The sequence below is a fragment of the Sunxiuqinia elliptica genome (assembly GCF_900113005.1).
In the GTDB taxonomy this organism is placed as follows: Bacteria; Bacteroidota; Bacteroidia; order Bacteroidales; family Prolixibacteraceae; genus Sunxiuqinia; species Sunxiuqinia elliptica.
Window position 1 is genome coordinate 230,686 of sequence record NZ_FONW01000002.1, and the last position, 115,343, is coordinate 346,028.

At 41.5% G+C, this 115,343-nt stretch carries 97 protein-coding genes and 1 tRNA gene (2 of these 98 only partly in view); 70 read left to right on the forward strand and 28 right to left on the reverse strand.

Annotated features, from left to right (window positions below; genetic code table 11):
• Positions 1–1,589 carry the 3' portion of an amidophosphoribosyltransferase gene (locus tag BM156_RS05665; RefSeq protein WP_093918872.1) on the forward strand. Its footprint begins 310 nt before the window's first position, so 1,589 of the gene's 1,899 nt are visible here — the last part of the coding sequence; the start codon falls outside the window, past its left edge; its stop codon occupies positions 1,587–1,589.
• Between the two features lie 69 nt (positions 1,590–1,658).
• On the opposite strand, the gene BM156_RS05670 is transcribed toward BM156_RS05665, so the two are convergent.
• Positions 1,659–2,618, reverse strand: a complete 960-nt coding sequence (locus BM156_RS05670) for a glycine N(alpha)-acyltransferase GlsB (protein ID WP_093918873.1) — start codon at positions 2,616–2,618, stop codon at positions 1,659–1,661.
• Between the two features lie 76 nt (positions 2,619–2,694).
• Positions 2,695–3,537 carry a lyso-glycine lipid O-acyltransferase GlsA gene (locus BM156_RS05675; protein WP_093918874.1) on the reverse strand — a complete coding sequence of 281 codons (843 nt, stop codon included), beginning with the start codon at positions 3,535–3,537 and terminating at the stop codon, positions 2,695–2,697.
• Positions 3,538–3,845: 308 nt separating this feature from the next.
• Here BM156_RS05675 and BM156_RS05680 point away from each other — a divergent pair, with 308 nt between their 5' ends.
• The 15 genes from BM156_RS05680 (at position 3,846) to BM156_RS05750 (ending at position 20,788) form a co-directional block, all read left to right on the forward strand.
• Positions 3,846–4,301: a division/cell wall cluster transcriptional repressor MraZ gene (locus tag BM156_RS05680; protein WP_093918875.1), complete on the forward strand. Its 456-nt coding sequence runs from the start codon at positions 3,846–3,848 to the stop codon at positions 4,299–4,301.
• 2 nt (positions 4,302–4,303) lie between these two features.
• Positions 4,304–5,206: a 16S rRNA (cytosine(1402)-N(4))-methyltransferase RsmH gene (gene rsmH, locus BM156_RS05685; protein ID WP_212733430.1), complete on the forward strand. Its 903-nt coding sequence runs from the start codon at positions 4,304–4,306 to the stop codon at positions 5,204–5,206.
• Entirely contained in the window at positions 5,203–5,571 is a 369-nt protein-coding gene (locus BM156_RS05690) for an FtsL-like putative cell division protein (protein WP_093918877.1), read from the forward strand. Before rsmH ends, BM156_RS05690 begins: the two co-directional genes overlap by 4 nt.
• On the forward strand, positions 5,571–7,688 hold the full coding sequence (locus BM156_RS05695) for a penicillin-binding protein (RefSeq protein WP_093918878.1): 2,118 nt from the start codon (positions 5,571–5,573) through the stop codon (positions 7,686–7,688). Before BM156_RS05690 ends, BM156_RS05695 begins: the two co-directional genes overlap by 1 nt.
• Positions 7,688–9,145 carry a UDP-N-acetylmuramoyl-L-alanyl-D-glutamate--2,6-diaminopimelate ligase gene (locus BM156_RS05700; RefSeq protein ID WP_093918879.1) on the forward strand — a complete coding sequence of 486 codons (1,458 nt, stop codon included), beginning with the start codon at positions 7,688–7,690 and terminating at the stop codon, positions 9,143–9,145. Before BM156_RS05695 ends, BM156_RS05700 begins: the two co-directional genes overlap by 1 nt.
• Before the next feature lie 9 nt (positions 9,146–9,154).
• Positions 9,155–10,405 carry a phospho-N-acetylmuramoyl-pentapeptide-transferase gene (gene mraY, locus BM156_RS05705; RefSeq protein WP_093918880.1) on the forward strand — a complete coding sequence of 417 codons (1,251 nt, stop codon included), beginning with the start codon at positions 9,155–9,157 and terminating at the stop codon, positions 10,403–10,405.
• A 1-nt stretch (position 10,406) separates the two neighbouring features.
• Positions 10,407–11,744, forward strand: coding sequence for a UDP-N-acetylmuramoyl-L-alanine--D-glutamate ligase (gene murD / locus BM156_RS05710; RefSeq protein ID WP_093918881.1), 1,338 nt, complete (start codon positions 10,407–10,409; stop codon positions 11,742–11,744).
• 71 nt (positions 11,745–11,815) lie between these two features.
• The gene (locus tag BM156_RS05715; protein WP_093918882.1) at positions 11,816–13,015 is read left to right on the forward strand and encodes an FtsW/RodA/SpoVE family cell cycle protein; all 1,200 of its coding nucleotides are present in this window, start codon (positions 11,816–11,818) and stop codon (positions 13,013–13,015) included.
• Between the two features lies 1 nt (position 13,016).
• A complete protein-coding gene (gene murG, locus BM156_RS05720) occupies positions 13,017–14,117 on the forward strand; it encodes an undecaprenyldiphospho-muramoylpentapeptide beta-N-acetylglucosaminyltransferase (RefSeq protein WP_093918883.1) in 1,101 nt (366 codons plus the stop codon).
• The gene (gene murC / locus BM156_RS05725; RefSeq protein ID WP_212733431.1) at positions 14,118–15,503 is read left to right on the forward strand and encodes a UDP-N-acetylmuramate--L-alanine ligase; all 1,386 of its coding nucleotides are present in this window, start codon (positions 14,118–14,120) and stop codon (positions 15,501–15,503) included. It begins immediately after the preceding gene.
• Positions 15,496–16,245: a cell division protein FtsQ/DivIB gene (locus BM156_RS05730; RefSeq protein WP_093918884.1), complete on the forward strand. Its 750-nt coding sequence runs from the start codon at positions 15,496–15,498 to the stop codon at positions 16,243–16,245. The genes murC and BM156_RS05730 overlap by 8 nt, the downstream gene beginning before the upstream one ends.
• A gap of 5 nt (positions 16,246–16,250) precedes the next feature.
• The gene (gene ftsA, locus BM156_RS05735) at positions 16,251–17,549 is read left to right on the forward strand and encodes a cell division protein FtsA (RefSeq protein WP_093918885.1); all 1,299 of its coding nucleotides are present in this window, start codon (positions 16,251–16,253) and stop codon (positions 17,547–17,549) included.
• A 20-nt stretch (positions 17,550–17,569) separates the two neighbouring features.
• On the forward strand, positions 17,570–18,841 hold the full coding sequence (gene ftsZ, locus BM156_RS05740; RefSeq protein ID WP_093918886.1) for a cell division protein FtsZ: 1,272 nt from the start codon (positions 17,570–17,572) through the stop codon (positions 18,839–18,841).
• Between the two features lie 21 nt (positions 18,842–18,862).
• Positions 18,863–20,284: a cell division protein FtsZ gene (gene ftsZ / locus BM156_RS05745; protein WP_212733432.1), complete on the forward strand. Its 1,422-nt coding sequence runs from the start codon at positions 18,863–18,865 to the stop codon at positions 20,282–20,284.
• Between the two features lie 51 nt (positions 20,285–20,335).
• Positions 20,336–20,788: a GatB/YqeY domain-containing protein gene (locus BM156_RS05750; protein ID WP_093918887.1), complete on the forward strand. Its 453-nt coding sequence runs from the start codon at positions 20,336–20,338 to the stop codon at positions 20,786–20,788.
• Positions 20,789–20,866: 78 nt separating this feature from the next.
• Here BM156_RS05750 and BM156_RS05755 read toward each other — a convergent pair whose 3' ends face one another.
• The 4 genes from BM156_RS05755 to BM156_RS05770 form a co-directional block, all read right to left on the reverse strand.
• Complete coding sequence (locus BM156_RS05755; RefSeq protein ID WP_093918888.1) at positions 20,867–26,107, reverse strand: PAS domain S-box protein; 5,241 nt, start codon at positions 26,105–26,107, stop codon at positions 20,867–20,869.
• Positions 26,108–26,206: 99 nt separating this feature from the next.
• Positions 26,207–26,779 (reverse strand): YkgJ family cysteine cluster protein, encoded by a 573-nt coding sequence (locus tag BM156_RS05760; RefSeq protein WP_093918889.1) that lies wholly within the window; start codon positions 26,777–26,779, stop codon positions 26,207–26,209.
• A gap of 123 nt (positions 26,780–26,902) precedes the next feature.
• The gene (locus BM156_RS05765) at positions 26,903–27,625 is read right to left on the reverse strand and encodes a LytR/AlgR family response regulator transcription factor (RefSeq protein WP_093918890.1); all 723 of its coding nucleotides are present in this window, start codon (positions 27,623–27,625) and stop codon (positions 26,903–26,905) included.
• Between the two features lie 8 nt (positions 27,626–27,633).
• The gene (locus BM156_RS05770; protein ID WP_093918891.1) at positions 27,634–28,740 is read right to left on the reverse strand and encodes a sensor histidine kinase; all 1,107 of its coding nucleotides are present in this window, start codon (positions 28,738–28,740) and stop codon (positions 27,634–27,636) included.
• 225 nt (positions 28,741–28,965) lie between these two features.
• Here BM156_RS05770 and BM156_RS05775 point away from each other — a divergent pair, with 225 nt between their 5' ends.
• A complete protein-coding gene (locus tag BM156_RS05775) occupies positions 28,966–29,355 on the forward strand; it encodes a MotA/TolQ/ExbB proton channel family protein (RefSeq protein WP_093918892.1) in 390 nt (129 codons plus the stop codon).
• 51 nt (positions 29,356–29,406) lie between these two features.
• Here BM156_RS05775 and BM156_RS05780 read toward each other — a convergent pair whose 3' ends face one another.
• A complete protein-coding gene (locus BM156_RS05780) occupies positions 29,407–30,381 on the reverse strand; it encodes a GDP-mannose 4,6-dehydratase (RefSeq protein ID WP_093918893.1) in 975 nt (324 codons plus the stop codon).
• A gap of 8 nt (positions 30,382–30,389) precedes the next feature.
• Positions 30,390–31,079: a lipid-A-disaccharide synthase N-terminal domain-containing protein gene (locus tag BM156_RS05785; protein ID WP_093918894.1), complete on the reverse strand. Its 690-nt coding sequence runs from the start codon at positions 31,077–31,079 to the stop codon at positions 30,390–30,392.
• Positions 31,080–31,457: 378 nt separating this feature from the next.
• On the opposite strand from BM156_RS05785, the gene lepA reads away from it, so the two are divergent.
• Complete coding sequence (gene lepA / locus BM156_RS05790; protein ID WP_093918895.1) at positions 31,458–33,245, forward strand: translation elongation factor 4; 1,788 nt, start codon at positions 31,458–31,460, stop codon at positions 33,243–33,245.
• Between the two features lie 153 nt (positions 33,246–33,398).
• On the opposite strand, the gene BM156_RS05795 is transcribed toward lepA, so the two are convergent.
• Both BM156_RS05795 and ald read right to left on the reverse strand, forming a co-directional pair.
• The gene (locus tag BM156_RS05795; RefSeq protein WP_093918896.1) at positions 33,399–35,396 is read right to left on the reverse strand and encodes an HAD family hydrolase; all 1,998 of its coding nucleotides are present in this window, start codon (positions 35,394–35,396) and stop codon (positions 33,399–33,401) included.
• 212 nt (positions 35,397–35,608) lie between these two features.
• Positions 35,609–36,721: an alanine dehydrogenase gene (gene ald / locus BM156_RS05800; RefSeq protein ID WP_093918897.1), complete on the reverse strand. Its 1,113-nt coding sequence runs from the start codon at positions 36,719–36,721 to the stop codon at positions 35,609–35,611.
• Positions 36,722–36,980: 259 nt separating this feature from the next.
• Between ald and BM156_RS05805 the strand changes: the two genes are divergently transcribed.
• The gene (locus tag BM156_RS05805; RefSeq protein WP_093918898.1) at positions 36,981–38,186 is read left to right on the forward strand and encodes a pyridoxal phosphate-dependent aminotransferase; all 1,206 of its coding nucleotides are present in this window, start codon (positions 36,981–36,983) and stop codon (positions 38,184–38,186) included.
• Positions 38,187–38,303: 117 nt separating this feature from the next.
• Here the strand turns inward: BM156_RS05805 and recQ are convergent, their stop codons facing one another.
• Entirely contained in the window at positions 38,304–40,487 is a 2,184-nt protein-coding gene (recQ, locus tag BM156_RS05810) for a DNA helicase RecQ (protein ID WP_093918899.1), read from the reverse strand.
• A 228-nt stretch (positions 40,488–40,715) separates the two neighbouring features.
• On the opposite strand from recQ, the gene tatC reads away from it, so the two are divergent.
• The 9 genes from tatC to BM156_RS05855 all read left to right on the forward strand — a co-directional run bounded on the left by tatC (position 40,716) and on the right by BM156_RS05855 (position 48,680).
• The gene (gene tatC, locus BM156_RS05815; RefSeq protein WP_093918900.1) at positions 40,716–41,582 is read left to right on the forward strand and encodes a twin-arginine translocase subunit TatC; all 867 of its coding nucleotides are present in this window, start codon (positions 40,716–40,718) and stop codon (positions 41,580–41,582) included.
• A gap of 56 nt (positions 41,583–41,638) precedes the next feature.
• On the forward strand, positions 41,639–42,361 hold the full coding sequence (lptB, locus tag BM156_RS05820; RefSeq protein WP_093918901.1) for an LPS export ABC transporter ATP-binding protein: 723 nt from the start codon (positions 41,639–41,641) through the stop codon (positions 42,359–42,361).
• A gap of 90 nt (positions 42,362–42,451) precedes the next feature.
• Positions 42,452–42,532 (forward strand) — tRNA-Leu (locus BM156_RS05825).
• A gap of 143 nt (positions 42,533–42,675) precedes the next feature.
• On the forward strand, positions 42,676–44,031 hold the full coding sequence (gene tig / locus BM156_RS05830; RefSeq protein ID WP_093918902.1) for a trigger factor: 1,356 nt from the start codon (positions 42,676–42,678) through the stop codon (positions 44,029–44,031).
• A gap of 135 nt (positions 44,032–44,166) precedes the next feature.
• Positions 44,167–44,838, forward strand: coding sequence for an ATP-dependent Clp endopeptidase proteolytic subunit ClpP (gene clpP, locus BM156_RS05835; RefSeq protein ID WP_093918903.1), 672 nt, complete (start codon positions 44,167–44,169; stop codon positions 44,836–44,838).
• Positions 44,839–44,864: 26 nt separating this feature from the next.
• Complete coding sequence (gene clpX / locus BM156_RS05840) at positions 44,865–46,079, forward strand: ATP-dependent Clp protease ATP-binding subunit ClpX (RefSeq protein WP_093918904.1); 1,215 nt, start codon at positions 44,865–44,867, stop codon at positions 46,077–46,079.
• Positions 46,080–46,137: 58 nt separating this feature from the next.
• Positions 46,138–46,758, forward strand: a complete 621-nt coding sequence (locus tag BM156_RS05845; RefSeq protein ID WP_139218219.1) for an ABC transporter ATP-binding protein — start codon at positions 46,138–46,140, stop codon at positions 46,756–46,758.
• Positions 46,755–47,540, forward strand: a complete 786-nt coding sequence (locus BM156_RS05850) for an ABC transporter permease (protein WP_093918906.1) — start codon at positions 46,755–46,757, stop codon at positions 47,538–47,540. Before BM156_RS05845 ends, BM156_RS05850 begins: the two co-directional genes overlap by 4 nt.
• Before the next feature lie 129 nt (positions 47,541–47,669).
• Complete coding sequence (locus BM156_RS05855; RefSeq protein ID WP_093918907.1) at positions 47,670–48,680, forward strand: alpha/beta fold hydrolase; 1,011 nt, start codon at positions 47,670–47,672, stop codon at positions 48,678–48,680.
• 1 nt (position 48,681) lies between these two features.
• Here the strand turns inward: BM156_RS05855 and rmuC are convergent, their stop codons facing one another.
• Positions 48,682–49,995, reverse strand: a complete 1,314-nt coding sequence (gene rmuC / locus BM156_RS05860) for a DNA recombination protein RmuC (RefSeq protein ID WP_093918908.1) — start codon at positions 49,993–49,995, stop codon at positions 48,682–48,684.
• A gap of 149 nt (positions 49,996–50,144) precedes the next feature.
• Here rmuC and ung point away from each other — a divergent pair, with 149 nt between their 5' ends.
• A complete protein-coding gene (gene ung / locus BM156_RS05865; RefSeq protein WP_093918909.1) occupies positions 50,145–50,807 on the forward strand; it encodes a uracil-DNA glycosylase in 663 nt (220 codons plus the stop codon).
• An 11-nt stretch (positions 50,808–50,818) separates the two neighbouring features.
• Here the strand turns inward: ung and BM156_RS05870 are convergent, their stop codons facing one another.
• From BM156_RS05870 to BM156_RS05895, 6 genes are all read right to left on the reverse strand, one after another.
• On the reverse strand, positions 50,819–51,970 hold the full coding sequence (locus BM156_RS05870) for an ATP-binding response regulator (protein WP_093918910.1): 1,152 nt from the start codon (positions 51,968–51,970) through the stop codon (positions 50,819–50,821).
• A 10-nt stretch (positions 51,971–51,980) separates the two neighbouring features.
• Entirely contained in the window at positions 51,981–52,409 is a 429-nt protein-coding gene (locus tag BM156_RS05875; RefSeq protein WP_093918911.1) for a response regulator, read from the reverse strand.
• 6 nt (positions 52,410–52,415) lie between these two features.
• Entirely contained in the window at positions 52,416–54,263 is a 1,848-nt protein-coding gene (locus BM156_RS05880; RefSeq protein ID WP_093918912.1) for a sensor histidine kinase, read from the reverse strand.
• Positions 54,264–54,597: 334 nt separating this feature from the next.
• The gene (locus BM156_RS05885; protein ID WP_093918913.1) at positions 54,598–55,680 is read right to left on the reverse strand and encodes a 3-oxoacyl-ACP synthase III family protein; all 1,083 of its coding nucleotides are present in this window, start codon (positions 55,678–55,680) and stop codon (positions 54,598–54,600) included.
• A gap of 5 nt (positions 55,681–55,685) precedes the next feature.
• Positions 55,686–56,459, reverse strand: a complete 774-nt coding sequence (locus BM156_RS05890; RefSeq protein ID WP_093918914.1) for a UDP-2,3-diacylglucosamine diphosphatase — start codon at positions 56,457–56,459, stop codon at positions 55,686–55,688.
• A gap of 109 nt (positions 56,460–56,568) precedes the next feature.
• Entirely contained in the window at positions 56,569–57,717 is a 1,149-nt protein-coding gene (locus BM156_RS05895; RefSeq protein ID WP_170846874.1) for a TlpA disulfide reductase family protein, read from the reverse strand.
• 167 nt (positions 57,718–57,884) lie between these two features.
• Here BM156_RS05895 and BM156_RS05900 point away from each other — a divergent pair, with 167 nt between their 5' ends.
• The 3 genes from BM156_RS05900 to BM156_RS05910 all read left to right on the forward strand — a co-directional run bounded on the left by BM156_RS05900 (position 57,885) and on the right by BM156_RS05910 (position 60,834).
• On the forward strand, positions 57,885–58,820 hold the full coding sequence (locus BM156_RS05900) for a bifunctional riboflavin kinase/FAD synthetase (RefSeq protein ID WP_093918916.1): 936 nt from the start codon (positions 57,885–57,887) through the stop codon (positions 58,818–58,820).
• Between the two features lie 113 nt (positions 58,821–58,933).
• Positions 58,934–60,352 carry an adenosylhomocysteinase gene (ahcY, locus tag BM156_RS05905; protein WP_093918917.1) on the forward strand — a complete coding sequence of 473 codons (1,419 nt, stop codon included), beginning with the start codon at positions 58,934–58,936 and terminating at the stop codon, positions 60,350–60,352.
• 50 nt (positions 60,353–60,402) lie between these two features.
• Positions 60,403–60,834: a hypothetical protein gene (locus BM156_RS05910; protein WP_093918918.1), complete on the forward strand. Its 432-nt coding sequence runs from the start codon at positions 60,403–60,405 to the stop codon at positions 60,832–60,834.
• Positions 60,835–60,841: 7 nt separating this feature from the next.
• Here the strand turns inward: BM156_RS05910 and BM156_RS05915 are convergent, their stop codons facing one another.
• Positions 60,842–61,267, reverse strand: a complete 426-nt coding sequence (locus BM156_RS05915) for a Rieske (2Fe-2S) protein (RefSeq protein WP_093918919.1) — start codon at positions 61,265–61,267, stop codon at positions 60,842–60,844.
• Positions 61,268–61,344: 77 nt separating this feature from the next.
• On the opposite strand from BM156_RS05915, the gene BM156_RS05920 reads away from it, so the two are divergent.
• The 4 genes from BM156_RS05920 to BM156_RS05935 all read left to right on the forward strand — a co-directional run bounded on the left by BM156_RS05920 (position 61,345) and on the right by BM156_RS05935 (position 63,887).
• Positions 61,345–61,767 (forward strand): hypothetical protein, encoded by a 423-nt coding sequence (locus tag BM156_RS05920; protein ID WP_093918920.1) that lies wholly within the window; start codon positions 61,345–61,347, stop codon positions 61,765–61,767.
• Positions 61,768–61,917: 150 nt separating this feature from the next.
• Positions 61,918–62,391 carry a transcription elongation factor GreA gene (greA, locus tag BM156_RS05925; RefSeq protein WP_093918921.1) on the forward strand — a complete coding sequence of 158 codons (474 nt, stop codon included), beginning with the start codon at positions 61,918–61,920 and terminating at the stop codon, positions 62,389–62,391.
• A 10-nt stretch (positions 62,392–62,401) separates the two neighbouring features.
• Positions 62,402–62,797: an HIT family protein gene (locus BM156_RS05930; protein WP_093918922.1), complete on the forward strand. Its 396-nt coding sequence runs from the start codon at positions 62,402–62,404 to the stop codon at positions 62,795–62,797.
• A gap of 241 nt (positions 62,798–63,038) precedes the next feature.
• The gene (locus tag BM156_RS05935) at positions 63,039–63,887 is read left to right on the forward strand and encodes a restriction endonuclease (protein ID WP_093918923.1); all 849 of its coding nucleotides are present in this window, start codon (positions 63,039–63,041) and stop codon (positions 63,885–63,887) included.
• Here BM156_RS05935 and ruvC read toward each other — a convergent pair whose 3' ends face one another.
• From ruvC to BM156_RS05955, 4 genes are read right to left on the reverse strand one after another with little or no spacing between them, the layout of a single operon-like run.
• Positions 63,888–64,442 (reverse strand): crossover junction endodeoxyribonuclease RuvC, encoded by a 555-nt coding sequence (gene ruvC, locus BM156_RS05940; protein WP_093918924.1) that lies wholly within the window; start codon positions 64,440–64,442, stop codon positions 63,888–63,890.
• The gene (locus BM156_RS05945) at positions 64,442–65,731 is read right to left on the reverse strand and encodes a S41 family peptidase (RefSeq protein WP_093918925.1); all 1,290 of its coding nucleotides are present in this window, start codon (positions 65,729–65,731) and stop codon (positions 64,442–64,444) included. The genes ruvC and BM156_RS05945 overlap by 1 nt, the downstream gene beginning before the upstream one ends.
• 24 nt (positions 65,732–65,755) lie before the next feature.
• A complete protein-coding gene (locus BM156_RS05950; protein WP_093918926.1) occupies positions 65,756–66,694 on the reverse strand; it encodes a DMT family transporter in 939 nt (312 codons plus the stop codon).
• Between the two features lie 24 nt (positions 66,695–66,718).
• Positions 66,719–68,602 (reverse strand): tetratricopeptide repeat protein, encoded by a 1,884-nt coding sequence (locus BM156_RS05955; RefSeq protein ID WP_093918927.1) that lies wholly within the window; start codon positions 68,600–68,602, stop codon positions 66,719–66,721.
• A 362-nt stretch (positions 68,603–68,964) separates the two neighbouring features.
• Between BM156_RS05955 and lipA the strand changes: the two genes are divergently transcribed.
• Genes lipA through BM156_RS05975 form a run of 4 tightly spaced genes read left to right on the forward strand, consistent with a single transcriptional unit; the run spans position 68,965 to position 71,447 of the window.
• Complete coding sequence (gene lipA / locus BM156_RS05960; protein ID WP_093918928.1) at positions 68,965–69,828, forward strand: lipoyl synthase; 864 nt, start codon at positions 68,965–68,967, stop codon at positions 69,826–69,828.
• A 42-nt stretch (positions 69,829–69,870) separates the two neighbouring features.
• Positions 69,871–70,539 (forward strand): lipoyl(octanoyl) transferase LipB, encoded by a 669-nt coding sequence (gene lipB, locus BM156_RS05965; protein ID WP_093918929.1) that lies wholly within the window; start codon positions 69,871–69,873, stop codon positions 70,537–70,539.
• A complete protein-coding gene (locus BM156_RS05970; protein WP_093918930.1) occupies positions 70,526–71,200 on the forward strand; it encodes a class I SAM-dependent methyltransferase in 675 nt (224 codons plus the stop codon). The genes lipB and BM156_RS05970 overlap by 14 nt, the downstream gene beginning before the upstream one ends.
• Before the next feature lies 1 nt (position 71,201).
• Entirely contained in the window at positions 71,202–71,447 is a 246-nt protein-coding gene (locus BM156_RS05975) for a hypothetical protein (protein WP_093918931.1), read from the forward strand.
• A gap of 3 nt (positions 71,448–71,450) precedes the next feature.
• On the opposite strand, the gene BM156_RS05980 is transcribed toward BM156_RS05975, so the two are convergent.
• Together BM156_RS05980 and BM156_RS05985 are read right to left on the reverse strand one after the other, a co-directional pair.
• Entirely contained in the window at positions 71,451–71,921 is a 471-nt protein-coding gene (locus tag BM156_RS05980; protein ID WP_093918932.1) for a putative signal transducing protein, read from the reverse strand.
• A gap of 3 nt (positions 71,922–71,924) precedes the next feature.
• Positions 71,925–72,461: a GNAT family N-acetyltransferase gene (locus BM156_RS05985; protein ID WP_093918933.1), complete on the reverse strand. Its 537-nt coding sequence runs from the start codon at positions 72,459–72,461 to the stop codon at positions 71,925–71,927.
• Between the two features lie 416 nt (positions 72,462–72,877).
• On the opposite strand from BM156_RS05985, the gene BM156_RS05990 reads away from it, so the two are divergent.
• The 8 genes from BM156_RS05990 to BM156_RS06025 all read left to right on the forward strand — a co-directional run bounded on the left by BM156_RS05990 (position 72,878) and on the right by BM156_RS06025 (position 86,792).
• Positions 72,878–75,505 (forward strand): valine--tRNA ligase, encoded by a 2,628-nt coding sequence (locus BM156_RS05990; protein WP_093918934.1) that lies wholly within the window; start codon positions 72,878–72,880, stop codon positions 75,503–75,505.
• A gap of 211 nt (positions 75,506–75,716) precedes the next feature.
• On the forward strand, positions 75,717–77,210 hold the full coding sequence (locus BM156_RS05995; RefSeq protein ID WP_093918935.1) for a glutamine synthetase family protein: 1,494 nt from the start codon (positions 75,717–75,719) through the stop codon (positions 77,208–77,210).
• Between the two features lie 46 nt (positions 77,211–77,256).
• Positions 77,257–78,645 (forward strand): phosphoglucosamine mutase, encoded by a 1,389-nt coding sequence (gene glmM / locus BM156_RS06000; protein ID WP_093918936.1) that lies wholly within the window; start codon positions 77,257–77,259, stop codon positions 78,643–78,645.
• A gap of 241 nt (positions 78,646–78,886) precedes the next feature.
• On the forward strand, positions 78,887–80,281 hold the full coding sequence (locus BM156_RS06005; protein ID WP_093918937.1) for an efflux RND transporter periplasmic adaptor subunit: 1,395 nt from the start codon (positions 78,887–78,889) through the stop codon (positions 80,279–80,281).
• A 15-nt stretch (positions 80,282–80,296) separates the two neighbouring features.
• The gene (locus BM156_RS06010; protein ID WP_093918938.1) at positions 80,297–81,670 is read left to right on the forward strand and encodes an ABC transporter permease; all 1,374 of its coding nucleotides are present in this window, start codon (positions 80,297–80,299) and stop codon (positions 81,668–81,670) included.
• A 16-nt stretch (positions 81,671–81,686) separates the two neighbouring features.
• A complete protein-coding gene (locus tag BM156_RS06015; RefSeq protein WP_093918939.1) occupies positions 81,687–83,171 on the forward strand; it encodes a TolC family protein in 1,485 nt (494 codons plus the stop codon).
• A 5-nt stretch (positions 83,172–83,176) separates the two neighbouring features.
• Positions 83,177–84,409 carry an efflux RND transporter periplasmic adaptor subunit gene (locus BM156_RS06020; RefSeq protein WP_093918940.1) on the forward strand — a complete coding sequence of 411 codons (1,233 nt, stop codon included), beginning with the start codon at positions 83,177–83,179 and terminating at the stop codon, positions 84,407–84,409.
• Between the two features lie 208 nt (positions 84,410–84,617).
• Complete coding sequence (locus BM156_RS06025) at positions 84,618–86,792, forward strand: DUF5916 domain-containing protein (RefSeq protein ID WP_212733433.1); 2,175 nt, start codon at positions 84,618–84,620, stop codon at positions 86,790–86,792.
• 151 nt (positions 86,793–86,943) lie between these two features.
• On the opposite strand, the gene BM156_RS06030 is transcribed toward BM156_RS06025, so the two are convergent.
• Entirely contained in the window at positions 86,944–88,599 is a 1,656-nt protein-coding gene (locus tag BM156_RS06030; protein ID WP_170846875.1) for a S41 family peptidase, read from the reverse strand.
• Positions 88,600–89,011: 412 nt separating this feature from the next.
• On the opposite strand from BM156_RS06030, the gene BM156_RS06035 reads away from it, so the two are divergent.
• From BM156_RS06035 to nhaA, 10 genes are all read left to right on the forward strand, one after another.
• The gene (locus tag BM156_RS06035) at positions 89,012–89,938 is read left to right on the forward strand and encodes a malate dehydrogenase (RefSeq protein ID WP_093918942.1); all 927 of its coding nucleotides are present in this window, start codon (positions 89,012–89,014) and stop codon (positions 89,936–89,938) included.
• A 63-nt stretch (positions 89,939–90,001) separates the two neighbouring features.
• Complete coding sequence (locus BM156_RS06040; protein ID WP_093918943.1) at positions 90,002–90,436, forward strand: retropepsin-like aspartic protease; 435 nt, start codon at positions 90,002–90,004, stop codon at positions 90,434–90,436.
• 225 nt (positions 90,437–90,661) lie between these two features.
• The gene (locus tag BM156_RS06045) at positions 90,662–92,035 is read left to right on the forward strand and encodes a family 43 glycosylhydrolase (protein WP_170846876.1); all 1,374 of its coding nucleotides are present in this window, start codon (positions 90,662–90,664) and stop codon (positions 92,033–92,035) included.
• A gap of 210 nt (positions 92,036–92,245) precedes the next feature.
• Complete coding sequence (locus tag BM156_RS06050) at positions 92,246–92,653, forward strand: hypothetical protein (RefSeq protein ID WP_139218220.1); 408 nt, start codon at positions 92,246–92,248, stop codon at positions 92,651–92,653.
• Between the two features lie 109 nt (positions 92,654–92,762).
• Positions 92,763–95,759, forward strand: coding sequence for a protein translocase subunit SecDF (secDF, locus tag BM156_RS06055; protein ID WP_093918946.1), 2,997 nt, complete (start codon positions 92,763–92,765; stop codon positions 95,757–95,759).
• Positions 95,760–95,881: 122 nt separating this feature from the next.
• Positions 95,882–96,307, forward strand: a complete 426-nt coding sequence (locus BM156_RS06060; protein ID WP_093918947.1) for a Sec-independent protein translocase subunit TatA/TatB — start codon at positions 95,882–95,884, stop codon at positions 96,305–96,307.
• 27 nt (positions 96,308–96,334) lie between these two features.
• Entirely contained in the window at positions 96,335–97,366 is a 1,032-nt protein-coding gene (locus BM156_RS06065; protein WP_093918948.1) for a calcium/sodium antiporter, read from the forward strand.
• 36 nt (positions 97,367–97,402) lie between these two features.
• A complete protein-coding gene (locus BM156_RS06070) occupies positions 97,403–98,056 on the forward strand; it encodes an ABC transporter ATP-binding protein (protein WP_093918949.1) in 654 nt (217 codons plus the stop codon).
• 4 nt (positions 98,057–98,060) lie between these two features.
• Complete coding sequence (locus BM156_RS06075) at positions 98,061–98,834, forward strand: TIGR02757 family protein (protein WP_093918950.1); 774 nt, start codon at positions 98,061–98,063, stop codon at positions 98,832–98,834.
• A gap of 380 nt (positions 98,835–99,214) precedes the next feature.
• On the forward strand, positions 99,215–100,519 hold the full coding sequence (gene nhaA, locus BM156_RS06080) for a Na+/H+ antiporter NhaA (protein ID WP_093918951.1): 1,305 nt from the start codon (positions 99,215–99,217) through the stop codon (positions 100,517–100,519).
• A 214-nt stretch (positions 100,520–100,733) separates the two neighbouring features.
• Here the strand turns inward: nhaA and BM156_RS20585 are convergent, their stop codons facing one another.
• On the reverse strand, positions 100,734–100,934 hold the full coding sequence (locus BM156_RS20585) for a hypothetical protein (RefSeq protein WP_139218221.1): 201 nt from the start codon (positions 100,932–100,934) through the stop codon (positions 100,734–100,736).
• Between the two features lie 198 nt (positions 100,935–101,132).
• On the opposite strand from BM156_RS20585, the gene BM156_RS06085 reads away from it, so the two are divergent.
• The gene (locus BM156_RS06085; RefSeq protein ID WP_170846877.1) at positions 101,133–101,843 is read left to right on the forward strand and encodes a tRNA1(Val) (adenine(37)-N6)-methyltransferase; all 711 of its coding nucleotides are present in this window, start codon (positions 101,133–101,135) and stop codon (positions 101,841–101,843) included.
• Here the strand turns inward: BM156_RS06085 and BM156_RS06090 are convergent.
• Positions 101,840–102,343, reverse strand: a complete 504-nt coding sequence (locus BM156_RS06090; protein ID WP_093918953.1) for a flavodoxin domain-containing protein — start codon at positions 102,341–102,343, stop codon at positions 101,840–101,842. The two genes, BM156_RS06085 and BM156_RS06090, sit on opposite strands and share 4 nt — an antisense overlap.
• Positions 102,344–102,499: 156 nt before the next feature.
• Here BM156_RS06090 and BM156_RS06095 point away from each other — a divergent pair, with 156 nt between their 5' ends.
• The 11 genes from BM156_RS06095 to mvaD form a co-directional block, all read left to right on the forward strand.
• Positions 102,500–103,180, forward strand: coding sequence for a ferredoxin--NADP reductase (locus BM156_RS06095; protein ID WP_093918954.1), 681 nt, complete (start codon positions 102,500–102,502; stop codon positions 103,178–103,180).
• A 52-nt stretch (positions 103,181–103,232) separates the two neighbouring features.
• Positions 103,233–104,588 carry a tRNA (N6-isopentenyl adenosine(37)-C2)-methylthiotransferase MiaB gene (miaB, locus tag BM156_RS06100; protein WP_244525714.1) on the forward strand — a complete coding sequence of 452 codons (1,356 nt, stop codon included), beginning with the start codon at positions 103,233–103,235 and terminating at the stop codon, positions 104,586–104,588.
• Complete coding sequence (gene mtaB / locus BM156_RS06105; protein WP_093918956.1) at positions 104,585–105,889, forward strand: tRNA (N(6)-L-threonylcarbamoyladenosine(37)-C(2))-methylthiotransferase MtaB; 1,305 nt, start codon at positions 104,585–104,587, stop codon at positions 105,887–105,889. The genes miaB and mtaB overlap by 4 nt, the downstream gene beginning before the upstream one ends.
• Before the next feature lie 226 nt (positions 105,890–106,115).
• A complete protein-coding gene (locus tag BM156_RS06110) occupies positions 106,116–107,681 on the forward strand; it encodes a carboxyl transferase domain-containing protein (RefSeq protein WP_093918957.1) in 1,566 nt (521 codons plus the stop codon).
• A 14-nt stretch (positions 107,682–107,695) separates the two neighbouring features.
• Positions 107,696–108,502, forward strand: coding sequence for an enoyl-CoA hydratase-related protein (locus BM156_RS06115; protein ID WP_093918958.1), 807 nt, complete (start codon positions 107,696–107,698; stop codon positions 108,500–108,502).
• Entirely contained in the window at positions 108,502–110,481 is a 1,980-nt protein-coding gene (locus BM156_RS06120; protein WP_093918959.1) for an acetyl/propionyl/methylcrotonyl-CoA carboxylase subunit alpha, read from the forward strand. The genes BM156_RS06115 and BM156_RS06120 overlap by 1 nt, the downstream gene beginning before the upstream one ends.
• 16 nt (positions 110,482–110,497) lie before the next feature.
• Positions 110,498–111,655, forward strand: a complete 1,158-nt coding sequence (locus BM156_RS06125; RefSeq protein ID WP_093918960.1) for an acyl-CoA dehydrogenase family protein — start codon at positions 110,498–110,500, stop codon at positions 111,653–111,655.
• Between the two features lie 3 nt (positions 111,656–111,658).
• Complete coding sequence (locus tag BM156_RS06130) at positions 111,659–112,672, forward strand: beta/alpha barrel domain-containing protein (RefSeq protein ID WP_093918961.1); 1,014 nt, start codon at positions 111,659–111,661, stop codon at positions 112,670–112,672.
• On the forward strand, positions 112,659–113,972 hold the full coding sequence (locus tag BM156_RS06135; RefSeq protein ID WP_093918962.1) for a hydroxymethylglutaryl-CoA reductase, degradative: 1,314 nt from the start codon (positions 112,659–112,661) through the stop codon (positions 113,970–113,972). Before BM156_RS06130 ends, BM156_RS06135 begins: the two co-directional genes overlap by 14 nt.
• On the forward strand, positions 113,965–114,888 hold the full coding sequence (locus BM156_RS06140) for a GYDIA family GHMP kinase (RefSeq protein WP_093918963.1): 924 nt from the start codon (positions 113,965–113,967) through the stop codon (positions 114,886–114,888). Before BM156_RS06135 ends, BM156_RS06140 begins: the two co-directional genes overlap by 8 nt.
• Before the next feature lie 9 nt (positions 114,889–114,897).
• Positions 114,898–115,343, forward strand: partial view of a diphosphomevalonate decarboxylase gene (gene mvaD, locus BM156_RS06145; protein ID WP_093918964.1) — the 5' end (the start) only. Its footprint extends 607 nt past the window's final position; 446 of the gene's 1,053 nt are visible here — the first part of the coding sequence; its start codon is at positions 114,898–114,900; its stop codon lies off the right edge, out of view.

Below are 115,343 nucleotides of genomic sequence, written 5' to 3' on the forward strand. Positions count from 1 at the left end.
AATGGGTGTACAAAAACTTGCCTTACTCAGGTGAGTTGTATTTAGGGCACCTGAGGTATGGTACTTTTGGTCGAAACAGTATTCACTTTGTGCATCCGGTGATGCGCCAGAATAACTGGAAGTCGCGCACATTGGTATTGGCCGGGAACTTTAACCTGACAAATACCGACGAGTTGTTTCAGAAATTGATTGACTTGGGACAACATCCAAAGAATTATACCGATACCGTGACCGTGCTTGAGAAAGTGGGGCACTTTTTAGATGAGGAAAACCAATTCCGATTCCGTCAATATAAGAATGAAGGCTACTCAAACCGCGAAATTTCTCCTTTAATTGAGGAAAATCTGGATGTGCAAAGTATTCTTGAGAATGCGAGCAGAGATTGGGATGGTGGTTATGCAATGGCTGGTTTGGTTGGTCATGGCGATGCTTTTGTTACGCGCGACCCATGGGGAATCCGTCCGGCTCACTACTATGAAGATGATGAGATTGTCGTGGTCGCTTCTGAGCGTCCGGTGATTCAAACCGTGATGGATGTGAATGCAAATCAGGTGAAGGAAATCAAGCCGGGTGAAGCCATGATCATTAAGCGGAATGGAGAAGTTTCGCATCAAATGGTTCGGGTGCCTCATAAGAAGGTTTCTTGTTCGTTTGAGCGAATTTATTTCTCACGAGGAAGTGACAAGGATATTTATCAAGAGCGTAAGCAACTTGGACGCTTGTTAGCTCCAGCCATTTTGAAGAGCATTGATTTTGATATTGAAAATACGGTTTTCTCATACATTCCGAATACTTCGGAGACGGCCTTCTATGGAATGATGCAAGGTGTAAACCAACACTTGCTTGAGCGGAAGAAGAAGTTGATTCGCCAAGGGAATGGAACAATGACAGAGGAAGAATTGGAAGACATTATTTCGATGGAGCCTCGTGTTGAGAAAATTGCCATTAAAGATGTTAAGCTGCGTACCTTTATTGCAGATGATGCAAGTCGTGATGATCTGGTTGCGCACGTATATGATGTTACCTATGGTGTGATTCAGGAAGATAAGGATACTTTGGTGATTATCGATGACTCGATTGTTCGGGGAACCACCCTGAAGAATAGTATTCTGAAGATTTTGGATCGCTTGAATCCCAAGAAAATTATAGTTGTTTCCTCTGCTCCCCAAATTCGTTATCCTGACTGTTATGGAATTGACATGGCAGTTCTTGATAAGTTTATTGCCTTTACTGCAGCCGTTGAGTTGTTGAAAGATAAAGGCTTGGAGAATATTATTGAGGATGTTTACAAAAAGTGTAAAGCGCAGGAGAATCTTCCGAAGGAAGAAATTGTAAACTACGTGAAGGATATTTATCGGCAATCAACAGCTGAGGAAATTTCTGGTAAAATTGCTGAGTTGCTTAAGCCAGAGGGCTGCAAAGCTGAGGTTGAAATTGTTTATCAGAGCATTGAGAGTCTTCACGAGGCTTGTCCAAATGATTTGGGGGACTGGTACTTTACCGGAAACTATCCAACACCAGGAGGAAATAAAGTAGTGAATACCTCTTTCATTAATTTTGTTGAAGGGGTACAGGGAAGAGCTTATTAGTAAGAATTAACTAGATATGAAAAAAGCAGGCTGAAAGGCCTGCTTTTTTTATGGTGTAAAAAATATTATTTAAATAGGTGTTGGGAAATCGTCATCTTCTTTCCCTTTGACGTAAGTTTCAATGTGGCGATCCTTTTTGGCTTCGTAAATATCCTTGATTGTTAGGATAATTCCGGTTTCTTCAACATCACCAAAACGGTCATTGAGCACCGTTCCAAAAGTCTTCATCGATGGGCTGAGGTTCATATACGCATTAATCAATGGTGGAATATTTTCACCATACTCCCGAACTCGTTGAGTTAATATCTTATAATCCTCTTTGTAGGAGCCACCATCGAATATCTTTGCAAGTGCTTCAGTGTCCATGTTTAACTCCATGGGTTTCTTAGGAGAAACCAAATTTTCCTGATCACGGAAATACTTTAAAAAGAAGTATTGAATCAAGTTCCGCGCATCGGTATGGAAATGCGAGTACATGGTTACTTTACCAAAGAAATATTTCATTTCCGGATGATCTACAATCAGAGCTCCCAGTCCGTCCCACAAATTGTCAAGAGCAAATAGTGCTTTCGCGCCTGCTTTGCTCGATTGGTAGGCTGGCTGAACAAACGAACGTCCAAGCTCGAGTGTATATGGAAGGTAGTTCTTTTTAAAATCTTCTGAAAAGTGAAATAGTCGTGAAGTTGCCAAGATCACATCACCGTTTTCGTCCCGGGGTAAGTTAGCACACATGATGTATCTGTAGCCTCCCAGGATTTCCTGGGCATCCGGATCCCAAACGATTAATTGATGATAAGGATTCTCACTAGTGTCGTACTGGTCAATGTCGATCTCTTTTCCGGTCCCCCCTCCAGCTTCGCGAAAAGTGATTTCACGTAACCGGCCAATTTCATGCATTACATTAGGAGAATCGTGATGCGTAATCACATAGATCTCATTGGCACCTTTGTTGGTCTTCCGAAGAAGCTTTTCTGCAGTTAATTCGGCTAGTATTGCTTCTTTGGGCATCGGTGCAACAATATCTTTCATACTTAGTCCGCTAATTTTGTTGAGCTACAAAACTATAAAAATTTATTGAAGAAAATGGGTCATAGAAACTTTAAATTCAATGCTTCCCCGATTCACTCATTGCATATACCTTCTCTCTGACATAGTCAGCCCACTCATTCTGTTTTTTGCTTTTATCGAATGTGGTGTAAGGAATAGGTTTACCAAAGGAAATTGTGAATTTTTGTCCCCGGTGCTTGAAGGTTTCGTCAGACAGGAAAAACTGCTCTAAGTTCCACTTTAGCCTGATTGCTTTGCGAAAGTTGGCAAGCTTATAGAAGAAATTAGAGTTGCGCCCACTGACATGTACCGGGATGATGTCCCTTTGGTATTGAACTGATTTTTGGATGAAATGCTTTTTCCACTCAGTGTCTGTGATCTTTCCGTTAATTTTTCGGGAGGCATAGCCTGATGGAAAAATCAGAATTTGAACATCTGACTGGTATTGTTCTTGTACAATCCTGGCGACATTTCGTCCGTGGCCTCCATGTTTATTGATAGGAACAAACACACTTTCCAGCTGGGGGATGTTCATTAAAACGTCATTAACAAGAAAGCGCACTTCTCCCAGTAGTTTGTTAACGTTTGACATGAGTAGCAAGCCATCGAAACCGCCTAGTGGGTGATTCGACGCGAAAATAAATCGCCCGGATTCGGGAATGTTCTCGATCCCAATAACCTCTTCTTTGACATCAAAATGTTCGACTACTTTATGGACAAAATCGATGCCTTTTTGGTCGCCGTACTTGGCCAGTATTTCGTTAACATCATTGATATGCATGATCCGGGTGATGTAGTTATAAATAAAACCCGGAATAAACCTGGCTAGCTTGGGGCTCTTTTCTGCAAAAACCGTACGAATATTGATCGGTTTTATCCCATTCGGATATTGATCAGCCATTTGATTTTATTTTGAATCCCGAAAAATAGGAAATAAATCTGAGCTCGATCTTTTGTTTGTGTTATTTCCTGTGCATAATTGATGTATATTTGTTTTATCAACGGGTGTTGAAAAAATCTTATCATTTATTAGTGTGCAATAAAACAGCTAATTAACTGTTGTTATTAACAGGTATTTTGAGGTTATCAACAAAAAATGAACAGATTGATTTTGGAGGCGAGGTGGAAAAATGTGGAAGAGAGTGACTGAAAGTGGTATTTTGGGGAAGAAATTACTAATTTTACGTTTGAAAAATAGACGATTAACACATGGATTTCTCAGCAGAAAAAAACGCAACATTTGACGAAAAAGGACGTGTTGTTCTGCCTGTCGACTACAAAAATGAGATGGGGGGGCGGATTCCTAATGGTCAGTTAGCTGTTGAGATTGACCCATTTGAGAAATGCCTGAACATTTATCCTCTGGAGGCCTGGGAGTCTAGGTTAGCCTCGTTTAAAGCCAAACTAAACCGAAACAATCCCCGGCAAAGTCGTTTGCTGGATATGATTTACCGCAATTTTAAGATTATTAATGTTCCCGAAAGTTGCCGCATGAATATGCCTAATTCATTTCTGGAGAAGGTGAAGATTTCGAAGGAGGTCGTTTTTGTTGGAGTAGGGGACCGGATTCGTTTGTGGGATGTCAAAGAATATGAAGCTTACCTGGGAACAGGAGGCGATTATGGAGAATTGTTTGCAGAGTTTTTTGGATCAACGGAGGAGTAAACGTGGAACAAGCTTATCACATACCAGTTTTATTGAATGAAAGCATCGAAGGGCTGAACATTCAACCGGATGGCGAATATGTAGATGTCACCTTTGGTGGTGGCGGACATTCGCGGGAAATATTGAAAAACATTGAAACGGGACGTTTGTTTGGTTTCGATCAGGACGAAGATGCTGCGGCGAATGCTTTTGATGATTCGCGGTTTGTTTTTATTCGTCATAACTTCAGGTATATCCGCAATTTTTTGCGGTATCACGATGTTGAACAAGTGGATGGTATTTTGGCAGACCTTGGTGTTTCGTCACATGATTTTGATGTTGCCGAAAGAGGTTTCTCGTTTCGCTTTTCCGGAGCATTAGATATGCGTATGAACCGGGATGCGAAGTTGACCGCTGCCGATATTGTGAACACCTACGATGAAGCTCGTTTGATTCAGGTATTCAGGGAGTATGGTGAGGTTAATAATGCCTATCGGTTGACCAAGCAAATCTTAGCGGCAAGGCAGCAAAAGCCTGTTCGGACAATCGACCAGTTCAAAGAAATCATTGCACCCTGTGTTCCGAAAAGGACCGAGACAAAATACTTGGCCAAAGTTTTTCAGGCGCTTCGCATTGAGACCAACGGTGAGCTGGATGTGCTGAAAGATTTTTTAGAGCAAAGTGCAGAGTTGTTAAAACCCGGCGGCCGTTTGGTGGTCATTACTTATCATTCCCTGGAAGATCGGTTGGTGAAGAACTTTATCAAAGCTGGAAACTTTGAGGGAAAACAGGAAAAAGATTTTTATGGCAATGTGAGTTCTGTTTTACAGGCAGTGAACCGGAAAGTGATTGTGCCAACAGAAGAAGAAATTGAACGAAACCCAAGGGCACGAAGTGCAAAACTAAGAATAGCCGAAAAACAATGAGTGAGGCAAAAACGAAGAACGGAAAAGCAAAGAGTAAGCGCAGTGGTTTAAAATCGTTGCTGGGAGGAAGCTTGTTGGCTAGTGAAAAGGTATTGAAACAGATGCCTTTTGTGCTTTTTGTTGTTTTTCTCATCATTCTGTTGATCTCAAACCGGTATTGGTCTGAGAAAACCATTCGGCAAATGGAGGCTGTGCAGGATTCCATTAAGGAGTTGAGAGCGGAGTCTGTTACTTATGAAACAGATTTGATGCGGATGAACAGACCTTCTGAAATTGTAGAGAAAGTAAAAGGTAGTGGGCTGGATTTGGATGAACCCAGTGAGCCCGCTCGAAAATTGAAAGTTGAAAAGATCGAAGAAGAATAATGGAGATTAGAAAGGACATAACAGCCCGTTTTGGGGTTATTTATTTTCTTGCTGCAATGGTGGGCGTAATCATTGTGGTCAAAATCTTCATGATTCAAAACATGGATACGGAGAAGTGGAAAGGGATTGCCAAAGATTTAAAGAACAACACCACTGAAATACCAGCCAAGCGAGGAAATATTTGTGCTGATGATGGGAGTATCTTGGCAACTTCAGTTCCGCAGTACGAACTTCGTTTAGATCTTGCAGCACCGAGGGTTAAACGTATTTATGGCGATAAGTCGGATGCTTTTGCCTTGGAGGTTGCTAAGTTTTTTAAAATCTCGAAATCGCAGTTTAAGCGAAAACTGGATAAAGCATTTAAGGATGGCAATCGTTGGTTTTTGATTTACCCTGAAAAAGTAAACTACAACCAGCTTCAGAAATTCAAGCGTTTGTCCATGCTCAAGAAAAGCATATTTGGTTCGGGTTTGATTGTGATTACTGAAAGTGAGCGGGTGATGCCTCACTCGGAGTTGGCAAGTCGTACTATTGGAACGCTAAATAAAGGAGCGTTTGGAGGTATTCACGGAAATGTTGGCTACTCGGGAATTGAAGGGCTGATGGAAGGTTACCTGAGTGGTGAAAATGGAAAGGCCATAAAACGAAACTATTCCGGGCGTTGGATTAACATGCCTATTGTTGATCCGAAAGATGGAAGTGATGTCATTACCACCCTGAACGTGAACTTGCAGGATTTTGCAAACAATGCGCTTCATCGTCAAATGGAGACATCGCAGGCACAATGGGGAACAGCCATCGTTATGGAAGTGAAAACGGGCGAAGTGAAAGCCATTGCCAACCTGGGGCGTCGCAAGGATGGAACCTACGGTGAAACCTACAACTTTGCTTTGGGGCATGCCGGCTGCAGCGAGCCTGGCTCTACTTTTAAGTTGATGTCTTTGATGGCAGCAATGGAGCACGGCTATGTCGACACCTCAGACGTTTTCGACACGGGGAATGGTATTTGGAATTACCGGGGGCAAACGATTTATGATAGTGATTACTATCGTGGTGGCCGAGGAAAACTTAGCATGAAGCGGATTTTTGAGTTGTCATCGAACGTTGGTGTTGCCAAAATTATCACCGAGTTTTATGAAGGGCACGAAGAAGATTTTATTGATCGCATATACAACTTTGGCTTGAATAAGCCTCTTGGCCTGGGGTTTGCTGGCGAAGGGGTTCCCTATATCAAGTATCCTGATGATGACGTTTGGTGGGGACCTTCGCTAGCCTGGATTTCTTATGGCTATGAAATTAAGTTAACACCCCTGCAAACCGCTACCTTTTATAATGCGGTGGCTAACAACGGGCGCATGATCAAACCAAAATTTGTCAAGGAAGTGCGTCGAAACGGCATTTTAGAGAAAGAGTTTAAGACCGAAATAATCAATCCTTCAATTTGTTCAAAAGGAACTTTGGGAAAAGCTCAGGATTTGCTGGCAGGTGTCTGCACGGCAGGTACCGGACGTTCACTGAATAATCCTTACTTCCCCATTGCCGGGAAAACAGGAACGGCCCAGGTGGCTTATAATGACCAGGGCTATGAAAAGGATGGGCGGAAGAATTACCAAGCTTCTTTTGCAGGCTACTTTCCTGCTGATGATCCGCAATATACTTGTGTAGTTGTGATTGTAGGTCCTAAAGGAAAGTATTATGGAGGTTCCGTTGCTGGTCCGGTTTTTCGGGAAATAGTCAGTAAAGTCTATGCCAGCTTTATGGATCGTCGTGAGAATGAAGATGAGTTAGTGGCTGGGCTACCCGAAGTGAAAGCTGGATTTAAGCAGGAGATTGAGTTTACAGCGGAAGAGCTGGATCTTGAACTGGAGACAGGAGACGCCGACTCGGATTTAATACGAGTCAAACCCGAGGAAAATCGCTTAACCGCTAATAGCCTGCAGCTGGGTGAAGGACTGGTTCCCGATGTTCGCGGAATGGGAGGGAGTGATGCGCTTTACTTGCTGGAAAGTGCCGGCCTGAAAGTGCGGATGAAAGGGATTGGAAAAGTGAGAAAGCAATCACTAAAAGCGGGGAATAAAATTAGAAGAGGACAAACTATTTATATCGATTTAGGTTAATGAAACAATTAAGCAACATATTGCAGGATATTGAGCATCAGCTTTTGAGTGGATCAGCTGATGTGTCAATTCAGAATTTGCACTTTGATTCGAGGAAGGTGGAAGCAGGCGATGTATTTATTGCTGTACCGGGGACACATGTTGATGGACATCGGTTTATTCAGCAGGCAATTGCACAGGGAGCAGCCGCTGTTATTGCCGAGCGTTTTGAGGATGTGGACGAAGGGGCAAGCACCTTAGTAACGATGGGAGATACAGCCGGAGCTTTAGGGAAGTTAGCGTCAAACTACTACGACAATCCTTCGGCTCGATTGAAAGTGGTTGGTATTACGGGCACCAATGGGAAAACAACCATTGCAACCTTGTTGTACCTGTTGTTTAAAAAGTTGGGCTATCAGGCAGGACTTATTTCAACCATTAAATATTACGTTGGCGATGAAGAATTGCCGGCAACACATACAACTCCGGATGCGCTTCAGATTCAATCGTTGATGGCGAAGATGGTAGAAGCTGGCTGTGAGTATTGCTTTATGGAAGTGAGCTCGCACGCGATTCATCAAGAGCGTATTGCTGGAATTGCTTTTGATGGTGGGGTGTTTACCAACCTGACACATGACCATTTAGACTATCACCAAACTTTTGCGGAGTACCTGAAAGCCAAGAAGAAGTTCTTTGATGAACTTCCTAAAGGGGCTTTTGCATTGACCAATGCTGATGAAAAGAATGGGGCCGTGATGCTTCAAAATACGGTTGCTACAAAGAAAGCATACGGCTTAAAGTCACTGGCTGATTATAAGTGTAAGGTGTTGGAAAAACACTTTGATGGCATGCTGCTTAGCATCGATGGACAGGAAGTTTGGACTCATTTTGCAGGCCTGTTCAATGCCTATAATTTGATGGCAGTTTATGGTTCGGCCTTACTGTTGGGAGCTGAGCAAGAGTTGGTTTTGCCCGCAATTAGCGAGTTGAAACCGGTTGCTGGGCGCTTTGAAATCATTCGTTCAACGGATGGTAAGTATGCGATTGTAGATTACGCTCATACACCAGATGCTCTGAAAAATGTGCTGAACGGTATTTCGGAGATCCGCACAGGAAATGAGCAGGTCATTACCGTTGTTGGAGCCGGAGGTGACCGGGACACAACCAAGCGCCCCATTATGGCAAAAGAGGCCATTTTGCAAAGCGACAAAGTAATTTTGACTTCGGATAATCCCAGAAGCGAAGATCCGGCTCAGATAATTGCCGATATGGAAACCGGCATTGAAGCTCATCAACGTCAAAAAGTTCTTTCAATTGTCAGTCGGAAAGAAGCGATCCGAACGGCATGTATGCTGGCTCAGGCAGGCGATATTGTCTTGATTGCCGGGAAAGGACATGAAGACTATCAGGAAATCAAAGGGGTGAAACATCATTTTGATGACCGGGAAGTGGTAAAGGAAATTTTCAACCTGAATTAATAAAGAAGGATGATTAATTTATTGTACGAGTGGTTAAAAAGTTTTGATATTCCGGGGATTGGAATGCTTCAGTATATTTCCTTTCGCTCAGCAGCTGCTGTGATTACTTCGTTGTTGATTACGATGGGATTTGGACGACGGCTGATTAATTATTTGCAGTTGAAGCAAATTGGGGAAGAAGTTCGTGACTTAGGGCTTGAAGGTCAGTTGCAGAAGAAGGGAACGCCAACGATGGGCGGATTGATCATTTTGGCTTCTATTATTATCCCCACGCTGTTGTTTGCACAGCTCAATAACATTTATATTATCCTGATGTTGATAACCACGGTTTGGTTAGGACTCATCGGGTTTACGGATGATTATATTAAGGTATTTCTGAAAGATAAAGAAGGATTAGCCGGGAAGTTTAAAATTTTGGGGCAGGTAAGTCTTGGAGTGATTGTAGCTTCTACGCTTTACTTTTCGGATGATGTTACGGTGCGTGAGCGAGTACAGAATGCCAATGGTGATTTCAAAAAAGAAATTGTCATTGATCCGCAAACCGGCTTGCAGGAAGTTCGCTTCATTACGAATGATGTCAAGTCGACACGAACAACAATTCCGTTCATTAAAAATCATGAATTCGACTACGCTTGGCTGGTACCATTTGCGGGTGAAAGAGGCGAATTTTGGCGTTGGCTGATCTATGCCTTGGCAATTATTCTGATTATAACGGCGGTGTCAAATGCGGCCAACCTGACAGATGGAATTGATGGCCTGGCAACGGGAACTTCAGCAATTAGCGGGGCCACGCTTGGCTTGCTCGCCTATGTTAGTGGTAACGTAATTTACTCCGACTATCTGAATATCATGTATATTCCAAACATTGGAGAGTTGACCGTTTTTATAGCCGCTTTTATTGGAGCAACAGTTGGCTTTTTGTGGTATAATTCCTATCCCGCACAGGTATTTATGGGGGATACGGGAAGTTTGGCTTTAGGTGGTATTTTGGCGGTTTTTGCTGTAATCATTCGCAAGGAGATTCTGATTCCTTTGCTGTGCGGAATTTTCTTAATCGAAAACCTGTCGGTGATGATTCAGGTCGCTTATTTTAAATACACCAAACGAAAATATGGTGAAGGACAGCGGGTATTCCTGATGAGTCCGATTCATCACCACTACCAAAAGAAAGGTATTCCGGAAGCGAAAATTGTGACCCGCTTTTGGATTGTCGGAATTATTCTGGCAGTGGTCACCTTGGTCACACTAAAAATGCGTTAAGATGACCAATAAAATTGTGGTTATAGGAGCTGGAGAAAGTGGCGTTGGCGCAGCTGTTTTGGCAAAGAAACAAGGTTTTGAAGTCTTGGTTTCAGATGCCGGAACAATTAAAAAAGAATATGAAGACGTTCTAACTAAATATGAAATTCGGTATGAGGCGGGAGGACATTCCGCTGATGAGATTCTCAAGGCTGACTTAGTGGTTAAAAGCCCGGGAGTTCCTGATTCTGCCCCACTGGTTGTGGAATTGAGGGGAAAGGGAATACCCGTGATTTCTGAGATTGAGTTTGCGGGGCGGTACAGCCAGGCGAAAACAATTTGTATCACCGGGAGTAATGGGAAAACAACCACCACAATGCTCACTTATCATTTGTTGAAAGCGGCCGGCTTAAATGTTGGCTTGGCAGGTAATGTGGGACACAGCTTGGCTTGGCAGGTTGCCGAAAAAGATTTTGATTATTATGTCATTGAATTGAGTAGTTTTCAATTGGATGGAATGGTCGAATTCAAAGCAGATGTGGCAATGCTTTTGAATATCACACCGGATCATTTAGATCGATATGATTACCAGTTGCAGAATTACGTGGATTCAAAGTTTCGGATTATCCAAAATCAGACATCAGACGATGTTTTTATTTATGGAGTGGATGATCCGATTATTCAAGAAGAATTGAAAAAAAGAGAAATACCGGCTCAGTGCTTGCCGTTTGGCTGGGGTGAGACATTTGAAAATGGAGCTGGGATTAAAGGGGAAGAACTAATTATAAATTTGGGAAAAAAATCATTCAACATGTCCATTTTTGATATTGCATTGCAAGGAAAACACAACACTTACAACTCGATGGCTGCTGGCTTAGCAGGCATGGTGTTAAACATTCGGAACGAAAAGATCCGGGAAAGTTTAACTGACTTTAAAGGGGTCGAGCATCGTTTGGAGCGTTTCTTAAAAGTGCATGGAATTGAGTTTATCAACGACTCAAAAGCAACCAATGTGAATTCAACCTGGTATGCTTTGGAAAGTTTGAATAAGCCTATCGTCTGGATTGCAGGTGGGGTAGATAAAGGAAACGATTATAGTGCATTGACAGAGTTGGTGCGTGACAAAGTGAAAGCGATTGTGTGCCTGGGAACAGACAATTCAAAAATCAAGGAAGCATTTGATGGCATTGTCCCTGATATTATTGAAACGCAGGACATGCAGGATGCTGTTCGATCAGCCTACTACTTGGCCAAAAATGGCGAAACGGTTTTGCTGTCACCAGCTTGTGCTAGTTTCGATCTGTTTGAGAATTACGAAGATCGAGGACGCCAGTTTAAGACGGCAGTTCGTTCGTTGTAAAAAATGGACATGGGGATGGAAATGATTTGTTTACAATAGGCCGGACTTGAGCCGGAAATAGATAAGAAAAAATGAACTTTTCGCTCGGAAAAATAGTTAAGGGAGACCGGATTCTTTGGGTGGTACTGGTATTTTTATCACTCATATCACTGCTGATTGTGTACAGTGCAACCGGAAAATTAGCCTATCGGGAAGCTGGAGGAAACACAGGCTATTACCTGGTTCGGCAGCTTATTTTTCTGTCAGCTGGTTTTGGCGTGATGGTTTTTCTGGTCAATGTAATTCCGGTAAAGTTCTATACTTATATCGCTCCTTTGCTGTTGCTAATAACGATTGGAGCACTGCTGGCAGCAGTTGTGCAATACAAGTTAACCCCCTCAAAACCAACATCCCGATCGTTGGATCTAGGTTTTTTGAGTTTTCAGCCTGCAGAGCTGGCCAAGATTTCATTGATGATGTTTGTGGCCAAAGTTTTGTCTAAAAGACAGAAAACCAAGGAGGAATTGCGCAAAGCATTCTTTTGGGTGATGGGAGCGAGCGGTGTGGTTTGTGGAATCATTTTCTATGGAGATATTTCTACATCTGCTTTGATTTTTGGAAGTGTGATGGTTTTGATGATGATTGCCCGCATTCCGGCGAAATACTTGTTAATGACTATCGGTGCAGGGCTGTTATTGTTGAGTGTATTGTACTTTTCGGCCGAGCACTTGCCAGCCTGGGCTGGGCGTGTACACACATTTAAAGAGCGAATTGATGACTTTGTTTTTGGAGATGATCATGCTGAGTTGGGAACAACGCAGGCTGATTATGCCAAGTTAGCCATTTACGAGGGCGGAATGTTTGGTAAAGGGCCCGGCCGAAGCGAAGTCAGCAACTATATGGAAGCAGCTTACAACGACTTCATTTATGCCATAATTATTGAAGAATATGGTATGTTTGGCGGCATTTTTGTTGCCTTGTTGTACTTAATTTTGCTGTATCGTGGGGTGGTAATTGTTCGACGATCGAACAGGACTTATCCCGCGTTTTTAACTGCAGGCCTGGTATTGTTGCTTGTTTTTCAAGCAGTGATCAATATGGCCGTATCGGTAGGAGTCGCTCCGGTAACGGGACAACCGTTACCATGGGTCAGTATGGGAGGAACATCGATGTTGTTCACTGCTGTTTCCTTTGGAACGATTCTGACGGTCAGTTACCACAATCAGCGCAATAAACAAGTTGTTGAACCTCCGGTTATGATTGATATGCCGGATGAAGATGAGGAATTGTAACATGAAAAAATTGAAAGTAATAATAAGTGGTGGCGGAACGGGAGGACATATCTTCCCGGCATTGTCTATTGCTAATGAGCTGAAAGCAAAGGTTCCCGAAGCCGATATTTTATTTGTTGGAGCCATTGGGAAGATGGAAATGGAACGGGTCCCCACAGCTGGTTATCCAATTGTTGGCTTGCCCGTAATTGGCTTACCCCGGAAGTTATCCTTTAAGCTATTCAAATTTGTTTGGATGCTGAACAAGAGTATGCTTCGGGCTCGTAGAATTGTGCGCGATTTCAAGCCTGATGTGGCCATTGGTGTTGGAGGTTTTGCTAGTGGTCCTGTGCTGAAAGCAGCATCAAAGGCAGGCGTGACAACATTTTTGCAAGAGCAAAACTCTTATGCAGGAAAAACCAATAAATGGTTGGCCAAGCGTGTCAAAAAGATCTGTGTGGCTTATCCGAATATGGAGCGCTATTTCCCAAAAGAGAAATTGGTTTTAACCGGTAATCCGGTACGACAAAACTTACTGTCGCAAGTTGATAAGAAAGAGGCCTATCGGTTTTTTGGCTTAGACGAAGGAAAGCCGGTTGTTTTGGTGCTGGGAGGAAGCCTTGGAGCACGAACTTTGAATGAAAGTATTCTGGCAAACCTCGATTTGTTGGATAAAGAGGGCGTGCAGGTTATTTGGCAGTCGGGAAAGATTTACCACAACGCTATTTTAGAGCGCTTTGACGGGAAGTTAAGAAAGAACATTCATTTGTATGAATTTCTGTCGAATATGGACATGGCTTATCGGGCAGCTGATTTAGTGATTTCAAGAGCTGGGGCCGGAACGATTTCGGAGATTTGTTTATTGGGAAAACCATCGGTATTGGTGCCTTCTCCCAATGTGGCTGAAGACCACCAAACGAAGAATGCAATGGCTTTGGTTGAAAATGAAGCTGCCTTGATGGTGCGCGACAACGAAGCTGTTAAAAAGTTGTTTACTTCTGCTACCGAGTTATTAAAAGATAAAAGTAGGCTGGAGCACTTGGCGGCTAATAGTTTAAAAATGGCTAAGCCCAATGCTACGGTAGACATCGTTAATGTGATTTTAAAAGAACTTGAAAAATAGATGATTAGGTTGAACGATATCAGACAGGTGTATTTTCTCGGCATTGGAGGAATCGGGATGAGTGCATTGGCGCGCTACTTTAAGCATGCCGGATGCTTGGTTTCTGGTTACGACCGTACGGAGAGTGAGTTGACGCGCCAGTTGCAGGTCGAGGGAATTGCTATACACTATGATGATCGTCCTGAGTGGTTGAGTTCCCATTTGCAGGACAAAGGTGTATTGGTGGTTTATACACCAGCGGTTCCTGCTGAACTTGGTGAGCGTGTTTGGCTTGAACAGCAGAAGTTTTCAATGTTGAAACGGTCCGAGGTTTTGGGATTGATTTGCAACGAGCTACGTTGCTGTGCTGTTGCCGGAACCCATGGAAAAACATCGGTTTCAACCATGCTGGCTCATTTGCTCCACCAATCCAGCTTAGGCTGTACGGCATTTTTGGGTGGAATATCCAAAAACTATCAAAGCAACTTGCTGTTGCATGCTACAAGTTCTTGGGCCGTGGCTGAAGCCGATGAGTTTGATCGTTCATTTTTGCGTTTGTTTCCTGAGCTCGCGGTGATTACCTCTATGGATTCAGATCACTTGGATATTTATGGTACTCAGGATGCAATCGTTCAGTCGTTTCATGATTTTGTAGCCCAAATAAAGCCAGATGGCGCACTAATCTATAAAAAAGGATTAGCTGTTGATCAGAGCCGGAATGGGAAAATTCGCTATTTCAGTTATGCCTTGAAAGAGCAGGCTGATTTTTATGCTGAAAATATTCAGCTCGTCAATGAGGCCTATCATTTTGATTTGGTTTATTCTGAAGGTCGAATGGAGAATATGGAATTGAACTACCCCGGCTTAATGAATGTTGAAAATGCGGTGGCGGCATGCGCTTTAGCAATTTTAGCAGGCGTGGTAGAAGACGAGTTGAAAGTGGCTTTAGCCGATTACCACGGGGTGAAGCGACGTTTTGATATTCAATATCGTGATGAGCAGTATGTTTTGATTGACGACTATGCGCATCATCCGGAGGAATTAAAGGCAACCATTACTTCGGTTCGGGATATGTTTCCCGGGCGAAAGTTGACCGGAATCTTTCAGCCTCATTTGTATAGTCGAACACGCGATTTTGCAACCGATTTTGCAGCTCAGTTGGATCGTCTGGATGAAGTGATTTTGTTGGATATTTATCCGGCTCGCGAACAACCAATTCCGGGAGTTAGCTCCCGGGTGATCTTTGATCAATTGAAAAGTGACGCCAAACAGCTTGTCGGAAAAGAAAAGTTACCGGAGATAGTCAAACAATTGGAGCCAGGCGTGTTACTAATGATGGGAGCTGGAGATATAGCAACCATGGTTGAACCAATAAGAAATAGTTTACAGGAAATTACGCATGTTTAAGTCCTTGTTAAATATCATCTTGGTTGGAGTGCTGGTTATTTTTGTACTAGCTTCACTGGCTTTTTCAGCGGGAAAGCTGTCGAAAGTAGGCTGCGATGAGTTGGTGGTGAAGATTGCTGAGGATTCACCGCGTTTTTTGGACGAGGAGGAGATTGAGAGACTGGTAAAGAAGGCTGATGCGAAATTGTTTGAGAAGCAGTTAAATGAAATTAATACAGAGGCACTTGAAGCGGAACTGAAAAAGGAGACTACCATTAAGAATGTCGAAATTTATCGGCGAGTGACGGGGGAGACCATGGAGTTTAAAGGTCGTCTTTTGGTTGAAGTGGAACAACGTAGTCCGGTACTGCGTGTGATCAACGGGAAAGAAGATTTTTACCTGGATAATGAAGGGGTGCGAATTCCTTCGAGCCGGGCTTTTACAGCTAAGGTGTTGTTGGTGAGTGGTCATGCAGATGAGAAGTTTGCGCGTGAGCAACTTCTTCCAATGATCAACTTTATGGATGAAGATGAATTTTGGAAGGCCCAGATAGAACAAATTCAGGTGAATAAGAATGGAGAGTTGTTGATGGCAACCCTGGTGGGTGACCAATTGATTGAGTTTGGAGCTCCTTCAGATTACTTGATTAAGTTTCGAAACTTGAAAGCCTTGTATGATCAGGCCTTACCAAAAGTTGGTTGGGAGTATTATTCAAAGATTAACCTGAAATACACGAATCAGGTCGTGTGTACAAAAAAATAAAGCTTATGGGCAAGAGCGAAAAAATAATAGCAGCAGTAGATGTCGGTACCACCAAAGTGGTCGTTGTTGCTGGTCGAAAAAATGAAGATGGAAAGGTTGAAATTTTAGGTTACGGAAAGGCTCGCTCGATGGGTGTTAAGCGAGGAGTCGTGTTAAATATTGACGAAGCCTTTTCTGCAATTCATGAAGCGATTCGTCAGGCCGAAGATGCTTTCGGTGGCGATATTGAAGAGGTGTATGTGAATATCGTAGGGCAGCAGCTTAAAACGGTAACACGCCATGGAGAGCGTTACATCAGTGAGAGCCGTTTGGTGTCAGAGGAAGATGTGGAAGCTTTGTTTAAGCAGGTGAAGCAGCTTGATTTGCCAGATGGATACAAGATTTACCATACCTCCCCGCAACTATTTACCATTGACCATGAGGTTGGAATTCCCAATCCGGTTGGGATGACTGGGGAAAAAATGGAGGCAGATTTTAAACTGTTGGTTGCCCCCCAGCAGTATGAAGACAACCTGAAGTTGTGTTTTGAACGAGCGGGAATTTCCATTTGCAAAACCATGATCGACCCGATTGCTTCATCTGAAATTCTTCTATCGGAAGACGAGAAGGAAGCTGGAGTGGTCTTACTGGACATTGGTGGAGGAACAAGCAAAATGGCCATTTATCACGATGGTGTTTTGTGCTATTCTTCCTTGATTCCATTTGGAGGGAATGTAATTACACATGATATTAAAGAAGGGTGTTCTATTCTCGTGCGTCAGGCCGAATCACTAAAAGTGCAGTTTGGTCAAGCCATGGGAGATTTTGCCCCTGAAGATAAGGTGGTGACCATCCCGGGAATTTCGGGCTGGGAACCTAAAGAAATTTCATTCAAAAGCCTGGCATTTATTATTCAGGCGCGTATGGAGGAAATTATTGAAGCTTTCTTCTATCAGCTGGATAAATCGGGCTACATGGATAAAGTTGGTGCCGGAATTGTATTGACTGGAGGAAGTGCATTGATGCCCAATCTTAGTCAGTTGATCAAATATCAAACCGGCTTGGATGTTCGTAAAGGAATTCCACGTCTTAAACTGGAAGGTCAGTGGAAAGAATTGGAAGATCCAAGAAATGCCACGGTACTCGGCTTGCTTCGTAGCGCGCTGAATGAAGCGGAAGAAGAGCAAGCCAAAGAATATTCTTTGAAAAAGAAGAAAAAGAAAACACGCTCGACACAACCTGGCTTTTTCTCACAAATGAAAAAAGAGGTTACGCGTCAGGTTACACTGTTCTTTGAAGATGAACAGGATACGGAAATGTATTAGTTAATTAAACATCCTCGATTATGACTGAGGACATTTTAAATTTTGGGTTTCAGGAGTCGAAGTCATCTATCATCAAAGTGATTGGGGTAGGTGGTGGAGGCTGCAATGCGGTCAATCACATGTTGGAGGAAGGGATTGAAGGGGTTGACTTTTTGATTTGCAACACCGATGCCCAAGCCCTTCGAAATAGTAAAGTTCCCATTCGGATTCAGCTGGGAGTTACGCTTACAGAAGGCCGTGGAGCCGGAAACCTGCCGCTTCAGGGAGAGCAGGCTGCCATTGAAAATCTGGATGATATCCGGAGTGTGTTGGAAGGAACGACCAAGATGTTGTTTGTTACTGCAGGACTTGGCGGAGGAACAGGTACAGGAGCTGCTCCGGTAATTGCTGAACTTGCTCGGGAATTGCAAATTTTGACCATTGCAGTTGTTACAATCCCTTCGCCGGCTGAAGGTAAAAGGCGCTTCCAACAAGCGCTGGAGGGAGTGGAAAAACTCAAGGAGCATGTGGATAGCTTGTTGGTCATTAGCAATGAAAAACTCCATAAGATTTATGGTGACCTGCCTGCTTCTCAGGCATTCAAAAAGGCTGATGATATTTTAGGAACTGCCGTGAAAGGAGTTGCTGAAATTATTACGCTACATGGTAACATCAATATTGACTATGCCGATGTGGAAACCGTGATGGCCCGGAGTGAGGTCTTTATTATGGGAACCGGCGTGGCTGAAGGTAATGAACGGGCCATGGAAGCTGTTGTGAAGGCTCTGGAATCTCCTTTGTTGGACAGTAATGATATCAAAGGAACCAAAGATATTTTGCTGAATATTACTTCCGGAGACGAGGAAGTGCGGATGGGGGAGATTGGAGACATTATTGAATTTTTGCAGAAAAAGGCCGGTCAGGACGCCAACATTATATGGGGAAATGGCCTGGATAAGCGATTAGGCAATAAAGTGAGTGTGACTTTAATCGCCACCCGTTTTGATAAGAACCCCAATAGCTTGTTGCAGGAAGAAGAGCCTAAAGAAATGGTGGAACTTCAGGATCAAGCCTGTGATATTAATCTGGAGGATGAGGAGGACGAGTTCTTCAATAAGAATTATCAGCCAGAAATGACTCAGCCCGAGAGGGAAAATAAAAACGAAGGAAACAAGAGTTCCCGGAAAAAGCAAGGAAAAAATAAAAGGGAACTGGTCTCTGAACAATCACAGGAAAATGGATCGACAGATAGCTGGTTTCAGCGTCAGTTCAATCGTTTTTTTGATGATCAGGATGAAGAAATAGAAAATTAATGATTTAAGAAACCAAAGTTTATGTCCAGCGATATTATGAATTTTGATTTACAGAAAACTTCTGATGCGATCATTAAAGTGATTGGAGTAGGAGGAGGTGGTGGAAACGCGGTAAACCATATGTTTGAAGAAGGAATCAAGGATGTTGGTTTTATGTTGTGTAATACCGATGAACAAGCATTAAAGAATAGTCCGGTGCCGCTGAAGATTCAACTAGGCTCTTCGTTAACTGAGGGTCGGGGAGCCGGTAACAAGCCTGAAGTGGGACGCGAGGCTGCCATCGAGAATATTGAGGATGTTAAAAAAACGCTGCAGGAGTCGACCAAAATGGTGTTTATCACTGCAGGAATGGGAGGCGGAACCGGAACCGGAGCTGCTCCGGTAATTGCTGAAGCATGCCGGGAACTTGATATCTTAACTGTTGGAATTGTGACTTTGCCTTTCCGGAATGAAGGTCGTCGACGGATCAAACAGGCGATTGATGGAATTGCTCAAATGGAAGGTCATGTTGATTCGTTGTTGGTAATCAATAATGAACGTATCCGGGAGATGTATGGTGATTTTAAAATTTCAGAAGCTTTTGCTAAAGCGGATAACGTGTTGACCACGGCTGCCAAGGGAATCGCTGAGATTATTACCGTTCCGGGCTACATCAATGTAGACTTTGCTGATGTTGAGACGGTGATGCGTACGAGTGGCGTAGCGATTATGGGGTCATCTAAGGCTGAAGGCGAAGGACGAGCATTAAAAGCCGTTGAAGAAGCACTGAACTCGCCTTTGCTGAATAACAATGATATTAATGGCGCACGCAACATCCTATTAAATATCACTTCAGGTGGAGAGGAAGTAACGATGGATGAGATTGGTGAGATCACCGATTATATTCAAACGAAAGCTGGACATGATGCGGATTTGATCTGGGGGAATGGTGTTGATGAATCGCTTGGAAAAGAGATTTCAGTGACAGTTATTGCAACTGGTTTTAGTGTGAGTAGTATTCCAGAGATGATGGCAGCACGTAAGGTTGAGAAAACCTATCATACCTTGGTTGATGAACCTCAGCAAACACCGCCACCAAGATCAAAAGCAGAGGCGCGAGTGCCTTTTACGGGCAGTGAGCCTAAGCATAACACTGCCGTGAATCAGCAATCTATCGAATTTGAAATCAATCACCCCGAGGATGAGTTCGACGAGTTGTATGGTAAGCCTAAGACTGCTGAGCCGGGGAAAGAGTACTCGGTGAAAATGGATTATTCATCATCAACGGAAGAAGAGGTTGACGAGTTGGAAAACATTCCCGCTTATCGTCGGAAAAAGGTGAATATCCAAAACATGAAAAAAAAGTTTGAGCAGAAACTTTCACGTTTCTCATTGTCGCCGGATGAGGATAATAATACCAAACTGCGCGATAACAACTCTTACTTGCATGACAAGGTGGATTAAGTTTTAGCCCACGCATTGAGAAGAATAGTGTAAAAATTGAAAATCAATACCATGAGTTTATTTGATCAGATTAACGAAGATATGAAAGCGGCAATGAAAGCCCGCGAAAAAGAAAAGTTGGAAGCACTTCGGGGAATAAAGAAAGTATTGCTTGAAGCAAAGGCTGCCAAAGGAGCTTCAGCTGAATTGGATGATCAAGAGGTTGTAAAAGTTATCCAGAAGCTAGCAAAACAAGGAAAAGACTCTGCTGCGATTTACCAAGAACAAGGACGCGACGATTTAGCACAGCAAGAGTTGGCACAAGTTGAAGTGTTTGAAACCTTCTTGCCAGAGAAAATGAGTGATGAAGTATTGGAGGCTACCATCCAAACAATTATTGAGTCGGTAGGAGCCAGTGGAATGAAAGATATGGGCAAGGTGATGGGAATTGCCTCAAAACAGTTGGCCGGTCAGGCTGACGGAAAAGATATTGCTGATAAAGTGAAAGCTTTGCTTAATAAATAACCAAAGCTTTTTTATCAGGAACAAAAAGCTGCAAGCTTCCTCTTTGGATTGAAAGGGGAGTTTGCGGCTTTTGCGTTGTTATGCCTGGAGGAGAGCTCTGTGGATCTTATCCATCAGCTTTAATCGGTCGATGGGCTTGGCGATGTAGTCATTACATCCAGCGTCTAAACACATTTGTTTTTCGTTTTCTAAAGCATAAGCCGTTTGAGCAATGATTGGGGTTTTAAGGTCGCTTTTTCGGATCAGTTTGGTGGCTTGTATTCCGTTTACTCGAGGCATATTAATATCCATCAGAATTAGATCAGGCTGGTATTGCTTGTAGGCATCTAAAATCTGATCGCCGGTACTAATGTGAACCAAACGAGCTTTGGTCTTTTTTAGAATCGCATCAATCAGCAAGTAGGAGTTTAAATCATCTTCTGCTACGAGAATTAATTTTCCCGATAAGTTGTTGGAATCTTTTTGAATTGCAGGATCAGACTGCGGAATTTCCTTAGGTTTGTTTTGAATGTCCACAGGAAAAGTGATTTTAAATATTGTGCCGTCTCCAATTGATGAATCGATAGCTATTTCTCCTTTCAAAAGATTAACTAAGCCCTTTACGATGCTTAGCCCAAGTCCTGTTCCAGACTTTGACTGTAGTTTCACAAAACGTTCAAAGATCTTTTCAAGCTGCTCTTTCTCAATGCCAATTCCCGTATCCTTCACGTAAATTGATAATTGATCAGTTCCTTTAAGCTGATAACCAAACTCGATATAGCCGTGGTTGGTTTGCTTGATGGCATTGGTGATGAGATTGTCCAGTATTTGCTTTACTCGCATTCGATCTGAATGAATTAGAAGCTCTTTGGCAGGTTTGCTTACCTTAAGCTCAACTTCGGGATGATCGCGGTATAGTTTCGAATGCTGATGGAAATAAAGTGTTTCGTCAATTAAGTGATTTAACTCAAAAACTTCGTATTGCAGGTCGAGTTGGTTCGAATCAATTTTGGAGACATCAATAATATCATCGATGATTTTGAGCAATTGGGCTCCACTATTTTTAATGATATTTACATAGGTGTGAACGCGTTCGTTGTTTGGGGCATGCTCTTGCAGAAGCTCAGAGAAACCAATGATTCCGTTTAGAGGAGTTCTAATTTCATGCGAGGTATTTGCTAGAAAAGCGGATTTTAGCGCATTGGCATGTTCTGCTTCATTTTTAGCTTTTAACAAAGCTTTTTCCGTTTTACGCAAATCACTAACATCCAGCACGGTGGAAATCATCGTATTTTGTTCGGGTAGCGGAATGTTAACAGCATCTACAATTCGCTTGCTGCCATCATGTTGTGTGATCTCGATATTTTCCCAATGCATGCGTGAGGAGTCACCACTTTGAATGTCTCTCAAGATTTGCGACTTGATTTGTTCGCGGTATTCTTTGTCAGGATAAACCCGTTTAAAGAAGTTTTCAATATTTTTGAGTTCCAGCTCATCCCAGCCGTAGATCTCCTGGAATCTCTTATTCATGTATGTAGCTTCTCCTTCGTTGATTTTATTGGTCGATACTCCAATCGGAAGGTGATCTAGAATGGTTTGAATAAACTGATTGTTGTTTTTTAGGTTTTGCTCTGCTTGCTTTTTGGCTGTAATATCAGAGGCTGTCCCAATAAATAAGTCAACTTTCCCTTGCTTATTTCTTTTGGCTGTTATGGCAACATCAACCCATATGGTTTTGCCTTTTGCTGTAATAAAGCGTTTCTCCATGCGGTAGTGATCCAGCTTGCCTTGGTGCATTTTATCCAGAAGCTTTCGTTCTTGTTCTAGGTCGTCCGGATTGGAGAATTCAGCAAAGTTCATTGCTAATAGTTCTTTTTTGGAGTAGCCCAGCATGCGAATAAATTCCGAGTTGATCTCAAGTAATTGTCCTTTGTGGTTGGCAACGGCAATTCCTGTGATGGAGTAATCAAAGATTCCTTTAAACTTCTCCTTACTTTCATGCAGCGCAATTCTCGAACGCATCCGATCTGAAATATCCAGTGTCGTTCCGATTAGCCGATAGGGCTGATTATTATCGTCAAACATTAAATCTCCGCTACTTAAAAGCCATCTTTCTTTGCCTGTTTTTTGATGAATGATTCTGTGTTCTACTTGGAATGAAGGCTTGTCATTCGATAGTTCGTCATAAATTTTTTGCAATCGAGGCAGCTCTTCTTCAGGGAGGGCGTCAATAATTTGTTGGTTGGTTACCACTGGTGTGTTAAAACCATACATATTTTGGAAGACCTCTGAGCCACTGTAAACCTGCTGAGCGATATCGAAAAACCAAACACCAATGTTTCCTACCTGCTGAGCAAGCTTGAGGTTTCGTTCACTTTCTTCAAGTGCTTTTTGGGTTTTTTGCTGTTCGGTAATGTCTTGGCCTGAGCTGATCAGTCCAATAATATTGTTTTGGTCATCTTTAATAAAGGCATTGTGCCAGGCAATCAGCTTTTGTGTTCCGTCTTTTGTTATTATGTGGTTCTCACGGTATTCTTCCTTTTTTAATTCCCCGTTTAAAAGGTCGTCCATTGCCTTGTTGAGTTCCTCCGATTCTTCTTTTGGAATGAAGTTCTTGAGCCAGTTTTGTCCTGCAATCTCTTCTTGTTTATACCCGAGAATTTCAGATGCTCTTTTGTTTGCCAAAGTCACAATCCCATTTTTGTCCATGGTGATGATCATTACGCTGGCAATATCGAGGTATTGCTGGGCTTTTTGTTGCTCGTACAGAACTTTTTGGAATGATTGATGCAGCTCGGAAGTGCGCGTTTCAACAAGCTCTTCCAAATGATCCTTGTAAGTGATGAGTTCTTGTTCTTGCTTTTTCTTTTCAGTAATGTCAGTAAAGGTAACAACTAGCCCTTCTGTTGATTTGCTGATGGTTTGATAGGGGCTGATTCGCATCCAGAAGGTTAACTTATCCTTGGTTTTTACTTCCGTCTCTATCGGTTTTTGATTTTTAAGGACCTGCTTAAGGTCGTTGAATAAAAGGGGATAATTTAACTTATTATTGAATTGCTCCAATGGACGTCCAAGATCCGATTCGATGAGCTCAACAATGGTTGAGATAGAGGGAGTGAAACGTGTGATACAGAGTTTTCCGTCAAGAAAGAGAGTTGCGATCTGGGTGCTTCTTAATAAGTTAAGAATGTCGTTTTTAGCATTGGTTAGTTCGTCAATTTTTTCCTGCAACTGAATATTTGATTGATTCAATTCTTCATTGATTGCTTGCAGTTCTTCTTTTGAGGTTTCCAGCTCTTCGTTGGCACTTTGCAATTCTTCATTGATGGACTGTTCTTCTTCGTTCGCAACTTTGAGCTCATTGTTCGTTCGTTCCAATTCGTCAATAGTGGTTTGCAGGTACTCCTGGGTTTCCTGAAGCTCCCTTTTCAGTTCTTCCAACTGACCATATTTTTGATTTTCTAAGACTGGAGTTGTTTGCGTTTCTTTATAGGAGGATGCGGCAAAAGTAACTAACCAGAGCTCCTCGGATAGCTGTCGGTCAGCGACTGGTGTTATTATGATATCGACAAACTCATGAGATCCTGAATGCTCGAGTTTGATGTTTCTTTTGACAACTTGGTGGTGTGTTTTTTCGGCTTTTCGGATGGCATGAGCCAAAGGTAAATTAAGGCCTTTTTTTACCGATTGAAGTAAATTAATGGTTGGTTCTCCTGAAGGTTGCTCCAGGTAGTTGTTTGTTTTTCCCTGAAAAAAAAGAATATCGTGGTGCGAGTTGATTAACACACTTGGAGGAAGGAAGTATGTTGAAGCAAGTTTGCGCGTGATTTTTCCAAACTTAGTTGGGGGATTCTTTTTGTTTTGCATAGTTTTTTCTTTTTCGAGAAAACTGGCTTGATTGAAGTTCCAGTAACGTCTAGTTGGTTGAATCGTATGTTTCTTTCTGAAAATCTTGGCCTTTCGGCTAACTACGGAATACAAACGAGATGAGTTACCTAAATTTTCAGAATTACCTAGGAATAATATACCCTGAGGATTAAGTGCGTAATGAAAAAGTGTTAGCACTTGTTCTTGTAATTCGGCACTGAAATAAATCAGGAGGTTGCGGCAGCTTATCAGGTCGATGGATGAATAAGGTGGATCAGATAACACATTTTGTTTTGCAAAGATTATGCGCTCGCGTAGAAAGCTTTTGACCTTATAGGCCTCATCAGCTTTTGTGAAGTATTTTGCCAACCACTCTTGCTTTATTTGTGTCTCAATGGAGGGGGGATAAATACCTTCCCGTGCTTTATTAATGGCCCCAAGATCAATATCTGATGCGAAAAGTTTGATGGTGCATGTCAATGCATGCTTTGACCGGTATTCTTCAGTCAAAATGGCAAGACTGTAGGCTTCTTCGCCGGTTGCGCAAGCAGGAACCCAAATTCGAACAGTGTTCTCTTTAGGGGCTGAAAAGATTTTGGGGAGCGCTAAGTCTTCTAACTCGTTAAAAAATTGAGAATCGCGAAAAAGACTGGTGACACTGATTAGTAGTTCGTTATATAGCGTAAATGCTTCATGTTTATCATTCGTTAGACGATTTAGATAGGCTTCTAAGTTCTTTATTTTTAAGGAACTTAGTCGACGCTCTAATCGGCGAACGATGGTATTCGCTTTGTACTTCGAAAAATCGTACTTGCTATGCTTTCGGAGTATTTTAAAGATTGGTTGGGCGAATTGCTCAAATTCCTCGAGATTTATGCGAGTAATAGGAGTAGTCGTGTTTTGTTGGCGTAAGTGTTCAGAAATAACATCTGATAACTTGTTTGTTGGAATAACCAAACGAGCAAGTTGGTACTTAAGTAGCTGGTCGATCAAATCATTTCGATAGGTGGAGCCTGATTGTGTTACCAGGATTAATCCTTTGCTTTTTTTTATTTGACGAAAGCCGGTGAGTCTGGGCATTTGCCTGCCCGACAGCACAATAACTATTACTGGTGCTGGGTACGCTTCTGCTAAATGATGAAGTGAACGATTAATGATGCTTTGGTATGATTTGTTCCTTTCGGTTGCCGTGATTCGGAATTGACCACTTTTAAAATGGACTACCTGATTAGATGGCGCATCATAGAATGCGTTCGCAACAGGAGTTTGCTTATCTTTTATTTCGCTTACAGTTAAGCGACGAATTGATGGAAGTTGTTGTTCTGATGAGGATGGTCCATCAGAACAGGCCATGAATAGATAGCTCGCTTTTAGCGTAGCGGAGATCTGCAATGCCAACTTCTGTGCAACATTCTTTTGATCAGCTAATGAGCAAAAAATGATAAGAGGAATCTCATTGGTCGAATTAGGCATGTATGCTGATTTTTAATAAATATAAGCATTTTAGCCTATCCTTTCAATGTCAATAACTTAAGAATATAGTTTATTTTATTTTTCGAGAGTTAGCATGATTTAACCGGCTCTTTTAGATCCACTATAGTCAAAGTAAGATGAAACAATTTCAATGGCTCGTTTAATGGCTTGGTTAATCGGGAGGCTTTCATTGGCTAACTGCCAGTCAATAGATGCCAGTTTCATGTAATAATCAGGAAACGATGGAGCCTTTAGCAAGGTCGTTGAACTCAGCTTTTGGAACTCGGAGCCACCTTTAAGGGTTTTACAGGTAACCAGACGTTTTTGGCTGTTTTTGTCAGAGGTCGTCGAATAGCCAAACAAACGACATATAAGCCCTCTGAACTCATATTGACTGCATCCCCAGCCAGAAATGTTCATGGTGGAGAAAAGGGCACAGATCGTATTTCCTGTTCGTTGTTCTAATTCGTCGTAAAATGTGTCGGCTTTGTTATTCTGGTATAGATGATAGGCTAGAGGAAAAAACTCGAGAGGGCTGGCAAAAATATCTTTTTTTAAACAACAGAGGGAGCAGCCCGATGGACATCCCATTTGACTGGCTTTCTGAAAACGTTGAGCATGCGTAGCTGCTTCATCGAGCAATTTTTGCACGCGCCTAATTTTTGTAATCATCGTTTTAACTGAACTGAGTTGGTGTAAAAAAATACGGCCCAAAGCTAGTTAATTGTCAATAAAAATTTGCAAGCTCTGATATTTTTTTTGACAGATAATGAGATGAGTGCTAGAGCTGTGGGCTTACTCGTTTGTAAGTAGTTTTCCGACAATTTCTTTATACGAGCGTCCGATTGGTATTTTGAGTTCACCCAACTCTACTTGACCGGGGAGGAGCGCTGTAATTTTTGACCGCGAAATGATATAACTTCGATGAACCCTTATGAAAAGCTCACTGGGGAGCTGCTCATTAAGATGGCTAATTCGTTCTTTTGTTGTTATTTTTCCATTTTGGGTATGTACGGTAAGGTAGTCGCCTAAACTTTCGAGGTAAATAATCTCGTCGAAAACAATTTTATGCCACTTTTTGTCAGCTTTCAGAAATAGATAATCATGCTTGGGGGCTGTCGTTTCTTTGTTTGCCAGAGTTGCAAAATATTCAGACTGCTGTTGATAAAAGCGGTTGATAGCTTTAGAAAACCGAACGAGTGAGATCGGCTTTAGGAGGTAATCAATAACTTCCAGTTCAAAAGCCTCGACTGCATAATCCCGGTAGGCGGTTGTAAAGATAACTTTAGGGGGATGATCCAAGCTTTTCAGAAAGTCCATTCCAGTGATTTGGGGCATCTGAATATCCAGAAAAATGAGGTCAACCGAGCTGTGAGCTAACACTTCCATGGCTTCAAAAGCATTGCCGCACTCGCCAACAATGTGAAAGTTTTTAAATGAGCCCAAATGGTTTTTGATGACCCGGATTGCAATTGGTTCATCATCAATAATCAGGCACTTGTATGTTTGTTCGTCCATGGCTTTTCTTAGTTTTTGTTGGAAGCATCGTTTAATTTTAGCTCGAGAGTTACTTCAAAAGTATTCTCTTTTGGATTGATATCCAATTGATAGGCGTTGGGGTAAATGAGCTCAAGTCGTTTGCGAACATTGGATAAGCCAATTCCCTGTGTGTAAGTTTCCTGCCGCGCATCATTGGGGTTGCGACTGTTCTTAATCGTCAGCTTGAAATGTTCTTGTTGGATTTTAACTGAGATGGAAACAAATGGCTTTTGGATTGACTTACTGACGCCATGTTTGAAAGCGTTCTCGAAAAACGCAAGAAGTAGCATTGGAGCGATTTCCAGTTTTTCTGTTTCCCCTTTTTGCAGAAAATCGAGTTGTAGTTTGTCCCCATACCGAATCCGTTCAATTTCGAGGTAATTCTGAAGGTGTTTTAGCTCGTTTGCTAAACTAACTTTGGGGTGGTTGCATTCATACAACATGTAGTCCATAAGAGCGGATAGTTTGAGAACAAGTTCAGGAGCGAGGTCTGATTTTTCGAGCGTCAGCCCATAAAGGTTGTTGAGCGTATTGAATAGAAAGTGCGGATGAATCTGGGCGCGTAATAGTTTTAATTCCGATTCTTTGAGTTTTAGGTTCGTTTCCAATTGTTGCTTTTCCAGCCGGGTATTTTCACGGGCAATAAAAAAGGCTCTTTTAACTTGTTCGATGGCCACAAATGCGATGATAACAAAATAGAGTCCAACCAACAGAAAGACAATATCGAAAGACGCAGGGTCCAGTTTGTGAAACTGAAAGTCGCTAACAATGGTGAAAACAAACAAACTAATGAGGGTTTCGCACCAAAAAGTAAGCACAATGGTGTAAAACAAAAAGAGTGCAAATTGTGCACGTTTGCCGTTGAATAAAAATTTTGGAATAAGGTAATAGTTGAGGAAATAACCTGTGCCTATTGCTAATGGAAAGAGCAAGGCAGCAAAAATAATGGTCGTGTGATAATCGCGATTCGCACGCCCAAAAAACAGAATGAAAAACAGGTAAGCAATGGTCCAAAAAAGGAAGTGTTGCCCTGTCTTAATCCATCCTTTTGACATCATAAAGCTTTGCTGTACTTGTGTGGTTGCCGTAAGCATGTGTCGGTTTTATTTCAATGCTTCAAATTACTGAAAAAAAGGCCAGATGTTAGAATAATGTCGATCAATTACTTCAGAAGATATACAAACGGCTTATTTAGCATGACTGGTGAGTAATTGCAGGTGAATTGTTATATCCCGCTGGGGGATGGTCATTGATCGACAAAATTCGATAAAAAATAGAAGCATGTTGTAAGCTTGTATCAGATTTTCAAACTAAATTTAATGATCATGAATCCAGTTGAGTTATTTTACATGGGAGGCCCCTTATTTATGTCAATCATAACGATTTGGGGTGTTGGGATGCTGATTTTTTCAATCCAAAAAGGAATGCACCTATTTGTTCAAAAGAAAGTCACTAAAAGTGGGGTGGGGTTAATTTTGCTTTTCGGAAGCTTAGCGGTGGTAACTGGCCTGTTAGGACAGGCTATTGGTTTGATGATGGCTTTTAGTGCAATTCAGGTTGCTGGCGACGTTTCGCCTGCTCTATTGGCTGGAGGATTACGGGTGAGTTTAATTGCTCCCGTTTATGGCCTGCTGATTTTTGTACTGTCACTAGTTATCTGGGGGGTATTGAAAGAAGTCTACCAGCGAAAACTGGAAGCAAATGAATAAAAGAAGAAGAGCTTGCTACCTTATAACCATGGTAGCAAGCTCTTCTTTTTATTAAGATGGATTGACTGAACGATACCAGTCAACAAAGTTTTTTACTCCTTCCTCGAAAGAATATTTTGGATTGTAACCCAATAATTCCTGAGCTTTTCCAATATTGGCAAAAGTGATGTCAACATCACCCGGCTGCATGGGTAATTGCTTAATGTTTGCTTTTATACCGGTTGCTTTTTCAATGGCCGAGATCATGGCACTTAAGGTTACCGGTTGATTGTTCCCCAAGTTGATGGTCTCGTAAACATGGGTATTGTTTTCAAGGTAACTGATGGCCCCGCGAATTCCGGCAACAGTATCTTCATAATAGGTGTAATCGCGTGAAGTACTGCCATCGCCAAACATCGGAATTTCTTCCCCATTCAGGATCAGTCGTGTAAATTTATGAATGGCTAAGTCGGGACGTTGCCGAGGACCAAAGACCGTGAAAAAACGTAGATTGATGATGTCCAACTCGTATAATGAGTGGTAGGTGTAGTTGATTAGCTCGCAAGCTTTTTTGGTAAAAGCGTAAGGCGAAATTGGGTTGCTAACATCTTGCTTTTCATGGAACGGCGTTTCCTTGGTATTGCCATATACTGAAGATGAAGACGCAAACGCCAGTTTCTTGATGCCTTTATCTTTCATCAGGTCAAGGATGTTTTGTGTTGCCACAATGTTGGCGCGAATGTATCCGTTCGGATCCTCAATGGATGGGCGCACGCCCGCTTTCCCTGCTAAATGAACAATCACATCAACAGTTTCCTGCTCCAGACTTTTCCGGAGTGCTTCTCCATCAGCTAAATCAACTTCGATAAAACGAAAATGAGGATGGTCTTTAAATGAACTCAGGTTGCGTTCTTTAACGTCCCGTTTATAAAACGGATCAAAATTATCAATCCCAATAACTTTGTGTCCGGTTGCCAGCAGTTGCTCTGAAAGGTGAGAGCCAATAAACCCCGCGCATCCGGTGACTATAACTGTTGATAACAACATAGGCTATACTATTTTATTTTTCCTGAAACAAAAGCAATAAGCTTGTTTAGAACAGGAATGTTTAATCGACTAAAAAGACTGCGCTTGTTGTAGTGAATCAGAATATTTCGCAAGTAAACAAACATACCCAAACTGTGGGCAGCAACTAAAACCGGGTCGAGCCGGAATATTCCATATAAAAAGTTCATGGAGGAACCACAAATACTGATGATCCAAAATCCAAGCGGCAAAATCGATTCTTTTCGGTTTTCGGAATAAATCCATTGGTAAAAGAATCGAGAAATAAAGATTATTTGAGCAGTAATCCCCCAAACCATCAAAAGAAGGGGGTTATTCTCGTTTTTAAAGAATGTCGCTAGCGAATAGTCAGTTCCAAAAAACAGGTAACAGAGAATAGCTACCGGGCTAATTAAAATGACCAACCGGGTAACAATCGACATCGATTTCCAATCGTTTTTCAATTGGATGTTTCGAATGTAAATGAAGTAAACCAGGATTTGCCCAATTAAAATGGCAGCATCATTTCGTAAAATGCCATAAACAAGCATTAGAATTGAGGCCAACAAGCTGATCTTCCAAAATATCGTTGGAGATAAAACTTTTCCTTCATGTTCCGATTTGAACCACTGAACAATTGTTCGGGCGAAGAATAAGATTTGGGCTGTAAACCCAATAGCATAGATCAAGTAGTCCTTCATCTGATTAATTTGTATTTTTTTTCTCTGCATTGAATTGGACAACTCCGTTGCTATTTGTCGAAAGTATTCAAACTGCCAATGGCTAATTTTCTGTATCTCAGTATGAAATGAAAGAGCATGAATATTCGTAAACAAGCAACGGTTAGGGTTGCATTCGCAATGCGCTGTTATTGTTTATTTATTTTCTGGCGCTGCAAAGATAATTGAATTGAATTGTTTCCTGATTTTTTCATCCAATATTCGATTGCTTACGCTCGAATAATTAGGGAATTATTAAACTTTCTTAACGCGAGCGGCATTTTATTATTGTAATCAAATTTTAAATATCTTTGCGGCCAACCCGCAGGGAGTAATTGAAAGAAAGCTTTTTATATTATAATGAAGAATATACGCAATTTTTGTATCATCGCACATATTGACCACGGTAAGAGTACCTTGGCCGACCGCCTATTAGAAGTAACCAAAACAGTTAGTGAGCGTGACATGAAAGCTCAGGTTCTGGACAGCATGGATCTGGAGCAGGAACGTGGTATTACCATTAAGAGTCATGCTATTCAAATGGATTACTTCCAGGACGATCAAAAGTACGTGCTTAACCTGATTGATACGCCGGGACACGTCGATTTTTCGTATGAAGTTTCCCGGTCGATTGCAGCCTGTGAAGGAGCTTTGTTAATTGTTGATGCCACACAGGGAATTCAGGCGCAAACCATTTCTAATTTGTACCTCGCCATTGAGCATGATTTGGAAATCATCCCAATTATGAACAAAATGGATTTACCAAATGCCATGCCTGAGGTTGTGGAAGATCAAATTATCGATTTGATTGGCTGTAAACACGAGGATATTATTCGGGCCAGCGGAAAGACCGGTGAAGGCGTTGATGAGATTCTGGAACGGATTGTTGAAGTTGTTCCTTCGCCAGTAGGTGATCCTGAAGCTCCACTCCAAGCGTTGATTTTTGACTCGGTTTTTAATTCTTTCCGAGGAGTAATTGCTTATTTTAAGATTGTAAATGGGACAATTAACCAAGGCGACTTAGTTAAATTTGTCAATACTCAAAAAGAATACGATGCGGATGAAATAGGGGTGTTACGTTTAGGAATGGAGAAACGGAAAATACTGAGTACAGGCGATGTTGGCTATATCATTTCTGGAATTAAGGCAGCAAAAGAGGTTAAGGTTGGAGATACCATTACGCATAAAGCCAAGCCTTGTGAAAAGGCAATCTCAGGTTTCGAGGAGGTAAAGCCAATGGTATTTGCCGGCGTTTATCCTATTGATGCTGAGGATTATGAGGATTTGCGAGCGGCAATGGAAAAGTTACAGCTGAACGATGCTTCCTTAACTTTTGAGCCAGAATCATCTGCGGCTTTGGGCTTTGGATTCCGTTGTGGGTTCCTTGGAATGTTGCACATGGAAATCATCCAGGAGCGTTTGGACCGTGAATTCGATATGAATGTAATTACGACTGTGCCTAACGTTTCGTATAAAATTCATACAACAGATGGTGAAGAAGTTACCGTTTACAACCCTTCAGGACTTCCGGCATCAACGACTATTGAAGATATTGAAGAGCCTTACATTCGATCTCAGATTATTACAAAATCAGATTTTATCGGTCAGGTAATGACACTATGTTTGGATAAGCGAGGAACATTGGTGAAGCAGGATTACCTGACAACAGAACGTACCGAGCTAACTTTTGATTTGCCCTTGGGTGAAATTGTATTCGACTTCTACGATCGCTTAAAATCAATTTCGAAAGGATATGCTTCATTCGATTACCATATGATTGGCTATAAACCCGCAAAATTGGTGCGTTTGGATATTCTCCTGAACGGAGAAATGGTCGATGCGCTGTCTTCGCTAATTCACTTTGATAATGCTTACCCGATGGGGCGTCGTATGTGCGAGAAACTCAAGGAATTGATTCCTCGTCAGCAGTTCGATATTGCTATTCAGGCAGCTATCGGGGCTAAGATTATTGCGCGGGAAACCATCAAAGCTGTTCGGAAGGATGTTACGGCCAAGTGTTATGGAGGTGATATTTCCAGGAAGCGAAAGCTATTGGAAAAGCAGAAAAAAGGAAAGAAACGGATGAAGCAAGTGGGTAACGTAGAGGTGCCTCAGAAAGCTTTCTTAGCCGTATTGAAACTGGATTAGAACGCTTTTTTATGCAAGAAATATGTATTGCATAATGTAAGATGAAGATATGAAACTGAAAACAGGGAGTTCCTTGTTGGTTATACCCCAATTTAGATGTTCAACTGACACCTAAGTTGGGGTATAATTTTTTATTGTATAATATTTTGGGAGTCAAGCTACCCACCATCTTTTTAATCTGGTAATTGCTCTAAATAGCTGTAGCCCTGGTTCTCCAAATGTATAGGAGATTGATCCTGGTAACCAGGATATCCCCGATGGCTTTTGATCTTTTTTAAATTTCCATTTCAGAATTTGGATTAACAAGCGTAAGGATAAATGAGTGACAATCTGTTCGTTGTCTTTGAGGTTATTGCCTACTTTAAACTGATCGAAAATTTTGGTCTCCTTTTTTTGCGGGCTTTGAATAAAGAGATGTAGTGAGTTCAAACCACAGGAGGTAATTGCAGATTTGGCGTTGGTCATTAACCAGTGAAATGATGAATACTCTTTTGCAAAAATGACAATATTGGAATATAGCTTCTGAATGTATTCCTCGGTATATGTCCCTGAATTCTCTCTGCTATCAAATTCCGGCACAATTTTACCACCTTCTTTTTTGTAGGTAATAGTGCTGCCATGATTTGTCATTGCAAATACTTGCTCGGCTACAGCAACGAAACTATTGTTAAGAGAACGGTTAACGCGTTCTGACCAGATAATTTCTTCTGGATAAAAGCCAGCCATATATTCTCCAGCTTCATCGGGTAAAAGGCGGTCGGTGAATACGCCAAAATAATAACCGAACACATTTTTATCTCCTAAAATTGAGTTGATTGACCTCTGACAAGTTCTTGTCCAGCCTAAATCGACAATTGCGGCATTGGTATCGTCTGCTAACATGCCCTCTTGCTGAAAGTACTCTAAGGCAATTGCCCTTTGCTTTCTTGCTTCAACGATGATTGCAGGTAAGACATTTTTATTGGTCAATAAGTCAAGGAAAAGTTCAAAGCTTTTTGCAGTAAGCTTCTCGTCGTAAAAATCAGACGAGATTGCGAGTTCTTCCAAGCCTTCAGTTAAAATCGATGTGTCGAGATTAATGCGGCGCATCATTTGTTTGGGAGTTCGCCCAATGTGTCCGGCCATTATTCTTCTAAACTCATCTTTCCTTCCTTCTGCTAGGCCCGCTAAATAGAATGTTCTGCGTGAACCATACAAATATGAGAGTTTGATCGCTGGATATTGTGCTTTAAAAGTTTCGGCAATTTGCAGAAAAATGTAGGCATCTCGAGCTAAAAAGTAAATGTGATTAATTCCTCGTTTATGAGCGTCCTCCATTATCCCAGCAACGAAAGGGACAAAGAGGGGGGCAACCACGTCTGCAACCATATCGGTGACCGTTGATTTTTCAGCACAGAGACGGACAGATCTTGCGATACCAGCCATCAATACTCCTTGCAGGGGATTGTCGGATAAGGTGGCAGATTTTAGCCATTCTTGTTCATAACGAGAATAGCCAATATCCCGCATTAGCTTACTATTAATTCCTTTCTTTTTAGGAACCAGAAAATCATTTCTTTTGTCGTCTCCATAGTGGATCCAGTCTTTAAAAGAGATATTTTCTTGTTCTGATATAAAGTTAAATAGGCCTCCTTTAGCTTTTGTTAAACCTACTTCATTGGAAACATATAGCCTATCTCCATCCTTCCAAAAACCGTATTCAATTAATTGATCTTTTATAAAGGTCGCAGGTAAATACATATCAGAAATATAGATAACTGATTTGTTGTCTCTGTGTAGCAGATCAATTTTCTTTTTTGTTGAGTAGATTGGTCGTAATACTCGTTTCTCAATTTTTAGTTCCAATCGAATTAATCGTTCAGTACCAAATTGTTGAATTATTCCTGAGTTGATATGGGTATAAATTTCCTGTATCGAAACGTCTTGCTTCGTTGAAGAACACAAATCCTTTACAGCTTTTCTCTCTGCAGTTATTCTTGCATTTACAAAATCATAAATTAGCACTTCGTGGGCTTCTTCACCGTAGAGCTCAAGAGCCATTAAATAAAAAACAATTCTTGGTTTTCCACAAGTCCGAATCAAACAAGTGTCAAAAACATCAAAAGAATATTGTTTGTAGGTATTTATTGAAAAATTGCTATTTGTTGTCATTATATGTTTTGATAAATGGTTTTTGAGGATTGTTGTTTGGTTTTGCCCATTGTCTTTTTCTTACACTAATTATTCTTTAGAGCAAAAGAGTTAAGGTCGTCTGAATTTAACAACAAACAGCCTGTAAAGGTTGTAAAAACAGGGGAAAGAATAAAAAAAAGAGATTATTCCACTAATGAAATAACCTCTATGAACTATTCTGACTTTTGCGTTTATAGTACAGTCTCAACTGGTACGTAGGGAAGATCAAATGCTTCGGCCACTTCCTTGTAGACAATTTTGCCATTGACGACATTCAATCCCTTTCTTAGAGGGATATTGTCGAGGCAAGCTTGTTTCCAGCCTTTACTGGCAAGTTGAATGGCATTTGGCAAAGTAGCATTGGTTAAGGCCAGAGTTGAAGTTCGAGGAACAGCTCCCGGCATGTTGGCCACACAATAATGAATTACACCATCGATAACAAAGTTCGGGTTATCGTGGGTGGTTGGCTTAGTTGTTTCAAAACAACCTCCTTGATCTACAGCAACATCAACCATAACCGTTCCAGGGCGCATGGTTGGTAACATATCGCGAGTGATTAGTTTTGGCGCTTTTGCTCCGGGGATCAATACTGCACCAATAATCAGATTGTGAGTTTGGATCATATCACGAATGTTGTATTCGTTACTCATCATTGTTTTGACATTGGCTGGCATGATATCATCCAAGTAACGTAAGCGTTTCAAACTAACATCCATGATGGTAACATCGGCTCCAAGACCTGCCGCCATTTTTGCAGCTTCGGTTCCAACAATACCGCCGCCAATAATTAAAACCTTCGCAGGAGTTACCCCTGGAACGCCTCCTAGAAGGACTCCGTAACCACCATACGTTTTTTCGAGGTACTTGGCACCTTCCTGCACTGACATGCGGCCAGCAACTTCCGACATCGGGATCAATAGAGGCAAAGAGCGGTCGTCAAGTTCAACTGTCTCATAAGCTAGACAAATAGCTTCTCGCTCAATCATCGCTTGAGTTAATTCCTCCGACGACGCAAAGTGGAAGTAAGTATACAGAATCTGCCCTTTTCTGATCAACTTATATTCCGGCTCAATTGGTTCTTTCACTTTGATGATCATTTCGGCGATGGCATATACTTCTTCAATGGTTGGAAGCATTTTTGCTCCAGCTGTGGTGTAGTCATCGTCTGTAAATCCGCTTCCGTTTCCGGCTGTTGTTTGCACGTACACTTCGTGCCCTCTTTTGACCATTTCTGCAGTTCCGGCAGGGGTTAAGGCCACTCTGTTTTCGTTATTCTTAATCTCTTTTGGTACTCCAATTATCATCTTTTTTACATTTAGATTGATTGCTAATAGCTCAAATGTAGGCGATTCGAATTTTCGAAAATATGACAAAAAACAAGAAAACAGCCAGCTACATTGCTTTGGCTATCAATGGAATGATCTCATTTTTGAGACTGTTTTTAATCTTGACAATATTTAACTCAAATTTAATTCTAAATGTCAAATTACCATCAAAATGAGGGTTTTTATTTAAAATTGATAATCGTATCTTTGGCGACTTAGCAAAAATATATTATTCAACATGCCAGCAACATCGATTAGGGGAAATATGATGCCCGATTCACCGATCCGGAAGCTCGTACCGCTATCGGATCAGGCCAAGGCTCTTGGCCGTAAAGTGTATCATTTAAATATTGGGCAACCGGACTTACCAACTCCGGAAAAAGCATTGGACGCCATCCGGAGTATTGACCGGAAAATATTGGAGTATAGTCCAAGTGAAGGAATTCTGTCGTTGAGGCAAAAACTGGCGAACTATTACAACCGGTTTAGTATTTATGTTGATGTCGAAGATATTATTATTACTTCAGGAGGAAGTGAAGCAGTAACTTTTGCATTCATGTCATGTTTAGACCCGGGGGATGAAATTATTGTGCCAGAGCCAGCTTATGCCAACTACGAAGCATTTGCCATTGTCGCGGGCGCGGTTATTAAGTCGATTCCAGCTCGAATTGAAGAAGGCTTTGCGATGCCTCCGTTTGAGGAGTTTGAAAAGCTGATTACTCCGAAGACGAAGGGAATCATGATTTGTAACCCCAACAACCCGACGGGCTATTTGTATACGCAGCAGGAAATGAATAAAATTCGAGACCTGGTTAAAAAGCATGATTTGTTTCTATTTTCGGATGAGGTTTATCGTGAGTTCTGTTATACTGGGGCACCTTACATTTCTGCTTTTCACTTAGAAGGAATTGAGCAAAATGTGATTTTGATTGATTCGGTGTCGAAGCGTTATAGCGAATGTGGCTTGCGTATTGGAGCACTGATTACAAAAAATGATACTGTTCGAAAAAATGTGATGAAGTTTTGCCAGGCGCGTTTAAGTCCACCGTTGATTGGGCAGATTGCCGCTGAGGCATCGCTTGAAAATACAGATGATTACCTGATGGACTCCTACAATGAGTATGTTAGTCGACGTAAATTCCTGATTGACGGATTAAATCGGATTGATGGAGTTTATTCGCCAATCCCAATGGGTGCTTTTTATACCGTGGCGCAGCTGCCTGTTGATGATGCTGACCAGTTTTGTGCTTGGTTATTAAGTGATTTTGAATATGAAAATCAAACCGTGTTTATGGCTCCGGCATCTGGTTTTTATACCACGCCAGGGCAGGGAAAAGATCAAGTTCGAATTGCCTACGTATTAAACAAGACAGACTTGGGGAAAGCGTTAAAGGTTTTGGAGGAAGCATTGAAAGTGTATCCAGGCCGGAAAGAGCGGAAGTAATTATTAAAAAAGATCGTTTATAAAACAGCGGCTGTCCGAAAGGATAGCCGCTGTTTTTGGTTATTGCCCTGAGGTGCAATACAATTTATCTTAAAGGCAAATTTGACTTTTATCGTGTTAATTTCCCATTTCAGACATAAACTTAATTCGCATTAGGCGGATGTCTTCTTCAGAGTATTCGTCCTCTCCAAGCTCTTCTAGTGCAGCATCAACGGAATCGTCTTCGGCCTCTCGGAAATAGTCAAACACTTCTTCCTGATGATCTTCATCCAGCACATCGTTGATGTAATAATCAATATTGAGCTTCGTACCGGAATTTACGATTGCTTCGAGTTCAGTAATTAGATCTTTCAGTTCAAGACCTTTTGAGTCGGCAATATCTTCAAACGATAGTTTGCGATCAATGCTATGAATGATAAAGACTTTGAGTTTTGACTTGTTGGCAACAGATTTGACAACCATATCTTGTGGTCGGTCAATTTCGTTGTCTTCAACATACGACTTGATGAGTTGTACGAATTCTTTACCATAGCGACGAGCTTTGCCTTCTCCAACCCCTTGAATGAATTTTAGCTCTTCCAAGCTAATGGGGTATTGAATGGACATGTCGGATAGTGAAGGATCCTGAAAAATGACAAATGGCGGAAGCTGATGTTTCTGCGCAATTTTCTTCCGCAGGTCTTTTAGCATGGCAAAGAGTTCCGGATCGCCAGATCCTCCTGATGGGCTGCCACTGCTTGATGCAGCCTCTTCTTCCAGCTCGTCGTAATTGTGGTTGCGAACCAACAAGAATGACTGTGGATTTTCCATGAAGCGGTGTCCTTCTTCATTAATTCGCAACAGCCCATAATGCTCAATGTCTTTATTGATCAGTCCGGCAATCATACTTTGCCTAAACACAGCATTCCAGAAGCGGTCGCTATGGTCATTCCCTGATCCAAAAGCTTTTAGTTCGTCGTGTTTGAATGATTTTACGGCAGCTGTAAGTTTGCCTGTCAAAATATCGGAAATATGTTCGGCTTTGTATTTCTCATTTACTTCGCGAATGGCTTTTAGTGCCCGAACAACCTCGTCACTAGCCTCTACCTGTTTTTTAGGGTTGAGACAGTTATCGCAGTTGCCACAAGGTTCTTCCATCTTTTCGCCAAAGTAATTGAGAAGCATAATGCGTCGGCAGATCGCTGTTTCAGCATATGATGCTGTGTCTAGCAACAGTTGGCGCCCAATCTCTTGTTCTGCGACTGGTTTGCCTTGCATGAATTTTTCGAGTTTTTGGATGTCTTTGTAGGAGTAAAATGCAATGCATTGTCCTTCTCCACCATCGCGCCCGGCACGCCCGGTTTCCTGGTAATAGCCCTCCAAGCTTTTCGGAATATCGTAGTGCATGACAAAACGAACATCCGGTTTGTCAATCCCCATTCCAAAAGCAATTGTGGCTACGATAACGTCCACTTCTTCCATCAAGAACTTGTCCTGATTTCCTGAGCGGGTCGCCGAATCCATCCCGGCATGGTAAGCAAGAGCTTTGATTCCGTTAACCTGTAGGGTTTCTGCTAGCTCTTCTACTCTTTTACGGCTCAAACAATAGATAATTCCCGATTTTCCTTCATTCTCTTTTATAAATTTAATGATTTGGTTTTCGGGTTTTATCTTGGGCCTTACAGCATAGTATAAGTTGGGGCGGTTGAAAGAAGCTTTAAAAACTCTTGCTTCCAACATGCCTAGGTTCTTTTGAATATCATGCTGAACTTTAGCCGTTGCCGTAGCAGTAAGTGCAATAATTGGAGCTTGTCCAATTTCTTTTACAATCGGTCGAATCCTTCTATATTCCGGTCTGAAGTCATGTCCCCATTCTGAGATACAGTGTGCTTCATCGATTGCATAAAACGAGATATTGACGTTTTTTAAGAAGTCAATATTGTCTTGTTTCGTCAGTGACTCGGGTGCAACATATAAAAGTTTTGTCCTTCCACTAATAACATCATCTTTTACCTGTTGAGTGGCTACTTTGGTAAGCGATGAATTCAAAAAATGCGCGATTCCATCATCCGTTCCAAAACTTCGGATCGAATCGACCTGGTTCTTCATTAAAGCAATCAGGGGTGAAATAACAATGGCAGTCCCCTCCATAATTAAAGCAGGCAACTGATAGCATAATGACTTTCCTCCCCCCGTTGGCATCAGCACAAAAGAATCATTGCCGTCAAGCACACTTTTGATGACTTCTTCCTGCTGCCCCTTAAACCGGTCAAATCCAAAATACTTCTGGAGTTGATCAGTTAATCTTAGCTCCTTATTCATAAAAGCCTGAATTTGTAAACATTAAATTTTCTCTTTTCACAATCGCAAAATCTAAGATATATAAAATATGCCTCATAATCCAATGATTTTTATTCCGAATAGAGACTTTGCTCTTGTCCACAAAAAATAAAGAGTCCACACAAAAGCATAATCACAGATATAAACTATATTTGTCATGTTTTAAAAAAATGTGAGTATAAATAATTTTTCTGACCCAAATAGCCAACGATGACCGAAGCAGAATATTCAGAGCAGCAAAGCACTAAAAAGAAGACAAAGAAAAAACAGAAGCAAGAAGAGATGTCGTTTCTAGAGCATCTTGAAGAGTTGAGATGGCACATCATCAGAGCTTTTTTAGCGATTGTTATTTTTGCAATTCTGGCCTTTATTAATAAAGATTTTATTTTCGACACCGTTATTTTTAACCCGAAAACTCCGGATTTCTGGACAAACCAGATGTTTGCAAAGCTTGCAGAGTTAACCGGAGTCGAAGGACTTCGAATTAACAGTACAGAGTTGCAACTAATCAGTATTAAAATGGCCGATAATTTCATGACGCACATCATGACCTCTATCGTTGCAGGTTTGATTGTATCTTCTCCTTATGTTTTTTTCGAGGTTTGGCGCTTTATTAGTCCGGCACTATACGAGAACGAGCGAAGACACTCGGGTGGGGCAGTCGTTTACATGTCTCTTTTGTTTATTACGGGCGTATTGTTCGGTTACTTCTTGATTGTTCCCTTATCCATTCACTTTTTAGGTTCATACTCTATCTCCAGTGAAGTGGTGAACCAGATTAATATGCGTTCATATATTGGAACAGTTACCTCGATTAGCTTGGCTAGCGGTGTTATTTTTGAATTACCAATATTTGTTTACTTCTTGAGTAAAATTGGTATTTTGACACCTGATTTGATGAAAAAATACCGACGACATGCTTATGTTGCTTTGCTGTTGTTGTCAGCAATTATTACTCCGCCGGATGTGTTTAGCCAAATAATGGTTTGTTTCCCCTTGGTGTTTTTATACGAAGTCGGAATAATTATTTCGAAACGAGTAAATAAAAAGGCTGAGGAGGATTTAGAAGCCTTATAATAATCAACGTAAGGAGACGTTTTAGTTTTCAATTGAAAATAAAGAAAATCGAATAGATGAAGTTACGAGCCGATAATATTGTAAAGAAATACCGGAAACGAACAGTTGTAAAAGGGGTCTCATTTGAGCTTAATCAAGGAGAAATCGTTGGACTTTTAGGGCCGAATGGAGCAGGGAAGACAACTTCTTTCTATATGATTGTCGGGTTGATTCAACCGCTTTCAGGGCATGTATATCTGGACGCAGAGGATATTACAGGTTTGCCGGTGTATAAGCGAGCCCAGCGAGGGATTGGTTACTTGGCCCAGGAAGCATCTGTTTTTCGTAAGTTAAGTATTGAAGACAACCTGCGGGCCGTGTTGGAAATGACCAGTTATACAAAAGAGTTTCAGCGAGAGAAACTGGAGTCGTTAATTGAAGAGTTTGGCTTGCAACATATCCGAAAAAGTAAAGGGTTCCAATTGTCGGGAGGAGAGCGCCGGCGGACGGAAATTGCACGTGCTTTGGCTATTGATCCAAAATTTATTTTGCTGGATGAGCCATTCGCTGGGGTGGACCCAATTGCTGTGGAAGATATTCAGGAGATTGTAAGAAAGCTAAAAGAAAAGAATATTGGCGTGTTGATTACGGACCATAATGTGCACGAGACATTGTCGATTACCGATCGCTCGTATTTGCTTTTTGAAGGCTCTATTTTGAAAGCAGGTACTGCGGAAGATTTGGCTAATGATGAAGATGTACGTCGGGTTTACTTGGGACAGAACTTCACCTTACGCTAAAAAATCCCCTTCTCGGTTAAAAAAAATCGAAAAAAATTAAATCGAGTGTTGGGGGAATAAAAAAAATAACATACATTTGCACCGCAATTAGCGGACGTGGCGGAATTGGTAGACGCGCTAGACTTAGGATCTAGTGTCTTTGACGTGGGGGTTCGAGTCCCTTCGTCCGCACAACGGAAAGAATAACCGCAATGCTTGATTCCCAAAATCCGAGCATGCGGTTTTTATTGATTTATAGGCTTTAGTTTAACTTGATAAAATAAGTTAACTGTTTGGTTATTTGAACTTTTTCCAACTTTATTAAGCGGAATTATATGAATATTACAAAAGAGAACATCAACGAGCTAAATGCGATTGTTACTGTCAAAATCGAAAAAAGCGATTACGAAGCAACAGTTAACGAACAACTAAGAGAATATCGTAAAAAAGCCAACATGCCAGGATTCAGACCAGGAAAGGTACCTGCCGGATTGGTGAAAAAGATGTATGGAAAAGCTATTTTGGCCGAAGAGGTAAACAAGATGTTGTCTCAAAATTTGACCAAATTTATTGTTGATGAGAAACTCAATATTTTGGGTGAACCGCTACCAAACGAAGAAAAAACTCCAGAATTTGATTGGGAAAAAACAGAAGATTTTGAATTTGCATTCGATGTAGCTGTTGCTCCTGAAATTGAAGTGAAGTTTGATAAGCGCAAAAAGTATCCTTACTACTTGATTCAAGTTGATGACGAGATGATTGATCAGCAAGTTGAATCATATACGGGTCGTTTTGGTGAAAACGAAACAGTGGATGCGGTAGAAGAGAAAGATACGATTCGCGGAAACTTCGTTCAATTGGATGCTGAAGGAAATGAGTTGGAAGAAGGCATCAAAGCAGAGCAGGTGATTATCGCTGTTGATCTGATGAAAGATGAAGAGGTTAAGAAAGCGATTCAAGGTAAAAAAGCTGGTGACACCATTGTTTTCGACCCAGTAAAGGTTTATGAAAACAAACACGAAGTAGGTCACATGTTGAATATTTCTCACGAAGAGGCTGAGAATATCGAAGGTGACTTTAAATTCACAATTTCAGAGGTGTTGCGATTCAAAAAAGCTGAAGTGAACGAAGAATTGTTCAAGAAAGCGTTTGGTGAAGACACTGAAATCAAAACAGAAGAAGAATTCCGGAATAAACTGAGAGCTGACATTGAAGAGCAGTTGAAGTATTCCAGCGATTATAAATTCACAATTGATAGCCGCGACATCCTGGTTGAAAAAATCAGCATGGAATTGCCTGAAGAGTTCTTGAAGCGTTGGTTGAAAGAAACAAACAATGAACTAACAGAAGAGCAAATTGAAGCGGATTTCGATAACTTCATGAAAGACTTGCGTTGGCAGTTGATTAAAGACCGCGTAGCGAAAGACAACGAGGTTAAAATTGAGCAGGAAGATGTGAAGGCTATGGCAAAAGAAATTGCTGCAATGCAATTCCGTCAATATGGAATGTTTAGCATGCCTGATGAGCAATTGAGTGCATACGCTGATCAAATTCTTCAAAACGAAGAAGAAAGAAGAAGAATCACAACTCGTGTTCAAGAAGAAAAAATTATGGCCATCATCAAAGAAAATGTAAATATGGATGAAAAGGCAATTAGTCAAGAAGATTTTAACAAATTACTCGAAAAATAATATTGCTGCGACTTAAGTCAATAGCATAAATTTTTAACTTTGTAAAAACCGGCATTGTCCTAAACTGTTATAAACAGGAGAGGATTTGAGAAACCGGCTTTTACAAAGTTTTTTTTTAAACTAGAATTTATCAAAATGAGCGATAAAAAAGAATTTAACAAATATGCCCGCGGACACATGGGAATCAGTAGTTTGACAATGCATCGTTACGATTCTTTGTTCACCAATAGTTTAACACCATATATTATCGAAGAAAGACAGTTGAATGTCGCTTCGATGGATGTGTTCTCGCGATTGATGATGGATCGGATCATCTTCTTGGGTACACCTATTGATGATTATATCGCTAACATTATTCAGGCTCAGCTATTATTTCTGGAATCAACTGATCCGGGTAAGGACATTCAGATTTATTTCAACAGTCCTGGAGGATCGGTTCATGCAGGTTTAGGTATTTACGATACGATGCAGTACATTTCTCCGGATATTGCTACAATCTGTACGGGTATGGCAGCATCAATGGGTGCAGTGCTCTTAACAGCAGGAACGAAAGGAAAACGCTCAGCGTTGAAACACTCGCGTATCATGATTCACCAGCCGATGGGTGGCGCTCAAGGACAGGCCTCAGATATTGAGATTACAGCACGCGAAATATTGAAACTGAAAAAAGAACTATACGATATCATTGCCAAACACTCTGAAAATCCTTACGATCAGGTTGAAAAAGATGCCGACCGCGATTACTGGATGACTTCGGAAGAAGCAAAAGAATATGGCATGATCGATGATATTTTAGTAAGAAGTTAATAAGCTAAGAGGAAGAGGAGTTAATCATGGATAGATGTTCTTTTTGCGGAAAAGAGAAGAAGGATACCAACCTGTTGATCGCTGGTATGGATGGTCACATTTGCGACCACTGTATTGAGCAAGCTTATGCCATTGTTGAGGAAGAATTCAAAAAAGACAGTGAGTTTGATCTCAATGGCTTGAAGCTTTTGAAACCAAAAGAAATTAAAGAGTTCTTGGATCAATATGTTATCGGTCAGGATCAGGCAAAACGTATCCTTTCGGTAGCGGTGTATAACCACTATAAACGCTTGACGCAAAAAGTCAGCAGTGATGAAACCGAAATCGAGAAGTCAAATATCATCTTGGTTGGACAAACTGGTACCGGAAAAACTTTGTTGGCGCGGACCATTGCTAAAATGTTGCATGTTCCGTTTACCATTGTTGATGCCACGGTTCTTACCGAAGCTGGTTATGTGGGAGAAGACATTGAGAGTTTGTTAACTCGCTTGCTGCAAGCTGCCGATTACAATGTTGAAGCAGCTGAGCGTGGTATTGTTTTCATCGATGAGCTGGATAAGATTGCCCGCAAGGGAGATAATCCTTCGATTACTCGAGATGTTTCTGGAGAAGGCGTTCAGCAAGGTCTATTGAAGTTGCTGGAAGGAGCTGTTGTGAATGTTCCTCCTCAAGGAGGGCGTAAGCATCCGGAACAAAAGATGATTCCGGTAAATACGAAGAACATTCTTTTTGTGTGTGGTGGTGCTTTTGATGGTATTGAGAAAAAAATCTCAAAGCGTTTGAATACAGCAGTTGTTGGTTTTGGAGCACAAAAACAAATCGATAACCTGGACCGTGAGAATATGCTGCAGTACATTTCTCCACAAGATTTAAAAAGCTTTGGATTGATCCCTGAAATCATTGGACGATTGCCGGTATTGGCCTACTTGGAACCACTGGATCGTCAGGCATTGAGAAACATTCTTACTGAGCCTAGAAACTCAATTATTAAGCAATACATTAAGCTGTTTAAGTTGGATGATATTGAGTTGAGCTTCGATGATGACGCCTTGGAATTTATTGTAGATAAGGCTGTGGAATTCAAACTAGGAGCAAGGGGGTTGAGATCGATCTGCGAAAGTATCATGATTGATGCCATGTTTGACAGTCCATCGGACGGAATTAAAGAGCTTGTGATTACGCGCGATTATGCAACGCAAAAGATTGATCCAAGTAGCACACAACGATTAAAAGCAAGTTAAAATAAAACCAAAGCCGGACTATAATCCGGCTTTTTTGTCTTACTTTTCCAGTACTGGTATGATCCGATTCAAAAATGTTTCACTCAAATTGGGTGGAAAACAATTGTTGAAAACGTTTAACCTCCGGATTAACAGGGGAGACAAAGTGTTGTTGGCAGCTCAGTCCGGCAGCGGAAAAACCAGTTTACTACGTTTATTATTAGGATTTATTGACCCGGACGAGGGAAGAATCTTTTGGGGAAAGAAAGAGATAACTCCTGAGACCATTCGAAAAATTCGTACCCAAATTGCTTATTTGAGCCAGGATGTCGACTTTCCAAATGGAAAAGTGAAGGACGTTTTTCAAGAGATTTTTGAATTTGATAGGAACAGACATCTGAATTACCGTCCCGAAATGCTTGTTGAAAAGCTACAGGAATTTGATCTGTCGGAGGGGTTGTTGGAAAAAAATACCAGTATGATTTCTGGTGGCGAACGCCAACGCTTGGGGTGGATTCTTATTCAGCTGCTCGACCGCCCTCTACTACTTCTGGATGAACCAACTTCGGCAATGGACGAGAAACAAAAGCAACGTTTTATCGATTACATTGCTAAGACTAAGAAAACAGTTATTTGTGTCAGTCATGATTCGGACTGGCAACTCCCTGAAATGAAAGTTATCACTACCTTGTTGTCATGAATGCCGTAAATATACCGGTAAGTGGTTTGGTCTTTGGGCTGCTGATGGTCTTGCCTACTTTGCTGCTGGTTGCTTATTTTCGCTTAGGCTTTGGCAAGCAGCTTTTAGTGGCTGTTGTACGTATGTTGCTTCAGTTAGGCTTGGTTGCTTTTTATTTGAAATACATTTTTTTATTGGATAACCTTTGGGTGAATTTGGTATACGTTTTCCTGATGGTATTCTTTGCCGCTGTTGCCGGTATTAAGAATGCTTCACTACGATTAAAAAAGCTCTTAGTCCCAACCTTTTTGGCAATGCTTTTTCCTACGCTAATCACCTTGCTTTTTTTTAATGGGGCGATTATTCAAATTACACCAGTATGGAAGGCTGAAATCTTAATTCCTATAGCTGGCTTAATGCTTGGTAATACATTGAAATCAAATATCGTTGCACTAAAAACTTTTTTCATGCTAGCCCGTAAAGAGCAGAAGATATATTTATTTTTATTGGGAAATGGGGCTAGTAAGAAAGAAGCTGCCCGTCCTTTCCTGAAAGAAGCTATTCGGACTGCTATGGCACCCAATCTGGCAACGATGGCAACCATTGGTCTGGTTTCTCTGCCTGGTGTTATGACGGGGCAAATCTTGGGAGGTTCTGATCCGGTTTTGGCTGTGAAGTATCAAATCATGGTGATGTTGGCTATTTTCTTCAATAGTTTGCTCAGTAATATTCTTCAGTTGCTTTTTGTGCTCAGGCAAGGTTTTGATGAAAGAGACCAGCTGATCCCCGAGATTGAAAATTGATCAGTTGAGAGCTTCCGCCTGATCTTTGGCAATTAACAATCATTAAGAAGGGCTTTTCTTGTCTCCTTAAACCATTGTTGGAAGCTGCTGTTTTACAATCAGAATTAGTAATCAAAATGATTTGAAGAGATGATTTGGAAGCAGCTAATCGCAATATTACTTGTAGCCTTTACAGGCTTGTCAGGAATAGCTCAGGAACATGAGCTAAAGCCCTTGGGACTTAATCTTGAAAATTACGACTATCCATTCGATGTAAACTATTTTGAGCTAGAGTCGCATAATGGTACTTATCAGATGGCATACATGGATGTTCGGCCTGCTCATGACAATGGACAGACGATTGTCTTGTTGCACGGGAAGAATTTTAACGGTGCTTATTGGGAAGAGACGGCACAACGCCTTGTTGCCGAGGAAGGATTTCGGGTGATTATTCCTGACCAAATTGGCTTTGGAAAATCAACCAAACCTGATTCTTATCCTTATACTTTTCAGCAGTTGGCAATGAACACAAAGGCTTTGTTGGATACGTTAGAAATAGAACGGGCAAGTATCTTAGGGCATTCAATGGGAGGCATGTTAGCTAGCCGGTTTGCCTTGATGTTTCCTGAACTAACGAGTCGCTTGATTCTGGTCAATCCAATTGGTTTGGAAGATTGGAAGTTGAAAGTGCCTTATCAGCCAGTGGAGTGGTGGTACGAGTTCGAGTTAAAGAAAGATTACGAAGCGATTCGGCAGTATCAGTTGAAGAGCTATTACGATAATAAATGGCGATCGGAGTATGATCAGTGGGTGAACTTATTGGCTGGCTGGACCTTGAGTATTGACTACCCCAAAATAGCATGGAATGCTGCTTTGACCTATGATATGATTTTTACGCAGCCTGTGTGCTATGAATTTGAAAACATACAGGTCCCTACTTTACTAATTATTGGGCAACGTGACCGGACGGCTTTGGGAAAGCCATTGGTTGATGAAAAGACCCGGGAAACCATGGGATTGTATCCCGAGTTAGGCCGTTTAACACATCAGAAGATTCCGAATAGTCAGTTGGTTGAGTTGGATGATGTTGGTCATCTTCCCCATATTGAGGCCTTTGGTCGCTTTATCGATCCGCTAATCAAATTTTTGAAGGAAGATTAAGCTATTCGTCTAAATATTTTTGTGGTAACTCCTTGCTGGCCTTGGCTCCTAGCTCGCGCAGTTTTTCTGCTGAACGTACCAGGTTGCCTCGCCCATCATTGAGCTTATTCATGGCTAAGTCGTAATTTTTACGCATCTGTTCCATGTTGTTGCCAATTTTCTCGAGGTCACCAATAAAGCTGACAAACTTATCGTAGAGGGCTCCTCCCTGACGCGCAATCTCGATCGCATTGCGGGTTTGGTTTTCCTGCTGCCAGATAGAGGCAATGGTGCGTAAGGTGGCCAAAAGTGTTGATGGGCTCACGATGACGACCTTGTTGTCCCATGCGTAAGAAAAGAGATCTTGATCAGCTTCGATAGCAACACTAAAGGAAGACTCAATGGGTACAAAAAGCAAAACAAAATCGGGACTGTTTATCCCTTGTGCCGTTTGATAGTGTTTGTCGCTAAGTAGTTTAATGTGGCTTTTGATACTGACCAAGTGGTCTTTGATGTGTTTTACACGTTCGTTATCGTCCGTTGCATTTACCCATCGCTCGTAGGCAACTAAAGACACTTTGGAGTCAACAATGATGTGTTTTTGTTCAGGCAAGTGAATGACGATATCAGGTTGCAGGCGAGAGCCGTTTTCACCAACAACGCTAAATTGTTTTTCATATTCTCGCCCTTCGGCAAGGCCTGACCGTTCAAGAATACGCTCAAGGATAACTTCGCCCCAATTACCTTGTTTCTTAACATCCCCTTTTAAGGCCTTTGTTAGGTTACTGGCTTCATCACTGATTTTTAGGTTGAGGTCATGCAACTTTTTTAGTTCGGCTTTCAAGTCGGTTTGGTCCTTCAGGCCTTTCTCATAGGTGTCTTCAACTTTCTTTTCAAATAGCTGAATTTTTTCCCTAAGTGGTGTCAGAATTTCACTGATGTTTTTCTGGTTGGTTTGAGTAAATTCCAGTGAGTTTTGTTTCAGTATTTTATGGGCAACATTCTCAAATTCCGTTGTGAATTTCTTTTGCAAATCTTCCATTTCTTGCTTCTGAGAAGTCAGTTTCTCCCTGAGGTTGGCAAACTCTACTTCAGCTTTAGCTAGTCTCTGAGTCTGTTGGTCGTTCTCGCTTTCTTTTGCTTGTAGCTTTTCCGATAGTCTTTCTTTGTCATCCTGTAAATAGGTAACACGCTCTTCGAGTTGAGCTTTATTTTTTTCAAACTCATTTTTGGCAAGTAATAGCTCATTTTCTGAGTTTTTCGATTTCAATTTCGATTGCAGAAAAGCAAGGGCAAAACCAATAAGCAGCCCAGCAACGAGATAGATGATTTCCATGTTAACCAGATTTGACCGATAAAAGTACGAAGAAGAATGTAAAGCAGAAAGAGGCTCTTTTCGAAAATCAGCTTAAACTTTTAGAGATTGATTTGAGCGCGAATGAGTTTTTCCTATTTTAGCCTTTCAAAATAAAAACTTGATTTTTTATGGATGTTAAAATTGAATCCAGTTGGAAAGAAGTACTAGCCGATGAGTTTAATAAAGAATATTTTGAGTCGCTAACTGAGTTTGTTCATCAGGAATATCGGACTCAAAAAATATATCCGCCGGCTAAGTTGATTTTCAATGCTTTTGATCAATGTCCATTTGATCAGGTTAAAGTTGTTATTCTGGGACAGGATCCTTACCACGGTCCAGGACAGGCTCATGGTTTGTGCTTTTCGGTGAATGACGATATCCGTTTTCCACCGAGCTTACGCAATATTTTTAAAGAGCTGCAGCAAGATGTCGGGAAGGAAGTTCCAACAACGGGAAACCTCACCAGCTGGGCACAGCAAGGCGTGTTGCTTTTGAATGCTACCTTAACCGTTCGAGCTGCACAGGCCGGATCTCATCAGAAAAAGGGGTGGGAGACATTTACTGATGCCGTTATTGATAAAGTCAATCAACTGAAAGAAAATGTGGTGTTTATTTTGTGGGGAAGTTATGCCATTCGGAAAGGGGAATTCATTGACCAGAATAAGCATTTGGTGCTGACCTCTGTGCATCCCTCACCCTTATCAGCGAGTCGTGGTTTTTTTGGGAATAATCATTTTAGCAAAACCAATAGCTTTTTGGTTGAGCATGGTTTAGAGCCTGTTCAGTGGTAAGACGCGTGTGCTTATACCGGAATGCTAAAGAAAAATGTTGAACCTTCGCCGGGTTTTGATTGAAGCCATATTTGCCCATCGAGTGCTTCAACAAACGATTTGGCAATGGATAGGCCTAATCCGCTACCACCGTATTTTCGGGTGTTGCCTTCTTCGACCTGTCTGAAACGTTCAAAAATAACGGGATGCTTCTCTTCCGGAATCCCGATTCCGGTATCTCTGACATGAAAGTGGAGTGTTCCGTTTTGGCGGCGAACACCATATTCAACAAATCCTTGAGAGGTGAACTTTAGTCCGTTGGAAATAAGGTTTGTTAAAATTTGGGTAAGCTTAGAGGCATCCGTTGTTAACTCGCAACAGTTTTCAGGGATTTCAAGTTGTTTTAGATGAATACGCTTGCGTTCAAAATCTTCTTGTAAAATCGAATTGACATAGTTAAAGATGTGCTCCAGCTCCACTTCTGTTTTATTAACAAAGACCTGGTTAGCTTCAATTAAAGAGATATCAACAATGCTGTTGATAATATGCATCAGTTGTTCGCATGAGTTTTGAATGGTCCGAACATATTTTGCTTGTTTGATTGGATCGTCGGAACGAATGAGTAGTTCGGAAAATCCAACAATTCCATTCATTGGGGTTCGAACTTCGTGGCTCATGTTCGAAAGGAAAACTGATTTAAGGTGGTCACTTTCTTCTGCTTTCTGCTTGGCAATGCGAAGTTCTTTATTTTGCTGTTTTAATGCTTCCTGAGCTTCTGCTAAGATTCTTTTTTCCTCAGCTTCATTTAAAGCCCTATCGATTGAAGAGGTAAGCCGCGCCATGCGATCTTTCAAAATGTAGTCAACTGCTCCTTGTTTTAAAAGGTCTACTGCTTTTTCTTCACCGATAGTCCCTGAGATACAAATAAAAGGAATGTCCGGACAGTGTTTTTGAGCTATCGCAAGGGCTGTAGGAGCATCAATGTCCGGAAGATTGTAGTCTGATAAAATAATGTCCAATGATTTTTTACTCAATAAGACTTCTTCAAATGCTTGGCGGTCATCTACGCTGGTAAAATCAAGCAGATAAGCCTCTTCAAGAATGGTTCGGAGAAGCTCAACGTCCAGTTTTGAATCTTCCAGATAAAGTACCCGGAGTGCACTGTTTTGTTTCTTGGTTTCCATTAATTGTTGGTTACGGATGTTTGTTAATTAATCCCCAAAATAATCCCAGTTGTTTGATTGCTCCAACAAACTCATTCAAATCAACTGGTTTAACTACGTAGGCATTGACACCGAGGTCATAACTACGTATTAGATCTTCTTCCTCTTGAGAGGAGGTTAGCATAACAACCGGAAGGCGCTTAAGTTCGGGAGATTGACGAATAACTGCCAATGTTTCAAGGCCATCCATTTTTGGCATATGCAGATCGAGCAGAAGCACGGCCGGTAGGCCCGGAGTTCGGTCGCTGTATTGGCCTTTTTGCTCTAGGTATTCCAGAGCTTCAGCACCGTCTTTTACCCTGACGAGGGCATTTAAGAGATTGTTTTCTCGGAGTGCCTCCATGGTTAAGGCAGCATCCTTCGGATCATCTTCCGCAAGTAGTATGGTTTTTAGTTCCATGGATCTTTATTTATTGGTGATTTTTGGTAAGCTAAAGTAAAATGTGGCTCCTTCGCCAGCTTGGCTCTTAGCCCATATTTCTCCGTGATGACGAACGATTATTTTGCGAACAATTGCTAGTCCGATTCCAGTTCCTTCATAATCCTCAGAAGAGTGTAAGCGCTGGAATGTTTTGAATAGTTTGTGGCTGTATGCTTCATCAAAACCGACACCATTATCTTTTACCTGAAAGATAAACTGCTTTTTCTGCTGTTGATAACTAATCTCAACTTTTGAGATTTTTTGGTTTGATGAGTATTTGATGGCATTGCTCAAGAGGTTGATCCAAACTTGTCTCAGTAAGTTACGGTCTCCATAGACTTCAGGAAGAGCGGAGATCGTCCAATCAACTTTTTGGTCAGGGAAAGACTCTGCTGTAGTAGCTTGTACCTCTTTCACCAGTTTGCTCATGTTAATTTTGGTACGGTTCAAGTCGGAACGAATAATTCTTGAAAAGTTGAGTAAATCCTGAATAAGCTGGTTCATCTCCTGAGTAGATTGCTTGATGTAGTTTAGGTAAACAGGTCCTTGCCCTGTTAAGTCAGCTAGGTTTTTTTTGACAAGTAAGTCGGCAAAACCGGAGATATGTCGCAGTGGAGCACGTAAATCATGCGAAACTGAATAGGTAAATGCTTCCAGTTCTTCGTTCAGAGCTTTTAATTCTAAATTACTTTTTTGAAGTTCAGTGGTTCGTTCTGTCACTTTATGCTCAAGAGTTTTATTCAAGACATTGAGTTCTTTGATGATTTCTTTCTCGCGGTGAATTAACCAGCTAATGATATAAGCAATACAAAAGAGAATAAATATCGTGAAGAGTAAACTAAGTCGAAACAAACGATTCATTTCCTGGAGTGCCTGGATCTTTGTGGTCGGAATATTAGCGACCAATAACCATTGACTTTCTGGAGATCCAGCTAATTCATCTTCCTGAAAAAGCTTGTTGTTTTTTAGATCAAAACCTAGTGAAAACTTCCGGAATACAATTAACCGGTCGTTATTCAAAACTTCTCCTTGAGCATTGTTTTGGAGTTGTTCCCACGCCAAAGGGTAAAAGGTGGAAAACTTTTCATTTTGATGTTCTTTAAACATGAATCCAAAAGGGACGTGTTCATCATTTGAAGTAAGCCAGTAACCTTCTTGATTTAGCAATATGATATCTCCTTCAAGGTTTGTATTTCTATTGATAAGCCACTGGAATAAGCTGTTCAGGTACTGATTAATAACTAATATACCAGCAGGGCGATCATCGGATTGATAAATTGGTTTGCAAAACCGAATGACGGCTTGATGTGGCACTTCTATCGTTCCATGTTCAACATTTAGATCAACTGGGGAAACGTAGACCTGGCCTTGCTTTAACTGCCTGGACCGTATAAAGTAGTAGCGGTCACTTTTGTTCTGAAGTTGATCAGCATTCACCAAGTGTAAGCTATCCAGGTGCCAATTGAATCGAATTTTTTCCATGCCTTCCCAGTCCAGAAAGCGGACTTGCCGGTAGTTCCAATTTTGTTGGGCTAAGGGTTGCATCGTTCTGAGTAAGTCTTTTTGAGCTTGCAGGTCAGAAGTGCCCAGGTAATCTAGAAATGATGCATTCAATGCCAGGTAGTTCAAGTCTTTTATGGTAGATGCAAACATTGCTCGGATGAGCTCACTTTGTTGGAAAAGGTGTTCGGAAAAGGTGGTTTTGGTTGAATCCAGAATTCGGCTCTTTTCTTTTTGATAAACATAGAACGATAAACTTCCAATTAAAATTAGAAGGAAGGAAAAAATCGGAATGAATACAGCTAAAAATGTTCTTTTGAAAAGTAATTTCATCAGTTCCTGTTTGTTAGTGAAAAATGCTGTTACCGTTCGCCTAACACCTTTTTAGCAAAAAAAGAACCTTCATCTTCTACTGAGGTAATACAGATTTCCCATAAAAATAATAAAAAAGACTATTAAATCTTAATTTTGAAAGATGTTATTTGACAATAAAATCAAAAAGTGAAATAAAGTAAGTTCGAAGATAGAGCTGGAGAGATTAATTGGAGGGGTTTACAGTCGGTTGATAATTAACTTGTCAGCTTATTTGTAGTAGTGTAAAAGCAAAAGAAAAAGCCGCCTGCAAACATTTTGCAAACGGCTTTATTTACAGAGAAAATATTTTTATTTACCATTTATAAACGATGGAATTAATATTCATTCCGGCACCAACAGAGCAGAGGATGATGTAGTCTCCTTCATTGATTTCTTGCCCTTCCATTTGACCTTTAACAATCAGATCAAGCAGAGTAGGAACCGTTGCTGTTGATGAATTGCCTAGCTTATTGATGCTCATTGGCATAATTCCTGCAGGGATTTCTTTTTCCTTGTATAGCTTAAATACGCCTTTTAAAATAGCTTCATCCATTTTTTCATTGGCTTGGTGGATCAGCACTTTTTTAACGTCGCTTAACTGGAGGCCTGCTTTATCAAGGCTGTCTTTTACTACACCCGGAACATGGCTGATCGCATAGATGTATAGCTTGCGTCCCGCCATCTTAATAAAAAGATCATCACCTTCAAAGTCTGGATTCTGAGAAGAACCAAAAGTCAATAAGTTGGCATATGGATTAGAATCTGATCGGCTGCTGTGAGCGATGATTCCTGTTGGTGTTTCACTTTCAACTGCTTCAACAATTGTTGCACCTGCTCCGTCAGAGAAGATCATGGTATCTCTGTCGTGTGGATCAGAAATACGAGAAAGCGTATCCGATCCGATGACGACCCCGCGTTTAAAAGTGCCACTTCGCAAGTAGGCGTCGGCAATAATCATGCTCTGTGTCCATCCTGGACAGCCCGAAATAACATCATGGCAGATGCATGCCGGATTTTTAATGTCTGTTAGTTTTTTTACTCGGTTAGCAAGCCCCGGTAAAGTATCGACGGAAGTATTTCCTGGACGCACATCGCCAAAGTTGTGTCCAAAAATGATGAAATCAAGCGTTTCCTTGTCAATTCCAGCCGATTCGCAAGCATTTAGAACAGCCGATGCTGCCATGTCAGAGTTTACTTGATTGTCGTCGATCCAACGGCGCTCTTCAATATTGGTAATCTCATGGAACTTTTGGATAATTTCTTCATTGCTTTTATCAAACGGTTTTCTTGAGGATGGATCATAGAATTCATAGTCAAGGAAATAATCGTTTTTGATTACTTTTGGAGGAATGTAACTCCCTGTTCCAATAATTTTTGTGTATAACTTTTTAGCCATAACGATCAATTCTTAGGCTTTTCGCCCGGACCTTTATAAGTTTTCAATTCAAATTTGTTGCCGTCAAAAACTCCATACGAGAAATGAGTAATCCAATCACCCAAATTAATGTACCTGGACTTTTTTCCAAGAGGCAAATCTAATAACAAATGACGATGACCGAAAATAAAATAATCAACTTCTTCTTGTTCGAGTACTGATTTTGCAAAAAGATAAAGTCCTTCGGCATCCTCTCCTTTAAATGGAACAAACATGCCTTTAGACAACCTACTTTTCTTTGACCATGCGTGCGCCAGCCTGATTCCGACATCGGGATGGAGCCAGGAGTTGAGCCATTGTAAAAAGCGGTTAGTAAATAATTTTTTCAGAAAGTGATAACCTTTGTCATAAGGATCCAAGCCGTCACCATGAGCTAGAAAAAACTTTTTCCCAGAGAGTGTAACTCGCATTTCTTCGCGGTGAAGTTGGAAGCCGATTTCTTTTGGGAGGTAATCAAATACCCAAACATCATGGTTTCCTGTAAAAAAGTGGATGGGAATTCCTGAATCACTTAATTCCGCGAGCTTTCCTAAAAAACGAGTAAATCCACGAGGGGCCACTGTTTTATATTCAAACCAATAGTCAAAAATATCCCCCATCAAAAAGAGGGCCGCAGCATCTTGTTTGATTTCATCCAGCCAACGCACTAAAAGTTTTTCTCGCTCCAAGTTATTTGATAGGGCGGGAGCTCCTAGGTGGGTGTCTGAAATGAAATATATTTTACCTTGATAATCAGTCAATATTCTATGTGTTTCGTGTTGGAAAAATCGGACAAATATACCAGTAAAAAGTTAAGTTTCAAGCATGTCTTGTGCAAAAAAGGCCGGTGAAACACCGGCCTGATCTATCTTAGTTTAACACTTCATTGAGTATTTTGTCGAGGGCGGGGCCTTTTATGCCTTTGGCAACAATGGCTCCTTTTTCATCGAGAAGGTAGTTGAAGGGAAGGGTTTGTACATTGTAGTTTAGCACGGCTTGAGTACTACCTTCCATGTCACCAACATTAACCCATTTTAGTTTGTCTTGGTCAATGGCATCCAACCATTCATAGCGGTTTTCATCTACACTCACTTGGTAAATTTCAAAACCTTTGCGGCGGTATTTATTATACAGCTCAACCAAAACCGGATTCATAATTCGGGATCCGCGGTCTTGTGCTGACCAAAATTGAAGCAGAACATATTTTCCGCGAAGAGACGATAGCGCAATTTCTTTTCCATCAGGATCGGGGAGTACGATCTCCGGGCTATTTTGCCCTTGTTCCTGGATGAACTGTTGAACTTTTGCATTTCGTTCTTCCTGAATCAGTTTCATGGTGTTGGCATACAACGCTTTTACATGTTCTGACTCTGGGTAAAATGAGTTAAGTGCTGAGGCGGCTGTTTTTAACGATTGCAAATCCTGAATAACAAAGTTGTCGTTGTCAAATTTTTGGTAGAGCGCCAGCACAGAGGCCATTGAAAAAGGATGTTTTGTAACAAACTCTTTCGAATACTCCATTTGGGTTTCAACGATCTCATTGTATTCTTGATCCCATTTCTTTTTTAAACTTTGGTAATTGGGGTCGGTACGAAACAGCACATGCAATGAACGGATTGAATCCATCTGGTGTTTGGTCCGGCTTAAATGTTGGTTTAATTCCTGAACCAAGGCAGAGCCTTCAGAGCCTTCAACCAAATAATCTCGTGAAAAATTGACTGCATCACCTGCTACTTTAACTTGTTCAGCAGAGTCAACCAATAATGTAATGAAGTTTTTCTCGCTCAATTTCAGCAAGAAAAAGGTAGGCTGACTAACTTGCCCGTCAAAGGAAAACTCTCCTTTTTTGTTAATTTTTACTGAATCAATATTTTCGGAGGATGCCAACTTCAACTCATCCAGGTAAACATATTTGCCTTCTGCGTTGCTAATACGTCCTGAAATTTTGTAATGTGTTGATTCATCACATGCTACTGCAAGGGTAGCAATTGAAATTACGAATAGAATTAACCTTTTCACGATTCTGATTTTTATTGTCATTTTTTAAACGGAGGGTAAAAATAATAAATTACCAATCAAATAACCGGTCGATATAAAATCTTTTAGAAGATGTCAGCGTTTTCATGTTTATAACCGGTTTAAAAACTAAAATTATACTATTTTTGCCAGTTGAAAATTAGGTTTGAATGAAAGTTTATCGTGACGTCAGCCAATTTAATGTTGCTAAACCCATCCTCACTGTGGGCTCGTTCGACGGGGTGCACTTGGGGCACCGGAAAGTCATTGACCGACTGAATGAAATTGCTGCAAGTAAAAATGGGGAGTCGGTTATTTTTACTTTTGCTCCACATCCTCGGGTCGTACTAAGTCCACAACAAAATGATCTACGGTTATTAACAACACTGGATGAAAAGATTGAGTTGTTGGAGCAAGCTGGGGTTGATCATCTTATTGTTTTCTCTTTTACCAAAGATTTTTCAGAGTTAAGTTATACCGATTTTGTACGTTCGATCCTCGTAACCCAGCTGGGAATTGACAGTTTGGTGGTCGGATATGATCACAAATTTGGGAAGAACCGCAAAGGCGATTTTGAAATGTTGAAGGGGTTGGCCATGGCATTCGGGTTTGAGTTGGAAAAGCTGGATGTGTTGCTTTCAGACGATGTCAACGTGAGTTCTACCAAAATTCGACATGCCTTGCAGGAAGGTGATATTGCCAGAGCGAATAAATACCTAGGGTACCCGTTTCGCTTAAACGGAACTGTGGTTGAAGGTCAAAAGCTGGGACGGAAAATTCAATTCCCAACAGCCAATATCGAAACTTCAGATCCCCATAAAATTATTCCGGGGTATGGTGTTTATGCTGTGAACGTGCTGGTTGAAGGGAAAACGTATCAAGGAATGCTGAACATAGGCACACGACCTACGATAAATAACAACGCAGACCATCGAAGCATTGAAGTTCATATTTTCGATTTTGACCAGGATATCTACCAAAAACAGTTGGAGTTGAAATTTCTGGCTAAGGTTAGGGAAGAACAAAAGTTTGGCTCGATTGATGGCTTGCGCTCCCAGTTGGAGCAGGATAAGCTGGATGTGCGTCACCTTTTGAAAAATTTGTGAGAGAATTAATCCGTCTGTTACGACTACGAATATAAATCTGAACTTATTCATTCTATTGGAGTTATTCGAATAGAATAACTATTTTTGCACTTCTAAAAATACTGAAGACAATTATGACAACATTGACCGAAAAGAAAGCCGATTATAAAGTTGCCGATATTAATTTGGCCGATTACGGACGAAAAGAAATTGAGATTGCAGAAAAGGAAATGCCAGGTTTGATGGCTATCCGGGAAAAATATGCGAGTGAACAACCGCTGAAAGGGGCACGCATTATGGGGTCATTGCATATGACCATTCAAACTGCGGTGTTAATTGAAACTCTGGTTGAGCTTGGAGCCGATGTACGTTGGGCCAGCTGTAATATTTTCAGTACGCAAGATCATGCTGCCGCTGCGATCGCTGTCACAGGTGTTCCTGTTTTTGCTTGGAAGGGCGAAACACTGGAAGAATACTGGTGGTGTACCGAGCGTGCCTTGGACTTTGGTAATGGACAAGGGCCTAATTTGATTGTTGATGATGGGGGCGATGCAACTATTATGATTCATCATGGTTATGCTGCGGAGAAAAATCCTGCTTTGTTGGATGTTGAATTGGAAGCCGAGGATGAAATTGAGTTGTTCAAAGCCTTGAAACGTATTTTGGCTGAAGATCCAGAACGTTGGCAGCGCACTGCTCCAGAAATCAAAGGGGTATCGGAAGAAACGACAACTGGCGTGCATCGTTTGTACCAAATGATGGAAAAAGGAACGCTGCTATTTCCTGCCTTCAATGTAAACGATTCAGTTACCAAATCGAAATTCGACAACTTGTATGGCTGTCGCGAATCACTGGCCGATGGGATTAAGCGTGCTACTGATGTGATGATTGCTGGAAAAGTGGTCGTTGTTGCCGGTTATGGCGATGTGGGTAAAGGTTGCGCTAAATCGATGCGTGGATACGGAGCTCGTGTAATTGTTACTGAAATTGATCCGATTTGCGCTTTACAGGCTGCGATGGAAGGTTTTGAAGTAAAAACCATGGAAGATGCCCTGGAAGAAGGAAATATTTTTGTGACCACCACCGGCAATAAAGATATTATCACTGCTCAGCACATGGCAGGCATGAAAGATCAGGCGATCGTATGTAATATTGGGCACTTTGACAATGAAATTCAAGTAGCTAAATTGGAAAAATGGCCTGGGATTGTTAAAACAAACATCAAACCACAAGTTGATAAATATACCTACGAGGATGGCCATTCAATTTTCTTGTTAGCCGAAGGACGTTTGGTGAACTTGGGATGTGCAACCGGTCACCCTTCTTTTGTAATGAGTAATTCATTTACCAATCAGACTTTGGCTCAGATTGAACTTTGGAAAAACGACTATCAAACCGATGTTTACCGTTTGCCAAAGCATTTGGATGAAGAGGTTGCCCGTCTGCACTTGGAGCAGTTAGGTGTTAAGCTTACCAAACTAAGTAAAGATCAGGCTGATTATATTGGGGTCCGGCAAGAAGGACCCTACAAACCAGAACACTACCGTTATTAATTAGATAGAAAGAAGCAGCTTTAGGGCTGCTTTTTTTGTATCTTCGGGCTATGCCCGATAAGAAGATACACGAAAATCAAGTCTTTCAACTGTTCCAGCATTTGTTGGATGATTTCCCCAAAGGCAAGGTGGTTCAAACCGAATCGCCCGACTTCTTGATCCGTTTGAACCGGAGAAAGGTGATTGGCGTTGAGCTAACGGAGTTGCACGGGCAAACGTTTTACGACAACCAAGGGCATTTCGAGAAACCAGAGCTACTGTTTTATCATCTGGAAGAAACCATTCAGGCTAAAGAGGAAAAAATGTACTTGTATCAGAAAGTAAAACCCGTAGAGCTATGGCTATTGATTCATCTCCGCTCCTTCCAAAATCAACTGAACTTTCACTACCGCAACAAGTTGGATAATTGTTTTTTTAATTCTTCGTTTGATCGGATTTACTTATTGGAGGAAAAGAAACGACAGCTACATGAAATCAGTTGACGACGTATTAATTTGTAATGTAAAGTCGGCTTCCAGATACATTTACCCGATACTGTTTAAGAGGTTCGGGCGATGGTCCGCTAATAACATAACCTCCATCCAGTAAATTATATTGTGTTTTACAACAGGGACAGGTACCAATAACGCCGTCTGCTTCGATTCGGCAGTTGAGATCAATTTCGTAAGGACAGGTAATATCGTACGCATAGAACGATACCCCGTTGTTAATGATGGCAATACCTCCATAGCCTCCATTGAAAAAAACTGGAAATCCCACGGTGTTGAGTCCATTATGATTGACGGTATTAATCGAAAAGTTCACGTTAACATAAGGAATTGAAGAATTAAAGTCGTCCTTACAGGCTGTACTAAAAGCCAACATAAATACGAGAAAAAGACTTAGGCGAGAGAGTAAATGTTTTATACCATTCATTTTTTATATCTTTATAAACCTAAAACACGAAAAAAGGACGACTTAGTATATCGTTTGTAAGGCAAATTTAATAGAAAATGGAAGATTATATATTCATACTCATCGCAATTGTGCTTTCAATTATTGGTGCAGTCAATAAGAATAAAAAGAAGCAGGCTGCTCAGAACAATCCCGATTTTGTGGAGCCAGAGCGTGAACCCTCCATTTTTGATCAGATTTTTGAGGACCCTGTTTTTAGTGAAGAGCCCGTGAGAAAAGCTCCGAAAGTAGCTCCGGAACCTGAGGTTGTCGTTAAAAAGAGAGTAAGTCGAGAACCTTTGAAGCCGACTGTGATGACAAGAACTGAGATTGGCGATGCGATTAAAACGTCAATCGGAACCGACTTGAAAGATGAGGAAAAAGAGCAACAAGAAGTGGAAACAACTCGCGAATCAATTTTAAGTGATTTTTCGTTACGTAAGGCTGTTATTTACTCTGAAATTCTCGAGCGGAAGTACTAGAACGGTTTTATAATTAGGTTTTTATAGGCTTTTGAGGACATAGCGCTCGCAAATACGAAATATTTTATATAGCTTTGTAAAACTAAAGAGTTCCGCTCGAGCGGAATTCTTTTTTCTTTTATGTAGTCACAACAAAAAAGTGAAAAAATAATGGGAAAAGTGACCTATATAACCCAAGAAGGGTTAGATAAACTAAAAAAAGAACTAGAACACCTGATGAATGTGGAACGTCCGTCAATTTCGAAGCAAATTGGTGAGGCGATAGAAAAAGGTGATATTTCGGAGAATGCCGAATATGACGCTGCAAAAGATGCACAAGGAATGCTCGAAGCTAAAATTGCTGTTCTTCGTGGTAAGATTGCTAATGCACGCATTATTGACGAGTCGAAGATTGATACCTCTTCAGTACAAATTCTGAACAAGGTAACAATCAAAAACAAAAAGAATAATGCAACCATGCAATATACCATCGTATCAGAGCATGAAGCTGATCTGAAATCTGGAAAGATTTCAATTGAAACACCAATTGCCAAAGGCTTACTAGGTAAGAAGGTGGGGGATGTCGTTGATATCCAGGTTCCATCTGGTATCATCGCTTTTGAAATTATTGACATTGCATTGTAAATTGTGAGTTATGGCCAGTTTGTTTTCTAAAATCATAGCCGGAGAAATACCAGCCTACAAGGTTGCCGAAGATGACCGATTTTTTGCTTTTCTGGATATCTTTCCAACAGCAAAAGGACATACTTTAGTTATTCCTAAAAAGGAGGTTGATTATCTGTTTGACTTGGATGAGGAAACCTATCTGGGATTACACCAGTTTGCAAAAAAAGTAGCGGAAGGCCTAAAAAAAGCAGTCCCCTGCCAAAAGGTTGGGGTAATGGTTTTAGGCTTGGAGGTGCCACATGCCCACATTCATTTGGTGCCGATGCAATCGGAGCATGATTTATTGAACTTCTCGGAGAAAGTCAAAATGACACCGGAACAGTTTGAAGAAGTTCGTGCTGCTATTGCAAACGCGATCGAATAAATCAGGAATCAACAATAAAAGCAAGCCATTCCTGTTTCGGGAATGGCTTTTTTATTGTTGCTGTTTTATGAGGATTTACCAAATTATCCCTCAATTCTTATCGGTTGACGATTGTTTAAAGTCTCAGTTGGGTTACAGGTTAAGCTTGTGATTTGCTGGGCTTGTTGGCTGCTGATGTTTTTAGTGTGAGTAAAACTCGGGAGCTTTCATTTTTCTTCTACCTTTACCAAAAACACAAACCATGCAAACTAAACCCCTATCCGATTACCTGATTGAAAAGGCTTCGGGAGAGAAGGTCTATTTTGAAAGTGATAAACTGGTTAACTCACTGATCCGTTCAGGTGCAGGTGAGGAACTAGCCAACCGGATATTGCAAGCCATTAGTTTGGAGTTGCACGATGGCATGCTTACGCGCGATATTTATCGAAAAGCTTACCAAATTCTTCAGAAACAAGAGCGTAAAACAGCGGTTAACTACCGGCTGAAACAAGCGGTGTTGCAGTTGGGGCCTTCGGGCTATCCGTTTGAGTATTTTGTTGGCGAGTTGTTTAAGGCCCGTGGATTTAAAGTGGACGTTGGAAAGCTTGTTAATGGCTATAGCGTTCGTCATGAAATTGATGTGGTTGCAACCAACGGACACAAGCAAATTTTTGTGGAGTGCAAGTTTCATAACTATCAGGGAACAAAAACCAATGTCATTGTGCCCATGTACATTCGCTCGCGTTTCGATGATCTTAACCGAGGACGAAACGCGGTGAAACAGCCGGAACCTATGCCGATGCAAGGTTGGATTGTTACGAATACCCGTTTTACGGAAGATGCCATCAAGTTTGGGCGCGATTATGGGTTGACGCTACTGGGGTGGGACTATCCCCAAAAAGGCAACCTGAAAGAATGGATCGAGCTGGAACGACTTCATCCGATAACCAGCTTATCATCGATTACGCGCAAAGAAAAGGAAGCCTTGTTAGACAAAGGCGTTGTGATGTGTCATGATTTGTATCAACGCATGATGAATGGTGAGCATTTGCCTTTATCGCCTCGCAATTTTAGAGCCAGTAAGCGCGAATTAAAAGCTTTTATTGAATAATTATTTGACCCGGCCTGGATTCTTTTTGATAAAGTCTTCCCAGCCTTTGTAGCTTTTTCCTTTGAGCGGACTTTTCTGTTGCAAATAATGGCAAACGGCTACGGCCAAAGCATCAGTAGCATCAAGCTCCTTGGGAAGTTGATCATCTTTAAACATGTTTTGTAAGAAAAAGGCAACCTGCTCCTTGGAGGCGCGCCCCATTCCTGTAATGGCTTGCTTTACCCGAAGTGGTGCGTATTCAAAAACGGGAATGTCTTTTTCAAGGGCAATTCCCATGACAATTCCTTGTGCTCGTCCCAGCTTCAACATGGCCTGAATGTCTTTCCCATAGAAGGGCGATTCAATGGCTAATTCATCGGGTAAATATTCATTCATCAAATGCTGTGTTCGAATAAATATCTGCTTTAATTTCAGGTAGTGATCTTTGAATTTGCCGGCTTTGACGACCCCTGTTTGTAAAATCTTGGGTTGATTGTTTTCCAGTTCAATTAGTGCATACCCCATAACGACCGTTCCCGGGTCGATTCCTAAAATTCGTTTTGATGTAACTCCCATTAATGTGCTCCGGTTATTTTTTGTAAACCACGTTTTAGTGGAATTCCAACTGGATGAATCTGAGTTGACTTCATGCTTGTTGCAATCACAGATCCATCAATTACTGATAAAGCTTGACTGAGGCAGGCCTCCTGTGGATTTCCCCATGCCTTAAAAATATCGTCTACAACCTCATAATCAACAGGAATACCATTAAAATAGTCACCTTCATCATTGGCATTAAGTATTTTAAAGGTTACTGGGGCTAAAGCCAAGTTGTATTTTTTTGCCTGGAGAATAGACATGCCAACTGGTTTTCCATGGGTTGTTTGTCCAAGCGTTACGATTTCCTTATACGGGAACATGCTGTTGATCATCATTTCGCTGGCAGAGGCTGTCTCTTTTGTTGTGATAAAAAATAACCGGTCAAGATTTAATCTTAGTGGATTTTCTTTGTTTGTACCGAAGGCTATATTATCGCCACTTTTTTTACTGTTATAAATCATCTTGCCCATAACTTGTCCAACCACCTCATCTCCTCCAATTAGTTCACCGAGAGTCATTGCGATATCCATGCGTCCGCCTCCGTTGTAGCGGAGATCAATAACCAGTTCTTCAACTCCTTCTGATTGAAAAAGCTCAAAAGCTTCGTCTAGCTCATCTGTGTTATCTCCAATAAAACTTTCGTAAACCAAGTAGCCAACTTTTGTTCCGTTGTGGTCAATAACACTTCGATGAAGAACCGTGTTGATTTTATAGTCTGCTCGTGTTACCGCATGTTCAACTGTATCGTTTGCCGTGGTCACAAAGGTAAAAACAACTTCATTATCTGTGTCAAAAGCCACATTTAAATTAGGGATGTTTTTTACCGGGACGCCATCAATTTTCAAGATTTCCCAACCTCGGTGAACACCAACCAAACCCATCGGGGCTTGTTTGTAGGCAAAGCGAACCATTAATTTTTTGTCCAATGTTTGAGCCATTGATACGCCAAATCCTTTGGTTTCGGCATCTTGAAATAAGGCTATATATGCATCCAGAGGCGCAATAAAACTCCACCGATCCAGTTCGTCATAACGTAGCGCTTCAAGCAATTCTTGGTCGGAACTATAACTATTGGGATTAACTTCAGGAAGTTTGTCCAGCCAAAAGTACCATTCTTTAAAAGCATCATAAATGGCTGTTTTGCTATTTTGAACGACCACCGGATCTGGTACTGGATCTTCCTCTTTGGAGCAAGAAATCCCTAGAAATAATAAAAGGCTCCACAAAATGAGGAGTAGTCTGTTATTGGGCATGATTGTTTGCATCGTTCACCATGTTTGAAGTTTGAATTAGTGACCGGGCGTCGGAAACTCCACGGCTTGTTTTTGTTTGGTTCTATTCTTGGTGAATGATTTCAGTTGCTGGACAAAAATTCCTAGAATAATGAAAGTCAATCCCAAAAATGTTGTAAAATGAATTTTTTCATTCAGAATAAAGTAAATGAAAATCAACGACAAAAACGGTGTTAGGAAAATAAAATTGCCTGTTACGGCATTGTTTTCGCTATACTGTAACGCTTTCATCCAAACCAGGAAGGTAATTCCCATTTCAAATAAGCCAATGTAAGCAGGGATTAAGAGTTGCTTGTCAATGGCAATATCGAAACTAACATTTGGGTTGATCAATCCGTAGATTACCAGGTAAAGTAAGCCAAAGCTAAAGTTCCAAAAAAAAGCAACCAATTTATCGCGCTTGTCGCGTAGGCTAAGCACCCAAAACAAGGACCAAACCACGCTGCTGGCTAGTGCAAGGAGTGCTCCGGGGATATTGGTTTGCTGAAAACCTTCAAGGCTTCCTTGTGAGGCAATAAAAACGACGCCCGTAAAACTCAGCAAGATTCCCCAAAGGTTAAGCCAACTTAGGCGCTGCCCCAAAAACAAAGCTGATAAAAATGCTAAGGTAATGGGCCACATCATATTGAGTGATTGCGTGACTTGAGCCGGATTTAAATCATAAGCTCCAAATAAAATGAGGTAGTATAAAGCGGGGTTGAATAGTCCAAGTGCCGAAGAAAGTAATAAGTCGCGCTTGCTGGGGCGAAGAGCTAATCGCCATTTCCTTTGTGCAAATAGTAGAATGGTAAAAACAAGCAATGAGACGGTTGATGCAACGAGTATCAGTTGAAATGGGCTATAATTTTTTAAAGCCAGTTTAAAAGCTGAGGCAACTGTTGACCAGATGGCAACAGCCAATAGCGCCCATAGAATTGCTCGGTTTTGATTTTTCATGGAGATCGTTCGTTTGCTTCGAAATTAGTTGACTTCCTGACCCTCTAAAAAGAGTGTTTCCTGGTCAGGCTTTTCTTCAGCCCTCAAATGTCGGTATTTTTCGCGTGCTTCTTCTACATAAATGCTCCCGGGATGCTGGCTCAGCATTTGTTTGTATAAGTCAGCGGCTTTTTCGGGTTGGTTGAGCTGCTGCTCGTAGAGTTGGGCCAGTATGAACAGAGCATCGTCACCTAATAAGTCATGAGAAAAATCAGCAGTTATTTTTTCTAAATAGCTAACAGCTTGCTCATAATTCGCTTGCCTTATACCCATTTTGGCCTTGCGGAAATAAACATCATCCAAGAGGCTGTTATAGCTGAAATTGGTTTCGATGGAATCGAGCATGGCCCAAGCCAGGGAGTCTTGGTTTCTGAACGCATACAAATCTGCTTTGGCAAAAAGTTGCATGGCGGCAGTGGTCGTGTCAAGTGCTGTATTACTGCTAATAAAAATGGAAAGCTCAAGCGCATCGTTGGCAATTAATTTCGAAGTACTGGCTTTGAGCACATCCAGTTGGGCTTGTGCCCAACTCAGGTTGCCCATAAAATAGCTAAGCCTTGCTTTTTTAAACTTTACCTCATCGCCCAGTTGGTTGTTTTTATTGGCATCAATAATCTGCGAATAGATAAGAATAGCTTCCCATAAATCATTTTTTAAGACCTGAATGTCTCCCAGTTCATTTTTTAGCTGATCACGTTGTAGCCTGGAAATTCCACCGCGGTTCATGTGTTCGGTTAATACCTCAATTGCTTGGTCAGGCTGATGCTTGTAAAATGCCAAAAAATGAGCGTAGTCAGTAATCAGCGGAGTGGTTTCGGGGGTAAAGCCAACAACCTGAAAGGTTTGATCAAACTGTTGCTGTAAGTGCTCTGGTTGTCGAAACTCCGGTGCTTGAGCTAAAAACTGTTGGTACAAAACCTGCATTTTTCCTTGATGAGCAAGCTGGAAAAACTCACTTTGTTTTCCCTTGGCAATTAGATAGTCGTAGGCTTTTAAGGCTTCAGTTAATCCTTCATTCCCAGCAGCAATAGTAGCGAGGTTGACAATTTGAGCTTCACCTGTTCCGGTTCGTTTATCGAGGGCAATGGCCTGCCTCAATGCTTGAGAAAAGCGCTTTTCCTGAACAAAGAGCCAAATAAGAAGCCGATTGTAGGCAATGACTTCCGGGTGTTTTTGTATTTGGCGCAGCAGGCTTGTTCTAAACTCATCGCGTAGCGAATCATCGACATCCATTCGAAAAGCGGTGAGCATACTGCTTTGGACTCGCCCTAAACTCTTTTCATCTTCTTTTAGCAGTTGTAAATACTCTTGAAACATCAACTCGTAGTTGCGCTGATAAAGGTAAACGCGTGCTAGCTCGTAATGGAAAGGCTCATTGGTCAGTTTATGGCGGCCTTGCAAATAAACTTGTTCTGCCAATTCATATTCACGTCGGCTTAAAAAAGAGCTGGCGAGTTGCGAATAATCTCGTTTGGCAGCAGGAACGGCATCTAGTGCTTTTTGGAATTTTTCATTAGCTTGTTCTGGCAGGTTTTGTTGTTTGAGAAGATAGCCCCACTGGACGTAGAGTTGAGGATCTTGACCACGTTTTCGCAGTTGTTTTTTGATCGCATCTGTTGCTTCTTCAAAATGATCCATTTCCACCAGACAATTTAGGTACAAGTTGAAATAATGCTGACTGCCGGATATTTCATAAATCTCTTTATACATAGCCGCTGCTTTGTCAAAATCCTGATTCCGGTAGTATTGATTGGCGAGCTGCAATGTCTGGGTATCCAGCTTCAGTTGCTGTCCGCTACTGTTATTGGGCAGCAGCATGATCAGCAGTATGCAAAAAAGCAAGGATTGTATGTTGATCAGTAATTTCATTCGTTTATCATTGTTTATTTTTTGAGGTGATTCATATCTGCCTGGCTTATGCGGTCAGACAGGGAACTCGCTTAATCATACCCCAATGTTAAAAAAGAATCTTTTATAATGCTCGTTTCATCGTTATCCTCCTCAAAACGAGAACAGGTGTCTCGCTGCTCTTTTCTAGTTTATTTGTATCATTTTCAAAAAAGAACGATGCAAGGCATACAAAAATAACATCCCTTGCTGACAATAACGAAATGTTTAAAGATAATACCCTAATGTGAATCAACAGTTAGAAAGAAGATGCTGGGATTGTGATTAATTCATTTTTCGATCTTTCAGAAATAACTAATTTTGAGCCAAAATTGCCAAAAATCATGAGTCAAGCGAATCAGGATCGGACCCGGTTGCCGCGGTGGATGAAGATGAAGTTGCCCAAAGGGGAGAGTTATTCAAAAGTGAAAAATCTGGTCCACAAGCATGAGCTGCACACCATTTGTACCAGTGGAAATTGCCCTAACATTGGAGAGTGTTGGAACCGTGGAACTGCCACATTCATGATTCTGGGAGAGATTTGTACTCGAAATTGTAAATTCTGTGGGGTTAAAACAGGCAAACCCTTGCCTGTTGATCCGAATGAGCCTAAACGGGTGGCAAATTCGGTCCAGTTGATGCAACTAAAACATGCGGTAATCACCTCGGTGGATCGGGATGATTTGCCGGACTTGGGGGCTGGTTTTTGGGCTGAAACAATTCGGGAGGTAAAACGTCTAAATCCTGAAACAAAGTTGGAAGTTCTCATTCCTGATTTTCAGGGGCGCAAAGAACTTGTTGAGTTGGTGGCAGCAGCCAACCCTGAAGTTATTTCACACAATATGGAAACCGTTGAACGCTTAACTCCAGCTATTCGGAGTGCGGCTAAGTACCGCAGAAGCTTGGAGGTTTTGTCGTACATTGCAGGTGCTGGAGCGGTGGCCAAATCAGGGATTATGCTTGGTTTGGGCGAAACTGAGGAGGAGGTGTTGCAAACGATGGATGACTTGTTGGAAACGGGCTGCAAGGTGATGACCATTGGGCAATACCTGGCGCCAACATGTTCGCATATCCCAGTTGTAGCGTATGTACATCCCGATCAGTTTGAGCGTTACCGAACAATTGGGCTTGAAAAGGGTTTCTCTTTTGTCGAAAGCAGCCCGTTGGTGCGGTCTAGTTATCGTGCAGAACAGCACGTTGAGGCTTAAGAAATGGGGAGCGATAGAATAAGGGTGATAAAATAAGGAATTATGGCAACATTTAACTACGAAGATCTTGGTTTAAAAGATTATAAAGAATGCTGGGATTACCAGGAAACAATTCTGGAACAAGTGCAGGCCGATAAAAAAGCACAGGCAGGTCCGAGTGCAGAAAACCGTTTCCTGTTGGTTGAACATCCTCATGTGTACACACTTGGGAAGAGTGGTGACGAACACAACTTGCTGATTCATGAGGATTTCATGAAGAAGATTGAAGCGACCTATTATAAAATTAACCGCGGCGGCGATATTACCTATCATGGGCCGGGGCAATTGGTGGGCTATCCGATTATTGACCTAGAGTACTACAAGATTGGTGTTCGGGAGTACATCGAAAAAATGGAGGATGCGATTATCGCAACAGTTGCCCACTACGGAATTACCGCCAGCCGGAAGGAAGGAGCTACTGGCGTTTGGCTGGATGCTGAAATTCCTGCCAAGTCCCGAAAAATTTGTGCGATTGGCGTTCGCGTGAGCCGTTATGTTACGATGCACGGTTTTGCCCTCAATGTAAATACCGATATGCGCTATTTTAGTTATATCAACCCTTGTGGATTTATCACTTACGGAGTGACCTCTCTGGAAAAGGAGCTGGGACGTAAAATGGATATGGATGAGGTGAAAGCGGTTGTCAAAGAAAAGTTTAATGCAATCTATTAGTGAGAGGGGAACAATGAATATTTTTGAAGAAAAGCAAGTTGCCCAGGAATATGACGTTTATTATGAGGGCGATTTGGGTAAGCAGATTGATGAATTTGAAAAACAAGCGATTGAGAGTTTGGTAAAATCTGTCGTGCCAGGAAAGATGTTGGAAATAGGTTGCGGCACTGGTCATTGGACGCGTTTCTTTACTGAAAAAGGGTTTCAGGTAACTGCTACCGATGTATCGGAGCCCATGCTGGAACAAGCCCGGAAAAAGGATTTGCCGGTAGATGAGCTGATGTATGCCAGTGTATTTGATTTGCCTTTTGAGTCCAATTCTTTTGAGCAGGTGGCGGTGATTACTGCCTTGGAGTTTTGTGGCGATATCCCACGAGCTTTGGAGGAGATGAAGCGAGTTCTGAAGCCGGGCGGTTGGCTGATTGCCGGGTGTTTGAATGCGGACTCTGTTCCGGGACAAAACCGAACCAATGATCCGGTGTTTAAGCATGGCGATTTCATGACCAAAGAGTTATTAACAACTCGTTTGACAAGTTTTGGAAAACCACAGGTTCAGGAGTGTGTTTTCCTATCTCCTGATTTTTCGTTGCTGGACAATACCCCTGAGCAAAGCACTGTTGGCGGCGTATTTTTAGCTGCTGCCGTTCAAAAAGAAAACTAGCATGCACATCACCGCTGAAATAAGTTATTATCCCTTGGTTGATGGCTACGATCAACCGGTTTTTGAGCTATTGGAGCTTCTTGAAGAACATCCCCAACTTCGGGTTGAACCCGGAACGATGAGTACCTTGATTGCCGGAGAATATGATGCTGTTATGCTGTTGCTCTCGCAGAGTATGAAAACACTGATGGCGAACTATCCTTCCGTGTTCAACTTGAAAATAGCCAACGCCTGCGAAGTAAAATAGTTGCTACTCGCCTTGCCTGTTTTTTTCGGCTTGTTTGGGCGAAATTGGTTTCCACTGTTTTTCACAATCAAAACATTGGTAGCCCGATTTGAAAATTGGGAAAAAGACGCCTAGGATAAAGTAGAGTACGACAACCAACAGGTTGGGATCCTTCCTTTTGGCGATGTTGGTTGATTGGCAAAAGGGGCAATGCTTGTTGTCGGTGGTGACTACCTGTGGAACTGGTGGTGCTTGTTCTGCTGCAGAATTGGACTGAATGTAGCCGCCTTCAACCAATAAATTACGGGCCTGCTCAAAATCTTTTTCCGGAACAAGCAGCTTGACGCCTCCCAATGCATTGGAATAAAGCCCGTAAACCTGTACCGTCATTTCGTCCTGTAGGGTGCAGTGAATTGCACTGTTTTCAAGATAGATACGAGCTTGATGTGCCTCGTGTGGGTAGGTGAATGAACAGATTATTTGCCAGTTTTTCATTGTTTAATCCATTAAAACGTTAAAGTGAATAATAGGCTGACATTCCTTGTGGAAAAAGCGAACAGCTTTTTCGGTCAAAGAACTGGGATAGCTCATGAGCAGCAATTCCAGTGGCTCACCTCCCGGTTGATAAGGAGGCTGCTGGTGAAAATGAGTGTTCAATTGAAAGTGGAGACGTTGGTAGAAATTGATTCGTCGTTGTTGAAGCTCCTCTTCCGGTTTTTCAACCTCCAGAATAACAGGAATATCGCTTTCTGCTAAAAACTGATTGAGAATTTGAGCGCCAAGTCCTTTTCCCCGCTGAGCAGGAGAAGTGGCTAAATGCTCAACAAAACGAAGCTGATCGAAATTCCACCAGAAAAGAATACTGACAACTTTTGAATCAAGGATAATCACGTCACAATGGAATCTTTCGTGATTTATGACCATGGCCTGTGTTTCCAATAAACGACGCTCAGCTTCAGGGAAAGCTTGTTGATATAAACTCCATGCTGAATCGAAATAAGGATTTTGTGTTGTGGTAAGTCGGATGCGTTTCATCTTAAATAACCTCCAATATTTTTGAGTTGCAGTGGTTAGACTAGATCAGTGGGCGTGTTAAGTTGTGAAGGTGCAAGGTAGCAAAATTTGGCGATTTTGATTATGATCAGAAGGCGACGATTCATCCCAGAGGCTTTTGAGGTTTCTGGCTGACTTTATTGAAGCCAAGTTTGGTTGTTTATTGGCTTTTTGTAACTGGCTGACTATTTGTGCTTGGCGAACGGTTTTTTTCAAGTTTGCTTGAAATCAAGGTGCTGGGAATATCAAAAATCCTGAAAATCTGAAAACCGAATAGTCCGTTGCAAGTTAAGGCTGATTGCCATTCACGGAGATCATCCTTAAAATGAAAGCTTCGGTAGCGGATTTTTTATATTTTTGTGGCTTAATTCAGAATCAGTTAAAAATCAAACACAATAATGGAAATTCCGAGCAAGTATAATCCTGTAGAAGTAGAAGACAAGTGGTATAAATATTGGCTGGAGAAAAATTATTTTCATTCCGAGCCTGATGACCGTGATCCATACACCATCGTCATTCCGCCGCCAAACGTAACCGGAGTGTTGCACATGGGACATATGCTGAACAATACAATTCAGGATATTCTGGTCCGCCGGGCACGTATGCTCGGGAAGAATGCTTGCTGGGTTCCCGGAACTGACCACGCATCAATTGCCACTGAAGCAAAAGTGGTTAATAAACTGAAAAGTGAAGGCATTGATAAAAACGACTTAAGCCGGGACGAGTTTCTAAAACATGCTTGGGAATGGACCGATAAGCATGGTGGTATCATTCTGGAACAGTTGAAAAAACTGGGAGCATCTTGCGACTGGGAGCGTACCTGCTTTACAATGGACGAAAAACGTTCGGAATCGGTTATCAAAGTTTTTGTTGATTTATATGAGAAAGGGCTGATTTACCGTGGAGTACGCATGGTAAACTGGGACCCGCAGGCAAAAACAGCTGTTTCTGATGAGGAAGTGATTCACAAAGAAGAGCAATCTAAACTATATTACGTACGCTATCAGATTGAAGGCGAAGAAGATTATGTAACCATTGCAACAACGCGTCCGGAAACAATTCTTGGCGATACCGCCGTTTGTGTAAATCCTAACGATGAGCGTTTTCAACATCTGAAAGGAAAACGAGTATTGGTACCATTGGTAAAACGTAGTGTTCCTGTTATTATGGATGACTATGTGGACATGGAGTTTGGTACCGGTTGTTTGAAAATTACACCAGCTCATGACATCAACGACTACGAAATTGGAATGCGTCATAACCTGGAGACCATTGATACCTTTAACGACGATGGTACTTTAAGTGAAAAAGCCCAATTGCTGGTTGGTGTTGACCGTTTTGAAGCCCGCAAGCAAATCATCCCGATGTTGGATGAAGCAGGCAATTTGGTGAAAGTTGAAAATTACACAAATAAAGTTGGTTACTCGGAACGGACGGATGTGGTGATTGAACCGAAACTTTCAGCGCAGTGGTTCCTGGCCATGGAAAAACTAGCCAAACCGGCTTTGGAAGCAGTGGAGTCGGACGATGTTGAGTTTCATCCTAAGAAATTCAAAAATCTGTACCGCCACTGGATGGGCAATGTAAAGGATTGGTGTATTAGCCGCCAGTTGTGGTGGGGACATCAAATTCCGGTGTACTATTTGGCTGATGGAAGCTTTGTGGTTGCCGAAAGTGCCGATAAAGCGTTGGCTAAAGCTCAAGAAAAAACAGGTAACCAAAACCTGACCATGGCTGATCTGACACAGGATGAAGATGTGCTGGATACCTGGGCTTCTTCGTGGTTGTGGCCAATTTCAGTTTTTGATGGAATTAATGATCCTGAAAACGAGGATATTAAATATTATTACCCAACCGATGATTTGGTGACAGCACCTGAAATCATTTTCTTCTGGGTAGCCCGAATGATTATTGCTGGTTACGAGTACCGTCAGGATAAACCTTTCAAGAATGTGTACTTCACCGGTATTGTGCGTGATAAGTTGCGTCGGAAGATGAGTAAGTCGCTGGGTAATTCGCCTGATCCGCTTGATCTGATTAAGCAATATGGTGCTGATGGTGTTCGCGTTGGAATGTTGCTTTGTTCTCCGGCTGGAAACGATTTGCTGTTTGATGAAGCGCTGACTGAGCAGGGACGGAACTTTACGGCTAAAATCTGGAACTCTTTCCGCTTGGTAAAAGGATGGGAAGTTTCTGATTCTATCGAGCAGCCAGAACACTCCAAACTGGCCTTGGAATGGTTTGAGCAGAAATTGAGCGAGCAGCTGACAATGATTAATGATCACTTTGATAAGTTCCGGATTTCGGATGCTTTGATGACTATTTATACAACCATTCGTGATGAATTCTCATCGTGGTTGCTGGAAGTGGTAAAACCAGCCTACCAACAGCCAATCGATCGGACAACTTATGAAGGTGTGCTGGATGCTTTGGATAAAGTATTGCGGGTGTTGCATCCGTTTATGCCATTTATCTCGGAGGAAATCTGGCAGTTGCTGCGCGAGCGAAAAGATGGTGAAAGCATCATGATTAGCCAGTGGCCTGAAGTTGGTGAAGTTAATGCAGAGACTTTGGCTGGATTTGAAGCAGTTCAGGAAGCGATTGCCGGCATCCGGAATGTTCGGAAGAATAATAACCTGGCCATGAAGGAGAGCCTCGAATTAAAAATCTATCCGGGAGATAAAGGATACAACAAGCAATTTGATGCTGTCATCAAGAAAATGGGAAATCTGTCAGCCATTGAGTTGGTTGCTGAAGAAGTTAAAGGGGCCGCTTCATTCCGCGTATTTTCATCCAGTTTCTTTATCGATTTGGGTGAATTGATTGATGTTGAGGAAGAACTGAAAAAGCTGGAGGAAGAGTTGAAATACACCGAAGGTTTCTTGAATTCAGTAATGAAAAAGTTGAGCAACGAACGATTTGTTAACAACGCACCGGATGCGGTTGTTGCCAAGGAGAAAGCCAAGCAGGCCGATGCCGAAGCCAAGTTAAAAGTACTGAAAGAACAAATTGCCAATTTGAAATAAAATAGACAATGAGCTGCTATCTCCTGACTAATTTGAAAAAAAAGTCAGGTTTGCTTCAGGGTAAAACTTGAGTAAACTGTTATATCTAATAGATGGTACTCATTACTGAGGACACTTTAAAGGCCGGTATAATTTACCGGCCTTTTTGTTGGGGGCAAGGCTTTTTATTTTCAATTCGCATGCTTACTTTTATAGGCTTAAATTTTTAGGTATGCCCTCACTTCAGAATAACCCAAATTTATTGGTTCAATACCTTCAAAAACCAGCTTCTGAATTTACCAAAGAGGATCTGATTCGTTACATCGAGGAACGAGAAATTGAAATGTTGAATTTTCGCTATGTTGCCGAAGATGGAAAGTTGAAAACCATCAATTTTATGGTGACTGGTCGCGATGAATTGGACATGGTTTTATCGTCGGGCGAACGGGTTGATGGTAGCAGTATCTTTTCATTTCTCGAGGCGAATTCGAGCGATTTGTATCTGGTGCCGAGGTATAAAACTGCATTTCTGAATCCATTTGCGAAAATTCCTTCAGTAGATATTTTGTGTTCGTTTTACAACGCCAACGGGGAGCCTTTGGAGAGTTCGCCTGAGAATATTTTGCGTAAAGCTAAAACGGCTTTTTATAAAGCGACCAACATGAAATTGAAAATGATGGGGGAGCTGGAGTACTATGTTATTAGTACGGTGGAGAACGATACGAATACTTCCAACAATGGTTATCATTGTGCTGAGCCGTTTACCCTTCATGAGGAATTGCGGGTCGAAGCCATCAAACTTATTGCACAGTGTGGGGGCATGGTTCGTTTTGGGCATGCTGAGAATGGCCGTTTTACGCATCATGGAAAGCATTATGAGCAACACGAAATTGAGTTTGCTCCGGTGGATCCGGAAGATGCTTCCGATCAATTGTTGGTGGCCAAGTGGATTTTAAGAATGTTGGGGCGGAAGTATGGTGTGAGTGTGACTTACATTCCTAAAATTGCCTTGAACCAGCCGGGGAGTGGCATGCATATCCACTTTTTAGCGGAAGAGGACGGTCGAAACCGTTTGATTGAGAACAAAGAACTGACCCCTACTTGCTTGAAAATGATCGCCGGAGTGCTGGATTTAGCACCAGCATTAACGGCCTTTGCCAATAGTACACCGGTTTCGTATTTGCGTTTTATGCCAGGACAGGCTGTTCCCAATCAAATTTGTTGGGGCAAGCAAAATCGGTCAACTTTGATCCGAGTCCCCTTAGGGTGGCATGCCGATAGTTCTTTTGGTGCACAACTAAATCAGCAAGAACAAGAAAAGCATGACTATTCGTTCCGGCAAACCGTTGAATATCGGGGAACCGATGGATCGGCTAATCCCTATTTGTTTTCAGCAGCAATGATTGTTGGATTTATGAAGGGCTTGAGTGATTCAGAGGCAATCAAAAAGTCAGATGATTACTTTTGTACTGAAAATTTATTTTTGACAGAAGATCAGCCTGGAGACTTTAACCGATTGCCGATGTCGTGCTTCGATGCCGCAAAAGCACTGGAAAATGCTCGACAAGAATTTGAGGCCGATCAGATTTTTCCGAAGTCAATCATCAATCATTTAATTCTTCGTTTAAGATCATACAACGATAAGGAGTTGGGTGAGAATCTAAAAACGTATGGAGAGAATCAAGATTTACCGGCTTTGATTGATGAATATTTAAATTACATGTAAAAATAAGTACTACTAAATAATAAAAAGCTCAAATAGCCTATTAACTATGACACTTATCAAATCAATTTCAGGAATCAGAGGAACAATTGGTGGAAAACCAGGAGATGGACTAAGTCCAATCGACGTGGTAAAATTTAGTGCCTCATATGCCCGTTGGGCAAAGGAAAATACCGGAAAGTCTAACCCCGTAGTTGTTGTTGGACGTGATGCACGAATTTCAGGCCAAATGGTTGAATCATTGGTGTGCGCATCATTAAGCGGAATGGGTTGCAATGTTGTTAATATTGGCCTAGCAACTACGCCTACAACTGAAATTGCGGTTGTTAAAGAAAAAGCTGATGGTGGAATTATTCTGACCGCTAGCCATAATCCTGCGCAGTGGAATGCCTTGAAGCTTTTAAATGGTAACGGCGAATTTCTGTCGGCTGAAGAAGGCGCTAAAATATTAGCTTTTGCTGAAGCTGAAGATTTTGAATTTGCTGATGTTTTCGACTTGGGAACAATTACCAATACTGATTATTTGCCTGATCATGTGCAACAAGTGTTGGATTTGGAGTTGGTTGATGCAGATGCAATTGCCGATGCGAACTTTAAGGTTGCGTTTGATGCTGTTAACTCCGTTGGAGGGATTGCTATTCCTGCTTTGTTGAAAGCTTTGGGAGTGCAGGAAATTCTTCCGATCAACGAAGAACCAACCGGTCATTTTGCTCATGTCCCTGAGCCGCTGCCCGAAAACTTAGTGGAAACTTGCCAAATGGTTCGCGATAATGACGTTGATGTTTGTTTCGTTGTGGACCCAGATGTGGATCGCTTGTCAATTATCAGCGAAGATGGATCCATGTTTAACGAAGAGTATACTTTGGTTGCCATTGCTGACTATGTTCTCTCAAAAACGCCAGGGAACACGGTTTCCAACCTTTCATCAACGCGGGCGTTGCGTGATATTACTGAGAAACATGGTGGAAGCTATACGGCTTCAGCTGTTGGCGAGGTAAATGTGGTCACCCAAATGAAGGCTTCTGATGCGGTGATTGGTGGTGAAGGTAATGGAGGGGTTATTTATCCTGCTTCGCACTACGGACGTGATGCCTTGGTTGGTATTGCTCTGTTTTTAACCTTTTTAGCGAAGTCAGGAAAAAGCTGTACCGAACTTCGGAAAACTTACCCGGATTATTTCATTTCAAAGAATAAAATTGAATTGACTCCGGATATTGATGTTGATGCTGTACTTGTGAAAATGAAGGAAAAGTATCAAAACGAACAGGTGAACGACATTGATGGGGTGAAGGTTGATTTCGTCAACGAATGGGTGCACCTTCGAAAATCAAACACGGAACCGATTATTCGGATTTATGCGGAGTCGACGAACCAGCAGGCTTCAGTTGATTTGGCTCAACGAATCATCTCGGAAATTCGGGAAATCATTTCAAAATAAGATAGAAAGCCAGTATTCACTGGCTTTTTTTATAAAGCTTTAAAAAGAACATTAAAAAACGTTAATTTTTATGATAATTGGCACAAAACTTGTGTGCCAATCGATTGGATCATGTAATGAATTCAGGTGTATTTTGGGATGAGGGTGAAGATGAATTTAAAATTCGGATGTGGTCTTTCAATAATGATTGATTTTTAAAGTTTTATAATAAACGACACTAATTCTGCTAATTTTTAAATTCATGAAAAACAAAAAGATCATTCTCATTGCCCTTGTTCCTGTTTTCTTGATTATCATTTACCTCATTTTTCAAAGCAGCGATAAGGTAGAAACAGAAATTACCGTTCCCGTAACTCGGGGAGCTTTTGATGTTCAGATTTACTCATCTGGAGAACTTGAATCAGAAAACTCGCAAAACATTACCATCCCCGAAAAGCTGAAAGATCGTAGCTTACGGATTTATGAATTGACCATTACTGATTTGGTTGAGGAAGGAACCTATGTGGATTCGGGTGATTATGTGGGAAGCCTCGATCATCAGGCTGTGGAGGAAAGTGTAAAAAAGGCACAAGATGACTTGGAAAAGGCATTGACCGAACTGCAGGATGCAAAAATTGATTCTAACTTAAATTTGAGCAATCAGCGTGATGCAATTATCAACGCTCAGCTGGATTTGGAAGAGAAAAAGATTGTGATGGATGAGTCCATTTACGAATCTCCCTCTGTAATAAAGAAAGCTCAAATGGATTACGATAAAGCCGATCGTAAGTACGAGCAGGAAAAGAATGCGTACAAGCTGAAGCGCGAACAAGAAGAAAATAAGGTGACTCGGAAATTTATCAACTACCGTCAAATCAACGATCGCCTGAAGGAGTTGAATGTGCTTTATAATTCGCTTCGAGTTTATGCTCCTAAAGCGGGATTAATCACTTATTATAAAAGAGGTTTTGGTGGAGTGGTGAAAGTGGGATCACGCGTGGCCATATGGCAACCCATTATCGCGACCATTCCGGATATGACGAATATGATTTCACGAACATTTATCAATGAGATTGATATTTCAAGAGTGAAAGTTGGCTTGCCCGTTAAGGTCGGAATTGATGCTTTCCCAGAAAAAGAGCTTGCCGGTGAAGTGATTTCGATGGCTAACGTTGGCCAGAACATGCCAAACAGTGATGCCAAAGTGTTCGAAGTGAAAGTTAAAATATTTGATGAAGATAGTGACTTGCGACCTGCAATGACGACAAGTAACGTTATTCAGGCAATGACTTTGCAAGATACCTTATCTATTCCACTTGAATCCGTTTTTTCTAATGACAGCTTGCAGTACGTTTATAAGGTACATCGTGGCAACCCAGTGAAGCAAATTGTTGCCTTGGGTGATGCCAATGAAAATTTTGTTTTGGTAAAAGATGGACTAACCGATGAGGATGAGGTGTATTTAGCAGCTCCGGAAGGTTCTTCTGAACTGGCTTATGAAGGAATTAAAATCTACGAGCAGCAATTGAAAGAAGCCGAAGAGCAAGAACAGGCTCAGGCGAAAGCTCGTGAAGAAGCCAGCAAAAAGTCAAACGGACAAAAGCTTCCAACTGGGATGGCTCAGGGAATGATGAAAGCTCAGACAAGTGCTAACTAAAAAATAATCAGACCTATGTGGATAAAACGATATTTTCATGATGTAATTATCGGAATTGAAGCCATTTTTGATAATCGGCTAAAATCGATGTTGACTGCCTTGGGGATTATTTTTGGTGTGGCTGCCGTTATTAGCATGATGGCCATTGGGAATGGTGCAGAGCAGGAGATTCTTGAGCAAATTAAAATGGTCGGGGTTAACAACATTGTTGTAACACCTACTGCCACGAGTGTTGATGGTAAATCAGGCTCGGGAGAATCGGGAGGACAGGCCCGGACTAAATACAGCAAGGGATTAACTTTATTGGATGCCAAAGCGATTGAGGAAGTAATTCCTACCGTTGACAAGGTGAGTCCGGTGATCTCATTTAACTACTCGGCCATTTTAAATGGAAAGAGTAATCCGGTTGTCTTGGAAGGTGTGGATGACAGCTATTTTGAGTTGTTCAATATTGGCCTACAGGCTGGAGAGATTTTTAATGATACCCATGGTGAAATGGGGCAGCCCGTTTGTATCATTGGCGATAACATTAAAAATGTCTTTTTCAAGCAAGAGGATCCTGTGGGAAAAAGTATTAAATGCGGACAAGTTTGGTTAAAAGTAATTGGGGTTGTTGAAAAGCGAGATTTTACGACTTCAGCTTCCGATGAAATGGGAATCAGCAGCTCGGACAATAAGATTTTTGTACCGGTTCAAACCGTTTTGCTGCGATTCAAAAACAGATCCTTGGTTCGGGCGGATGAAGTTGAAAAGGCCAATACCAACCAGAACGGTGGCGGCATGATTATTATTGGAGGAGCTTCCTCGGAGGAAGAATCAGCAGAGGATGATGATAAAAACCTAAACCAGTTAAGCAAGATCGTCATTCAAGTGAAAGAAACAGAGCAGCTCAGCACGACAGCGAATGTCGTTAAGCGTATGCTTCTTCGCCGACACTCTGAACTGTACGACTTTGAGGTGACCATTCCTGAGTTGTTGTTAAAACAACAGCAGCGAACCAAGAATATTTTCAATGTGGTATTGGGAGCCATTGCAGGAATTTCCCTCATTGTTGGTGGAATTGGAATTATGAATATCATGTTGGCTTCGGTGATGGAGCGTATTCGAGAGATCGGAACCCGACAGGCCATTGGTGCTTCACAGAAAGACATCATCGTTCAGTTTTTATCCGAATCAACGTTGATTAGCGTGTTCGGAGGTATTATCGGGATCATACTTGGAGTGGTCCTTTCCAAAACGATTACGGCTATTTTCGATATCAAAACGATTGTCTCTTTTTTCAGTATTGTAATTGCTTTTGGAGTTTCGGCAGCCGTTGGAATTATATTCGGATACCTTCCAGCTAAGCAAGCTGCTGAAAAAGACCCTGTAGAATCATTACGTTACTAACCTGAAAACTGAAAGAATGAAAACAAAATATTTTATTGTAACCGTATTGCTTGTTTGGGCTGGAGTAAAAGTACAGGCTCAGGAGCAACTTAAATTATCATTGAGTGATGTAATTGAATTGGCTTCACAACAGTCGTTGGATGCCTTTCGAAATAAAAATATGTTTCGCGCCAGTTATTGGGAGTATCGTTATTTCAAAGCTGACCGATTACCCAGTTTAAGCTTGGATGCAACCCCCCTGGATTTTAACCGCTATCGGAACCGGGAGTATAACTTCCAAACCAATGAAGAAGAATACGTACAACGTGAGTATTTGAACTCGGATTTCGGATTATCGCTGAATCAGAATGTTGCTCTTACTGGAGGTCGATTGTTCTTGCGTTCGGAGTTAGGAATGGTGAAAAACCTGAGCGGAGATAAAAAGAATAGTTATCAGTCAACTCCTATTAGTATTGGGTATCAGCAAAATCTGAATGGCTATAACGAGTTGAAATGGAAAGCTAAAATTGAACCTCTGAAATACGAGAAAGCCAAGAAAGTATTTATTGAGTCGCGGGAGGAATTGGCGATGAAAGCAACTCAGAACTTTTTTAGCCTGGTTGCTGCTGAGATTAACCTGTCGATTGCCGAAAATAATAAAGCCAGTGCCGATACGCTGTATACCATTGGTAAAGGCCGATTTCAAGTGGGAACAGTAACGCAGGATGAGTTGCTCAACCTGCAATTAAGACAACTGCAGGCAGAGCAGTCGCTGAACAGTGCACGGATGGAGTTGTCGCGTGCTCAAACCCGTCTAAATTCGTTTTTGGGATTGGAGAAGGAAGTTGAGATTTCATGTATTATTCCGAAGGAAATCCCTGAACTGGAGGTAAAAGCAGGTGTAGCCATTGCAAAAGCCTTGGAAAATAGTCCAGAAATTATGGATCAGCAGCAACGCTTGTTGGCCGAAGATCAGCGAGTGGATGAAGCAAAATCAGAAACCGGATTAAATACCAGTATTTATGCTCTATATGGGTTGGATCAATCATCTGCAAAATTGGAGGATGTTTATACTGATCCTGATCAGCGGCAGCGTTTTCAGTTGGGAGTGAACATTCCGATTGTAGACTGGGGACGCCGAAAAGGTCGTTATCAAATGGCTGAGTACAATCGTGAAGTTGTAAGGGCAACCGTAAATCAGGCTCGGATTGACTTTGAACAGGATGTTGTTCAGACGGTTATGGAGTTTAACCTGCAGAGCGATCAGGTGCGAAATGCATCCTTGGCGGATACCGTTGCCCAGCAGGGTTTTGAAGTGGCGTTCCAGCGCTTTTTGATTGGAAAACTGGATGTAATCAACTTGAATCAGGCGCGTAATGACTTGGAAACGGCCAGAAGAGACTACGTGACCGCACTGAGTGCCTATTGGCGTTATTACTACAGTGTAAGAAGATTGACACTCTTCGATTTTGCAGAGGATATGCCTTTGACAGAACAATATGAGCAAATCCTGGAAAACTAATTGGTATGAAGAAAAATAAGAAACTCATTTTCTGGGGAATTCCGGCCATCGTGTTGCTAATTATAGCAATTGTTGGCGTGTTTGACGACGACCTGATTGGTGGCGGTCATACCTATCAAGTGAAAATAGGGAACCTGGATGCGGTGGTTGAGAGTGTTGGAGAAGTAAAAGGAGAGAAAGCAACCGAGATTAATCTTCCGGATGTTATTTGCGACCGGGAATTACGTATTTGGCAGGTGAAAATTGTGGATATGGTTGAAGAAGGGAAGATCGTTAAAAAAGGCGATTATATTGCTCAGCTGGATCAAACAAACCTGTCAAACCAGATGCGGGATCGGATGCAGGAGAAAGAAAAGGCCGATGCCGATTTGAAAAATGCACGGATTGATAGTACCGTTCGGTTGACTCAAAGGCGGGAAGAAATAACCAATGCCTTACTCGATTTGGAATATGGTAAAATTGATTTGGAGCAGTCAAAATATGAATCGGCCGCCTATCAGCGAAAAGCGCAAATGACTTATCAAAAAGGAGAGATTCAGCTTGAAAAGAAAAGGCGCGACTATTTGTTGGAGCGAAATCGTTTGAAAATGAACGTTCAGCGCTTAGAAGAACGAGTGGAATGGCTGAATGATTTGATTGGTCGCTATCAACAGGCCATGCGTTCAACTCGTATCACAACTCCACAGGATGGAATTGTGATGCCGGGAACCAATTGGGATGGCTCAAAATACTCCAAAGATGATGAAATTAGTATTTGGCGTCCGCTCATTGCAACTTTGCCGGACATGTCGACCGTAATTTCTGAAACTTATGTCAAGGAAATCGATATTTCCAAAATTGCCGTTGGTGATAGTGTAAGTATTACGATTGATGCCTTGCCGGATAATGTATACTCAGGTAAAGTGAATTATGTAGCATCCATTGGTGAAGATCATCAGGGCTTTGATATGAAGGTCTTTCGCGTGATCGTTCGTTTTGATAGCAGCGATAGCGATTTAAAGCCAGGGATGACTTGTACGAACAACATTGTTTTTGATCACTATCGCAATCAACCGCTTATTCCAACCGAGGCTTTATTTAGAGATAGTTTAAAGCAAGTTGTTTATTTAAAGCGAGGAGGACAAGTGATTGCACAGCCAGTAGAGATTGGGGTCGAAAACCAAGGGATGGCTGTTGTTTTAAAAGGACTAAAAGAGGGAGATCGGGTGATGCTGACTCCGCCAGAAGATAAACTCTAGGTTCATACTTACTTTTTTTGATGTTGAAGGTGTTTTTTGTTTTCTAAAGAATTGTTAATACTACAGGCAGTTCTTAAACAAAGAACACCTTCTTGGGTTAATGGAAAGGCTTCCTGTGAATTAAGCATTTGTTTTATTCGCTAGATGCCAAGTATTTTTGTACTTTTAGTCACGCTAAACGAACTAACAAACAACCATTAACCTACCAATGAAAAAGATTCTCATGCTCTTTATTTGCATGCAGGCTTTAAACGGTTGGGCTTTTCAAATTGAAAAATCGCAACCCGATAGTTTGCAGCAAACCTTTAACAAGGACTATGTCCTTCGAGTAAAAAAAGCCCAAAATCCAATTCAGATTGACGGAGTTGTTGATGAACCGGACTGGATAAAAGCAGAAAAAGCAACCAATTTCTATCGTGTTTTGCCAGTTGATACCGGAATGGCAGAATCTCAAAGTGAAGTTGTCATGACTTATGATGACAAGGCTTTTTATCTGGCGTTTACTTTTTTTGATACCATTCCGGGAAAAAGAATTGCCGAATCCTTCCGACGTGATTTTGTATTTGGGAACAACGATAATTTTCTGGTTTTCTTTGATACTTTTTTGGATCAAACCAACGGGTTCTCATTTGGAGCCTCAGCGTCGGGTGCCAAGTGGGACGGCATTATGCATGATGGTAGTGCGGTCAATCTAAACTGGGATTGTAAATGGGAATCAGAAACGCTGCATTCGGACGATCGTTGGGTGACAGAGATGCGCATTCCTTTTCGTTCCATTCGGTTTAAGTCGGGCACTGATCGCTGGTATGTAAACTTTAGCCGGCTCGACCTCAAGGGGAATGAAAAGTCGGCTTGGGCACCTGTTCCTCGTCAGTTTCCTACGGCATCCTTAGCCTATACGGGCGTGTTGGAATGGGAAGATCCACTGCCGAAATCGAAAACAATGTTTTCCGTTATTCCTTATGTTTTTGGCTCGGTGGCCAAAGATTATGAAGCCGGAACAAAGGCGGACTATCAGACTGATTTTGGTTTTGATGCGAAAATTGGGGTGAGTACCTCCATGAATCTGGACTTGACTTACAATCCTGATTTTGCTCAGGCTGAAGTGGATGAACAGGTAACTAACCTGGACCGGTTTGAACTATTCTTTCCTGAAAAACGACAGTTCTTTCTGGAAAATTCCGACTTATTTGCCGGATATGGCTATGATGTGGTAACACCTTTTTTTTCGCGCCGGATTGGGCTAGATGCTCCCGTTTTGTTTGGCGCCCGGTTGAGCGGCAAGCTAGACAATAACTGGCGTTTGGGCTTAATGGATATGCAGACCGAGAAAACCTCCTTGTTGCCAGCGCGTAACTTTGCTGTGGCATCAATTCAACGGAAACTCTTTGCCCGTTCAAGTGCAGGGATGATTTTTGTGAATAAAGAAAATATCAACGAGCCGGGTGATGTGCAGGATTACAACCGGGTAGTTGGTTTCGACTACAACCTGGCATCAAGTGATAATACCTGGACCGGAAAATTGTTTTACCACCAGTCGTTTGACGAAGAGGAACATGAGCATGGACAGTATGCCCAAGGTGCCTCGCTGCAATACCAAACGCGAAATGTGAAAGTGCGCATGGATCAAACAAGTGTTGGAGCAGATTACAATGCCGAGGTCGGTTTTGTGCGACGTACCGGCTATAACTTTCTGGGGCCTTCGTTGAGTTATACTTGGGTGCCCAATAAAAAGGTTATTGCCCATGGGCCATTCTTGGAAAGCGAAAATTTCTTCAATACCGATTATGAGAAAATCGACTACGTGCAAACTCTAGGTTATAATGTTGAGTTTACCAATCGGGCGAAAGCAATTGTTGGGGTGAAGGATTTTTTCGTGCAATTGCAGCATGATTTTGATCCAACACGGACCAGCGAGCATTTTTTGCCAGCAGGGAGTGAGCATAACTTTACCCAGTTTTGGGCTGAATTTTTGTCGGATAACCGAAAGAATTTCAAATGGTCGGCTTTGTATAGTAAAGGATCATTTTACAATGGGGACATTGATTTTATGGAGGGGATGATTGGGTACCGCATCCAACCCTATGTCAATTTTGCGATGAATGTGAGCTACAATGAGATTCGTTTACCTGCTCCTTTCGAAAAAGCAAACTTTTGGTTGCTGGGGCCTAAAATGGATCTTACGTTTTCGGATAAAGTTTTCCTGTCAACCTTTGTGCAGTATAACGAGCAAATCGAGAATATGAACATCAATATGCGTTTTCAGTGGCGTTATGCGCCGGTGTCAGACTTTTTCATAGTTTACACCGACAATTACTTTACCGGAGATTGGACTTCCCGGAATCGTGCACTGGTCATGAAACTGTCGTATTGGTTTAACTAGAGCTTATTGAAAATAGTGAAAGGCCATTGGAAACAGCGAATTGTTTCCAATGGCCTTTTTTTGTTTTGAGTGGAAAGGGAGAGTTGTATTTAAGAATGAATTTTTTTTACTATTGTTTACCCCATAGGGAGGGATCTTGATATGAGAATGTTTAGTCTTTGGCAACTTCAATTGCTTTTTCTAATATTTCATCCCTATTCTCAATAACTACAGCTATCGTTGGCTCTACTTCAATGTCAATTTTTACTCCCTTTCGCTGGGTTTCTGTACCATCGGGATAAAAGATTCCGGTTCCAGACATGGCTGTTTTAAATCCGCCAATCAGTTTAAATTGAGAAACATTTCCGTCGGCTCCGGCAGTTTGTTGTCCAATGGTGATAGCGTTTGGTGAACTTTGTAAGCACATAGTAAAATATTCACCGTGACTTAGTGTGTGTCCGTTAACCAACAGGATAACTTTACCCTTATAATAATTTTTATTTCTTATGCCGGATTCAACCCCTTCCTTCCATCTAAATTTTCCTGGATAGGATAAATCAGGAACGATAATTTTGGCAAATACATCACTTTGAGGTTTTAAACGCACTGAAATTCGTCGCATTACCCTCGTGCCCTTGGGGCGGTTTCTGATATCAAAAATGATTGCTTTCGAGCAAGTCGTAACACTGTCCATTATTTGATCAACTTCTGATGTTTCAACATTGCCTAAATTTACATAGGCAATATTCTTACTCAGTTGCTTCCATTTGGTTTTATCACGAGCAACTGGTTCTATTTTTTTGAATGTTGAAACATCATCTCGATGAATTGTTTTTTCAAAGATCTTTCCATTTCTTTTGTATGTTATAGTTACTTCAGGCTTATGTCCCCTGAGAATTATAGACGATCTTTTCTCCTTTCCGTTTTGGTGAGATGCTGGTGTGTATTTTGAATTCTGTTGAAGTAATTCCGCTATTGAAATTCCATCGATTTCTAAAATAGCATCACCTACTTTCAAATCATAGCGTTTATCTACGCCTTTATATCTAAAGCCAGAGATGACGATACTATTGTCAATGACTGCATAGTTTATAGGTATCCAGTATTTACCAAAGAAGGTAGCTAGTTTTTTGGTATAAATAGGTAGTGTATGTCCATCATCAATTTTTACCACAGTTTCAAGTATCGCTAAATGATATTCTGTGGCACTTTTTGCATCCCTGAAACGTGGAATCATTTCCAGTAGAACGTCATTCCAGTTCTGGTCGGTTTGGTATTTGTAGGGGAAGAAGTATTCGATAATGTTCCAATATCTGAATAAGCAGAGTAAACGATAATGCTTATCGGGGTATTCAAAGTTTTTATATTCGGGCTCATTGGTAATGATAACATTGCCCACATATTTTCTGGTAGAGACGTAGTGATTCCCTCTTTTATTTCTGTTGTTTTCAATAAACCTCAATTTTTGAGATAATTCAGGCGTAAAAATGGTTGAATCACTGATCCAGGAAAGATTGAAGTTTTTTTCGAAATAGTCATCTCCTGACTTTGTGTTGGTTTTCTTAACCTTTCCCAAAGAAGCAATCCATTTCAGGTAAACTTCTGATAATTGCTCTTTGGTTGTGGCTTGTTCAACTTCAGGCAGCACTTCAATCAATTGTTTGTCCCAATTAAAAGTGCCCTTAGCAACTTCTGGATGATAATACTTTAAAAATCCCCATAGTTTTCCGGTGGATGCGAGTTTTTCGGTTTCTGTCAACTTTTGTTGTGCAAATAGGAAACTTGAAGAGAGGAATGTGAGTAAAATGAGAACTAGAATTTTCTTCATAAACTGATGTTTTGCATTCATTATGATACAAAAGTGGTCATTGTTCTTGTTTATGATCGCTGGAGATGAGTTAAATAAACTGAATAAAAGCTGAAAAAAATCTAAATGTTTGAATTGACAGATGTGTGAAGGAATGGCAAAAAATATTTCAAGATCGAGACTGTAAGTTGAAAATGTTTCAGGGGCAGTAATTGGAATTAAAAAGCGGGAGGAGGTATCAGTACTTAGGCTAAGTTATATAGCACCTCGAGGTACCTTTTGGGGCGAGTATAAAGGTAGTAAAAAAAGGACATGAAACGCTTATCAATCAGTTATTAAATTGTTAAGCGGGAACGATAGTTTTAGGCTATTTCAAAATACATTTTATCTTTGCGTCACGTTTAATAATGTCTTATAATAAAAACTTACAATTATGAAAGTAACAGTTGTCGGTGCTGGTGCGGTGGGTGCCAGTTGTGCTGAATATATCGCCATTAAAGATTTTGCTGATGAGATCGTATTGGTCGATATCAAAGAAGGTTTTGCCGAAGGTAAAGCAATGGATTTGATGCAAACTGCTTCGTTGAATGGATTTGATTCAACAATTGTTGGTAGTACAAACGATTATTCAAAAACAGCTGGAAGTGATGTTGCTGTTATTACCAGTGGTATTCCTCGTAAACCAGGAATGACTCGTGAAGAATTGATTGGTATTAACGCTGGCATTGTTAAAACCGTTGCTGAGAACCTGATCAAGCATTCACCAAACGTGATTTTGATTGTGGTAAGTAACCCAATGGACACCATGGCTTACTTGGCTCACAAAGCAACAGGCCTTCCTAAAAACCGGATTATCGGCATGGGCGGTGCTTTGGATAGCGCTCGTTTCAAATTCAGATTGGCTGAGGCTTTAGAATGCCCTCAATCAGATGTTGAAGGAATGGTTATTGGTGGTCACTCAGACACGGGTATGGTACCATTGATCGAGAAAGCTGTTCGTAACAGTGTGCCAGTTTCTGAATTCCTTTCAGAAGAAAAAATGAGCGAAGTAGTTGAAGCAACTAAAGTTGGTGGTGCTACTTTGACTAAATTGTTAGGAACAAGTGCTTGGTATGCTCCTGGTGCTGCTGTTTCTGAATTGGTTAAAGCAATTGCGCTTGACTCTAAGAAAATGTTCCCTTGCTCAGCTTTGCTTGAAGGCGAGTTTGGATTGAATGACATTTCTTTGGGTGTTCCTTGTGTATTGGGCAAAAACGGAATTGAGAAAATCGTTGAGATTTCTCTTTCGGATGCTGAAAAAGAGAAGCTTACTGCAAGTGCAGAAGGTGTAAGCAAAGTAAATGCATTGCTTGAAGTTTAAAGAAGCATTTAAATACACTATATTTAATGCCTCCGCAAGTGCGGAGGCATTTTTTTTATAGCTATGGCAAAAATACCATTAGAGTTAATTGAGTTGGAGGAGCATAACTACCATTTGCTGGTGCAGGGAAAGTTTGAAGACGGAGAACTGGGGTATTGGATTATTGACACCGGGGCATCTAAAACGGTGTTTGATAAACGACTGGAACAGTACTACAAATCAATAGAACCATTGAGTGATGAAGAATACCAAAGTGCTGGCATAGGAACAGGAATGGTTGAAACTGCCGTTGGAGAGATTGCTTATATTGCTTTTGGAAAACTCAAAGTACGGGATCAGAAAGTTGCTTTAATTGATTTGGATCATGTCAACGAGATATATCGGAAGTATCGAAATGTACGCATTTGCGGTTTGCTGGGAAGCGATCTTTTGAAGAAATACCAATGTGTCATCGATTATAAGTACGAGACCATTTCCTTTTCGCGTCCGCGGAAATAGCAGGAGTTGTTTTGTAATAGGTTTGAGTAACCGATATGGAATGGTGTTTATCCTTTTGTTGTAGGTAAAGGATAAAAAGAGGGAACGAGAGAGCAGCATTGGTAGGAGATAGGGCGAGGGCTCTTTAAGACTGCGAAGAAAAGTGAATAGGCTATTTCAAAATAATTCAAAACAAGATAAACAATAAAAATTGAATAGTTTTATTTTTAAAAAAAAGCGATGTTTTTGAAGGACAAAGTGATTGATTTCTCATTTAGGCTTATTTTTTACTTGTTTCTTGTTTTATTGCCTGGCCTGATAAAAGCTCAGAACCCCATCAGCCCTCCAGGAATCTACTTAGCCGATCCCTCTGCCCGCAGTTGGAATGACTCTATACTCTATCTGTATACATCCACCGATTTAAGTTGTGATTTTTGGTGTTCTTGGAAACATGATATTCTTAGCACAACAGATATGAAAATATGGAATGTTGCTAGTGATGTATTTGCGTCAGACGGAAAGAATGATGAGGTTCTTTATAATGATAAGTTATTGTTTGCTCCTGACTGTGCAAAAAAAGGTAATAACTATATCCTGTACTATTGTCAGCCTGATAATAATAATGCATTGGGGACAGCATTGGGAGAAAGTGCCATAGGCCCTTTTGAGAATGGACAAATATTAAATACAGGAGAAAAATACAGTCAGATTGATCCATCAGTTTTTATTGATGAGGACAGTACGGCTTATGTTGTTTGGGGACAGGGTGATATGAAAATGGGCATTTTAAACCCCGATATGCGAACAATTGATACAAATACAATCCGAGATAAAGTAATTACCGTTTCAGAGCATTACTTTCATGAAGGTGCCTACATGACGAAACGAAATGGAATTTACTATTTGGTTTATGCTGATGAAAGCAGGAATAAAGTGCCTAGCTGCCTTGGCTATGCTACGAGTGATAACCCTTTTGGACCCTATATATATCGTGGTGTAATCATCGATAATAGTGGTTGTAATCCAGGAAATTGGAATAATCATGGGTCTATTTTTAATTTTCAGGATCAATGGTATGTTTTTTATCATCGCTCAACACATGGATGTCAGATGTTTAGGAAATCGTGTGTGGAAAAAATTCAATTCTTATCCGATGGCTCAATTCCAGAGGTAGAAATGACAACGCAAGGAGCTTTACCCCCATTGGATGCGACTAAAATTATTGATGCAGAAAGGGCCTGTAGTATGAAGGGAAATGTGAGGATTGAAAAGGAAAGTGAGTCTAATGAGATACTTTCTGAAATGAAAGGGGGAGATCAGGTTGTGTATAGATATTTAGACTTTAGTGCGGGGGTAAACAGGTTTTCTTTAAAGTATCGAGCTCTAGGTCGAAAAGGAACCCTTTTGCTTTATGTGGAACAAGGAGGACAGCGAAGAAAGATTGCCGAAATTAAATTAGAAGAATCTAAAGAATCAGCCTGGGTTGAAGAATCATTTAAAGTTAAAAAGACAAAAGGAATTGCTGAGTTGATCTTTGAAGTTTCAGGTGATGGTAGTAGTGATTTTGAGATCGACTGGTTTCGATTTGCTGAAAAAGTACCTATGTGTCATCGATTATAAATACGAGACCATTTCTTTTTTGCATCTGCGGAAATAGTCAAACTTGTTTTATAACACGTTTGACAGTATGATAGGACTTAGTTTTTATCCAATTGTATTTCAGGATGTGAAGCAGATTCATGGTCGGGTGGAGAACAATAAATTAGCCGTTGTTTTTTCGTGTTGATTTCGCAAAAATGAATATATTTGCCACCGGTTGACGAAAAACTTTTGAAAACAAAGATTCACATATCCCGAAAGATTACCCTTCGCTTGCTACTTTTTGTATTAGTGATAGGAGGAGCTGTTGTTTTCGACTTGTGTCATGACCAACTGCCACAAGAGTTGATGAAACAGCAGCAAGACGCTTCGGAACATCAGGTGATTCCTGCGCAGGTTTATTTCTGCAATCCAGGAAGTAGCTTTAAAGTTCGTAGCGGAAGTGATCGTTTGTGCTCAAAAATCCTTTTCTCCATTGGGCAGGATAAGTTTTTAACTGCTTTCCACAATCACATAACTTATCATTTGCTGAAAGTAGAGTCGTTGAAAGAGCGCTCACCGCAAAACCCGATGGTTCATTTTCGGAAATTCGTTATTTGTCATCATTCCAATACTGATGACGTCCCCCTTATAGCTTAAGTTTCGAAGCGATTGAAGTTCGTTTCTTTTCTGCAATCTGAATCAGTGGGTTCGGATCTAATGCTATTAAATCATTCAATAAACACATACAATCTAAAATTTTAGACAAATGCAAAACAAAGGATTAATCAGAACTTTTGCCATTCTGTTGGCTTTAGTTTGTGTTTACCAGTTGACCTTTACTTATAAGGCTCGGCAGGTTGAACGCAATGCTGAGGAGTATGCTCAGGGAGATCCTGTAAAACTTCGGAATTACATGGACTCTATTTCAGGCGAGGAAGTTTATAACTTGCTTGGATTAAGAAGTTACTCTTACAAAGAAGTTAAAGCGCTGGAGATGAACCTGGGGCTTGACTTGAAAGGTGGGATGAACGTTACCTTGGAAGTATCAGTAGTTGACTTGATCAAGTCATTATCAAACTACAGTGCCGATACAACCTTTAATGCGGCCATTAAACGTGCGCAAGCACTTCAGTTGGATAGCCAGGAAGACTTTGTGACCCTGTTTGGTCGTGCTTTCGAAGAAGTAGACCCGAACGCTCGTTTGGCGGCTATTTTCAACACATTGGAGTTGAAAGACAAAGTGAAGTATAACTCAAGCAATTCAGAAGTGCTTGATGTGATTCGTAAAGAAACGGATGCTGCTATCGACAACTCGTTCAATATCATTCGTACACGTATTGACCGCTTTGGCGTTGCACAGCCAAATGTTCAGCCACTTCAAACTCGTGGACGTATCTTGGTTGAATTGCCAGGTGTCGACAATCCTGAGCGTGTCCGGAAACTGTTGCAAGGAACGGCTAAGCTGGAGTTCTGGGAAACTTGGGATAACAGCGAAGTGTACCCTTACATGCTTCAGATTAACGAGCAGCTGAAAGATGTATTGAACTTGGAAGCTTCGACTACAGCTACCGAAACTGAAGAGACTGCTACGGCTGATGACGCCGAAGCGACGACTGAAGGTGACGGATCTTTGTTGGAAGAGTTGGAAACTGAAGAAGCAGATAGTACTGCAGCTTTGGACAACATGGCTGATTTTAGAAAGAACTTCCCATTATTTGCGGTACTTACTCCAAGTACAACAGCTGACGGACAGTTATTCCCTGGGCCAGTGGTAGGTACCGCTCACGCTAAAGATACTTCAGCGGTAAATTCATACTTGAGCATGCCTCAGGTGAAGTCAGTTATTCCAAGAAGCCTGACGTTTAAATGGACTTCTAAAGCTGTTGATGACGCTGGAAATTTCTTCCGCTTGATTGCTATTAAAGTAACCAGCCGTGATGGCCGTGCTCCACTTGAAGGAGATGTAATTGTTGATGCACGTCAGGATTATGAGCAATTTGGTAGCCGTCCTGAAGTTTCGATGACCATGAACTCTGAAGGAGCAAAAACATGGGCTCGTTTGACAAAAGAAAATATTGGAAAATCAATCGCCATTGTATTGGACGGCTACGTACGTTCATTCCCAAATGTGAATGGTGAAATTACCGGAGGTCGTTCAAGTATTACTGGTTTGGAGACTGTTGAAGAGGCGAAAGACTTGGCAAACATTCTGAAATCAGGTAAAATGCCAGCTCCTGCCCGTATTTTGCAGGAAGAAATTGTAGGACCTTCATTGGGACAAGAAGCGATTAACAGTGGTATGTGGTCGTTTGCCATTGCCTTTATCTTGGTATTGGCTTACATGTTGTTCTTCTACAGTAAAAAAGCTGGTTTAACAGCAAACATGGCTTTGTTGGCTAACCTGTTCTTTGTAATTGGGGTGTTGGCTTCAATTGGTGCCGTACTAACGCTGCCTGGTATTGCAGGTATTGTATTGACCATTGGTATGTCTGTGGATGCGAACGTGCTGATCTATGAACGGATCCAGGAAGAACGCAAAGCAGGTAAAGGCTTGAAACTGGCAATTGCTGATGGTTATAAGAATGCCTACTCTGCGATTATTGACGGTCAGGTGACAACCTTGTTAACCGGTGTTGTTCTTTACTTGTTCGGTTCTGGTCCGATTAAAGGTTTCGCAACAACATTGATGATTGGTATTTTTACCTCTCTTTTCTCAGCGATTTTCTTGACTCGTTTGATTTTCGAACGTCAGTTGGGTAAAGACGCGAAAATTACTTTTGCTTCAAAAATGACCGACAACTGGTTGAGAAATACACACATCAAATTCTTGGAAAAACGTAAGATTGCTTACTTGATCTCTGGATCACTGATCGTAATTTCTATCTTCTCGTTTGTTACTCGTGGTTTCAACTACGGTATCGACTTCAAAGGGGGACGTACTTATGTGGTTCGTTTCGATGATGATGTAAAAGTAGCTGAGGTTGGTAAAGCGTTGAACGCCGTGTATGGTGAAGCTCCTGAAGTGAAAACTTTTGGTGGTAACAACCAAGTGAAGATTACAACAGAATATAAGATTGATGAGCTAACTGATGATGTTGACAATGAAGTTGAACAACTGTTGTTGAAAGGTCTTCAAGATGGAGGCTTTATCGGTCAAATGAATATGGATACTTTTGTTAAGGATCACCGGATGAGTTCTCAAAAGGTAGGACCAACAATTTCGGATGATATTAAGAATGACGCTTTAATTGCGATCTCATTCTCCTTGTTGATCATCTTCCTTTACATTTTAATCCGTTTCCGCAACTGGCAGTATGGTTTAGGAGCCGTTGCCGCTTTGGCTCACGATACCATCATTGTGTTAGGGCTCTTCTCCTTGTTCCATGGCTTCCTGCCATTCTCATTGGAGATTGACCAAGCCTTTATTGCAGCGATTTTGACCGTATTGGGTTACTCCATCAACGATACGGTAGTTGTATTTGACCGTATTCGTGAGTACATGGGCTTGCATCCAAAACGTAACCGCGAAGAGAATGTAGATAGCGCATTAAACTCTACTTTGCGTCGTACCTTCAGTACTTCGTTAAGTACATTTGTGGTATTGTTAGCCATCTTCCTGTTCGGTGGAACTTCAATCCAAGGCTTTACTTTTGCCTTATTGGTTGGTGTGGTTATCGGTACCTACTCTTCTTTGTTTATTGCAACTCCTGTTGCTTTCGATACTCAAAAGAGAGCCGCTAAAGTGGTCGCTAAGAGAAAGTAATAATCCTACTTTATAATATTTGGCCCCGGCAGAATCTGTCGGGGCTTCTTTTTTTTGCCGAAATCCATTCAGAGTTACAGATGTACTGAACTTGTTTGTATATTTGTTGAAAATTTTCAAAAATGGCCCTACATATGTTGTTTATTAGTGGTGGTGAAATTGTTCTGGTGATGGTTTTAGCTCTGCTTTTTTTCGGCTCGAAAGCAATTCCGGATATTGCCAAAACGCTAGGCAAAGGAATGCGCGAATTCAAAAAAGCGACTAACGAAATCAAACGTGAGTTTGAAGATAATACTGGCGACTTTAAACGTGATATTGACGATATTCGTTCAACTGTAAAAAGCGAAACGCAGAAAATTAGTCAGGATATTGATCAGGTTTCTTCGCGTGTAAAGTACGAAACCAATAAACTAAGCGACGAAGTCGAAAAAGTTTCGGCTATTGAAACTGAACCTAAAAAAACTGAACTGTCTCAAGAAGTAGAGCACCCTACTCCTAACGAGGAAGAACCGGCAACAGAACCTACACCTGAAAAAAAGCAGGACTAAGAACACTGAACGGTTTAAAATATAGCTATGTCAATTCTACTTTATGGTTTGGCAATGCTGCTTTGCTTTGTATTGCTGGCACGCATTGTCGACAAGTTTTTTGTGGTCTCACTCGATCGTATTTCCAATGACTTGAAATTATCTTCGGATGCAGCTGGAGCTACGCTGATGGCTGTTGGCTCAAGTGCTCCAGAGCTGTTTGTTGCACTTTTCTCGGTTCTTAAGCCGGGAAACCATGAAGCTATCGGAATCGGGAGTATTGTTGGAAGTGCCTTGTTTAATTTGCTGGCGATTGGAGGTTTGGTTGCCTTGGTTCGGAAAACAAGGCTAACCTGGCAACCTGTTTTGCGCGACATCTTATTCTATTTTATTGCGGTTGCCTTGTTACTGTGGGGAATTATTGATGGCGATTTCAGCTTATGGAATGCGGTTGCATTTTTGGTTGTTTATATCATCTATGTCTGGGCTGTGGTTAACTGGCGAAAGTTTTTCCCTTATAAAGATGTTGAGTTTGAACAGGAAGAAGAGGAGGAAGGATGCGATGGGAAGGTTAACCTGGTTGACCGGGCATTGTGTTTTATTTTTCCGAAAGCCGAAAAGTACTATTGGGTTTTTACTGTTTCAATTTTATTGATTGCCGGTTTGAGCTGGGTATTGGTCGAAACAGCAATTGAAATATCTATCCTTTTAAATATTCCTGAAGCAATTATTGCCTTGACTGTATTGGCCATTGGAACTTCGGTGCCTGACCTGATTTCTTCTCTAATTGTCGCTAAGCAAGGGAGAGGAGACATGGCTATTAGTAATGCTATTGGGTCGAATATTTTTGATATTCTGGTAGGATTAGGCTTGCCTTTCCTGATTGTCATGCTGATTTCGGGAGGCAGCATTGAGGCTTCTGGCCAGAACCTGACCGTTTCATCTTTCATTTTGTTCGCATCCTTGATTGCATTTGCAATTTTATTGCTGGTAAACCGTTGGAAGATTAACTGGCTTACAGGAGTAATTCTGTTAGGCCTCTATGTTGCGTATATTACCCGCGAAATAATATTACTTTGATTATCTTTAGGCAACTTAATCAATAAAGAAATTCGTTTGATACAGGTTCAGAATATAACAAAGTCATTTGGAAAACTTCAGGTATTGAAGGGGATTGACCTCCATATTCCTCAAGGGAAACTGTATAGCATTGTAGGTCCCAGTGGTGCAGGAAAAACAACGTTGCTCCAGATTATGGGAACCTTGAGTAATCCCGATTCTGGTCATGTTGAGATCCGGGGAGAGAAACTCTCGAAACTGGGCGAAAAAAAGCTGGCTGCTTTTCGAAATCGCGAAATTGGCTTCGTTTTCCAGTTCCATTACTTATTGCCAGAATTTACAGCTTTGGAAAATGTTTGTATTCCTGCTTTTATTGCGAAGCGTTCCAAAAAGGATGCAGAGGAGAAAGCGAAGGATTTACTTAACTTTTTGGGGCTGAAAGACCGGATGACCCATAAACCGGCGGAGCTTTCAGGAGGAGAGCGGCAACGTGTTGCTGTGGCTCGTGCCTTGGTGAATGACCCCGCGGTTATTTTTGCCGATGAGCCATCAGGTAACCTGGACACCAAAAACCGGGAAGATCTTCACGACCTCTTCTTTAAACTGCGCGACGAGTTTAATCAGACCTTAGTGATCGTAACACACGATGAGAATTTTGCTCGCCAGTCGGACAAGATTGTGGCGATGCGTGATGGATGGATTGAAGAGTAGGCTTATGACTTTGGGCGAAATTAAAGAGTTGCTGGATGAGAAGGCAGTACAGTACAACCATCCTGACTTCATTGAAACTGACCCAATACAGATTCCTCGTCAGTTTGAACAAAAGGAAAATATCGAAATTGCTGGTTTCTTAGCGGCTACCATTGCTTGGGGACAACGTCCGACAATCATCAAAAATGCTTCACGTTTGATGAATTGGATGGAACATGAGCCGTATGCTTTTTTAATGAATACGACTGAGAACGACTGGGGCAATTTTCTGGAATTTAAGCACCGCACATTTAATGGAACAGATTGCCTGTTTTTTCTGCGTTCACTGAAAAACATCTATAAAAATCATCAAGGCTTAGAGACTGTGTTTGCGCATGGTTACCGACAGAATAATTCAGTTGCTTCAGCATTAAGATATTTTCGAAAGGTCTTTTTTGAAGTTGATCACGAATCCAGATCGCAGAAGCACGTGTCTAACATTGATCGAGGCGCATCGGCTAAACGCCTAAATATGTTTCTACGCTGGATGGTTCGTTCAGATGATGCGGGGGTTGATTTTGGAATTTGGCGTCAGCTTCCCATGAGTGACTTGCTAATACCTCTCGATGTTCATACTGGCACGCAAGCTCGCGCGTTAGGATTACTGCAGAGGAAGCAAGATAATTGGCGTTCGGTTCTTGAGTTGACCGATCAATTACGAAAATTTGATCCCGATGATCCGATTAAATATGACTTCGCTTTATTTGGCTTAGGAGCTTTCAAGAACACTTGGGGCTAATTTGTTGTTAATTAAGCTTGATGACGAATGAAATTTTTCTTGCTAACTTTGGATGCACCGGTAAACCCGAAGCTCTGTTTTATTCTACAGAACTCGGATTTTCGTGGTATTTGGGACGATTTTCATAAAATATTTAATGTGATTTGTATTAGGGCCTAAAAATTACCTAATTGTTAGGAGAATGTTATTTTGGTAATCGGAAATTGAAGAATTTCAGGTTTTATTAGATATTTGTAAAAAACGCAAGAAGCCAAAAAACGGTCAATAAAATTACTTTAGGTAATGGCTCTATCGCTTGTTGGTTAGTGCTTTGGGGAATTTTAAGTTGGTCGGTTAATTGAAAAATGAAATTGGATATCTTGCATAAACATATAATAACGATGATAGAACGTATACTCGTAACTCCTTTTCAGAAATTTGTTAAAATTGAAAGTTTAAGTGGTATTCTTTTGTTTGGTGCTACCATCTTTGCACTCATTTGGGCCAACTCACCATTTGCTCACTTGTACGAATCGTTGTGGGATTATAAGCTTGGAATTACTACCGAGAGCTTTTCGTTGAATAAACCATTGATTTTGTGGGTGAATGATGGTTTGATGACAATTTTCTTTTTTCTCATTGGATTAGAGATAAAGCGGGAACTGATTATTGGAGAACTAAACTCGGTTCGGAAGGCCGCTTTCCCGTTCTTTGCCGCTATTGGTGGGATGCTTGTTCCTGTTGGCCTGTTTGTCCTGCTTAATAATAACCCTGAAACTTTGGCAGGTTGGGGAATTCCGATGGCAACAGATATTGCTTTTTCACTGGCAATTTTGAACTTGCTGGGGAAAAGAGTCCCAATTAGTCTGAAAGTATTTTTGACCGCTTTCGCGATTGTTGATGACTTAGGAGCAGTGTTGGTTATTGCTTTGTTTTATAGTACCGGCATTAAGTGGGCCTTGCTAGCCTATGCAATGGGGCTGGTCGGTATTTTATTTGCACTTTCTTATTGGCGTCTTTATTCAAAATACCTTTATTTAATTGTTGGTATTGTGGTGTGGGTGCTGTTTTTAAAATCTGGTATTCATCCAACGATAGCCGGTGTTTTGTTGGCTTTAACCATTCCTATTCGTCAGCGTATCGGTGTTCAGGCTTATACGCGGAAAGTTTCAAGTATCATTGAAGGCTTTGAGTTTTCGAAAAAAGGAGAAGCTCCTATTTTATCTTCCAATCAAATCGAGCAATTAGATGATTTGGAAGGTTGGACGACAGCCGTGCAATCACCTTTGCAGCATTTAGAACATCGCCTGCACAATTGGGTGGCTTACTTAGTGATGCCGATTTTTGCCTTGGCGAATGCTGGAATCTCTTTTGGTGAGAACATGCATCTGGATTATGCATTGATTGCCAGTATTGCAATTGGCTTATTTGTTGGTAAGGGAATTGGGGTTAGCCTGTTCTCAATTCTGGGTGTGAAATTGAAGTTGGCTGCTTTCCCCGAAGGGGTGAATTATAAGAGTCTTATCGGGGTCGCATTATTGGCGGGTGTTGGTTTTACGATGTCTATTTTTATTTCAAACCTGGCCTTTGTAAACTCTGTATTTGAAGATTCGGCCAAGGTGGGAATTCTACTCGGTTCGTTGGTTTCTGGAATTGTGGGTTATGTCTTTTTGTATATGTGCAGCAAAAAAGATTGTAGTGCTTAGTAAAGTGAAAAGGCTTAGTGCCTTATCTTAGATAAAATAAAAATAGATGGCTGGATTTTATATCTGGCCATCTATTTTTTATGAGTTATCAACCTTTGTTGATTATTTACAGTCTGTGTAAATCGAAATAATAACGATGTGTTTGCTTTTCTAATTCTTAAAAGCGGTAATAAGTTATTAAAAATCAAATTGGCTGGTGCCGGCCCCCAAAACCTCAAACGCCGGCATTTAGCAGTGGTTCCTTGTTCGGTTGAATCGAATCAACGGAAGAGGTCGTTGTCGGAGTTGGTAACTGTTGTTCATCTACCATAGCCTCATTACTACTTGTCGTGTCCTGGCTATTCTTACGATGGAAAGAACAATAAACAACCAGGCACAGTAAAAATCCCAAAATGTAATAATCTCTCTTTTTCATGCTAATTCGCCGTCACTTATATTACTACGAAATGCTTTTGTTTTAGCGCCTGCAAATGTATAAAATAGCCTTGCTGTCAACCTGCTTCCGATGGAAATGCAAATGAAAAGCACGTTAATTAACAATGGCATAATATACCTAGCTAATGAATTTATACTTTTGATTTTAAAAAATGAGATAACTCACAAATCAAGAGGAATGGGACGAAACAACTATTTTCAGTTTAAGCATTTTCGGATTGTTCAGGAGCATGCTGCAATGAAAGTTGGAATTGATGGAGTGCTTCTGGGGGCTTGGATCAACTTAAGCGGAGTCAAGCGGGTGTTGGATATTGGAACAGGAACAGGACTGATTGCTTTAATGGCTGCTCAAAGATCGCAAGCCTTGGTTGATGCTGTTGAGCTGGAGCCGGAGGCAATAAAAGATGCGACAGCGAATTTTCATAACTCGAAATGGGTGAGCCGGATTAAGCTTTTTCAAGGAGCCTTTCAAGATTTTGAATCAGCCTATCGGTATGATCACCTTTTTTCAAATCCGCCTTTTTTTGAAAACGCGTTGAAAGCAAAAGATCCCAAGAGAACGCAAGCGCGGCATACGGACGCATTGAGTTTACAAGAGTTGTTGAGTAAAGCAAAGCAATTGCTGAATGAGAAGGGGCGATTGAGTTTAATTTTACCTGTGGATCAGGAAAAGCGTTTGTTGGAGTTGACCGAAGCAACAGGCTTTAAGCTTAGCCGAATCGTAAGAGTTGCCCCCGATTTAAATAAGAAGTTTCACCGGTTACTGGTGGAGTTATCTTTGGAAGACGCTCTACTCCAAGAGTCAGTTTTTTATATCCGCGATGCAAAAAGCAGTGATTTTTCAATGGATTATCGAGAGCTAACGAAAGATTTTTACCTGGCATTTTAAATGAGAAGCAAGAACGGGGAAAATGTTTTTTCCATCCTTCGAGCAAATTTGTGAATGGCTTCGTGGTCTACCTTGTTGACTGTTTCTTCAACTTTAGCTACTTTTTTAACAATGATCTTCTCGAAAAAACGCATTTTCTCGAAGTTAAACTCACCTCCCAAAATGGCTTCAGATTTGGCATATTGGTGCAGCTTTTCAGGAAAGGCGTTATTCAACTGCTGAAAAGCCTCTTCTCCTTCATGCATACAGCAAATGAAAAGTCCAATTTCTTTCTTACCTAATTCCTCCAAGTTGTATTCACAAAACTCTTTCAGTTTTCGTTGAATTTGTCCGGCATGGATCGATCCTCCAATGATTACACGGTCATGATTTTGAAAGTCAGGATTTTTGTCCTCTTTTAAATTGACGAGAGAAACTTGCCCAGAAAGCTCATTGGCTAGTTCATGTGCAACCCTTTTGGTACAACCGTGGGTTGACATATAAATAATCATTGTTTTCATAAGATGGAGATTTTCTATCAAATTTAAGGCATTTGTCCAAAACAAACCGTGTTTTTATCGGTTAAGTTAAGATTATAATCGGCCAGTAAAGATAAATTCAGATTCATATGTCTTTTTATATAAATTATTTATCTTTGCAGCCCAAAATTACATGCTATGTCGATAGAAGTTATGCAAGCAATTAAGATTGATGAAAGCTTTTACAAAGTAAAAGAAGTCAGACGACTAACGGATGAAACATTCTCATTGAGATTGCCAAAGAAACAATTTAAATTTAAAGCCGGACAACATATTTCACTGGGTATTCAAGGGGACTATCAAAGTCGCGAATATTCGATTTACAGTGGAGAGCAGGATGAGCATTTGGAGGTTTTGGTGAAAGAAGTAAAAGAAGGTTATTTCTCCCCAAAACTGAGCCATCTGAAACCCGGAGATTTGGTGGAAGTGAACGGCCCTTTCGGAAAGTTTCGTATTGATGAAAAAAAGGTTGCAGACCACAAGTTTGTATTCATTGCAAGTGGCACTGGAATTGCTCCTTTCCGAAGCATGGTAAGAACCTACCCGGAGTTGGACTACCAAATCATTCATGGTGTTCGCTACGGACATGAGGCGTATGATAAAGACGAATATGCTCCTGAGCGACATGTGTTGTGTACTACAGGAGATAAGAGCGGACAAGTTCATGGTCGCTTGACAAAGTATTTGAAGAAAACAAAATTTGACAAAACAACGCAGTTTTATCTGTGTGGAAACAGTAACATGATTTTTGATGCTTTGGAAGTGCTAAAGGACAAAGGATTTGATCGTGATCAGATTCACTGTGAAGTTTATTTTTAAGCAATTTCAGAAGCCATAAGAAGTTTTTCTTTTTTAAGACTGAAAAATAGAAATGATGAAATACCACTTGATTACATTGGGATGCCAAATGAACCTGTCGGACAGTGAGCGCGTAAGTGCGGTGTTGGAACGGATGGGCTATGAGCGGACGGATAACGAGGAGGAGGCCACCTTGCTGGGCATGTTAGCGTGCTCGGTTCGGCAAAAGCCAATTGATAAGGTATATAACAAGATTGCCCAATGGAACAGGTGGAAAAACAACCGCAACCTGATCACCTTTGTATCCGGTTGCATTTTGCCAGCAGATAAAGAAAAATTCTTAAAGCTGTTCGATCTTATTTTTCCGATGAGTGAGCTCAGTCAACTGCCTGATATGATCCGGAATTATGGGGTGGTCAATGCAGCTTCGCTAAAGACACCGAAGCCGGTGATGCCTAAAAATGAGCACATCGTTGACCTATGGCACATCAAGCCCAAATACGAGTCAACTTATGAGGCTTTCGTTCCCATTCAAAATGGGTGCGATAAGTTTTGTACTTTTTGTGCTGTGCCTTATACTCGAGGACGTGAAGTTTCCCGTCCTTCTACTGATATTCTGGATGAAATCCGACATTTAGTTAATCAAGGCTATAAGTCGATAACCTTGCTGGGACAGAATGTAAACTCCTATGGTCTGGACAAGCATGGCGAGGAAGTTTCGTTTGCAGACCTACTGAGGCAGGTTGGAGAGTATGGACGAGTTTCAGGCGAAGAATTTTGGGTGTATTTTACATCGCCACACCCGCAGGATATGGGACGCGATGTGATTGAAGTGATTGCAGAGTATGATTGTTTGGCGAAACAAATTCATTTGCCGATGCAAAGTGGCGATGAAAAAGTCTTGATCAAGATGAATCGTCGTCACTCAATGGATAAATACCAAAAAATCGTGACCGATATTCGGGAGTTAATTCCGCAAGCGACTTTATTTACCGACATCATTGTTGGATTTACCGGCGAAGATGAGGCTGCTTTTCAGAATACGGTTGCTGCCATGGATGAGTTTAAGTTCAACATGGCCTATATCGCCATGTATTCTCCACGTCCGGGAGCGGCTAGTTACCGTTGGGACGATGAAGTCGCACAGGATGTGAAGAAAGATCGTTTCCATCGGCTATCCGAAGTGATGAAAACGCATACGAGAAACTACAATGAGCAATTGGTTGGAAAAACAGTGCGCTTGCTGATTAATGGTGCCGACCGAAAAACAGGCTTTAGCACCGGATTAACCGAAGGAAAGCTCAACGTTCGGCTCGATCGGAAAGCGCCTGAGTTAATGGGAACAATTGTTGATGTTCTGATTACCTCGGCTGCCGATTTCTCATTAAGTGGTGAGTTGGTAACGCAGAAGGAAGAAGTGGAATCATGAGTTTGGAAAAGAGAAAGATTGCGTTTAAAACATTGGGGTGTCGTTTAAATCAATACGAAACCGATGCCTTGGTATCTGATTTTGATCAGGCAGGCTATGAGGTCGTTGATTTTAAAGATGCTGCGGATGTAGTTGTGGTAAACACCTGCACTGTAACCAATCAAAGCGATCAGAAATCACGAAACATTATTAGCCAGGCTGCCCGGAATAACCAGGGATCAATGGTTGTGGTTACCGGTTGTATGGCTAACAACTATAAAGAAAAGCTAGAAGGGCAGGATAAAATTACTTACGTGGTTGATAACAAACGTAAGGCCAGCATCCGCCAATTGGTGGATGCGCATTTCAATGGCGAAATTCTGCATCCTTCAAATTTGGATGGTGATGTGTTCCAATTTAGCACGGTCGACAAAAGTTTACACACACGAAGTTCGATTAAAATCCAAGATGGATGTGACAACTTTTGTACGTTTTGTATCATCCCGAAAGTGAGGGGAAGAGCGGTCAGTCGTCCGTTGCCTGAAATTATTGAGAATGTAAAACATACGCTTGCCAATGGTTTTAAAGAACTGGTGATAACTGGCGTGAATATTGGGCGTTACGAGTGGGAAGATAAGCGATTTGAAGATGTTGTTGAAGCCATTCTTGATATTCCCGGAGATTTCCGAGTACGAATTTCGTCGCTGGAACCCGATGGATTTGGTGATCGGTTTCTAGATTTATTCAAACATCCCAAGTTAGCACCCCACTTGCATCTTTGTTTGCAAAGTGGATCGGATAAAGTCTTGTTGCGCATGCGCCGGATGTATGCTTATAAGCGTTTTGAATCGATCGTTGAATGTTTTCGTGTGGTATGGCCCGACTTCAATTTTACGACTGATTTGATTGTTGGTTTTCCAGGAGAAGACGAGGATGATTTTCAACAGAGCTTGGATGCTGTTAATCAGTTTGGTTTTAGTCATGTGCATGCCTTCAAATACTCAGTTCGAAAAGGAACTCGGGCTGAAAGAATGGAGGAGCAGGTGCCTGAGAAAGTTAAAACAAGTCGTTCGGCTCAATTGCGTGATCAATCTGAAGCAATGCGGAAAAGCTATTTGAATCGATTTATTGGACAAAAGCAAACGGTTTTGATTGAAAAGATTGATGAGCAAGGCTGGGCCTCAGGCTATGGCGAGCATTATGTACCAGTTGAATTCAAGGTTGATGGCATTTCAAAAAATACCTTTCATAAAGTTCGAATTACCAAATTAAAAGGGGAGAACGAGTCGCTAACCTTAGTTGGTGAACTTGAATTAATTTAGCGGAGCCAGTTCTGTTTGGAGTTGAGAGTCGTTGGTTCTGGTTTGAGTTGAAGGTTCTTTTTATGATCGTAATCAAGATGATTCATCGATTTTGCTGAGAATTTTAGGGCTGTGTTGCTTGTTATGCGGTACTTGTTGTAAAAAAATTAAGGCTTCTCAGTGAACTAATAGTCTTGAATTTTGTCATAATAAGAGATTTTCCATTTCAAATTTGTTTAACGACAACATGGGTAAAGCTCAACAAAATAACTCAAGAGTCAAGTCCGATAGAAATTCTTCGGACAAGGAGACTTATCAACAAATTGTTGATAACTTCTATGAGCGCTTGAATAGCACGCTTAATCATGGTCCTGAAAAAGCCATTCAAAAGCACCGGGAGCGGGGGAAACTTCTTGCTCGTGAGCGTATTGATCTGTTGATTGATAAAAATACGCCATTTCTGGAGTTGTCAACTTTTGCTGCCTATGGCCAATATGATGATGCTTTCCCGTCTGCTGGAATTGTAACCGGAATTGGAGTTGTGCAGGGGCGTGAATGTATGTTGGTTGCGAATGATGCGACCGTAAAAGGAGGTACTTACATTCGGGAGACCATCAAAAAGCATGTTCGAGCACAGGAAATTGCGCTTAAAAATCATTTGCCTTGCATTTACCTGGTTGACTCGGGTGGTATTTTTCTGCCTGAGCAAGCCAATGTTTTTCCCGACCGTTTTGATTTTGGACGGGTATTTTATAATCAGGCACGTTTGTCGGCCGAAGAAATCCCACAGTTAGCAGTGGTTATGGGGTCTTGCACGGCGGGTGGCGCTTATGTTCCAGCCATGTGCGATGAAACCATCATTGTAAAAAATCAAGGAACCATTTTTATTGGTGGTCCGCCTTTGGTGAAAGCAGCGACAGGCGAAGAAGTATCTGCTGAAGAGCTCGGAGGAGGAGAGGTGCACACTTCCATTTCGGGAGTTGCGGACCATCTGGCAGATGATGATGTTGATGCCATTCAAATTTGTCGTCGTGTGGTGAAGAGTTTTCCAATTCCGCAGAAAAAGGATCTTCCAATTGAACGGGTTAAAGAACCTGCCTGCAAGGGGGAGGAGATTTATAAGTATTTGTCTTCGGATTTAAAAAAGCCGATTGCTATTCGTTCGATTATTGAATGTCTGGTGGATGGTGGTGACTTTCAGGAGTTCAAGGAAAACTATGGAAAAACCTTGATAACCGGGTTTGCCAATTTGAAGGGAATGCCTGTTGGAATATTAGGAAATCAGAGTTTTCTGACTGCTGAGAGTGCTCGCAAAGGAGCCCATTTCATTCAGTTATGTAATCAAAGGCAAATCCCCTTGCTGTTTTTGCAAAATATAACCGGCTTTATTGTCGGGAAAAAATACGAGCATGAAGGAATTGCCCGTGATGGGGCTAAATTGATTCATGCGGTTGCCAACGCTGTGGTGCCTAAAATTACAGTGGTTATTGGCGGATCATTTGGTGCAGGAAACTACGCGATGGCAGGGCGAGCGTACGAGCCCGACTTTTTGTTTATGTGGCCTCATTCGCGTATTGCAGTGATGGGAGGAGAACAAGCGGCTGGAGTGTTGCAGACAATTGGTCAAAATGGAATAGGAACGCGCTTAATCGAACAGTTTGAAGCGGAAAGCTCTGCTTATTATAGCTCTTCGCGTTTGTGGGATGACGGTATTCTGGATCCAGCACAAACTCGTGATATTTTGGCTTTGGCCTTTACGGTAACGATGAATCAGCCGGAGCAAAAGCCTCATTACGGGGTGTTTAGAATGTAAAAAAAAAGAAAGACATGGAAAACTGGAAAAATATAAAATTAGAACTGGGGGACAAGCGGGCTAACTTAATTTTATCCCGTCCCCAGGTGCATAATGCAATAAATCCGGAGTTGATTGAAGAAATGCACGAAGCATTGAAGATCATCGCTGAAAGAGACGAAATTCAGTTTCTTGTCCTTTCTGGTGAAGGAAAATCCTTCTGTGCCGGAGCAGACATCGCTTGGTTTGCAGGAGCTGTGGATAAGTCAAAAGCGGATAACTGGCAAGAGTATTTAAGGATGGCCGAATTGCTGAAGGCACTTCATGAACTGCCCAAAGTGACCATTGCTGCTGCTCACCGGAATGTTCTGGGAGGAGCAAATGGATTGGTTGCTGCTTGCGACTTTGTTGTCGCTGAGCGGTCTACCGCGTTCGCCTTTGGTGAAGTCAAATTGGGAATTGTGCCGGCAACAATAACTCCTTTTGTTGCATGTCGTGTTTCTGTTCAAAATATGAGAAAGCTAATGTTTTCGGGCGATCGCTTTTGGGCAACTGAAGCCCAGTTGGTTGGCTTGGTTGATTTTCTGGCTGAAGACGGGAAAATGGAGCAGGTTGTTGATCAACTAATTGATGGCTTGAAAGATTCTTCTCCCAATGCTTTACGGGCTTGTAAACAGTTGTTGCTGAAAGTCGGTTCCGGTGAATTAACTGTGGAAAGTAGTGAGCATACAGCAGCGGTATTGGCTGAACTGATTGAATCAGACGAAGGTCAGGAAGGATTGCGAGCCTTTTTGGAAAAGAGAAAACCAGATTGGCAAAAACTAAATGTTGTTGAAAATTAATGAAGCATTTTCAAAAAATATTGATTGCCAACCGAGGTGAAATTGCTGTTCGGATTTTAAAAACAGCTCAGAAATTTGGTGTGCAAGTGCTGGCGGTTTATGCCGCTGAAGATGCCGCTTCTAAGCATGTTGAGTTAGCTGATCAGGCAATTCTTCTGGAAGGAGATGAACTGCAGGAGACCTATCTCAATCAGGATAAATTGATTTCGATAGCGCTTGATCATGGTGCACAGGCAATTCATCCCGGTTATGGGTTTTTATCTGAGAATGCAGGTTTTGCTGAAAAGGTGGAGCAAGCTGGCTTGGCTTTTATAGGTGCTACCCCGGCGCAAATCCGCTTGATGGGAGAAAAACGACAAGCCATTGCTTTTGTCGAGCGATTGGGAGTTCCCATTATCCCAGGAAAACGAGCTTCGGTTGATGAATTGATTCAGTTGGCTCCAGAGCTGGATTTACCAATTTTGGTAAAAGCATCTGGCGGGGGTGGTGGTAAAGGCATGGAGGTTGTCCATGATCTTGCTCAGTTACCAAAAGCATTAAAACAAGCGCAGCGTCTGGCTCTTCAATATTTTGGGAATGATGAATTATTAATAGAGAAATACCTGTCTGTAGCTCGCCACATCGAAGTGCAAGTGTTGGGTGACGGAAGTGGTAAGGCGGTGCATTTATTTGAACGTGAATGCAGCATTCAACGGCGCTATCAAAAGTTGATTGAGGAAGCCCCGGCTTCATCAATTTCAGAAAATACCAAGAAAAAATTATACGAAGCAGCCTTGACAATTGTCCGGGCTATAGAATATCGGGGAGCAGGAACGATTGAGTTTCTCGTTGATGAACAGGAGAATTTCTATTTCCTGGAAATGAACACCCGGCTCCAGGTAGAACATCCGGTAACCGAATTGATTACTGGAATCGACTTGGTTGAATGGCAATTGCGTATTGCTTTGGGCGAACAACTGAGTTTGCAGCAACATCAATTGACTGCGAATGGACATGCCATTGAGTTAAGAGTTTGTGCTGAAGATCCGACGAATCAGTTTATGCCCACCTCTGGGCATATTCATGACTTGATTGAACCAGAGTCTGCCCGTTGGGATAGCTTTTTAACTACTGGCTTTCATTTGTCTTCGAACTATGACTCGTTGTTGGGCAAGCTGATCGTGCATGGACAGTCCAGAGCTGAGGTTCTTGAGCAAATGCGCCAATCGGTTGACTCGCTTTTTGTTGGCGGTGTGAAAACGAATCAGCAGTTTTTGAAGATGGTGCTGGCTCAGCCAGCCTTTAATCAAAATCAAATCAGTACCCGTTGGCTGGAGGAAAGTTTACCAGCCTTGCTGAGGGAAGAAGAAATGGAAGGTGAAAAAAGGCCTGTTGCTGAACTCTTGGTTGGCTATTTGTTACATCATTTTTATCGTCCGAATAGTACTGATAGAGCAACGAGTTGGACGGAAATGGGCTATTGGCGTTTTCAACAGAAGTTTCAAGTAAAGCTCGAAGAAGAATGGCATGCGATTGAAGTTTCTCCAAAAGCAAATTCATGGCAGATGAGTTGGGGAAATCAGCTTTTCCAAGTTGTTCCTAAGCAGTGGAAGTCTTCGTCAATTCAATTTTCTCTAAATGATAAAGATATTGTTATCTTTATTTCCGAAGAAGCTGGGCTAAGCCGGATACAATATTTGAGTCAGTTGTATTCATTGCGGAGCAATCACGTGGCCAATCAAGTGCAGTTACAGCGTAAGGCAGTTGTTGTAGGAGAAACGAAGAGTGATCGGGTTGTGGCTGATTTGTTTGGGAAAGTGGTTGACGTGCTGGTGAAACCCGGAGATGTTTTGCAAAAAGGACAGACTTTATTAGTGATCGAATCAATGAAGTCTGAATTTACAATACAAAGCCCAGCAAATGCTGTGGTGAAAACTATTCATGTATCCAAGGGACACTTGGTGCAGGATAAAGAATTATTGGTGGATTTAGAATCGTAAAAAAATAAAAACCTACATGAACGCATTTTTAAACGAAACGCATCATGCTCTGCGGAAAAAAGTAAGAGGCTTTGCAGAGAAATATGTAAAACCCGTAATTGGCGAGTTTGAAGCTAAGGAACAGTTCCCGATGGACTTGATCCGGTCATTGAAAAGCCTGAATGTTTTTGGGATGCATGCCCCTGAACGTTTTGGAGGGCAGGGTAGCGATTACCTTTCCTACATTATTGCCGTGGAAGAATTGGCTCGGGTAGATAGCTCTGTGGCGGCAACCTTAGCGGCACATAATTCCTTGGGAGTTGGTCCCATTATGGAGTTTGGAACTGAAGAGCAAAAAGCAAAATATTTACCGTCGCTGTGTACGGCTGAGAATCTTTGGGCTTTCGGATTGACTGAAGAGAATGCAGGGTCTGATGCTCAGGGCGTGGAAACAGTGGCTAAGGAGCAAGCCAATGGTTGGTTGGTAAATGGACATAAAAAATACATTACCAATGGTGCTTCAGATATGTCGTCAGGTATTAGCTTTGTAGCGCAAACAGGCATACGGGAAGATGGCCGTAAAGAATTTACCGCTTTTCTTGTTAGCAAAGGAGCTCCGGGCTATACCCGCGAGTTTATGAAAAATAAGCTACTTTGGCGTGCTGCTGATAATGGCATGGTGTACTTTAATGATGTACACATTCCTGCTGAGGATCAGTTGGGTGAGCGTGGTCAAGGAATCAAAATTATGCTGAAAACCATTGATTCCGGACGTTTGTCTATTGCAGCTATGGGATTGGGATTGGCTCAGGGAGCTTTTGAGATGGCGGTTAGCTTTGCAAAAAAACGGAAACAATTTGGGAAAGCCTTAGCTAATTTTCAGGTAATTTCTTTTAAATTGGCCGATATGGCAATGAAGATAGAAAATGCCCGGAATACCCTTTACAACGCTTGTTGGTTGAAAGATAACGGACATGCATTTGGGACGCAGGCAGCCATGGCAAAACTGTATTGCTCGCAAGTAGCCAGTGATGTGACTGGTGAAGCTTTACAGATTTTTGGTGGAGCCGGTTTATTCCGTAATGACGAATACCCAATCGAACGTTTTTTCCGTGATCAGCGCTTACTCTCCATTGGAGAGGGAACATCAGAAGTGCTGCGAATGGTAATTTCACGTTCGGTATTAAAGGAATAATAAATGACACAAGATCGCAAACTTGACCACATTCAACTTGCTTTTGAATCACAAACTGGATTGATGGAGCATGACCAACGGTTTATGTACGAACCATTGTTGGCTGCTCATCCTGTAGATGGTGAACAGGCTTTTCTGTTTTTAGGGAAAATGATTCGGTCACCCTTCTGGGTTTCCAGTATGACCGGAGGTACAGGAGTTGCCCGTAAAATCAATGAAAACATTGCACAAGCTTGCCGTGAGTTTGGATTTGGAATGGGATTGGGATCATGTCGCAAAATATTGTTTGATAAAACGTATTGGGCAGATTTCGATATGCGCGAGATTATTGGCCCGGATCAGCCATTTTGGGCAAATTTGGGTATTGCGCAAGTCGAGTCGTTGTTGAAAGATAAAAATGAGCAGGCAATTATTGATTTGGTTGGTGAGCTTCGAGCTGATGGTTTAATTGTTCATGTTAATCCACTTCAAGAATGGTTTCAGCCAGAGGGAGATCGGATAGAGCGACCTCCAATTGAGACCATTGAATTGTTGATGAGCCGCATGCATTTACCAATCATTGTTAAAGAAGTTGGCCAAGGCATGGGCGAGGCTAGCTTAAAGCGCTTGTTGAGATTGCCACTGGCGGCCATTGAGTTTGCTGCCTATGGGGGAACCAACTTTTCAAACCTGGAGTTGATGCGTGAGGATCCTGCGATGCAGGAGATGTATCAACCGTTTGCTTTTGTTGGGCAAACAGCAGCTCAGATGGTGAAGAGTGTCAATCGTTTGTTGCAGGAAATTGGCGAACCACAGTGTCGTCAACTGATCATTTCGGGTGGCGTGAAAAACTACCTGGATGGTTACTACCTAACTTCATTGAGTCAGCTGCCAGCCGTGTATGGAATGGCTTCGGCTGTGCTAAAACATGCAACCAACGATTATCAAGAGCTCAAGACTTATATCGAAAATCAATTGAAGGCCCTGCGTTTGGCGCAACAATATTTGACGTTAAACCCGGAATATGACGGAGCATAAAATCATAAATGGCTTTTCGAAATTTGATCGAACACAAAAAATACAATGGCTGATTGAGCAATTCCATTTGGATGCCGAGACTCAAGCCTTTCTGGATAGTTTTCAATTAACCAACCAACAGTGGCAGGCGGTCATTGCCGATTTGAGTGAAAACCAACTATCTAATTTTCACTTGCCCTTTTCTGTTGCTCCCAACTTTTTAGTTGACGGGCAAACCCAAGTATTTCCGCTGGTTACCGAAGAGAGCTCAGTGGTCGCTGCTTTGGCGAAGGCTGCTGGCTTTTGGGCGAAAAGAGGTGGTTTTAAATCGGAAATAATAGGTACGCAGAAAAAAGGACAGCTGCACTTTAGTTGGAATGGACAGCCTCAGAAATTACGAAAGGCTTTCCCTGAGATTAAGCAAAAGCTGCTGAAAGAGGCTGAACCGCTGACACAGAATATGGAAAAGCGGGGAGGGGGAATTCGAGCGATTGAGTTGAAAGAATTGCCTGAAATTTTGCCGAACTACTATCAGTTGGATGTTGCCTTTGAAACCTGTGATGCGATGGGAGCCAATTTCATCAACTCATGTTTGGAGCAATTTGGACGAAGTATGAAAGACTGGGCAGATACTGCGCCAGAGCTTTTGCCGGAAGAACAGGGACTGGAAGTGATCATGGCAATTTTGTCAAACTACGTTCCCGATAGTCGGGTGCGTGTTTGGGTAGAATGCCCGGTTGAGGAGTTGGCTGATGAACGGGAAGAAGCTTATGCTTTTGCTGAGAAATTTGTTCGTGCAGTGCGTATTGCCCGGGAGGATGTGTCGCGGGCTGTAACTCACAACAAAGGGATTTTTAACGGAATTGACGCCTTGGCGATGGCTACAGGAAATGATTTTCGAGCCATTGAGGCTGGAGCTCATGCGTATGCTGCGCAGCAAGGCCAGTACCGTGGACTGACAGAAGCATGGATTGATCAGGGGAAATTCTGGTTTCAGTTGGAAATTCCACTGGCAGTTGGCGTTGTTGGAGGAGTAACCAGTTTACATCCGTTGGCAAAGCTCTCCATGCAAATATTGGGAAATCCTTCAGCTAAAGAATTGATGGCCTATTTGGCTGTGGCCGGATTGGCGTCGAACTGGTCTGCGGTTCGGGCGTTGGTAACAACCGGCATTCAGCAGGGACATATGAAAATGCATTTGAGTAATATTTTAAATAGTTTTCAGGTTTCTGATGAACAAAAAGAGTCGGCAAGACTTTACTTTCAAGACCGGGAAGTTTCATTTGCCGAGGTGAAGAAATTTTTAGAAAAACATGTCTGACGTAAAACAAACATATGATGCCCACGGGAAATTATTGCTCACTGCCGAGTACTTTGTGCTGCAAGGAGCAAAAGCTATTGCGTTGCCATTGCAATATGGTCAGCGAATGGATGTGTCGGAGGGCAGACAGGCTGATGTGGTAAGCTGGAAAGCATTTATGCAGGAAGGACTTTGGTTTTCCTGCGATTTTCAGTTGCCCTATTTAAAGATTATCCATAGTTCAGATGCTGAAAAAGCGGTTATTCTGCAAGATGCGCTGAAAGCTATTCTGAAAATGAACCCGCAGTTCAAATTGAATGGGGGATTGGATATTCATACCAAAATTGATTTTCATAACCAATGGGGATTGGGAAGTAGCAGTACGCTGATTGCCAACTTAGCCACTTGGGCAGGAGTTGATCCTTTTCAACTGAATGAACAGATTTTCAATGGCTCAGGCTTTGATATTGCGTGTGCTTCGGCTGATGGGCCAATCTTTTACGAAAAAGATAAGAAGCCGCAACGAATTGAGCTCGATTATCCGTTTTTGGATAACCTCTACTTTATTTACTCCGGGTCGAAGAAAAGTACCCGAAATGAAGTGCGTCGCTTTTTGCGTGATGGCGCTGTAACGGAAGCACAGCTGAGTGAAGTGAACGGGATTTCAGAAGAAATTGCAAACACTCGTGATTTGGCTGATTTTCAGCGATTGATTGTGCAGCACGAGGCATTAGTTAGTGGATTGCTGAATAGCCCAACGGTAAAGTCAAGCTATTTTAGTGATTTTAATGGCGAGGTGAAATCGCTTGGCGCATGGGGTGGAGATTTTTATCTGGTTGCAACTCCAATGGATGATCGTTGTGTGTTGAAGTATTTCAAAGAGAAAGGATTGCGGGTCGTATTTCCGTGGAAAGAATTGGTGTTGAATAAGCGTTGAGAAAAAAGTATGGTGAAAGGGAAAGAATATCGGGCGGAATGGGAATGTCCGTCAAATATAGCATTGATAAAATATTGGGGTAAAAAGCCGGCACAGTTGCCGTTGAATGCCTCTTTAAGTTTTAGTCTGAAAAAGGCCAAGACGAAAACGCGCGTTTCGATAACGCCAGCTTCGAGAAGGAAGGTCTCTTTTATGTTTGAAGGCCAAGCTTCAGCATTTACAGAGCGTATCGAAAACTATCTGGCGAACATGTCTTTGGAGCATGATTGGTTAAATGATTTCTCATTCAAAATTGAAAGTTGGAATACGTTTCCACATTCGGCAGGAATTGCTTCTTCGGCTTCTGCCTTTGGTGCTTTGGCGCTATGCCTAGTCGATTTAAAACAGCAGGTAAATAATCGGCAGTTTACTCAGGAGCAGTTTTTTCAGAAAGCTTCGCGTTGGGCGCGTCTGGG

What these genes read in the sequence shown, in the direction of transcription:
- BM156_RS05670 (WP_093918873.1), bottom strand. Translation starts at nt 2,618, where the DNA reads ATGAAAGATATTGTTGCACCGATGCCCAAAGAAGCAATACTAGCCGAA.
- BM156_RS05850 (WP_093918906.1), top strand. Translation starts at nt 46,755, where the DNA reads ATGAATGCCGTAAATATACCGGTAAGTGGTTTGGTCTTTGGGCTGCTG.
- BM156_RS05715 (WP_093918882.1), top strand. Translation starts at nt 11,816, where the DNA reads ATGAACTTTTCGCTCGGAAAAATAGTTAAGGGAGACCGGATTCTTTGG.
- BM156_RS05780 (WP_093918893.1), bottom strand. Translation starts at nt 30,381, where the DNA reads ATGTTGTTATCAACAGTTATAGTCACCGGATGCGCGGGGTTTATTGGC.
- ung (WP_093918909.1), top strand. Translation starts at nt 50,145, where the DNA reads ATGGATGTTAAAATTGAATCCAGTTGGAAAGAAGTACTAGCCGATGAG.
- ruvC (WP_093918924.1), bottom strand. Translation starts at nt 64,442, where the DNA reads ATGGGAGTTACATCAAAACGAATTTTAGGAATCGACCCGGGAACGGTC.
- murC (WP_212733431.1), top strand. Translation starts at nt 14,118, where the DNA reads ATGATTAGGTTGAACGATATCAGACAGGTGTATTTTCTCGGCATTGGA.
- clpP (WP_093918903.1), top strand. Translation starts at nt 44,167, where the DNA reads ATGAGCGATAAAAAAGAATTTAACAAATATGCCCGCGGACACATGGGA.
- BM156_RS05760 (WP_093918889.1), bottom strand. Translation starts at nt 26,779, where the DNA reads ATGATTACAAAAATTAGGCGCGTGCAAAAATTGCTCGATGAAGCAGCT.
- BM156_RS06015 (WP_093918939.1), top strand. Translation starts at nt 81,687, where the DNA reads ATGAAAACAAAATATTTTATTGTAACCGTATTGCTTGTTTGGGCTGGA.
- BM156_RS05675 (WP_093918874.1), bottom strand. Translation starts at nt 3,537, where the DNA reads ATGGCTGATCAATATCCGAATGGGATAAAACCGATCAATATTCGTACG.
- secDF (WP_093918946.1), top strand. Translation starts at nt 92,763, where the DNA reads ATGCAAAACAAAGGATTAATCAGAACTTTTGCCATTCTGTTGGCTTTA.
- glmM (WP_093918936.1), top strand. Translation starts at nt 77,257, where the DNA reads ATGACACTTATCAAATCAATTTCAGGAATCAGAGGAACAATTGGTGGA.
- BM156_RS05985 (WP_093918933.1), bottom strand. Translation starts at nt 72,461, where the DNA reads ATGAAACGCATCCGACTTACCACAACACAAAATCCTTATTTCGATTCA.
- BM156_RS05695 (WP_093918878.1), top strand. Translation starts at nt 5,571, where the DNA reads ATGGAGATTAGAAAGGACATAACAGCCCGTTTTGGGGTTATTTATTTT.
- BM156_RS05990 (WP_093918934.1), top strand. Translation starts at nt 72,878, where the DNA reads ATGGAAATTCCGAGCAAGTATAATCCTGTAGAAGTAGAAGACAAGTGG.
- BM156_RS06035 (WP_093918942.1), top strand. Translation starts at nt 89,012, where the DNA reads ATGAAAGTAACAGTTGTCGGTGCTGGTGCGGTGGGTGCCAGTTGTGCT.
- nhaA (WP_093918951.1), top strand. Translation starts at nt 99,215, where the DNA reads ATGATAGAACGTATACTCGTAACTCCTTTTCAGAAATTTGTTAAAATT.
- tatC (WP_093918900.1), top strand. Translation starts at nt 40,716, where the DNA reads ATGACCGAAGCAGAATATTCAGAGCAGCAAAGCACTAAAAAGAAGACA.
- BM156_RS06130 (WP_093918961.1), top strand. Translation starts at nt 111,659, where the DNA reads ATGACACAAGATCGCAAACTTGACCACATTCAACTTGCTTTTGAATCA.
- BM156_RS05915 (WP_093918919.1), bottom strand. Translation starts at nt 61,267, where the DNA reads ATGAATGGTATAAAACATTTACTCTCTCGCCTAAGTCTTTTTCTCGTA.
- BM156_RS06090 (WP_093918953.1), bottom strand. Translation starts at nt 102,343, where the DNA reads ATGAAAACAATGATTATTTATATGTCAACCCACGGTTGTACCAAAAGG.
- BM156_RS05945 (WP_093918925.1), bottom strand. Translation starts at nt 65,731, where the DNA reads ATGCAAACAATCATGCCCAATAACAGACTACTCCTCATTTTGTGGAGC.
- BM156_RS05975 (WP_093918931.1), top strand. Translation starts at nt 71,202, where the DNA reads ATGCACATCACCGCTGAAATAAGTTATTATCCCTTGGTTGATGGCTAC.
- lptB (WP_093918901.1), top strand. Translation starts at nt 41,639, where the DNA reads ATGAAGTTACGAGCCGATAATATTGTAAAGAAATACCGGAAACGAACA.
- BM156_RS06005 (WP_093918937.1), top strand. Translation starts at nt 78,887, where the DNA reads ATGAAAAACAAAAAGATCATTCTCATTGCCCTTGTTCCTGTTTTCTTG.
- BM156_RS05690 (WP_093918877.1), top strand. Translation starts at nt 5,203, where the DNA reads ATGAGTGAGGCAAAAACGAAGAACGGAAAAGCAAAGAGTAAGCGCAGT.
- BM156_RS05935 (WP_093918923.1), top strand. Translation starts at nt 63,039, where the DNA reads ATGCAAACTAAACCCCTATCCGATTACCTGATTGAAAAGGCTTCGGGA.
- ftsZ (WP_212733432.1), top strand. Translation starts at nt 18,863, where the DNA reads ATGTCCAGCGATATTATGAATTTTGATTTACAGAAAACTTCTGATGCG.
- BM156_RS20585 (WP_139218221.1), bottom strand. Translation starts at nt 100,934, where the DNA reads ATGAAAAAGAGAGATTATTACATTTTGGGATTTTTACTGTGCCTGGTT.
- BM156_RS05980 (WP_093918932.1), bottom strand. Translation starts at nt 71,921, where the DNA reads ATGAAAAACTGGCAAATAATCTGTTCATTCACCTACCCACACGAGGCA.
- BM156_RS05750 (WP_093918887.1), top strand. Translation starts at nt 20,336, where the DNA reads ATGAGTTTATTTGATCAGATTAACGAAGATATGAAAGCGGCAATGAAA.
- BM156_RS06010 (WP_093918938.1), top strand. Translation starts at nt 80,297, where the DNA reads ATGTGGATAAAACGATATTTTCATGATGTAATTATCGGAATTGAAGCC.
- BM156_RS06020 (WP_093918940.1), top strand. Translation starts at nt 83,177, where the DNA reads ATGAAGAAAAATAAGAAACTCATTTTCTGGGGAATTCCGGCCATCGTG.
- BM156_RS05805 (WP_093918898.1), top strand. Translation starts at nt 36,981, where the DNA reads ATGCCAGCAACATCGATTAGGGGAAATATGATGCCCGATTCACCGATC.
- BM156_RS05795 (WP_093918896.1), bottom strand. Translation starts at nt 35,396, where the DNA reads ATGACAACAAATAGCAATTTTTCAATAAATACCTACAAACAATATTCT.
- lepA (WP_093918895.1), top strand. Translation starts at nt 31,458, where the DNA reads ATGAAGAATATACGCAATTTTTGTATCATCGCACATATTGACCACGGT.
- recQ (WP_093918899.1), bottom strand. Translation starts at nt 40,487, where the DNA reads ATGAATAAGGAGCTAAGATTAACTGATCAACTCCAGAAGTATTTTGGA.
- BM156_RS06095 (WP_093918954.1), top strand. Translation starts at nt 102,500, where the DNA reads ATGTCGATAGAAGTTATGCAAGCAATTAAGATTGATGAAAGCTTTTAC.
- lipA (WP_093918928.1), top strand. Translation starts at nt 68,965, where the DNA reads ATGAGTCAAGCGAATCAGGATCGGACCCGGTTGCCGCGGTGGATGAAG.
- clpX (WP_093918904.1), top strand. Translation starts at nt 44,865, where the DNA reads ATGGATAGATGTTCTTTTTGCGGAAAAGAGAAGAAGGATACCAACCTG.
- BM156_RS06135 (WP_093918962.1), top strand. Translation starts at nt 112,659, where the DNA reads ATGACGGAGCATAAAATCATAAATGGCTTTTCGAAATTTGATCGAACA.
- BM156_RS05955 (WP_093918927.1), bottom strand. Translation starts at nt 68,602, where the DNA reads ATGAAATTACTGATCAACATACAATCCTTGCTTTTTTGCATACTGCTG.
- BM156_RS05700 (WP_093918879.1), top strand. Translation starts at nt 7,688, where the DNA reads ATGAAACAATTAAGCAACATATTGCAGGATATTGAGCATCAGCTTTTG.
- BM156_RS06060 (WP_093918947.1), top strand. Translation starts at nt 95,882, where the DNA reads ATGGCCCTACATATGTTGTTTATTAGTGGTGGTGAAATTGTTCTGGTG.
- BM156_RS06025 (WP_212733433.1), top strand. Translation starts at nt 84,618, where the DNA reads ATGAAAAAGATTCTCATGCTCTTTATTTGCATGCAGGCTTTAAACGGT.
- mraY (WP_093918880.1), top strand. Translation starts at nt 9,155, where the DNA reads ATGATTAATTTATTGTACGAGTGGTTAAAAAGTTTTGATATTCCGGGG.
- BM156_RS05900 (WP_093918916.1), top strand. Translation starts at nt 57,885, where the DNA reads ATGAAAGTTTATCGTGACGTCAGCCAATTTAATGTTGCTAAACCCATC.
- BM156_RS05880 (WP_093918912.1), bottom strand. Translation starts at nt 54,263, where the DNA reads ATGAAATTACTTTTCAAAAGAACATTTTTAGCTGTATTCATTCCGATT.
- greA (WP_093918921.1), top strand. Translation starts at nt 61,918, where the DNA reads ATGGGAAAAGTGACCTATATAACCCAAGAAGGGTTAGATAAACTAAAA.
- BM156_RS05950 (WP_093918926.1), bottom strand. Translation starts at nt 66,694, where the DNA reads ATGAAAAATCAAAACCGAGCAATTCTATGGGCGCTATTGGCTGTTGCC.
- BM156_RS05730 (WP_093918884.1), top strand. Translation starts at nt 15,496, where the DNA reads ATGTTTAAGTCCTTGTTAAATATCATCTTGGTTGGAGTGCTGGTTATT.
- BM156_RS05970 (WP_093918930.1), top strand. Translation starts at nt 70,526, where the DNA reads ATGCAATCTATTAGTGAGAGGGGAACAATGAATATTTTTGAAGAAAAG.
- BM156_RS05775 (WP_093918892.1), top strand. Translation starts at nt 28,966, where the DNA reads ATGATCATGAATCCAGTTGAGTTATTTTACATGGGAGGCCCCTTATTT.
- BM156_RS06140 (WP_093918963.1), top strand. Translation starts at nt 113,965, where the DNA reads ATGTCTGACGTAAAACAAACATATGATGCCCACGGGAAATTATTGCTC.
- lipB (WP_093918929.1), top strand. Translation starts at nt 69,871, where the DNA reads ATGGCAACATTTAACTACGAAGATCTTGGTTTAAAAGATTATAAAGAA.
- BM156_RS06040 (WP_093918943.1), top strand. Translation starts at nt 90,002, where the DNA reads ATGGCAAAAATACCATTAGAGTTAATTGAGTTGGAGGAGCATAACTAC.
- BM156_RS05855 (WP_093918907.1), top strand. Translation starts at nt 47,670, where the DNA reads ATGATTTGGAAGCAGCTAATCGCAATATTACTTGTAGCCTTTACAGGC.
- ald (WP_093918897.1), bottom strand. Translation starts at nt 36,721, where the DNA reads ATGATAATTGGAGTACCAAAAGAGATTAAGAATAACGAAAACAGAGTG.
- BM156_RS05770 (WP_093918891.1), bottom strand. Translation starts at nt 28,740, where the DNA reads ATGCTTACGGCAACCACACAAGTACAGCAAAGCTTTATGATGTCAAAA.
- BM156_RS06110 (WP_093918957.1), top strand. Translation starts at nt 106,116, where the DNA reads ATGGGTAAAGCTCAACAAAATAACTCAAGAGTCAAGTCCGATAGAAAT.
- BM156_RS06030 (WP_170846875.1), bottom strand. Translation starts at nt 88,599, where the DNA reads ATGAAGAAAATTCTAGTTCTCATTTTACTCACATTCCTCTCTTCAAGT.
- BM156_RS06085 (WP_170846877.1), top strand. Translation starts at nt 101,133, where the DNA reads ATGGGACGAAACAACTATTTTCAGTTTAAGCATTTTCGGATTGTTCAG.
- BM156_RS05910 (WP_093918918.1), top strand. Translation starts at nt 60,403, where the DNA reads ATGCCCGATAAGAAGATACACGAAAATCAAGTCTTTCAACTGTTCCAG.
- BM156_RS06065 (WP_093918948.1), top strand. Translation starts at nt 96,335, where the DNA reads ATGTCAATTCTACTTTATGGTTTGGCAATGCTGCTTTGCTTTGTATTG.
- rmuC (WP_093918908.1), bottom strand. Translation starts at nt 49,995, where the DNA reads ATGGAAATCATCTATCTCGTTGCTGGGCTGCTTATTGGTTTTGCCCTT.
- BM156_RS06125 (WP_093918960.1), top strand. Translation starts at nt 110,498, where the DNA reads ATGAACGCATTTTTAAACGAAACGCATCATGCTCTGCGGAAAAAAGTA.
- murG (WP_093918883.1), top strand. Translation starts at nt 13,017, where the DNA reads ATGAAAAAATTGAAAGTAATAATAAGTGGTGGCGGAACGGGAGGACAT.
- BM156_RS05995 (WP_093918935.1), top strand. Translation starts at nt 75,717, where the DNA reads ATGCCCTCACTTCAGAATAACCCAAATTTATTGGTTCAATACCTTCAA.
- BM156_RS05755 (WP_093918888.1), bottom strand. Translation starts at nt 26,107, where the DNA reads ATGCCTAATTCGACCAATGAGATTCCTCTTATCATTTTTTGCTCATTA.
- ftsA (WP_093918885.1), top strand. Translation starts at nt 16,251, where the DNA reads ATGGGCAAGAGCGAAAAAATAATAGCAGCAGTAGATGTCGGTACCACC.
- tig (WP_093918902.1), top strand. Translation starts at nt 42,676, where the DNA reads ATGAATATTACAAAAGAGAACATCAACGAGCTAAATGCGATTGTTACT.
- mtaB (WP_093918956.1), top strand. Translation starts at nt 104,585, where the DNA reads ATGAGTTTGGAAAAGAGAAAGATTGCGTTTAAAACATTGGGGTGTCGT.
- miaB (WP_244525714.1), top strand. Translation starts at nt 103,233, where the DNA reads ATGATGAAATACCACTTGATTACATTGGGATGCCAAATGAACCTGTCG.
- BM156_RS05845 (WP_139218219.1), top strand. Translation starts at nt 46,138, where the DNA reads ATGATCCGATTCAAAAATGTTTCACTCAAATTGGGTGGAAAACAATTG.
- murD (WP_093918881.1), top strand. Translation starts at nt 10,407, where the DNA reads ATGACCAATAAAATTGTGGTTATAGGAGCTGGAGAAAGTGGCGTTGGC.
- BM156_RS05765 (WP_093918890.1), bottom strand. Translation starts at nt 27,625, where the DNA reads ATGGACGAACAAACATACAAGTGCCTGATTATTGATGATGAACCAATT.
- BM156_RS05885 (WP_093918913.1), bottom strand. Translation starts at nt 55,680, where the DNA reads ATGGCTAAAAAGTTATACACAAAAATTATTGGAACAGGGAGTTACATT.
- BM156_RS05875 (WP_093918911.1), bottom strand. Translation starts at nt 52,409, where the DNA reads ATGGAACTAAAAACCATACTACTTGCGGAAGATGATCCGAAGGATGCT.
- BM156_RS06120 (WP_093918959.1), top strand. Translation starts at nt 108,502, where the DNA reads ATGAAGCATTTTCAAAAAATATTGATTGCCAACCGAGGTGAAATTGCT.
- BM156_RS05680 (WP_093918875.1), top strand. Translation starts at nt 3,846, where the DNA reads ATGGATTTCTCAGCAGAAAAAAACGCAACATTTGACGAAAAAGGACGT.
- BM156_RS05930 (WP_093918922.1), top strand. Translation starts at nt 62,402, where the DNA reads ATGGCCAGTTTGTTTTCTAAAATCATAGCCGGAGAAATACCAGCCTAC.
- ftsZ (WP_093918886.1), top strand. Translation starts at nt 17,570, where the DNA reads ATGACTGAGGACATTTTAAATTTTGGGTTTCAGGAGTCGAAGTCATCT.
- BM156_RS05920 (WP_093918920.1), top strand. Translation starts at nt 61,345, where the DNA reads ATGGAAGATTATATATTCATACTCATCGCAATTGTGCTTTCAATTATT.
- BM156_RS05870 (WP_093918910.1), bottom strand. Translation starts at nt 51,970, where the DNA reads ATGGAAACCAAGAAACAAAACAGTGCACTCCGGGTACTTTATCTGGAA.
- BM156_RS06115 (WP_093918958.1), top strand. Translation starts at nt 107,696, where the DNA reads ATGGAAAACTGGAAAAATATAAAATTAGAACTGGGGGACAAGCGGGCT.
- BM156_RS06075 (WP_093918950.1), top strand. Translation starts at nt 98,061, where the DNA reads ATGACTTTGGGCGAAATTAAAGAGTTGCTGGATGAGAAGGCAGTACAG.
- ahcY (WP_093918917.1), top strand. Translation starts at nt 58,934, where the DNA reads ATGACAACATTGACCGAAAAGAAAGCCGATTATAAAGTTGCCGATATT.
- BM156_RS05785 (WP_093918894.1), bottom strand. Translation starts at nt 31,079, where the DNA reads ATGAAGGACTACTTGATCTATGCTATTGGGTTTACAGCCCAAATCTTA.